The organism is Nocardiopsis sp. N85 (assembly GCF_028882275.1).
In the GTDB taxonomy this organism is placed as follows: Bacteria; Actinomycetota; Actinomycetes; order Streptosporangiales; family Streptosporangiaceae; genus Nocardiopsis; species Nocardiopsis lambiniae.
On sequence record NZ_JARBUT010000002.1, the window covers coordinates 115343 to 228870 of the forward strand.

Consider the following 113528-nt stretch of genomic DNA (forward strand, 5'->3'; position numbering starts at 1 on the left):
GCTCCGGCGAGGTGCGCCTGGAGGTGCGCGGCGGCGGCAACTCCCAACTGGACGACGTCTCGTTCGAGGTGCGCGGCGGCGAGATCGTGGGGCTGGCCGGTCTTCAGGGAAGCGGTCGCACGGAGATCGCCCACGCCCTCTTCGGGATCGACCGCTTCACCCGGGGCGAGGTCGTCGTGGACGGCCGCCGGGTGGACCCGCGCTCCCCCCGGGCCGCGATCCGGGCGGGTCTGGTCCTGGTGAGCGAGGACCGCAAGACGCAGGGGCTGGCCCTGAACCAGTCGATCGCCGCCAACGCCCGCCTGGTCCTGGACGCCGTGTGGCCGTTCGGGTCCGGTCCCCGGGCCGCCCGGTTGCCCGGGGTGCTCTCCTCCCTGGAACTGGTCTCGCACGGCGGGAGCGCCCAGGAGGTCCGCTACCTGTCCGGCGGCAACCAGCAGAAGGTCGTACTGGCCAAGTGGCTGGCCGCCGAACCCGGCGTGATGGTCCTGGACGAGCCGACCCGCGGCATCGACGTGGGCGCCAAACAGGCCGTCTACCGGCTGATGCGCGAACTCGCGGCGTCGGGGGTGGCGATCGTGCTCATCTCCTCGGAGCTGCCCGAGCTCATCGGCATGTCCGACCGCCTCGTCGTCCTGGCCGACGGCCGGGTGGCGGGCGGACTCCCCGGCGGCTCGGGTGAGGAGGAGGTCATGGCCCTGGCCACCGGGTCCCCGCCGGAGACCGCCGACCCGGGGGTGGAGGACCCCCGGATCACCGCCGTGGTCGAGGAGGTCGCACAGGCCGAACACGATCCCCCCGGCCCTCCGGGCTCCCCCGGGCCCGACCCCGGCACAGCCGCCGAGACCACCCCGGGCGACGGGGACGGCCCCGCCCGACACGAGGAGGCCGCACCGTGAACCGTCCCCCCGCCTCCCTCATCGACACCGTCCGAGGCCTGTGGGCGCGCACCGGCACCACCGGCGCGGTCTACCTGGCCCTGCTCCTCCTGCTGGTGCTGAGCAGCGTCTACGTGGCGTCCCAGGGCCGGAACCTGTTCACCACGGCCAACACCGTCGACCTGTTCACCCGCAGCAGCCTGCTCGGGTTCCTCGCCATCGGCCAGACCCTGGTCATCCTGTGCCGGTCCCTGGACCTGTCCGTCGGGTACGTCGCCGCCCTGTCCACCGTGGTCGCGGCCACGACCATGGCGGGCGACCCCTCCCGGATCCCGCTGGGGATCGCCGCCACCCTCGGGCTCGCGGCGCTGATCGGCCTGGCCAACGGCACCATCGTCACCTGGCTGCGGGTCAATCCGTTCATCGCCACCCTCGGCACGGGGCTCATCATCAAGGGCTTCCTGGACACCAACTTCCAAGGCCCGGCCGGGGACGTGCCCGCCGCCTTCCAGGCGTTCGGCCACACCCGCGTCGGGGTGCTGCCGATCTCCACCCTGGTCATGGTGGGCCTGGCGGTCGCGGCGATCGTGTTCCTGCACCGCAGCCGCACCGGCTATCACATGTACGCCGTGGGCGGCGACGCGGAGGTGGCCCGACTGTCCGGGGTCCGCGACCGGGTCCCCGTCATCACCGCGCACGTCCTGTGCTCGATGACCGCCGGGGTGGCCGGGCTGCTGCTGGCCGCCCGGTTCGGCACCGGCAGCGCCCTGGTCTACGGCAACGGCTACGAACTGGAGGCCATCGCCGCGGTGGTGCTGGGCGGCACCTACCTGCTGGGCGGGCGCGGCGGTGTGGCCGGGACCCTCGCCGGGGTGTTCATCCTCGCCACCCTCGACACGGTGTTCAACGTGCTGGCGGTGGATCCGTTCGTCAAGGACGTGCTGCGCGGCGTCATCGTCATCACCGCCGTGGCCATCTACGCCCGCGGTCGGCCGTCACGGTCGGCGGGGCGGGTGCGCTTCCCCTCCGGCGGACCACCGCCACCCGTGCCCGATCCCTCCCCCGACCCGACCGATCCCCCCTCCGAACCGGGCGACGCCGTCCCCGCACCGATCACCCGGGGAGGTGGACGATGACCGCGCCGACACCCTCCGCGCGTCGCCCGTACCCGGCGGCCCTGGCCGCGTTCGGCCGGGGCGGCACCGCCACGGTGCTCCTGCTACTGGTGCTCGTCTTCGTGGTCATCGCCACCCAGAACCCGTCGTTCTTCCAGGGTCCGCCGCTCATGGCCTTCGCCAAGAAGGCGGCACCGCTGGTCGTCCTGGCCGTCGGCCAGTACCTGGTCATCGTCTCCGGGGAGTTCGACCTGTCGGTCGGTTCGCTGGTCGGCGCCCAGGTGGTCATCGCGGCCCGACTCATCGACGGCGAGGAGGGCGTGACCCTGCCGGTCATCGGCCTCATGCTCGCCTTCGGACTGCTGGTGGGCCTGGTCAACGGACTGGTCACGACCCTGCTCAAGGTGCCCTCGATCATCACCACCCTGGGCATGATGCTCGTCCTGTTCGGCGCGGTCCGCTACTGGACCGGCGGCGCCCCCACCGGCTCCCTGTCGGAGTCGTTCCGCGTTCCGGGCCGGGGCGGGATCGAGGACGTGCCGTTCCTGGGCCAACTGCCGTGGGCGGTGCTCATCGCGCTGGCGCTGACCGTCGTCGCCGTGTTCCTCATGCGCTCCCCGTTCGGACGTTCCCTCATGGCGACCGGGGACAACGACGTCGCCGCCGCCTTCTCCGGAGTGCGGGTCCAGCGGACGCGCACCCTGGCCTTCGTCGGCTCCGCCCTCATGGCCACGGTCGCGGCGATCCTCATCGGCGGGTACGCCGGGGTCACCGCGCAGGTCGGCCAGGGTCTGGAGTTCACCGCCATCACCGCCGTGGTGCTGGGCGGTGTCGTCCTGGGCGGCGGCCGCGGGACGGTCGTGGCCGCCGCACTGGGCGCCCTCACCGTCGAGGCGCTGTTCACCCTGTTCAACCAGCTCTACCTGCCCTCCACCATCCAGCCGTCGGTGCAGGGGCTCATCATCATCGCCGCGGTGGCCTATGCCGCCCGCCGAGGCGAACTCCGACTTCCGGGACGCCTCCGACGGCGACCGGACCACGAACCCGAGCCACCGCTCGGCACTCCCAGGAGGTAATCATGCGCATCCCCCGCATGCTGCTCGCCGGCACCGCCGGTCTGACACTGATGCTCTCGGCGTGTACCACGGACGCGCCGGACGACGCCGCCGGAGGTGAGGGCGGTGGAACCGGGCTGACCCCCGACGCGGAGTGGTTCGACCCGGCCGAGTACGAGGCCCAGCTCGCCCAGCGCGAGATCGAGCCGGAGGGACCGGCCGACGAGCCCTGGTCACAGGCGATCGAACCGGAGTGGACGGACACCGCGGAGTTCGTCCACGACTCCCCGGAGGACGCCACCGTGTGCTTCTCCAACGCCTCGGTGTCCAACCCGTGGCGCGTCACCGGCTTCATCACCATGGAACAGCAGGTGGAGGCGCTCCAGGAGGAGGGACGCATCGGCGACTTCCGGGTCTCCGACGCCGCCGACGACGACAACCAGCAGATCTCCGACATCCAGGCGTTCGTCGACTCCGGCGACTGCGACGCCATCATCATCTCGCCGTCCACCACCGCCACCCTGACCCCGGCGGTGGAGACCGCGTGCGAGAGCGGCGTCCCGGTCATCGTGTTCGACCGCGGCGTCAACTCCGATTGCATGGTGACCTTCATCCACCCGATCGGCGGTTACGCCTACGGCGCCGACGCCGCCGAGTTCCTGGTGGAGAACCTGGAGCCCGGCTCGACCGTGCTGGCGTTGCGCATCCTGCCGGGTGTGGACGTGCTGGAGCACCGGTGGGCGGCGGCCCAGGAGATCTTCGGCGGCAGCGACCTGGAGGTGCTCGGCTACGAGTTCACCGAGGGCGACGGCGCCAAGATCAAGGACCTGGTCTCCCAGCACCTCCAGCGCGGCGAGGTGAACGGCATCTGGATGGACGCCGGCGACGGCGCCGTGGCCGCCCTGGAGGCCTTCGAGGACGCCGGTCGGCCCTACCCGGTGATCTCCGGTGAGGACGAGCTGAGCTTCATGCGCACGTGGGACGAGGAGGGGCTGACCGCGATCGCGCCGGTGTACTCCAACTTCCAGTGGCGGACCCCGGTGCTGGCCGCCTCGATGATCCTGGCCGGCGAGGAGGTCCCCGCCGAGTGGGTCCTGCCGCAGGAGCCGATCCGCCAGGACGAGCTCCAGGACTACCTGGACCGCAACGCCGACATGCCGTCGCTGCACTACGCCAAGTTCGGCGGCGAGGACCTGCCCGGCTTCCCCGAGGCCTGGACCGACCGGTAGGAGGAGGGGCGCATGCGCGCGTTGGGGGTCAACACCTGGGTGTGGACGTCACCGCTGACGGGGGCGGATCTGGAGCGGATCGCCCCCCGGGTGGCCGGGTGGGGGTTCGACGTGATCGAACTCCCGGTGGAGGACGTCGACGACTGGGACCCCGGCCGCGCCCGGGACCTGCTGGACGGACTGGGCCTGGCGCCCAGCGTCGTCCTGGTCATGGGCCCGGGTCGGGAGCTGGTGGCGACCGACCCGGGCACCCGTGGGGCGACGCGGGACTACCTGCGTCGGGTCGTGGACATGGCGGCGGCGGTCGGGTCGCCCGTCGCCGCCGGTCCCGCCTACGCCTCGGTGGGCCGGACCTGGCGGATGACACCGGCGGAGCGGTCCGCCCTGGCCTCGGAGCTGACCGAGGCGCTGGCCCCGGTCGTCGAGCACGCGGCGGGGGCGGGGGTGCGGTTGGCCGTGGAACCGCTGAACCGTTATGAGACGAGCGTGCTCAACACCGTCGACCAAGGACTGGAGCTGCTCGCCGACCTGCCCGTCGAGCACTGCGGTCTGGCTCTGGACGTCTACCACATGAACATCGAGGAGCGGGACGTCCCGGCGGCGATCCTGCGGGCCGGTGACCGGGTCGCCCACGTGCAGGTGTGCGCCAACGACCGGGGCGCCCCCGGCGCCGATCACCTGGACTGGACCGGGATCGTCGACGCGCTGGACACGATCGGTCACCCAGGCCCCCTGGTCATCGAATCGTTCACCGCAGAGAATGCCACCATCGCCACGGCGGCCTCCATCTGGCGGCCGCTCGCGGCGACCCAGGACGCGATCGCCGTCGACGGACTGGCGTTCCTGCGGTCTCTCCCGAGTGGAAGGTGAGGAGTGGTGGGGGGAGGCGGGACGCGGTCCGTACCCGGCCGTGTGCGCACAGCGGCCGGTCCGGCGGCGTGTCCCGGACGGCACACCCCCACCCCGCTCGGTGCCGCGCTCGCCGGAAAGCGCCGCTGGGAGCAGGGTGACTCCCACCCGCTAGGAGACGTCACCATGCCCGCCGACCACCGGACCCCCCTGGACGAGGAGCACCACGCCCCTCCCTCGGAGGATCTCCCCGAACCCACGCACACCACCGCCCTGACCTGGTGGCTCACCATCGGCTCCATGGTCCTCGTGGGCGCACTGATCGCAGCGCTCGTCCTGTCCGCCGGGGAGGGCGGGCCGTCCGGTGACCCGGACGCCGTGGGCGCGCTGGCCGAGACCGCGATGACGGCACGCGAGGACCTGACCCCGGTCATCGCGGAGATGGAGGAGTGGCTTCCGACCGACGGCTCGCACCCGTCCCTGGAACCGGTGGACGCCGCGACCGTGCACGGGTGGCGGACCACCGCGCACGACGTCGTCACCTCCCTGGCCACCGAGGACGACGTCGATCCCGTCCGTACCGGTCTGATCTCGTCGGCGTCGCTGCTGGTGGTGGTCGCCGACACCTACTCCAAGGCGGCGCTGGTGGAGGACGAGGACCTGCGCATGGACCTGCTGCACACGGCGATGGACGTGCGGAACGAGGCCGTCGTGGGCTGGTCCGTCGCGGCCGCGCACCTGGACGAGGCCGCGGTCGGCGCGGGGATCGGCCCCGTCCACGCCCACCTGCCGGCGGCCCCCGGCCTGGGTGCGTTGGAGCCCGACGGCACCGCCGGAGACCGGACCGAGCACGAGTACCACCACTGACGACGACCGACCACCACGACCATCGATGTCACCGGTCCCGCCGCCACCGCGGCGGGACCGCCCGCCCCCGCCCCAAGCGGACTCCGGGGTCCACCGACGAAAGGCCCGACCATGACACGACCAGTCACCCTCTTCACCGGACAGTGGGCCGATCTGCCCTTCGAGGAGATCTGCTCCCTGGCCTCCGCGTGGGGTTACGACGGGCTGGAACTCGCCTGCTGGGGCGATCACCTCGACGTCACCCGGGCCGCCGTCGACGACGACTACGTGCGCGACCGCCTCGACACGCTCGAACGGCACGGGCTGGGGCTCTGGGCGATCTCCAACCACCTGCTGGGGCAGGCCGTCTGCGACGACCCCATCGACCGAAGGCACCGGGACATCCTGCCCTCCCGGGTCTGGGGCGACGGCGACCCCGAGGGGGTGCGACGGCGGGCCGCCGAGGAGATGAGGACGACCGCGCGGGCGGCCGCCCGGCTCGGCGTGTCCACGGTGGTGGGCTTCACCGGTTCGGCGATCTGGAAGTACGTGGCGATGTTCCCGCCGGTCGGCGCGGACGTCATCGAGGCCGGATACCGGGACTTCGCCGACCGCTGGAACCCGATCCTGGACGTGTTCGACGAGGTGGGGGTGAGGTTCGCGCACGAGGTCCACCCCTCGGAGATCGCCTACGACCACTGGTCCACCGAGGCGGCGCTGGAGGCGGTGGGGCACCGGGAGGCGTTCGGCCTGAACTGGGACCCCAGCCACATGGTGTGGCAGGACATCGATCCGGCGGGGTTCCTGTGGGACTTCCGGGACCGCATCTACCACGTGGACTGCAAGGACACCCGCAAGCGCACCGGCAACGGCCGCAACGGTCGGCTGGGGTCCCACCTGCCCTGGGGCGACCCGCGGCGCGGCTGGGACTTCGTGTCGACCGGGCACGGCGACGTGCCGTGGGAGGACTGCTTCCGGGTCCTCAACGCGATCGGCTACACGGGGCCGATCTCGGTGGAGTGGGAGGACGCCGGGATGGACCGGCTGGTCGGGGCGGCCGAGGCGGTGGAGTTCGTCCGGGCGCACGCGTACGACCCGCCGGAGGCGTCCTTCGACTCGGCGTTCGGTTCGGACTGACGTCCGTCCGGGGCCCCGTCGGTCACGGGCCCCGGTTCTCGTCACATCATCGGGGCGATGATCACCCGATAGCGGTGGCCGTCTGCGACGACGTCGCGCCGGAAGTCGTTGACCCGGTTGACCGAGTCCTGGACGGCTCTGCCGGTGAACGCCGCCGGGTCGACGGCGGGCAGACGGTCGAGGACGGCGCGGACCGCCTCGTCGACGGACAGCACGGTGCCCCGGTGCTCCGGGACGATGCGCGGTCCGTCGTCGGCGAGACGGCTGATGGCGATCCGGAACATGGCCGGTTCTCCTTGGCGAGGGGGCTGCTGGGAGGAGAGCGGGGTACCCGCAATTGTCCACCATCCCCTCGCTCCCTGGGAACCGGTTTCCGGCCGGGACGGGGGCGCCGCGGTGCTCGTCGCGACCCGTGCTCGCGCCCCCGTCCCGGCGTCACACCTCCAAGGTCTCCTCGATGCTCTTGAGCCGGTGCCGGGCCAGGGCGAGGTTGCCCCGGCCGCGGTCCAGTGCCAGGTAGAGGAAGAGGCCCTGCCCCTTGCGGCTGGTGAGCGGCCGGATGACGTGGTACTGCCCGGACAGGGTGATGAGGATGTCCTCGATGGCGTCGTTGAGGCCGAGCTGGTCCATCGTGCGCATCTTGGCGCGGACCACCTCGGTGTTCCCGGCCGCCGCGACCGTGAGGTCGAGCGTGTTGGTGGAGGCGAGGGTGCCCAGTGCCATCCCGCTGCTGTAGTCGACGACGGCGGCGCCGACCGCCCCCTCGATCTCCATCATCTCCTTGAGACCGGATTCGATGTTCGGCATGTCGTTCTCTCTCCTTTGGGTGGTTCGGCGCGTCCGGCCCCGATCGGCGATCCAGCGGCGCAGCCCCTGGACCTTGCGGCGCGGGGAGGCTCCACCGGTCACGTGATCACCGCCCGAGCGGTACCGGGATGGTCCGTGGACAGGGTGCGCAGGGCGGTGAGGACGCGTTCCAGCACGCTCCGGTCCACGGGGGTCGCGGCCCGGGGCCGGGGGACGCCCCGGCCCCGGGCCGGTGGCCGATCGCGGTGGGGCACGGGCACCTGCGCGGTGCGGGCGAGGAGGCGCAGGCGTCGTAGGGCGAAGCCGAGGTTGCCCTCGTGCCGCGCCACGCGTGCCCGAAGGCACAGGTCGTCCGACCCGGCGAGGACGGCGAGCAGGACATGGTGGTCGGCGTCGGAGACGACGACGTCCTCCATCTCCTGCGCGGCGCACAAGGGTCCCGTGTGCACGGCGCGGAGGATCGCGATGGCGTCCTCCGCGCGGTCGTCGTCACCGGTCCGGGCGAGGGTGTGCCCGCTCCGCCAATCGACGAGGTGGACGCTGCGCACCCCGGGCGTCTGGAGCATGTCCCTCATCTGTCGGTCGATGGCGCGCACGTCGGTCCTTTGCGAAGACGGGGCCGGGCGACCCGCGACACATCGATCACGGGTGACGCCCTTGTACGGACAGCACGAGAATAAGGCGACTCACCCGGGTTCGCAGGGTTTTCAGAAATTAATGACGTAATGCCTGGTGAAAGAGTTAGGTCGACAATGTCGCAACGAAAACGATTGAGGATGAATGTGCATGGAAAAACCTTGGAAAACAGTGATCGCCCAGAATGGTCTGGGCGATCACTTTTATGATCTTGTGGGTTTTTAGGGACCTACCTCCCTGGTTTTCCGGACCCGGGTCAGAGCCAGTCGACCCCGTACCCGTTCAGGTCGTAACGGGCCGGAACGATGTCCAGACGGCCGGACTCGACGAAGGGGCGCAGTTCGTCGTCGGTGCGCAGCAGGTCCGCGACGTGGACGGCGTTGGCCCGTACGCAGGCGTCGAGGAAGTCGTCGCCCTCGTCGGGTGTGGCTTCGACGACCTCCAGGATCTGCTCGACCAGGTAACCGACGTGCCCGTGCGGGAGTTCACCGGTGCGGTGGGCGTCCACGGCGGCGCTCACCGCGCCGCACGAGGAGTGCCCCAGGACGACGATGAGGGGGACCTCCAGGTGCTCGACGGCGTAGGTGACGCTGCCGAGCACCGAGGAGTCGAGGACCTCGCCGGCGGAGCGGACGGTGAACAGGTCGCCCAGACCCCGGTCGAAGACCAGCTCCGGAGGGACTCGGGAGTCGGCGCAACCGAGGACGAGGGCGAAGGGGTTCTGACCCTGCGCGACCTCGATCCGGCGGTTCCGGCCCTCGTTGGGGTGACGGGAGGCGAACCGGCGCCAGCGCCGGTTGCCCTCCTTGAGCAGTCGCAGGGCCTGGCGCGCGCCCCCGTCGAAGGGGGCGTCGGGTTCGGCCCAGGCAGACGCGGGGGCCGCGGTGGCCAGGGCGGCCCCCGCGCTCCCGAGCAGGGAGGCGCGCAGGGCGTGACGACGTGAGATGGCCATGGGGAGTCTCTTCTTCTTCGCTTGAGGGCAGAAAGTGCCCCTTGTCCAAAGAAAGCGAAGAAAAGCTACTACTCGCCAAAAAAGGACACCAGTCACTTAACGGATCCTTAGCGTTACGGATCCGCTCCCACTCGGCGAAGGTGCCGGGATCGAAGGTGGCCGAAGCCCGTCTTCAGGCCCCTCACCTCTACCGATGCGCCGCGATCCCCCGTAGACTCCCTGCCGACCGACCGTTCGGTCACCGGATCCCCGTGTGGCGTCCACGACACGTCACCCGTCGATCCGGTGTTCACCCCCCGACCGGGGGACCACACGAGGTAGATTCGACAACCGTGCCCCGAACCAGCCCTGGCGAGTCCGCGCCCCCGCGATCCGGAAGGCGCCGCTCCGGACGCCCCGGACACGACGCCGATTCCGTCCTGCACGTGGCGGCCCGCGTCTTCAACGAGCGCGGCTACGACGGGACCAGCATGGAGGACCTGGCACGCGCGCTCGGCGTGACCAAGTCCGCCATCTATCACCACGTCTCCAGCAAGACCGAGCTGCTGCGCCGATCCCTGGACCTGGCGCTGGACGCCCTGTTCGCGGTCACCCGCGAGGAGGAGTCGACCACCGGTCCGGCCGTGGACCGCCTCGACCACGTCCTGCGGGGCAGCGTGCGGGTACTGGTCGAACTGCTCCCGCACGTCACCCTGCTGCTGCGGGTGCGCGGCAACACCGAGGTGGAGAAGCACGCGCTGGAGAGGCGCCGCGAGTTCGACCACCTGATCGCCGACCTGGTCCGCGAGGGCATCGTGGACGGCGACATCCGTGACGACGTCGACCCCGCGGTGGCCGCCCGGCTGCTGTTCGGCATGGTCAATTCGATCGTGGAGTGGTACAAGCCCGACCGGGGACTGGCGGCCGAGGAGATCGCCGACGCCCTCGCCACCATCGCCTTCCAGGGTCTTCGCCGCACACACCGCTCCCCGTGATCGCGACACCGCGGAGTGATGCGTGACACGCAGGTCACGGTCACCTTCCGTGACACGTCCGATGGGATCGGCCGCCCCCGCCACCACCGGCACACCGACATTGTTTTATGTGATATGGGGCGGTTTTCATTTCCGGGTCCGCTTTCTATGATCGCCTCACCAGGAAGAATCGCCACTGTCGCACCGGGACGGCCCAGCATGATCGACCACTTCACCAACGGACTGTGGACTCCGGTGATCGCCTACGCGGTATCGGTCATCGGTTCTTTCATCGGCCTGATGCTGTCCGTCCGGGCGCGTAGGACCACGGGCCGTTTCATCCGCTGGCAGTGGCTGACCCTGAGCGCGATCTGCCTGGGCGGCACCGCCGTGTGGTCCATGCACTTCATCGCCATGATGGGCTTCCAGGTCTCCGGCACCGCCCTCCGCTACGACACCGGACTGACGCTCACCAGCGGCGTGATAGCCGTGCTGGTCATGGGTGTGGCGCTGTACCTGACCAGTCGTCGCGCCACCACGGCCTGGCTGCTGGCCGGCGGCGCCATCGCCGGTTCCGGCATCGTCGCCATGCACTACCTGGGCATGGCCTCGATGAACCTGAACGGCGAACTCCACCACGACCCGCTGTACGTGGTCGCGGCGTCGGTGATCGCCCTGGCCGCGGCGACCGTGGCCCTGTGGTTCGCCCGACGCGTCGACGGCCTGCCCGCCATCACCCTCGCCTCCCTGCTCATGGGCCTGGCCGTCTCCTGCATGCACTACACCGGCATGTTCGGGATGAGCGCCACCGTGGAGGACCACGGGCACGTGATGGCCGTCCCCGACGGGGCCACCTCCTCGGAGTTGCTGCTGCCGCTCGTGGTGGGCCTGTTCGTCTTCCTGCTCGTGTGCAGCCTCTTCCTGATGCTGGGCGTGGAGGACACCCCTCGACGGACCTCCGCCCCGGCCGAACGGATTTCAGAGGACGAGGGGAAAAAGGGAAACGAGAACGGAGAGTACTCTCCTCGTCACGGTTTCGATTCCTTTCGTCCGACGGGCCGCTGATCCCCATACGGACATCGGACTCAATAGGCGAAAAACCTCCTCCCTTTCGCAAAAATTCACCGCGTCAGGCCGAACGGATTTCGGAGACCCCCTGGCCAACGGGGCGATTCCTGCCTAACATCCATAACCCGTGCCGAATGTGACACAGGTCATGGAAAGTAGAGTCCCGTGCTCGACGATGTCTTCGGCCAGGACTGGCTGACCCCCGCCATCGCCCTCACCGTCTCCGCGATCGGATCCTTCCTCGGGCTCTCGTTCGCCTACCGGGCCCGCAGGACCACCGGCCTGGCCCGATGGCAGTGGACGGGCCTCGCCGCCCTCTCCCTCGGCGGCATGGCCGTGTGGTCCATGCACTTCATCGCCATGATGGGTTTCCGCCTGTCGGGGACGGCGATCCGCTACGATCCGACGCTCACCATCGCCAGCGGTGTCATCGCCATCGTGGTCATGGGCGGTGCGCTCGTCCTGACCCTCCACAAGCGGACCGGCCCCTGGCTGCTGCTCAGCGGCCTCCTGCTGGGGAGCGGCGTCCTCGCCATGCACTACATCGGCGTCGCCTCGATGAACGTCCACGGTGAGCTGCACCAGGACCCGCGCCACGTGATCGCCTCGTGCGTCATCGCGCTCATCGCGGCCACCGTCGCCCTGTGGTTCGCCTCCCGCCTCAGGGGGGTCCTCCCCATCATCGGCGCCTCCCTGCTGATGGGCGTCGCCGTCACCTCGATGCACTACACCGGGATGGCCGGCGTGCACGTCGAGCCGCCCGACTTCGCCCGCTACGGCGCGCCCGAGGGATCCACGGTGCCCGACCTGCTGTTGCCGATGATCGTCGTGCTCTTCGTGTTCCTGCTGGTCTGTAGCCTCTTCCTCCTCCTGGGGGTCGAGGAGGAGCGCGTCGACTACGCCCGCCGGCCCGGGCACGCGACCCCCGACCCGGCCGAGACCGTCGTGCGCCCCGAGGAGGCCGGGTACGCGCCCCGCCACGCCTCGGGCCCCCCGGTGGGCTCCACCCCGGCGGGCGTCCGGCCCTCGTCCGACGACGTCTGGAGCCGTCGCCGCTGACCCGCCGGAGGGCCGGTGGGAAAACAGGTGGCCTTCGCGGACCCGCCGAGGGTACTTTCGGTGGGTCCGCGTGCGCGTGCCGTGGAACGAGACGGAGAGGAGGACGACCGATGCCCGTGTTCGTCCATGCCCGAAAGCCCCATCTCCCGATCTACCGCGAGCCCTGAGCGCACCTTCTCCACAGGTGCCCGGCTCGCCTCCCCAGAGGAAAGAGCCACACCGTGAACACCCGTGTCACCGACACGCCCTCGCGTCCGCTGACCGCACTGGGCTGGAACCCGCGCGTCGCGGCCGCCTTCGACTCCGTCTCCCACGCGTCCGAACACCTCCTGGTGCCCGGACGCGTCTCGGCCGCCCGCCGTGGCGGCTCGGTGGTGAACCTCCCCGAGGAGGTCCCCGCCGACCACTCCCCCGCCGTCCTCAAGGCGGCCCGACGGGATCCCACCCTGGCACCGTGCACCGGCGACTGGGTGGCCGTGCGCCGCTCGGGCGACGCCTGGCTGGTGGAGGCCGTGCTGGAACGCTCCGGCACACTCGTCCGCCAGGGCATCGCCAAGGACTCCCACGACCAGGTGCTGGCCGCCGGCGTCGATCACGTGCTGATCTGCGAGGCCGCCGACCAGGGGCCGAACGTGGGTCGCCTCGAACGGTTCCTGAGCCTGGTCCGGACCGGCGGCGCCACGCCCGTCGTCGCCGTCACCAAGGCCGAACTCGCCGGGGACCGACTGCCCGAGGTCGTCGAACTCGTGCGTTCCGTCTCCCCCGGCGTCGAACTGCACGTGGTCAGCGCGCACACCGGTGAGGGGCTGCCGGAACTCGCGGAGCGGCTGCGCCCGGGTTCCACCTGGGTGCTGCTCGGCACCTCGGGGGCGGGCAAGTCCAGCCTCGTCAACGCGATCGCCGGTGGCGACCTCATGGACACCGGGGAGGTGCGCGGCGACAAGCGGGGACGGCACACCACCACCCACCGGCAGCTGCTCCTCCTGCCGGGCGGGGCGATCGTCCTGGACATCCCGGGCGTGCGCCGCATCGACGTCCCCGGCGATACCGAGGGCGTGGACCGCACCTTCTCCGACGTCACCGACCTGGCCGAACGGTGCCGTTTCCGGGACTGCGCCCACGAGAGCGAGCCCGGATGCGCGGTCCGGGCCGCCGTCGACGAGGGCGAACTGGACCTGCGCCGACTGGAGCGCTGGAACAGGCTGCGCCGCGAGGCGGAACGGAACCGGTCCCGGGGGGACGTGCGGCTGCGCGCCGAACGGATCCGCCACTGGAAGAGCGCCGACCGCCGGGCCCGGGAGAACGCCCGCTTCAAACGCGGCGGGTACTGACGGCGTCGGGCGGCGTCCCCGAGGGGACGGCGCCCGACCGTCCGGGTCTTCGGGTCCTCAGAACCCGAAGGCCCGCTTGGCGTTGCCGGCGATGATCCCGGCGAGCACGTCCTCGTCCAGCCCCTTGACCCGGGCCAGCGTCCGCAGCGTGTGCGGGATGAGGTAGGGGGCGTTGGGCCGCCCCCGGTAGGGCTTGGGCGTCAGGAACGGCGCGTCCGTCTCCACCAGCATCAGCTCCGGCGGGGCCGCCTTCGCGGCCTCGCGGAGCGGATCGGCGCTGGCGAACGTCACGTTCCCCGCGAAACTCATGAAGTACCCGAGATCCGCGCAGCGGCGGGCCATGTCGGCGTCGCCGGAGAAGCAGTGGAACACCACCGTCTCCGGAGCGCCCTCCTCCGCCAGCACGCGGAACACGTCCTCGTGCGCCTCCCGGTCGTGGATCATCAGGGCCTTGCCGTGCCCCTTGGCGATGGCGATGTGCCCCCGGAAGGAGTCCTCCTGGGCCCGCGTGCCCTCGGGGCCGGTGCGGAACGTGTCCAGGCCGGTCTCGCCGACCGCCACCACCTGCGGCAGGGCCGCCAGCGCGTCGATCTCGGCCAGTTGCCGTTCCAGGGCCTCGGGGCCGCCCGCGGACCGGGTCTTGCCCGCCCAGTCGGTGTCGTCCACCTCCACCCCGGCCGCGCCGTCGCCGTGCACGACGCGCGGGGCCTCGTTGGGGTGCAGGGCGACCGCCGCCCACACCTTCCCGGGGTGCGCGGCGGCGACCTCGACCGCCCACCGCGACGACGGCAGGTCCACGCCCACCTGGAGCAGCGGGGTCACCCCGACGGCCTCGGCCGCCGCGATGATCTCCGGGACCTCCGGGGTCTGCATGTCCATGTGGGTGTGCGCGTCGGCCACCGGGACCCGCAACGGCTCCGGAGGCGGAGGCGGCGTCTGCGCGTTGCGCGCCTCGACGGCCTTCCCCGACCGCTTGCCCATGGAGGACCGCCTTCCTTCTCGACTCATCGTGCAGATTCTAGGTGCGTGGGCCGGCACTTCCTCCCGGGCCCTCCGACAGGCGGAATCAAGGTGGGGACCGCACGCATCTCCTTCGACCTACATCGGGGTCGCACTTGTACATCGAGCGGATCAGCGTCTCAGGCATCCGGGGGTTCCATGGGGCCCGCGCGGTGAACGACCTGGCGTTCCCCCTTCCTCGCGACGGCCAGGCCGGGTGGACCGTTCTGGCCGGACGGAACGGGTCCGGTAAGACGACTCTGCTACGAGCCATCGCCCTGGGTCTGGTCGGCCAGAACTACGCTCTCCGACTGATGCCCGACTTCGGCCACTGGATGTCCCATGACACGAACCTCGGCGAGATCACGGTGACCATCCGCCCCGACAGCCGGTGGGATCGGTTCACCCAGGGCCGCCCCAGACGGACGAGCTTCGCGGGGACCCTCCAGTGGAGAAGGCCCGATCCGAGCCACCACTCGCGGGAAACCGTGACCGGTCCCACCAACGCCTCTCGGGGGGCGGGAAGCAGGTCTCCCGAACGCGGCCCTTGGTCAGAGGACTCATCCGGCTTCCCGGGGTCAATGAAGAGGAGGCCCCGCGAGCGGTCTCCGAGGACCTTTATCAACGCATCGTGTACGGCAGCGGTGACGACGTCCTCCTCACGGACCTCTTCGGCATCGACACCCCCTACTCCGAGGAAGCGGAGCGCGAACGCCGACGGTTGGGGGCACTGGAGTGGTCTGTGCTTCGGGGAACGGCCTCCGATGCGGAACAGCGCGAGTACATGGAGCTCAACAGACTGCTCAACAGCTCTCTCAGCGCTCGTGTGGACGAGGTCGCCGCCCGATTGGACTCCGAGAGGTGATCAGGCTCGGTCGTACCGGACTACCCGCTGACCTGGCCGAGAAGCTCACGCAGAAGACCGACGAGCTCACCCGAATCGCAGCGGACGGAGAAACCGCCCGAAGCGAGTGGAAGAGTGCGGGCACCTGTAGGAAAGGCGTACGCGAACAGCTCGACCTCATGGCCGCCGGCATCAACCGTTGCATGTACCGCGGTGACAGCATGGGAACCGACATCGATCACTTCGAGCCGCTGTTCCTCGCTCCCCTTCGGGCCTTCTCTTGGCCCAACCATCTCCTGGCCTGTTCTCACTGCAACAGCCATGAGGAACGAGAGACGTTCCCCCGTGACAGTGGCGGAGATCCCCTCCTGATCGATCCCACTTCGGACGAACCGACCGAGCACCTGCGGCTGGCACCGTCCACCGGCGAATACCAGGGCATGACCCCGCAGGGGAGGGAGACGATAGAAGTCTTCGGTCTCAACAGGACGTCACTGACACTCGGTCGGCGCGCAGCCTTCGTCAACACGAAGAACATCCTGCGCTCCTATCTCCGACAGTGCGAGGAAGGGCTGGTGGACCAAGCGTCGGAGACCGCCACCGCGTTCGGATACCATCCCTTCGCGGACGTGCGGGAGACCATGCTGTGGATCAGAGGGCACATCGAACCCGAACCGGCGCGCATCGTCCTCGGAGGCCGGGACATCGTCCGAGCACTCGATCTCCTCTCGCCCCCTTGAGCGTTCCGCACGAGACGAAGGCCCTGGAAGTCCTCAGCGGTCCTCCAGGGCCCTGTGTCATCCGGCCGGTCGTCTACTCCGCGCCGCCCTCCAGGCGGGCCAGCTCCTCGTCGACGATGGACGGGTCGAGCTTGGCGAACAGCGGCTCGGGCCGGTTCAGCGGGGTGCCCGGCACGATCGGGATCGACTCCCAGCGGGCCGCGTCGCCGGCGTAGTCACCCGTGATGACCGGGTAGTCCACCTTCTCCGCCGAGCCGCCGATGTGGTCGTGGCCGGTGTCCAGCCGGGGCATGCCCGTCCAGGAACCCTCGCCGCCCAGCATCGCGTACACCTTGTTGGCCGACTCCGGCAGGAACGGCGTGAGCAGGGTGTTGGCGTCGTGGACCAGCTGGAGCGCCACGTGCAGCACGGTGGCCATCCGCTCCGGGTCGGTCTTCTTCAGCGCCCACGGGGCCTGCTCGGAGATGTACTTGTTGGCCTCGGCGACGGTGCGCATCGCCTCCTGGAGACCCGCCTTGAACTGCGACCGCTCCAGACGCGCGCCGACCGTGTCGAACGCCGTCCTGGAGGCGTCGAGCACCCGGCGGTCCTCGTCGGTGAGCTCACCGGCCTCGGGGATCGCGCCGAGGTTCTTGGCCGCCATGGAGATGGAGCGGTTGACCAGGTTGCCCCAGGCCGCCACCAGCTCGTCGTTGTTGCGGCGCACGAACTCGGCCCAGGTGAAGTCGGTGTCCTGGGTCTCGGGTCCGGCGGCCATGATGTAGTAGCGCAGCGCGTCGGCGGAGTAGCGCTCCAGGAAGTCGCGGACGTAGATGACCACACGCCGCGAGGAGGAGAACTTGCGCCCCTCCATGGTGAGGAACTCGCTGGAGACCACCTCGGTCGGCACGTCGAGCACACCGAGCGGACCGGGCTCGCCGGCGCGGTCGCCCTTGCCGCTCACGCCGAGCAGGATGGCCGGCCAGATCACCGAGTGGAAGACGATGTTGTCCTTGCCCATGAAGTAGAACGAGTCCGGCGCGTCCCCCTGCTGCCACCAGCGCCGCCACGCCTCGGGGTCGCCGGTGCGCTCCGCCCACTCGATGGACGCCGACAGGTAGCCGATGACGGCGTCGAACCACACGTACAGCCGCTTGCCGGGGTTGTCGCTCCACCCGTCCAGCGGGATGGGCACGCCCCAGTCCAGGTCGCGGGTGACCGCGCGCGGCTGGAGGTCGTCCAGCAGGTTCAGGGAGAACTTCAGGACGTTGGGGCGCCAGTCGCCCTCCTTGCCCTTGAGCCACTCGCCGAGCACGCCGGCGAACGCCGGCAGGTCGAGCATGAAGTGCTCGCTGTCCACGAACTCCGGGGTCTCGCCGTTGATCTTGGAGCGCGGGGAGATGAGGTCGATCGGGTCCAGCTGGTTGCCGCAGTTGTCGCACTGGTCACCGCGCGCGCCGTCGTAGGCGCAGATCGGGCAGATGCCCTCGATGTAGCGGTCCGGCAGGGTGCGCCCCGTGGACGGGGAGATCGCGCCCTTGGTGGTGCGGGCGAAGACGTACCCGTTCTCGTACAGCGTGGTGAACAGCCTCCGCACCACGTCGTAGTGATTGCCGGTGGTGGTGCGGGTGAACAGGTCGTAGGACAGACCGAGGGCGACCAGGTCCTCGGCGATGATCCGGTTGTAGTGGTCGGCCAGTTCGCGGGCGGTGACACCCTCCTGGTCGGCGAGCACCTGGATCGGGGTGCCGTGTTCGTCCGTGCCGCTGACCATCAGCACGTGGTTCCCCGACATTCGCTGGAAGCGGGAGAAGACGTCGGAGGGGACTCCGAAGCCGGACACGTGACCGATGTGGCGCGGTCCGTTGGTGTAAGGCCAAGCGACCGCGGTCAGGATGTGACGATTCGACGACATGGCCTAAGCCTAAAGCCGCGAAGGCCCTGACACGCACTCCCTCGGCGGTGGTGTGGACGAACGCTCCGGGACGGGAGATTCCCCGGGGACCACGGGTGCCCGTATGCTCTGCTGGACGAACACGCGCATTGTGACGCACGCGACTCGACGCCCCTCGGCGCTCCCGGACCTTAGGCGGTGGTCATCACGGTTCCCCGTGCACTGACCCGTATCGTCCGCGCCCACGCCCGGACCGTGGCCGCCGGGATGGCCCTGCTCGTCGTGTTCTCCGTCCCCGTGATCACCGCCGGCGAACCGGCCCTGCCGGTGCTGCCCTCGTACGGGGTGGCCAGCACCCCCCACGACGGCCCCGCCGAACCGGCCCGGGGCGAGGGGGAGTACGCGAGCGCCGACGGCCATCGGGTCACCGTCGGTCCGCAACCGACCACCTGCGAGCCCCGGTCGGGGGTGCGGGACATGCCCGACGCCCTGCCCGGTCGCGTCCTGCGCCTGGTCGTGTGGGACCAGCCCTGGTGGCCGGCCGACCCACCGTGCGTCGAACCGGCGCCCGTGCAGACGGCGCCGGAGGCGTTGCCGCCGACCCGGGCCCCGCCTCTCACCGCGACCCCGTTCTGATCCCATCTCCCGGACGCCGTCCCCCCGGCCGACCGTGCCCATCGCGCGTCCGGATCCACCGTCTTCGTCCTTTTTCGCAGTGAGAGGTACCGACCCCTTGTCCACTCAAACGGGAGCCGGGGCGCGCTGGACGCGCGCCCTCATATCCCTGCTCGTCATCCTCGTCGCGTTCGGCGCGGCGTGGTTCATCCCGCCCCGCCTGGGCCTCGACCTGAGCGGCGGCACCCAGATCGTCCTGGAGACCCAGGACGGCCCCGACGGCACCCCGGCCAGCTCCGAGAACACCGACCAGGTCGTCGAGGTGCTCCGCCAGCGCATCGACCGCCTGGGCGTGGCCGAGGCGACCATGTCCCGATCCGGTGAGAACCGGATCATCGTCGAGCTGCCCGGCGTGCAGGACCCGGCCGAGGCCGCCCAGATCGTCGGCCAGACCGCCCAGCTGTCGTTCCACCCCGTCCTGGGCGTGGGACAGGCCGGCGGCCAGGGCGTCCAGGCCCCCGGCGACTCCGCCAACGCCCCGCGGGGCGAGGCGGACGAGGCCCGGGCCCCCTCCGACAACGAGGAGGGCGCGGACGCCCAGGAGGGCACCGAGGAGGGCTCCGGCGAAGGCGACCTGACCGACCAGGAGCTCCAGGACCTCATCAGCGGCATGGGCGGCGGCCAGGGCCAGGCCCCCGCCGGCCCCAGCGCGGAGAACCCCGAGGACGTCGCCGTGACGCTCCCGGACGCCGACGGCAACCACCTCCAGCTCGGCGAGACCGTCATCAAGGGCGACCGGGTGTCCAGCGCCGAGGCCGGCCTCGACAACGTCAACCGCGCCCAGTGGGTCGTCAACGTCAGTTTCCGGGGCGAGGGTCGCGATCAGTGGCGCGAGCTCACCGGTGAGGCGGCCTGCTACCCGCAGGGCGACCCGCGCCGCCGGGTGGCGATCGTGCTCGACGACCAGATCATCTCCGCCCCGGAGGTGAACCCGGAGATCGGTTGCGAGACCGGTATGCCGGGTGGCTCGACCACCATCACCAGCCCCACCTTCACCCGGGAGACCTCCAACGAGCTGGCCGTCCTCATCGAGGGCGGCTCGCTGCCGCTGCCGGTCACCGAGGTCCAGCGCCAGACGGTCGGCCCGACCCTGGGCGCCGAGGCCATCCAGGCCAGCGCCATCGCGGCGATCCTGGGCATCGCCTTCACCGCGCTGTACATCACGCTGGTCTACCGCGTGGTCGGTTTCCTGGCCTCGATCGCGCTGGCGTTCTACACCCTGATCGCCTATGGCGCGCTGGTCGCGCTGGGGGCGACACTGACCCTGCCCGGTCTGGCGGGTTTCGTGCTCGCGATCGGCATGGCCATCGACGCCAACGTGCTGATCTTCGAGCGCGCCCGTGAGGAGTACCAGCGGCAGCGGTCGGTCTACGAGGCCAACCGCTCGGCCGGTATGAAGGAGGGCCAGGACGGCGATGAGGACACCGGCAAGTCCGGTGGCGCCCTGGCCCGACGTCGCCGTCGCGCCATCCCGCCGAGCCTGGAGAAGGGCTTCGTGGAGGGCACCGGCAAGGCGTGGAGCGCGGTGATCGACACCAACGTCACCACGCTGCTCGCCGCCGGCCTGCTGTTCTTCCTGGCCTCCGGCACCGTCCAGGGCTTCGGTGTCACCCTGAGCATCGGTACGCTCGTGTCGATGTTCTCGGCGCTGATCATCGCCCGCGTGCTGGTGGAGTGGGCGGTGCGCCGCGCGTTCATGCGCAAGCACCCGGCCATCAGCGGCCTGGACCGGATCGGCCCGGTCCGTACCTGGCTGGTGAAGAAGAACCCCGACCTCATGAAGCACCGCTCCAAGGCGCTCATCGTCGCGGGTGCGCTGGTGGTGGCCGCATTGGTCGGCCCGGTCGTGCAGAACGTCAACCTGGGCGTGGAGTTCACCGGCGGCCGGGTCCTGGAGTACGCGATCACCGGGGACGACCCGGTGAGCGTGGACGAGGCCCGCGCGATCGTCTCGGACCTGGGCTTCGCGGGTTCGGACACGGCCGTGGTGCAGGAGGCCGGCGACGGCGACATCTCCGTGCGCACCGGTCAGCTCAACGACGCCGACGCGGCCTCGATCACCGACGCGCTGTCGGAGGCGACCGGCGGTGCCGAGGTGGTGAGCGACGAGCTCATCGGCCCGAGCATGGGCGACGAGCTGCGCAACCGGGCGCTCATCGCGCTGGGCGCGGCGCTGGCCCTCCAGATGATCTACCTGGCCTGGCGCTTCCGCTGGTCGTTCGGCGTCTCCACGATGCTGTCGCTGGCGTTCAACATCCTGCTGGTGATCGGCCTGTTCATCTGGCTGGGCAAGCCGATCGACGGGGTGTTCCTCGCCGCGATCCTGAGCGTCATCGGCTTCACGGTCAACGATACGGTCGTGGTGTTCGACCGTATCCGCGACGAGTGGGCGCGTGACGAGAAGTCGTCGTTCACGGAGATCGCCAACCGCGCGATCATCAACACCCTGCCCCGTACCGTCAACACGACCGTCGGCGCGTGGATCATCCTGGGCTTCCTGACCTTCTTCGGCGGGTCCTCGCTCCAGGACTTCTCCATCGCGATGCTGATCGGTCTGACGACGGGTGTGGTGTCGACGGTGTTCGTCGCCGTCCCGCTGGCCATCTGGTTGCAGAAGTGGGACAGGACGCCGCCGCCGCACGTCATCAAGGAGCGCAAGGCCAAGCAGCGCGTCGCCGCCAAGGCGGCCCGCGAGGCCGACGACGGCGCCGTCGTCTAGCCGTCCGGGCACGGCCCGAAGCACCGGCGGAGGGCCGAGAAGGCGCTGAGAGGGCCCCGGGGACGCATGCGTCCCCGGGGCCCTCTGCGCGCACGGGCCGGCCATCGCGGAGCGCGTATCGGCGGACTCCGGGCGCTCCGTGTACGCGGTCCGGTCAGCCCGCCTGGACCGGGACGGGCGCCCCCTCGGAGGCCTGCACCAGGACGAAGCCCTGCCCCTCCAGCGCCAGCTGGAACGCCTCGCCGCTGCCGCGACCGATGAGGGCGCCGATCTTCATGGTGCGGCGCACCCCGGTGCGCAGCGAGGCCGACCAGGCGACGGCGGAGTCGGTGTCGACGAAGGTCGGCTGGTCGATGTCGAGCAGTACAGGGGTGCCGTGGCAGGCGATGGCGATGCGCCCCCGGCCGGTGAACGTGGTGTTGAACAGGCCGCCCGCGGTGATGCCGGCGCCCTGGACCCGCTGGATGTCCCAGGAGAGCCCGGACTCGAAGGCCAGCACGTTGTCGCCGTTGACGGTGATGGCGTCGTCGCCCTCCAGGTCGATGAGGTGGACGTCCCAGGCGTCGCGGGCCAGGAACACGTCACCCTGACCGCTCACCTTCATCAGGGGCATGCCCTCACCGGTGAACGCCTTCTTGAAGAACCGGCCCACACTGCCCGCGCCCTGGTAGTCGAAGTCGACGTTGCCCTGGTAGGCGACCATCGCCCCCTGGCGCGCGTGGAACTCTCCGTTCAGGCCGACCCGGAGCATCTTGTGGTTCTGAAGGTGCATCCCCGGCTGACCGATCTCCCGTGCCTGCTGGAAGAGTGCGCTGCGCATGGTCATGTCTCCTCATGGGTGAAAGGCGTTCCGTCGGGTTTGACGCGCCACCGGCGGAAAGGTTCCGGGTCACTCCCCAGCGTCGGCGGCGATCCCGTGCACGAGGTCGTAGACGCGGCGCTTGGGCACGCCCACCTCCTTGGCCACCCGGGCGATCGCGTCCTTGCGTCGCTCGCCGTCCTCCTCCAGCGCGGCCACCGCCGCGATGAGCTGCTCGTCGGTGGCCGCCCCGCCCGCGGGCCGGGCCCCCTCGACGACCACGGAGACCTCTCCCCTGACTCCGTCGGCCGCCCAGACCGCCAGCTCGGCGAGTCCGCCGCGCCGCACCTCCTCATAGGTCTTGGTGAGCTCGCGGCACACGGCCGCCCGCCGGTCGGCCCCGAAGGCCTCCGCCATCGCCGCCAGGGTGGCGGCGACCCGGTGCGGGCTCTCGAAGAACACCATGGTGCGGCGTTCGCCCGCCAGCTCGGTCAGATATCCCGACAGGCCCTTGCGCGGGGGGAAGCCCTCGAAGCAGAATCGGTCGGTGGGCAGTCCGGAGACCACCAACGCCGTGGTCACCGCCGACGGTCCCGGCACGGCCGTGACCGGGATGCCCTCCGCCGCACAGGCCGCCGTCAGCCGGTAACCGGGGTCGGACACCCCGGGCATGCCGGCGTCGGTGACCACCAGGACGTCCCTCCCCTCGCGCAGGTCGGTGAGGAGTTCCTCCGTGCGGCGGCTCTCGTTGGCGTCGTAATAGGAAACGATCCGGGCCCCCTCGGCCCCACCGGGACGCACCCCCGCCCGGGTCGCGAACTGACGTAGCCTGCGGGTGTCCTCGGCCGCGATGACCCGACTCTCCGTCAGGACGCGCAGCAGCCTGGGCGGCGCGTCCTCGATGTTCCCGATGGGGAGCCCGGCCAGGGTCAGCGTCCCCACCCGCTCCGCCGTACGGTCGCCCTCAACCACTGTGATCCCCGTCCTGTCACGCTACGGTGGCTCTACCACACCACCCGAAACCTGTTTGCCGGCGCGTCCGCACACGGACGACCATCTCCGACCCCAACCTACGAGCCGAGATGACCAGCACCGCACTTTCCTCCGAGGTCGATTCGACCCCACCCGCCCCCCCGCGTCGGTCCCCCCTGCGCGCACGGTTCCTGCCCGCCGACCCCACCCCCGCGTGGATCGCCTGGCTGGGCGCGGTTCTCGTCGCGGCCTTCGCCGGTGCCCTCCGGTTCGTCGGCCTCGGTCAGCCCGAGCGGATCTACTTCGACGAGACCTATTACGCCAAGGACGCCTACGGCCTCTGGAGGTTCGGCTACGAGCACGAGACGATCGAGGAACCCGTCAAGGCCGACGTCCTGCTCCAGAACGGCGAGACGGACATCTTCGCCGGCGGCGGCGACTTCATCGTGCACCCGCCGGTGGGCAAGTGGATGATCGCGCTGGGCGACCGGCTGTGGGCGCTGTTCCCGTTCGGTGAGTCCATGACCCCGGAGGCGTGGCGCTTCGCGTCCGTCCTGGCCGGTATCGCCTCGGTCCTCATCCTGGTCAGGGTGGCCACCCGGATGACCCGCTCGGTCCTGCTGGGCTGCACGGCCGGTGTGATCCTGGCGCTGGACGGCCTGCACTTCACGCTGAGCCGCGTCGCGATGCTCGACATCTTCCTCACCCTGTGGATCCTCGCCGGCTTCGCCTGCCTGGTGGTCGACCGGGACAAGACGAGGGAACGCCTGGCGCGGCTGGCCGAGTCCGGGATGAACGTGACGACGGTCGGCTGGTTGGGGATGCGCTGGTGGCGGTTGGCGGCCGGGCTGTGCTTCGGCCTGGCGGTGGGCACCAAGTGGTCGGCCCTGTTCTTCATCGCGGCCTTCGGCCTGCTCACCGTGGCGTGGGACTACGGGGCGCGCAGCAGCGCCGGTCAGCGGAGCCCGGCCCTGCGATGGCTGGGCTTCGACGCGATCCCGGCGTTCGTGCAGACCGTGGTGGTGGCCGGGGTCGTCTACGTGGTGTCGTGGTCGGGCTGGCTGTTCACCCGGGGCGGGTACGGGCGGGACGAGGCCGACGGCCTGGCGCCGGACCTCCTGCCGGGCTTCCTGGCCTCCCCGGTGGAGGCCCTGGTGAGCCTGTGGAAGTACCACCAGGCCATGATGGGCTTCCACGAGAACCTGAGCAGCGACCACACCTACATCTCCCAGCCGTGGGAGTGGATCATCATGCGGATGCCGGTGATGTTCCACTACAACGGTGAGGCCGTGGGCTGCCCGAGCGGGGACTGCGTGACCTCGATCGTCTCCATCGGGACGCCGATCGTGTGGTGGCTGTCCATCATCGCCCTGACGGTGCTCGTGGGCTGGTGGGTGACCTTCCGCGACTGGCGGGCGGGCGCGGTGCTGCTGGGCGTGGCCGCCGGGTGGCTGCCGTGGTTCGCGTTCCCCGACCGCCCCATGTTCCTCTTCTACGCGCTGCCGATGCTGCCCTTCCTGATCCTGGCGATCGTGCTGATGCTGGGACTGGTGATGGGCGCGGGCGAGGAGAGCCCGCGCTTCTCTCCCTATCTGCGGGCGGTCGGCGGTGTGGTCTTCGGTGTCGTGATGCTGTTGATCATCGCCCACTTCGCCTACCTGTACCCGGTGCTGGCCGCCTATCCGCTGGACGCCGAACTGTGGGACGACCGTCTGTGGTTCCGCGTGTGGATCTACGGTCGCGACGCGGTGGCGTGACCTGCTTTGACGAAGAACGGTCCGTTTCTCCATTAGTGGCAGCGCGGAAGGAAATCAATGCTTTCGCGTAGCCGAAACAGGACAAGCGGAGAGGGGGGATTCCCGCGCCGAAAGCCTCGGCAGGGGACCCCCCTCCCTGGTACTGTCTGCAACTGGTTGCTGTTGTAGTTTCCATGGATGCCCGAGGCGCCTCGCGGAACTTCACGTGGGCGCTTTTACGGGGGATGATCTCGTCGGTTCGGCGCCCGGCGACCCGGGGCCAGCAGGGTGCGGCCCCGTTGTAGTCCCCAAGGGAGAGCACATGGCTCAGGGCACCGTGAAGTGGTTCAACTCTGAAAAGGGTTTCGGGTTCATCGCCGTCGAGGGCGGTCAGCCCGACGTGTTCGTGCACTATTCGGCGATCTCGGGCAGCGGCTTCCGGAACCTGGAAGAGGACCAGCGGGTCGAGTTCGACATCATCCAGGGCCCCAAGGGCCCGCAGGCCGCGGACGTCCGCGCGATCTGACGATCGTGGCGGGCCCCCGGGCCCGGCGGGACGGGCTCGACCGTTCCCACCACACGCGTTCCCGACCCTCCGTCCCTCCCTCGGGGCGGGGGGTCGGCCGTGTCCCGACCCGTTCACTCCCGTGTCACCCCGCCGATCCGGGCACGGTTACCCAACCGCACCGATACCGGTTAACCTGCTTGAAGCCGGTCGGTACACGAAGAACGAGGATCGCGCATGTTCAACATCAGCGGAGGAGAGTTCGTCGTCCTCCTCCTGCTCGCGCTGCTGATCTTCGGGCCGGACCAGCTCCCCAAGGCCGCCCAGCAGGTGGGCCGGGTGCTCCGCCAGCTGCGGACCATGGCCAACTCCGCGTCCAAGGACATCAAGGAGGGCCTGGGACCGGAGTACAAGGACTTCGACGTCCAGGACCTCAACCCCAAGCGGTTCGTGCAGAAGCACTTCTGGGAGGGCGACGAGGAGCCCGAGGCCAAGCCGGTGGCCCGGCTCAACGGCAAACGGCCCCCCTTCGACGACGAGGCCACCTGACCGGATCCCGTCCCGTCAACCGGCGAGCATGAGGACGAAGAGTCCCAGGGCCGCCAGGATGATCGAGCCGACGATGATGGCGGGCGAGCCGACGGCGATGATGAGGACCTCGGTGATCAACGCCCCGCCGATGGCGGCGGCCGCCCAGGGCCAGCGCGGTTCCGGCGACCAGTCGTTGCGGCGTTCGCGGGCGACGGTGACGCCGAACGCGACCGCGATGAGCGCCCAGAACACCAGGTGGGCGACGGCCCGCGCGGAGGGGTCGACGTAGTCCGCCATTCCGCCGACGATCATCACGTACACGAGGGTCCCGGTGATCAACCGCCAGTACCCCCGACCGCGTTCGACGGGAATGGCGCGCAGTCGGGCGGGGCTGGTGCGTCGAAAGCGTTCGGCGGCGGCGGGTGGGGGCTCCTCGCTCGCGGGTTCGGGGGGCGGCGGGTCGAAACGGGGCCGGGGCGGCAGGGGCGGGGGCTCGTAGCCTCCGGCCGGCTCCGATTCCTCGGGGTACCGATGGCCATCAGGGTACTGGGGGGAGTCGGACATGGTCCGCCCCTTCACGATCGGCGCTGTCCGGCCCGAGGCCGGGGGGTCTCGCCCTTTCCCTACCCGAGGGCCCGTGGCGTCAAATCCTCACAGGTCCCGCCTGGAAACACGCGAGGGCCCGGCCGCCCCGACGACCGTGATCAGGGGTCGTCGGGCGACCGGGCCCTCCGGGACCACGTGTCAGAGCCAAACCCATCCGCTCTCGCGGGCGCAAAGCGTCTGCTTGATCATGGCATGTACCTTTCGTGTGGTTTCAGCCCATCCCTGGACCACTGTGGACCACCCGACCACCCTCGGCAAGACCCTCACTCGAAGTTCATCTTTTTATGACGAACCAGAACACAAAGGACAGAAGGGCAGCGATCCGACTACACGACCCCCGCGGAACCGCAGATCAGCGGCACGCATTCGCGATCGCAGAGCACACCCTCCCCGACGACCTGCAAAAACAAGGCCGCTCAATGGCAAAATCGGATACTCCCCCATAACCGAGGGTGAGCACGGGGAGATTGCGGGATCCGGCGACCGGAGGAGCCACGGAACCCCATACCAACCGGAATGAAGATCCCTTCGCCCTGCATATCGAGGACGCCCGGATAAACCCTTCCGAACCCGCCTCTCGACCTCCACCAACGGGACCACGGAGGAACAGTGGCCGTCCATCACTCTCCGTAATTACCTTGCGACAGATCACCTCGCCCCCCAGGTGACTCCTCCGACCCCCGACCCCTGTTATGGACGTACGAAACCTCGATATATTGCCGGTCTCTTTTCTGGAAAAGTCGACGACCGCCCTTCCCGAGGGCGCGATCCACCCCACAGGACGCCCGTTTCCTGATGAGTCGACCCGGATGCCGAGGGGTGAGTTCATCCGTTACCCGCGCGGCCCCTGGAAACCCCACCCGAAGGCAGGAAGGACCCGTCCGAGTCCCCGACCGTCCCGCACGCGAAGGGTCCGGACGGAACGTGGAGTCCCCTCCCGGCGTCACGCGCGAGGAGGCGCCCGTCGTGAGCCCGCACCCCCGAGCACGTCCCCTTCACCCGTTCCCCCGGGGGCATCCCCCTCAACGGTGCCGCACCATCCGCGTCATGGTCGTGGACGACCACGCCTTCTTCCGGCGCGGGCCGGTGTCCGTCCTGGACGAGGAGGCGGACATCGACGTGGTCGGCGAGGCGGGGGACGGCGAAGAGGCCGGCCGGCTCACCGTCCGGTCCCGTCCCGACGTGGTCCTCATGGACGTGTGGATGCCGCACGCCCGCGGCATCGAGGCCTGTCCGCGCATCCGCGAGGCGGTGCCGAACACCAGGCTCGTCATGCTGACCATGAGCGACGAGGAGTCCGACCTGCTCGACGCGCCCAAGGTCGGCGCGAGCGGCCACCCGCTCAAGGAGATCGCGGTCACCGACCCGCCCCGGGCGTTGCGCGGCATCGCCGACGGACGTTCCTTCATCAACCCCACCATGGCGACCCGACTCATCGGGGAGTTCGCCGAGTCGGCCGAACAGGACGGCCCCCGCCGGAGCCGCCGGTGATCTCCCGGCTCACACCGAGGGAGACCGAGGTGCTCAGGCTGGTCACCCGGCCCCCCTCAACGACCGGGGGATCGGCGAACGGCCGTTCATCACCGAGAACACGGTGAAGGCCCGCGTGCGCAACATCCTGGGGAAACTCCAGGTCCACTCCCGCACCGAGGCGGCCATCTACGCCGTCCGCGCCCGGTACGTGTCCTGACCGGTCCGGAATCGGCCGATCCCGCCCGGGATCGAAGCCGGCGCAGTATTCTGGTGGCGCACCGGCCCCCGCCCGAGGGGATAGCCGCTTCGCCGGTGACACTCGGGGCTCCGGTCCGGAATCGACACCCCGCGCGAGGGGATAGTCCGACCACCCGAGGCCGACGGGGGCCCGTGCCGCGCACGGGCCCCCGTCGCACGCCCCCGCTCAGCCGCCGAACCGGCCCGGGACGTCCAAGCCCGGAGGGCTCCACAGAGGTCGTGATGGCGCCGCACGCTCACGCCCCGGGCGGCCCCGACCGCCCCGGATACGACGAAGCCCCCGCGGCACGGCGGTGTCCCGCCTTCGGGACCCGGACACCCTCCCGGGAAACGACGAAGGTCCTCTCCCCGGAAAGGGAGAGGACCTTCTTTTCTTCGGTGGAGCTATGGGGATTTGAACCCCAGACCCCCTCGATGCGAACGAGGTGCGCTACCGGACTGCGCCATAGCCCCTTGAAGACGAGATAAGCCTAGCAGGGATCCGGGGATGCTCCGAACCGGTTCGGGGGCACCCCCGGGCCCGGGTCAGTCGCCGGCCGCGCGCAGGCGGGCGTCGGCGTACTGGTCGTAGACCTGGTTGCGGCGATCGCGCAGGGCGATGATCTCGGCCTCGCGTTCGGCCTCCCGCTCCTCGCGCTCCTCACGCTCGACCGCCCTCCGTTCCCGCAGGGCGACCTGGCGCCGGACCTCGATGACGGCGGCCCGGTGTTCGGCGTCGGCCTTGGCGGCCTCGCGGAGCAGGGCCAGGTGACCGCCCAGCAGGAGCACCGGCGGGAGGATCACCCACCAGGGCCCCAGCCCGAACGCGACGGCGATCACCGTGCCCAGGGTGAGGAGGACGAGCGTGGTGGTGCGGCGTCGCCGGCGGGCCATCACCCGGGAGCGGCGCTCCCGGATGATCGGGACGGGCGGCGCCGGTTCCCCCATCAGAAGGACCTCGCCTTCGATCCCCTCATCGTCGTCCTCCGGAACCTCGGCATCCCCCATGGTCTCCATGTCCTCGTCCTCGCGCCGCGGTTCCTCGTGGACGACGTCCACGGGGTCCTTCCGCAGCAGCATCGGCACGAGGACGATGAGCCATACGACCACGATGGCCAAATACAGAGGAGAGCTGCTCATCACCCCTCCTCACGATGACGGCCACTGAACGTTGCTCGACACGTCGTCGACACCGCCCCGCGCGGCTCGTCCGGAGAGGGGAACGTCCGTCCCGGGGACGGGGTTCCTGACCTCGGACGTTCCCGGGAGTGGTCCCGGGCATATCCGCGCGCTGCCCGCATCGTCAATGCGTCTATGTTCCGCACGGTACGACCCCGTGTCCATAAATGCGCCACATTCTGACCGGAGTGTCGCAAGATTGTGGACTCTCAGTTTCGGCCATCCGGGGCGACTGGGCTTCGGCGCAGGTCAAAGGATGACTGCACAGAGCAATGCCAATTCAACGCAAAGTAATTGATCAATGTCGCTAAAGAGAGGTTTAAGTTCCGGTCACACCCGAGATCGTGCCACGTTCAGTTCGAACCGGGGTGCGGACTCGCCGGGTGGTGGGGATCTCCGCCGCCGTTCGGGCCTTGTGGCCCCAAAGCGGAACCGGGGCCGGAATCGGACTCCGGTGGAGACCCCGGGGCTCTCCCCATGCGCCACCGGTGCAGCAGCCCGTTCGGCACCTCCTCGGCCGTGAGCGCGTAACAGATGTGATCGCGCCAGTCGCCGTCGATGTGCAGTTGGCGTCTGCGCACACCCTCGTCCCGGAAGCCCAGCTTGTCCACGACCCGCCTGCTGGCCTTGTTCTCGGGACGGACGTTGGCCTCGATCCGATGCAGCCCGGCACGGAAGAAGGAGTGGTCCACGGCCAGCGCCACGGCCGTCGGGGTGATACCGCGCCCCGCGTGGGCACCGTCGATCCAGTAGCCGATCTGCGCCGACCGGGCCGATCCCCAGACGATGCCGCCCACGGAGAGCTGACCGACGAAGCGCCCCTCGTAGAGCACCGCCCACGGCATGGACAGCCCCTGGCGGGCCTCCCTGCGGACGGCCTGGATCATGGCGATGTAGGGGGACAGGCCGGTGGTGCGCAGGGGCATCTCCGGATAGGTCGGTTCCCAGGGGCGTAGCCACTCCGCGTTGCGGGCACGGGTGTCGCGCAGGGCGGTGGCGTCGCGGAGACGGAGCGGCCGGAGTGCGACCGGCCCCTCCTCCAAGGTGACGGGCCACCCTTGTCTGCGATTCACGACCGTCCCTTCGCCGACGCCGCCGGCGTTCGGGCGCCGACAGGGGTCTCCAGTATTCCACTCCTCGGGCACGGCGCGTCGGGGGTCACCCGGCGCACCAGAAACGGACGGGGTCTAATGCGGATAGTCCGGCACCGGAAATAAGGGTGCGGGTCAAGGAATTCTCTGCGGACGGAATGCCCGAGATGTGATTTGTGTCATTGCCCGACTCATTCGGAACGAGGGTGATCCGCACCACGCAACTGGTCGAGGGCGTGTCCCAGCACCGGTGCCAGAACGTCCATCCCGTCGCTCGCGCCTCCCCGTGACCCGGGGAGGTTGACCACGAGCAGACGCCGGTCACCGCGCACGATCACACCCGCGAGGCCACGGGAGAGGATGGAGGTCGGCACCCCCTTCTCCCGTCCCGCGGCCCGGATCGCCTCGGCGATCCCCGGGACCTCGTAGGTGATCAGGGACCGGGTCGCCTCGGGGGTGAGGTCCTGGGGGGTCACGCCGGTGCCGCCGGTGGTGAGTACCGCCTCGGCGTGTTCGGCCAGGGCCCGTTCGATGGCCTCCGCGACCGGTGGGCCGTCCGGCACCACCCACGGCCCGAGCGGTTCGCAGCCGAGGGCGCGCAGCCGTTCGACGATGACCGGACCGGACCTGTCGGGGTAGACACCGGCCGACGCCCGGTTGGACGCCGTCACGACGGCCACACGCGGCGCACGGGTCTCACTCACCGCTCCGCCTCCAGTGGCCCTTCTTACCGCCGGTCTTCTCCTCCACCCGGACCCGGGTGACCTCGGCCTCGGGGTCGACGGCCTTGACCATGTCCACCAGGCCCAGGGCGGCGGTCATGACGCTGGTGAGCGCCTCCATCTCCACCCCGGTCCGATCGGCGGTGCGCACGGTGGCCCGGATGTCGACGCCCTCGTCCACGACGGTGAGTTCCACGTCCACGCCGTGCACGGCGATGGGGTGACAGAGCGGGACCAGGTCGGGGGTGCGTTTGGCCCCCTGGATGCCCGCGATCCGCGCCACCGCGAGGGCGTCGCCCTTGGGCACCCCTCCCCCGCGCAGCGCGGCGACGGCCTCGCCGCTCAGCAGCACCTTGCCGGTGGCCGTGGCGGTGCGGGCGCTGACGTCCTTGGCGGAGACGTCGACCATGCGCGCCGCGCCCGACGCGTCCAGGTGGGTGAGCCCGCCGGGGTGCCCGTCCGGTCGTGGGGTGTCGCTCATCGTCGTCCTCCGTGTTCGCAACCGTGGGGACGCGGTCGCGCCGCGCCCTCCACGAAGGTACGGCACGTCGACCCCGTCCGGCCCCGACCCACCGCGGTCGCCCCGGCGCCGGGAACTCCGGAGACCCTCCCCGGTCAGGCGGGGCGGGGCAGGACCAGAACCTCGACGGTGGCTCCGGCAGGGAGTTCCGTGACGTCCTCGGGCACGACGATCAGGGCGTTCGTGGTGGTGAGCGCGGACAACTGGTGCGACTGCTGTCGGGTCAGCGGGGTCACCGTCGCCTCACGGTCGGGGCCGGTCGTCTCCAGGACGCCCCGCAGGAAGGAGCGGCGGCCCCCGGGCGAGGTGGCGGGTGCGGCCAACCGGGCCCGAACGCCCTCCAGGGAGGTGGGCGGCAGCCCGCGCAGGCGGCGCAGCGCCGGCAGCACCAGCACCTGGAAGGAGACGAAGGCGCTCACCGGGTTCCCCGGCAGGGTGACGATGGGGGTGCGGTCCGGTCCGATGACGCCGAACCCCTGGGGCTTGCCCGGCTGCATGGCCACCTGGGTGAACTCGACGGTCCCCTGGCCGGTCAGGACCTCCTTGACGACGTCGTGGGCACCCATGCTCACCCCACCGGTGGTGATGATCAGGTCGGCGCGGACCAGGAGGCCCTCCAGGACGTCGAGGACCGCGGCCGGGTCGTCGCCCACGAACCCGTGCCGGTGCACGTCGCAGCCGGCGTCGCGGGCGGCGGCGGCCACCATGAAGCTGTTGGACTCCCAGATCTGGCCGGGCCCCAGGGGACGTCCCGGTTCGACGAGTTCCTCGCCGGTGGAGAGCACCACCACGCGGGGTCGGGGGAAGACGGAGACGGTGCGCCGCCCCACGGCGGCCAGGACGCCCATCTCTCCGGAACCGATGCGCGCGCCCGACCGGAGGACCACGGTGCCGGCCTCGACGTCGCCGCCCGCACGGCGGATGGAGTCCCCCACCCGGACCGGGCGGCCGAAGGCGGCCCGCACGACGTCGCCGTCGGTCCACTCCACCGGGACGACCGCGTCCGCGCCCATGGGCAGGGGCGCGCCGGTCATGATGCGCGCGCACAGGCCGGGACGGATCGCGACGGGCGAGGCGTCTCCGGCGGCGATGTCGGCGACCACCGGCAGGACCACGGGGGTGTCGGGGGAGGCCGTCTCCAGGTCGGCGGCGACCACCGCGTAACCGTCCATGGAGGAGTTGTCGAAATTGGGCAGGGACACCGGCGAGGAGACGGTCTCGGCCAGGACGGTGCCGTGCGCCCGGAGCAGATCGACCTCGACCGGCCGCGGGTCGGCGACCACGGCCAGGATGTCGGCGATGTGCTGTTCGACGCTCTTCACGGGGGCTCCTCGGGTTCGTGGTCGGAACGCGCGCGCCGCCGAACGATCCCGGCGGCGCCCACGCCCCATTGTCACCACCTTCGGGATCCGGGCACGGCACCCGTCCCCGGACCGTGCGTCACGTCCCCTGACGGTCCACGAACTCGCGCAGCCACGGCAACAGCTCGTCGGCGAGGTCGGGGCGGCGGCAGGCGAAGTCGACGACGGTACGGATGTAGTCGGCCTTGTTGCCGGTGTCGTAGCGGTGGCCCCGGAACAGGACGCCGTGGACCGTGCCGCCGTCCTCGGGCTTGCGGCGGGCCAGTTCGAGCAGGGCGTCGGTGAGCTGGATCTCGCCGCCCCGGCCGGGCGGGGTCTCGTGCAGGATCGGGAAGATCGCCGGGTCGCAGATGTAGCGGCCGATGACGGCCCACCGGCTGGGGGCCTGCTCGGGCGCGGGCTTCTCCACCAGGTCGGTGACGATGACGACGTCGTCCTCGTCGGTGGGTTCGATGCCCGCGCAGCCGTAGAGGGAGACCTGTTCGGGCTCGACCTCCATGAGCGCCACGACGCTGCCGCCGTGTCGGTGCCGGACCTCGATCATGCGACGCAGCAGGTCTGCGGATTCGATGAGGTCGTCGCCGAGCAGGACGGCGAACGGGTTGTCGCCCACGTGGGCCTCCGCGCACAGGACCGCGTGCCCCAGGCCGCGCGGTTCGCCCTGACGGACGTAGTGCACCTGGGCCAGACCGCTGGGCTCGCGGACCGAGCGCAGCCGCTCGGTGTCGCCCTTGGCCTCCAGGGCCTCCTCCAACTCGTAGGCGCGGTCGAAGTGGTCCTCGATGGAGCGTTTGTTGCGCCCGGTGATCATGAGAACGTCGCGCAGCTCGGCGGCGACGGCCTCCTCCACGACGTACTGGATCGCGGGCTTGTCCACGATCGGGAGCATCTCTTTGGGAGTGGCCTTGGTCGCCGGGAGGAAGCGGGTGCCGAGGCCGGCCGCCGGGATGACCGCCTTGGTGACGGGGGCGGGGGCGTTGTCGGTCCGTGTCTGGTCGCTGGCGTTCATGTCGGCACTCTAGGCCAGTCGCCGGTCACCCGGTGCGCCACGACCCGACCGGCGCCCCGAGAAGTCTCGACGGTTTCCGGACGAAGCCTCCCGAATGCCACCCGGTGTTCACCGGAAGGGATCGGTGGAGGTCCGCTGCCAGACTGGGGGCATGGACGAGACGGCACGGTCGGAGAAGCGAAGGATGCGGCGGCGGCTCCTGGACGCACGCCGGGCGATGGACCCCGGGGAGCGCGAGCGCGCCGGCTCGGTGGTGCGCGACGCTCTCACGGACCTGCCCTGGCTGGCCATGAGCGGGACCGTGGCCTGCTACCACTCGGTGGGCACCGAGCCGGGCACCCACCGGTTGATCACGGCGCTGTGGAAGCGGGGCACGTACGTGCTGCTGCCGATCTTCCTGCCCGACGGGAACCTGGACTGGGCGGCCTACGACGGCCCGGAGAGCCTGGCCCCGGCGGGGCACGGACTGCTGGAGCCGACCGGGCACCGGTACGGGGTCGGGGCTCCGGCCACGGTGGACGCCATGGTGTGCCCGGCGCTTGCGGTGGACCGGTCCGGCGGCCGACTGGGGCGGGGCGCCGGATGCTACGACCGGGCGCTGGCGTTGCGGGGGCCGCACTGTCCGGCGATCGCCGTGGTGTACGACGACGAGTTCGTGGACGAGGTGCCCGGAGAAGCGCACGACCTGCGGGTGGACGCCGTGATCACGCCGGGCGGCGGACTGCGCGTCTTCGACTCCGGGGTGTGGCCGGACCGGAATCGAGGGGATTAACCGGACGGTCGGGGGCGTTGTCACCGACGATCGTGTTCCGGTCGCCACCGACGCCCCCGACGTGTGCGTTCCCTGTGACGAGTGCGTTCCCCCTGAGGTGCTGTCACGGCCCCGGCCGCCGAGCGCGTACTATTTAGCAGTCAACGGGCGAGAGTGCCAGCAAGGAGGACCCGAACAGTGCCTACGTATCAGTACGCGTGCACCGAGTGCGGCGCCCAGATGGAGGTCGTGCAGAGCTTCAGTGACGACGCCCTGACCGTCTGCCCCGAGTGCGAGGGGCGCCTGCGCAAGGTCTACTCCGCGGTCGGCATCGTCTTCAAGGGCTCCGGTTTCTACCGCACCGACAGCGGCAAGACCTCCAACAGCTCCTCCCTGACCGGCTCCGGCGCAGGCGCCGCCTCGGCGGGCTCCTCCGGTGAGGGCAAGTCCTCCACCACCGAGACCAAGAGCACCGAGTCGACCTCCGCCCCCAAGAGCGAGAGCAAGGCGACCACCGCCACGACGACCGCGGCGACCGCCGGCTGACGGCCTCCGCCATCGATCGGGCTCCGCGCCGCCGAGTACTCGGCGGCGCGCGGCGCGTCCGGACCCGGACGACGGAACGGGTCCCCGCCGCAACGGCGCGCCCGACATCCCCGGCACGGTGCCGGCGGCACGGGCCTTCCTCGGGGCGGTGTCCGCCGAGACGACCGGCCTCCTCGGAAAAGGGCCTGTGGACAACCGACCCACCCCTCCTCCGGCGACCTAGCGTTGAGGCATGACCAACGCCCCCCGTCTCCCCTACCGTCACCGCCGGGCGCTCACCCGGTTCGTCGACCGTCACCGGCGGACCCTCGCCGCCCTGTTGACCGCCATCGCGCTGATCGGCGCCGTACTCGCGGTACGCCCGCCGCCCCCGACCACCGTCGAGGTGCTGGTCGCCGCCCGCGACCTGGACGCCTCCGGCCCGCTCTCCGAGGGCGATCTCACCCCCGCGGCCCTGCCCGATTCCACCGTGCCCCGAGGCGCCCTGCCTCCGTCCACCGAGGTGGTCGGCCGTTCCCTCAACGCCCCGGTACGCCGCGGGGAGGTCATCACCGACGCCCGGCTGGCCGATCCACCGACGCGGCCCTACGGCGACGACCTGGTCGCCGTCCCGGTCCGGGTCGCCGATCCCGGCGCGGTGGCCCTGCTCTCCCCCGGAGACCGGGTGGACGTGCTGGCGGCCCGGGGCCACGACGAGTTCGCCCCGGCCCGGGCGGGACCGGCGACGGAGGTGGTCGGCGCCCGACCGGTGCTGGCGGTTCCGGTCGAGACCCGTCACGGAGGCGAGGCGGGTGCGCTCATCCTCATCGCGGCGACCCCCGAGGAGGCCCGGGAACTGGCCGGACACGCCACGGGGTCCCGACTGTCCATCACCATCCGCGGTTGACCACTGACCTTTTGTCGTGAAAGCTGGCCGGGCGCTCTCCCCCCATGCCCCCGCGCCCGCTCCGAGCGGGCACGATACCCCCGGCGAGGGCGCTCCGCACAGCACGCACGAGACACGTAGGGCTTTGCCATGGAAGGCTTCAAGAAGTTCCTGCTCCAGGGGAACCTGGTGCAACTCGCGGTGGCGGTCGTGATCGGTACGGTCTTCGCCAACCTCGTCACCGCGTTCACGGAAGGATTCATCACCCCGCTCATCGGGATCTTCGGCGGGGTCCCGACCTTCGGCGATCTCTACTTCGAGGTCAACGGCAGCCGGTTCCTGTACGGCGCGTTCATCGACGCGCTGATCTCGTTCCTGATCACCGCGTCGATCGTGTACTTCTTCGTGGTGCTGCCGCTGGCCAAGCTGATGCAGAAGTTCATCAAGGCCGAGGAGGCCACCACCCGCGAATGCCCGTACTGCTTCAGCGACATCAGCAAGAAGGCCGTCCGGTGCTCCGGTTGCACCGGTGAGGTCGTCCCGGAGACCGTCTCCTGACCCACGCCGGGGGCGGCCCGACGGGCCGCCCCCGGGACGCTCAGCGCGTGTACTCCCAGTGCCAGGGCTCGAACGGACTGGACTTGGCCCAGGCCGGGTGGATCCACCCGTGATCGGCGCCGTTGGTCTCCATCCAGTTCCACCGTTCGGAGCGGAAGTTCTGGATACCGCAGCCGAGATCGATGGCCTGGCCCAGACCGTGGTTACTGGTGCCGGGGACGGCCGCGAAGCCGGGCGGCTGCTCGGCGTAGACGCGGTGCTGGTTGGGCAGGTCCCGATAGGCACTGGTGATGCACATGTTCTCGCCGAAGCGGTCCACGTACTTCATGTTGAGTTCGAGGAAGTCGACGGCGGCGTCGGCGCGCAGGAACTTGTCGTCGTAAAGCGCGCACAGGGCCTCCGACGGCAGCAGACCGTTGGGGTGCCCCTGGGCGAGTGAGGCCTTGCTCGGATCGCAGTTGGCGGCGGCCATGTACGCGTCGGGGTCGATGCCGAGCTCCTCCAGCTCGTCGGTGAGCGCCTGGCTGCTCTCCTCCGATTGCTCGCGCAGCCGGTCCACCTCGGCGGCCAGGGAGGCCTGTTCCAGCTGGGTGGTGGTCTGGAGTTCCTGGGCCTGCCCGGCCAGCTCGATCTGCTCGTCGCGCAGGTCGGTGGCGTCCTGGATGAGCGTCTGGTTGTTCTCCGACAGCTTGGCCGCGTAGGACTGGGTCTGGAGGTCCTCGTCGAGGTCACCGGCGGCCAGGGCGCCCAGGGCGCCGGCGCTCGGCTGCTGGTAGAGGGTGCTGGCGAGCCGGGCCAGCGGCTCGCGCATCTCGCCGAGTTCCAGCTCGGTCTGCTGGAGTTCGTGGATGGTCTCCACGAGTTCCTCCTGGGCCTCCTCCAGCGCCTCCTGGCGCTCGACGTACTCGTCGTTGGCCTCCTCCAGCTCCTGGGCGGACTGCTCCGCCCGTTCGCGAAGGTCCTCCAGACTGGCCTCGGCGGGCGCGATGGCCAGCGGCGGCGGCGGAACGACGAGCAGCGTGGTCACGAGCAGCAACGCCACGGTCCGCGCGAACCGGGCACGGTGACGGCCGGCGAGCGCGACCAGCATCCCGCCCTCCGGTACGCGGGTTCCCCGCAGCACCGAATCAGAGGTGAACGGCACGAATGCTCCTCCGGCTGCTACTAATCCTCGAACGCCTACCCGTGGCCGCAAGGCAACGTACTACACGTCCACTTGCGGTCACGTGAGAACGGCCGACCGAGCGGTGCGATATCCAGGGGAAGAGGTTCCCCGGTTCCACGCGCTCTTTCCGGTCTCCGATGTCATGGCTGGTCATCACGGTGTCGCGGGTCGAAGACCCCGACCGCACCGTGTGGCTTCGGGACACTGAAGGGCGAAACCCCCCAGTCCTCGTGAAGAACATCACAACGCCACCAGGACAACCAATCGTAGGTCAGAGTACTCCGCCATGCACGCAGAGTCCCCCACTCGCGGAGCCCGGACACCCATCGACACCCGGAGAACGCCTATCCTGGGTTAGGCTTGGCCCGGTGGCGGGGCAACGCATACCTCCACCAGACCCATGGCTCCATAGCTCAGGGGATAGAGCACCGCTCTCCTAAAGCGGGTGTCGCAGGTTCGAATCCTGCTGGGGCCGCCGTGCGCGAACGGGCGCCGTTCCTTCGGGAGCGGCGCCCGTTCGCGTTCCCGGACACCCGATCTCTGGGCATGACCCGTTGCCAAAATATGACGACCGGTCTACTTTGAACGTGTGGGCATCAAGGGCGAGGAGACACGCGGGCGACTGGTGACGGCCACGCGGGCGCTGATCGAGGCGCAGGGGTACTTCGGCACCGGACTGAACCGGGTGCTGGCGGAGAGCGGGGCGCCGAGGGGCTCCCTCTACTTCCACTTCCCCGAGGGCAAGGACCAACTGGTCGCCGGCGCGTTGGCCGAGGGCGGCCGGGAGGTGGACGATCTGATCGCCTCGGCGGAGGCCGAGGGCCTCGACGCGGTCGGGATCGTCCGACGCCTGCTCGACGTCCTCGCCACGCGCCTGGAGGCCTCGGCCTACGACAAGGGATGCCCCGTGGCGACGGTGGCCCTTGAGGTCTCCGGCTCACCGGAGCGCGGGGGCAACGAACGGCTGCGTGAGATCTGCGCGGGCGTCTACGCGGGCTGGGAGCGCGCGCTGGCGGATCGACTGGTCGTCGAAGGGCGCTCGCGCCCGGAGGCGGACACGGCGGCGGAGGCGGCGCTCGCCCAGGTCGAGGGCGCCCTGCTGTTGGCGCGGACCCGGCACGACCGGGCACCGCTCGACCGGGCGGCACGTGCCGTCGAAACGCTGCTCGCGGCCTGATCGCGACCCGGCCACGGGTGGGGCCCCCTGCTCCACGAACAAAGAATATGTAGATCGGTCTATTGGCAAGGGGTGGCGATGATCGAGAACGAGGCACCGGAGAGCCTGGTCGTGGGTGCGACGGGGTTCGTCGGCCGCTGGGTGGTCCGGGAACTGCTCATCAGGGGCGGACCGGTGGCGGCGACGGTACGCGGCGGCCGTGACGAGTGGCTGCGGCGGTGGCTGCGCGACCACGGCGCGGACGACACCGGGCTGACCACGGTGTCCGCCGACATCGGCCGGCCCGGTCTGGGACTCTCCGTCGCGGACGGGGAGTCGCTCGCACGGGTGCGGGACGTGTTCAACGCGGCGGCGCTGTACCGATTCGGGATGCCCGTGGACGAGGCCCGCGCGGTGAACGTGACGGGGGCGGTGAACGTGCTCGATCGGGCGGCCTCCCTCCCCCGGCTGCGCAGGTTGGTGCACGTGTCCGGGTACCGGGTGGGGCGGGAGCCGTTTCCCGGGTTCCCCTTGCCGACGGCGGCCTCGCGAGACCTGTACCGGCGCCTCGGCGCCTACGAGGCCTCGAAGGTGGAAGGGGACACGGCCGTGCGGCTGCTCGCGGGCGACCGGGGGGTGCCGGTGACGATGGTGTGCCCGGCGACCGTGATCGGACATTCGGCGACCGGTGAGGCGGGACAGTACATCGGACCGTCCATGCTGGTGGAGCGGTTGTGGCGCGGACGACTGGCGGCGCTCCCGGGAAGCCCGCGCACCTTTCTGCCGGTGGTGACCGTGGACCACCTGGCGGCGTTCATCGCGGCCGTCCCCGAGTACGACGAGGGCCCCCTCCGGTCGCACACGGTCCTCGACGGGGCGACGCCCCCGCTGCCGGAGATGATGTCGCTGATCGCCGACCACCTGGGGGTGCGGCGCCCGCGCGTGACGGTCCCCGTCACCCTCGTTCGCCGACTGCCGCGAGCGCTCACGGGCGTGGACCCGGAAGGGCTGTCGTTCCTCTCGGAGGACCGCTACGACACCGCCTCCGCCGACCGGCTGGCGCGGGCCGCGGGTCTGGCGCACCCGCCGGTGGAGGAGGCCCTGCGCCGCTGGGCGTCCCGGCTCGTGGAAGAGGACTTCGGCCACGGGGCCGACGCGCCCGGCTCGCCCCCGCGCTGACGACCGCACCGGCGCGATCGGCCTCGGCGGGGGACCACGGCCGATCCGCGGCGGGTCCGGACCCGCCGATCCCCACCGTGCCCCGTTCACCCGTTGGCACCGACTTCCCGTGGGTACGCCGTGTCGCCATGACAACGGAGCGTCGCCGTTCGATGATGGCTGCGGCAGCACCAGCACCATTCGGGGGGCCACGGGAATGAACCTTGCGGACGGACCGCGCCGCGACGACCACGCCGACGAGCCGTCGGACGACTCCCGATCGCGCTCCCGGCAGCGGGGCGGTTCCCCGTCCGCCATCGCCGCCGCACTCCACCGCCCGCCGCACCCCGGCCCTCAGCACTGGGGCGGCCCGCGCCCCCGCAAGGTCGAGCCCGACCCGTTCTTTTCGAGCGGCCTGGTGCCACCGCCGGGAGAGCGGTTCCGACGCCGTTGATCCCGGCCCTCCCCGGACGCGGTCCCGGTCCGGCGGGGGAGCCCCGTCCCCGAGCCCCGGAACCCGGTGAGGGGATCACGGCGGTCCTTCCGCCCGGGTCGGCACCGGTGTCCTCCGGGCGGCGGGCGGAGCCCCCCGTGCGAGGGCGGCGCGCCGAGACCGCGCTCGGACACCGCGAGTCCACCCTCTCGGACCGTTCCGGGTCCGGACGCGCCGGAACCCGAGGGCCCGAACCCGCCGTTCCTCAGAGGAGGGGCCGCCACGGGGCCAGGATGATCTCGCTGAACTTCGCGGCGAAGGGCCGTCCCCGCCACTCCTCCTCGGTGAGTTCCCGCGCGTTGGTGAGGTCGTTGGCGAAGACCTCCTCCAGATGCCGGGCCACGCCCTCGTCGAAGATCTCCGTGTTGATCTCGTAGTTGCCGGTCAGGCTCAGCCGGTCGACGTTGGCGGTGCCGATGGTGGTCCAGCGGCCGTCCACGGTGGCCGTCTTGGCGTGCACCATGGCGTCCTGGTACAGCCACAGGCGCACCCCGCCGCGCAGCAGCACCGAGTACTGCCCCCGGGCCAGCCAATCGACCAGCACGTGGTTGGAGTTCTCCGGGATGAGGATGTTGACGTCCACGCCGCGCACGGCCGCGTCCACCAGGGCCCGTTGCAGCTCCCGGTCCGGGATGAAGTAGGCCTGGGTGATGAGGATGTGGTCCTTGGCCCGGTCGATGGCCTCCAGGAACATCGCCCGGATGGGGTAGATGAGCTGTTCGGGCACGTTGCGGTGGACCCGGAACCGGGCGTCCCACTCCGGGTCGCCCAACATGCCCAGCTCGGGCAGGCGCGCGCTCCGGTTCGAGTTCCAGAAGTCGACGAAGGCGTTCTCCAGCTCCCACACCGCGGGCCCGTCGACCCGCAGGTGGGTGTCGCGCCATTCGGTGGCGTACAGGGAGCCGACGTTGTAACCGCCGACGAACCCGACCTCCCCGTCCACGGTGAGGATCTTGCGGTGGTCCCGCCCGGACTTGCGGACGTTGAGCAGCAGCACACCCGGCCGGAAAGCGGGGTAGCGCAGCACCTTGACCTCGGGCGGGAAACGGAAGAACGACCGGGGCACGACGAGGTTCGCGAACCCGTCGTAGATGACGTACACCTCGACGCCGCGTGATGCCGCCTCGATGAGCGCCCGCTTGAACTCGTTGCCCGCCTGATCGTCCTTGACGATGTAGGACTCGAAGAGGACGCGGCGCCGGGCCCCCCGGATCGCCGCGAGCATGTCCTCGTAGAGGTCCCCGCCGTACGTGTACACCGTGGCGGTGGTGTCCCCGACGGGGAGCGCCTCCGGCTCCGTCCGTGGGAAGAACGCCCGGTGGGGGCGCACCTTCCGCCGCCAGTGGTTGATGCCCATGAGCGTCGCCGCCACCGCGATCTGGGTGGCCAGGAGACCGAGCAGCCCCCACTTGGCCACGGACTTGATGGTGGAGCGTTGCACGATCGCCTCCCGAGCAGGGCGGACCCCCGGTCGGGCGTCCGGTCCCCATGGCCGCCGTTTCCGGCACAAGGTGGACACCAACCGTAACGTGTCGGGCCCCACGGGATCTCCTACGACCCGTTCGTGTCGGGTCGCACGCGCCGCAAGCGCCCCCGTGGGGCTCGGAGGCCGGACCCGGGTCTCAGCCCCGCAGCCGGCACACCAGCAGCTCGGTGGTCGGGCTCTCGCGGCGCCGGCGCACGAGGCGCCGCTCCAAGGGGTAGAGCGCGGCCCCGGCCAGCCAGCCGGTGGGGCCGGTGAGGGTGGCGGCGCGCAGGGCCCCGCCCCACGTCCTGCGCCACGGCACGGACGCGTCCACCTGGGCGTTCATCAACATCAGCATGGGCACGCGCAGCCTGAGGTCGAACCCGGCCTTGTCGAGGGTGCCGGCGATCCACTCCAGGGTGCGGTTGACCTGGTGCTCACCGCGCTGCTCGGGACGTTGGAGGCAGTTCTCGGAGATGACGAGGGTCCCGCCGGGGCGCAGGACCCGGGCGAACTCGCCGATCGCCGAGGTGTAGCGTTCGTCGTCGGTGATGTGGAACAGGACGTCCATGCACGACAGGGCGTCGAAGGCGTCGTCGTCGAAGGCGTCGAGGTCGGCGGCGTCCTGGCGGGAGAACCGGTGGCCGGGGAAGCGTGCGCGCAGCCGCTCCACCGCCGCGTCGGTCATGTCGCAGCCGGTGATGTCGGCGGCGCCCAGCCTCTCCCAGAGCCGGACGTAGAAGCCGGTGCCGCTGCCCACGTCCAGGACACTCGGGTCGATGAGTCCCAGGTGCCCCACCCGGCGCAGGAACACCTCCTCGCGGACCTTGTACATCCAGGTGTTGAAGGGGCGCCCGAGGGCGCGGTAACCGACGCCGCTCTCGGTCCAGTCCTTCTCCAGGCGGCGTTCCCAGAAGTCGCGCAGTTCACTGTGTGTGGCCATGACACCACTCTCACATCGGGGCGACGGGGATGCCCGCCACGACACCGCGTGTCCCCGACGCGTTCAGGGACGATGGGCGACGACCAGCTCCAGGAGCCCGAGGGCGGTCCGGTCGTGACGGTCCACCGCGAACCCGACCTCCTCGGCCACCGCGCGGGGCAACCGGCGGGGTCGCTCCTTGCGGGCCTCTCGCAGCCGCATCGGCCATCGGGTGTACTCGATGTGGTCGACGAGCAGGAGCCGTCCGCCGGGACGCAGCACCCGGTGCATCTCGGTCAGGGCCCGCCGCTGGTCGGGGATGGCGCACAGGGCCAGCGCGCACAGGACGGTGTCGAAGTCACCGTCGCCGAACGGCAGGTCCTGGGCGTCGCCCTCCACCAGGGTGACCGGGCGGCCGAGCGCGGTGGCCCGTCGCCGGGCAGCCGCCAGCATGGCGGGACTCAGGTCAAGGCCGGTGAGCTCGACGCCGTCGGGGTGGTACGGCAGGTCGTGGCCGGTGCCGACGGCCACCTCCAGGGTCCGACCCTCGGCCGCGCCGCACAGCCGTGCCCGGACGCGGCCCATGAACAGCCGTTGCAGGCGCTCGCCCCGGTCGTACCCGGCGGCCATGCGGTTCCAGTCGTCGCGGACGTGTTCGGTGCGCTCGTCCATGGTGATTCCCTCTCTCTCGGGTGTTCCCGTCCCACGCCCCTTGACACGGGCCCCCAGTGTGGAACCTCATGTCGACATGAGGTCAAGCGCTGAGGAGTCGTCCATCGGGGATCTCGCGGCCGGTTTCGGCCTGGCCCCGCACGTACTGCGGCACTGGGAGGCGATGGGGGTGCTGGAGCCCGTCCGCCGGGTGGGCGGGCAGCGCCGGTACACGTCCGAGCACCGGTTGCGGGTGGCGCTGATCCTGAGCGCACAGGAGGCGGGGATGAGCCTGGAGCGCATCCGGGAGTGGGTCGGCGCTCCGCGCGCGGAGCGGCGCGGCGAGGTGCTGGCCGAGCACCTGGCCGAGCTGGACGGGCGGCTGGAGCGGCTGCGGGTCGCCCGGGAGTTGGTGGCGCACGCGGTGGAGTGCTCCTCCGGGGACGCGCTGGAGTGCCCGGAGCTGCGCCGGATACTGGAGAAGAGCGTGGAGTCGGGCTGCCACGCGCGTGCGCCGCGGGGCCCGGTGGCGCGGGACTGACCCGCCCTCGCGGCGTTCGTCACCCGGTTCTGCTATTCCTGGTTCCTCCCTTCGCGACCCCCCGAGGAACCCATGACGTTCAATTCCCACCTGACCGAGTTCGCGGGGCTTCCCGTGTTCGAGTACCGACCGACGCGGCGGGCGGACGACCCCCTGGCGACGCTCGCGGCCCTGCGGGATCCCGGCGCCTTCGCCTGGCTGCTCCGCGACTCCCGGGGCACCGAGACCGAGGAGGCGTCGGGAGGGGTCGAGGGGTACTTCGGCCGGTTCGCCGCCGAGACCGCCGCGGGGACGGTGACGGCCCTGGTCGTCGGCTACCTCCCGGAGACGATCAGCACCGGGCACTCCCAGCCGGTGCGCGACGCCCTGGTGGCGTGCGCGCCCCGGCTCACCGGACTGCGCTCCCTGTTCTTCGCCGACCTCACCTACGAGGACTGCGAGGTGTCCTGGATGAACCACGGCGACCTGGGGCCGCTCCTGGCCGCGTTCCCGGGCCTGGAGCGGTTCGCGGTGCGCGGCACCGGCGGCCTGGGGCTGTCGGTGGACGGACACCCGGCGCTGCGCTCCCTGACCCTCCAGGGCGGCGGGCTCCCCGCGGACCTGGCCCGCCAGGTGCTCGCGGGCGACTACCCCGCCCTGGAACACCTGGAACTGTGGCTGGGCGTGGAGAACTACGGCGGCGACACCTCACCCGACCACCTCGCCCCGCTGCTGAACGGCGAGGTCCACACCGGGGTACGGTCACTGGGCCTGCGCAACGCCCAGTACACGGACCGCTGGGTGCGGGCGCTCGCCGACGCCCCGGTCCTCGGCCGTCTGGAGGACCTCGACCTGTCGATGGGCACCCTCACCGACCAAGGCGCACAGGTCCTCCTCGACACCCCGGGATTCCGCGAACTCCGCCGCCTGGACCTGCATCACCACTACATGTCCGAGGACATGGAGAAGCGTGTCCTGGAGGCCTTCACCGCGGCCGGCGTCGCGATCGACGTCTCCCAGCGCGAGGAGCCCGACGACGATGACGAGGAGTGGGAGGACGACGAGGACGGCTGGACCTACCGGTACTACCCCTCCGTCACCGAGTGAGACCGTTCCGCGCCTCCGATCCCCACCCCCACCACGCACCCGGAAGGTGTCCACCGTGACCTTCAACGCCCACATGACCGAGTTCGCCGGGCTGCCCGTGTACGAGTACCGCTCCCCGGAGGGCATGGCCGCCCAGCGCGAGTGGGCCGGGAAACACCCGAACGGCCGCCGTGAGACGACGGACCCGCTGGCGATGCTCGCCGCCCTGCGCACCCCGGGCTCGTTCGCCTGGCGACTGCGCGACTCCGACGGATGGGAGCCCGGTGAGGGTGAGTTCGTGCGCCGGTACTACGAGCGGTTCTGCTCCGAGGTGCCGCCGGAATCGGTGTCGACCCTGGTCATCGGGAACTTCGAGGAGACCATGGAGGTCATGGAACCCGAACCGATCCGGGACGCCCTGGTGACGTGCGCCCCCCGGTGGACCGGGCTGCGATCGCTGTTCTACGCCGACCTCACCTATGACGAGTGCGAGGCCTCCTGGCTCGAACACGGCGACCTGTCCGCGCTCGTGACCTCCTTCCCCTCCCTGGAACGCCTCGGCATCCGGGGTACGGGTTCCCTGTCCCTGCCGGTGGACGGACACCCGGCGCTGCGCTCCCTGACCCTCCAGGGCGGCGGGCTCCCCGCGGACCTGGCCCGCCAGGTGCTCGCGGGCGACTACCCCGCCCTGGAACACCTGGAACTGTGGCTGGGCGTGGAGAACTACGGCGGCGACACCTCGCCCGAGGCACTGGCGCCGTTGCTGAACGGCGAGGTCCACACCGGGGTACGGTCACTGGGCCTGCGCAACGCCGAGCACACCGACCTGTGGGTGCGGGCGCTCGCCGACGCCCCGATCCTGGAACGGCTGGAGGACCTCGACCTGTCGATGGGCACCCTCACCGACGAGGGCGCGCGGGTGCTGCTCGACGCCCCGGGGTTCCGGAAGCTGCGCCGTCTGGACCTGCACCGCCACTTCCTGTCCGAGGAGGTGGAGGTACGCGTCCGTGACGCCTTCGCCTCCGTCGGGGTCGAGGTGGACCTGTCCGAACGCCTCAACGCGGAACGTGACGGCTCCTACCCGTCGGTCACCGAGTGACCCGGGCCCGCCGAGGAACCGGTGGAAGACCTCCGGAACGACACCGACGAGTTCGCCGGTCCGTCATCCCCGGGTGCTAGACATGGCTCACCCGATGCCCCGTGCCAGGAGCGATACCCATGATCAACGATCACCTCAGCGAGTTCGCCGGACTTCCGGTGTTCGAGTACACGTCCACGAAGGAGATGTCCTCGAAGAAACCCCGGTACGGCCGCGACGGGTCCGTCGATCCGCTGGCGCAGCTCGCGGCCCTGCGCGCCCCGGACGCCTACGCCTGGCGGCTGGGCGTCGACAGCTACGAGCCGGAGGAGGAGTTCGCCGAGTACTTCGGTGACTTCGTGAAGGCGGCGAACACCACGGCGGTCAAGGCCATGGTGATCGGCCCGGCCGGCTCCTCCGACTCGGAGGAACCCGGGACCCCCGCCCGCGACGCGCTCCTGGAGCACGCCGCCGCGTTCCCCGCCCTGAAGGCGTTGTTCATCGGGGACATCACCGCCGAGGAGTCGGAGATCTCCTGGATCCATCAGCCCGACCTGTCCCCGCTCTTCGCGGCCTTCCCGAACCTGGCCGAGTTCACGGTGCGCGGCACCGGCGACCCCTACATGCACGAGATCAGCCAGTTGGGTCTCAACATCGGTCGGCACGACGCGCTGCGCTCCCTCACCGTGCAGAGCGGAGGCCTGCCCGCCCCGGTCGCCCGGGGGATCGACTCCGCCGAGTCGCCCGGCCTGGAGAACCTGGAACTGTGGCTGGGAATCGAGGACTACCGGGGCGACACCACCCCCGAGGACCTGGCCCGGACGCTGTCGGGTGAGGCGTTCCCGAACCTGAACCACCTGGGGTTGCGCAACGCCGAGGAGAGCGACGTGTGGGTGCGCGCTCTGGCCGACGCACCCGTGGTGGGGCGGTTGCGCTCCCTCGACCTGTCGATGGGCACGCTCACGGACGAGGGAGCGCGAATGCTGCTCGACGCCCCGGTCTTCCGTGAACTGGGCCGACTGGACCTGGAGCACCACTACATGTCCGAGGAGATGGAGGGGCGGGTCCGGGACGCCTTCACCGAGGCGGGCGTCGACGTCCGTGTCGGCGACCGGCAGGTCCCGAACGGCGACCGGCTCTACCCCGCGGTGACGGAGTGACCCGCGCACCCCATCCGGCGTACCTCTCCGGGTTCGGCCGGCTGCGACCCCTCGGCCCGCGCCACCGGTGAGCGGGGGTGGGCGATCACCCGACGCCTCGGCGCGTTCGCCCACCTGGAACTGCGGACCCGCGTCACCGCCTGTCCGAGGAAGGGAGCGCGCGGGCCGCCGAAGACGTGCCGGGGCGGAGGTCGACCTGTCCGGTCCCCGAGAACCCGATGTCGACGAGGACGAACCCGAGTACCCCCGACCGCTCGGCCCCTACGGAATGGATCATGCCCAATACCCGCCACATCACCGAGTTCGCCGGGCTTCCCGTCGCGGAGTTCACCTCCTGGGAGAGCATCCGCGACGACTTCGACACCGCCATGCGCTGGGCGCGCAACCGCGGTGAGCCCCACGCCGAACTCCCCCCTTCCCACGAACCCCTCTTCCGGGCCCTGGCCGACCCGGGTTCCTTCGCCTGGCGGTTGCGCACGGTCCCGCCGCCCTACCACTTCACCACGCGGGGGAAGGGACGTCCCTTCGAGACCCTGAGCGAGTACCTGGACCGGTTCGTGGAACTGGTCCCCCCGCAGAGGGTGCGCGCCCTCGTCGTCGGCCACACCCCCGACGAGAAAGGGGAGATGGACGCGGCGCTGGTCGCCGGGGAGCTGCGCGAGCGAGCCCCGCACTGGCCGGAGCTGAGGTCCCTGTTCTTCGGGGAGATCCTCCAGGCGGAGAACGAGATCTCCTGGATCGACCTGTCCGACCTGGCACCCCTCGTGTCGGCGTTCCCGAAGCTGCGCCGACTGGTGGTGCGCGGCGGCTCCGGGACCCTGGGCCTGCGCCTGCCCGAACACCGGTGGTTGCGGGAACTGACCGTGGAGAGCGGCGGCCTGCGCCCCGAGGTGGTGCGCGACGTGTGCGCCTCCGGCCTGCCCGGCCTGCGACGCCTGGAGCTGTGGCTCGGCGCCGACGAGTACGGAGGCGGTGCCGCACCTGAGGACCTGACGCCCCTGCTGACCGGGGAGGCGTTCCCCGAACTGGAGTACCTGGGCCTGCTCAACACCGAGGGCGTCGACTCCTGGATCGCCCCGTTGGCGCGTTCGGCGGTGCTGAAACGGGTGCGGTCGCTGGGCCTCGGGCTGGGCGACCTCACCGACGAGGGCGGCCGCGCGATCGTCGAGCACGCCGACGCGTTCGCCCACCTGGAGCTGCTGGACCTGCACCACCACTTCCTGTCCGAGGAGGTGCGGACGGAGATCGGCGCGGCCCTGCCCGGTGTGCGCGTGAACCTGTCCGCCCCGCAGACCCCCGAGAAGTGGGACGGCGAACTCCACTACTACACGGCGGTCTCCGAGTGATCCGCGAACGCCCCCTGGTGGTGGTCGGCGTCCCCGGCGGCCGGCGGCTGGAGCTGTTCCGGGCCGCCGCCGCGGCCTCCGGGTGGACCGAGCCGGTCGTGCTGCCCTGGCGCGACCTGGCCTCCGGCCCCGTGGAGGTGCCCGACGACGCCCTGGTCCGGGTGGACTCCCCCGGCGGCGATGTCGCCACCGAGCGGTCGCTGCGCGGCTGGGACCGCGACCCCGACCCCTACCGGGCCGAGGGCACCGGCGACCACCACGCCGGGTTCCGGTCCGCGCTGGACCGGCTCGCCGAGGCGGTCGCCGCCGCCCCCGGCGCGCACCTGCTCCAGGACGTGGACGACCTGGTGGTCATGTGCGACAAGCGCCGCTGCCACGCCCGGTTGGAGGCCGCCGGAGTGCCGGTGCCGCCCGCGCTGGCCGGTCCCGTCGGGGACTACCGGGCGCTGCGGGAGGCCATGGAGGAGCGCCGCTGGCGCCGGGTGTTCGTCAAACCCGCCCACGGCTCGTCCGCGTCCGGGGTGATCGCCCTGGCCACCGCCCCGGGGGGCCGCGTCAGCGCCGTCACCTCCGCCCACCTGACCCGGGACGGCGAGGGCCGCCCCGCCCTGTTCAACAGCCTGCGGCTGTGCACCTACACCCGGGAGGAGGACGTCGCCGCCGTGGTGGACGCCCTCGCCCCCGACGGGCTGCACGTGGAGCGGTGGGTGCCCAAGGCCGGGTTCGCCGGGAAGACCATCGACCTGCGGGTGGTCGTGACCGCGGGGAAGGCGCGCCACGTGGTGGTGCGCTCCTCCGACTCCCCCATGACCAACCTGCACCTGGGCAACGCCCGCGGCGACCTGGAGGCGCTGAGGGCGAAGGTCGGCCCGGACCGCTGGGACGAGGCGATGGCCGTCGCCGAGGCCGCCGCCGGGTGCTTCGCCACCCTGCACGCCGGGGTGGACCTGATGGCCACCCCCGGCTGGCGGTCGTTCGCGATCTGCGAGGTCAACGCGTTCGGCGACCTCATCCCCGGGGTGCTGCACGAGGGCCGCGACACCTACGCCGAACAACTGCACGCCCTGGACACCGGCCGCCACCCCGTCCCGGCGGCCCCGGCCGCCCGGGCATCCTGAAGGACACCATGGACACCACCCTTCCCGACATGAACGCCGTCGTGGGCGGCCACGACATCCTGCTGCTCACCCTGGACACCCTGCGGTACGACGTCGCCGTCGAACTGGCCGAGGCCGGGCGCGTCCCCCACCTGGCGCGGCTGCTGCCCGGCGGCCGGTGGGAGGAGCGGCACGCGCCCGGCAGTTTCACCTACGCCTCCCACCTGGCGATGCTCGCCGGCTTCCTGCCCACACCCGCCGCGCCCGGACCGCACCCGCGCCTGTTCGCGGCCGCGTTCCCCGGCAGCGTGTCCACCGCCCCGCGCACGTGGACGTTCGACACCCCCGACCTGGCCTCCGGCCTGGCCGCCGAGGGTTACCACACGGCGTGCGTCGGCGGCACCGGGTTCTTCAACCGAAGGTCGGCGGTGGGATCGGTGATCCCCGACATGTTCGCCGAGAGCCACTGGGAGGAGTCCTTCGGCGTCGCCGACCCGCGCTCCTTCGAGAACCAGGTGGCGCGGGCCGTGGAGATCACCCGGGCCCGACCCGTGGAGCGACCGCTGTTCCTGCTGCTCAACGTGGCCGCCCTGCATCAGCCCAACTGGTTCCACCTGCCCGGGGCGAGCGCGGAGGCCGGGGACACCCGGGAGAGCCACGCCGCCGCCCTGGAGTACGTGGACCGGCGACTGCCGCCGTTGTTGGAGGCGATGGCCGCGCACCGCCCCTGCTTCGCGATCGTGTGCTCCGACCACGGCACCGCCTACGGCGAGGACGGCCACGTCGGGCACCGGATCGGGCACGAGGTCGTGTGGACGGTGCCCTACGCGCACTTCTTCCTGCCCCACGGGTACACCGTGCCCGCCGTGCCCGCCGACACCGAGGAGACGATCGCGTGACCCTGTCCCTGGTCCCGGCCACCGAGCCCGTGGCCCCCGACTCCCCCTACCGGTCCTACGTCTACGCCTATCCGCACAAGAGCTCCTACCGGCCGTTCGGGCGGCGACCGCTCCTCGCCGACCTGTGGCGGGACGAGGACGTGCGGGCGCTGTCGCTGTACCTGCACATCCCGTTCTGCGAGATGCGGTGCGGGTTCTGCAACCTGTTCACCCGGTCCACGCCCCCCGCCGAACAGGTGGCCGCCTACCTGGACGCGTTCGAGCGGCAGGCGCGGACCGTCGCGGGGGTGCTGCCGGAGGGCACCCGGTTCGCGCGGGCCGCCCTGGGCGGAGGCACCCCCACCTACCTGGAGGCCGACGAGCTGGCCCGGGTCTACGACGTGCTGGAGTCGGCGTTCGGGCTGGACCTGACGGCCGTCCCGATGTCGGTGGAGACCTCGCCGGCCACCGCCACCGACGACCGCCTGGCGGTGTTGGAGGCGCGCGGGGTCACCCGGGTCAGCATGGGCGTGCAGAGCTTCATCGACTCCGAGGCGCACGCCGCAGGCCGACCGCAGAGACGCGCCGAGGTCGACCGGGCCCTGGCGGCGATCCGCGCGCACACCACCGCCGACCTCAACGTGGACCTCATCTACGGGATCGACCGCCAGGACGAACGGACCTGGGCGTACTCGCTGGACACCGCCCTGGAGCACGAACCCGAGGAGATCTATCTCTATCCGCTGTACGTGCGACCGCTCACCGGGTTGGGCCGACGGGGCGGCTCGTGGGACGACCACCGGCTGGGCCTGTACCGACAGGGCCGCGATCACCTGCGCGAACACGGATACGAACAGGTGTCGATGCGGATGTTCCGACGGACCGACGCCCCCTCGGTGGAGGGCCCCGAGTACTGCTGCCAGACCGACGGCATGGTCGGCCTGGGATGCGGGGCCCGGTCGTACACCGTCTCCACGCACTACTCCTTCGACTACGCGGTGGGGGTGGGGAGGGTGCGGTCGATCATCGACGACTACACCGGCCGGGACCCCGCCGACTTCGCGCACGCCGAGGTGGGGTTCGTACTGGACGAGGACGAGCGGCGGCGACGCCACCTGCTCCAGTCGCTGCCGCGGGCCGAGGGGATGGACACGGCCGGGTACACGGCCCGGTTCGGCGGGAGTCCCCGGGACGACTTCCCCGGGCTCTTCGCCGCGCTGGACCGGCGCGGCTGGGTCGCGGGGGACTCCACCGAGCGGATCGTGCTGACCGAGGAGGGGCTGGCGCACTCCGACGCGATCGGGCCCCTGTTCTTCTCGGAACGGGTGAACGCCCTCATGGCCGAGTACGAGGCCCGATGACGGCCGACGTCGCGCGGCCGCTGCCGCCGCACCTGACACTGCTGTACCGGGGGCCGCTGGCCAGTTGCGACTACGACTGCCCCTACTGCCCGTTCGCCAAGCGGCGCGACGGCCCGGAGACGCTGCGGGCGGACCGGGCCGCCCTGGAGCGGTTCGAGGACTGGGTGGCCGCGCGGGCCGGGGAGGACCCCGGGACCCGGATCTCGGTGCTGTTCACCCCGTGGGGCGAGGGCCTGGTGCGGTCCTGGTACCGGCGGGCGCTGGTCCGGTTGAGCGCGCTGGAGCACGTGGAACGGGTGGCGATCCAGACCAACCTGAGCGGCCGGGTGGAGTGGCTGGCCGACTGCGACCGTTCCTCGGTGGCGCTGTGGACCACCTATCACCCCGGTCAGGTCGCCCACGAACGCTTCCTGGCCAAGGCGACGCGCCTGGTGGAGCTGGGGGTGCGGTTCAGCGTGGGGGTGGTGGGAGAGCCCGAGCACCTGGCGGCGGCCCGGCGGATGCGCGCCGACCTGCCCGAAGAGGTGTACCTGTGGGTCAACGCCGCCGAGGGACGGACCTACACCGACGCCGAGGCGGCCGACTGGCGGGCGCTCGACCCGCACTTCCACTACAGCCGTCACCCGCACGTCAGCGGAGGACTGCCCTGTCGGACCGGTGACAGTGTGCTGTCCGTCGACGGCGACGGGGACGTGCGCCGCTGCCACTTCGTCTCCGAGTCGCTGGGCAACCTGTACGACGGCTCGTTCCGGGCCCGGCTCGGCCCGCGCGGATGCCCGCTGACCACGTGCGACTGCCATATCGGGTACGTGCACCTGGAGTCGCTCGACCTGTACGAGGTGTTCCGGGGCGGGATCGTGGAACGTGTTCCGGCGGTGCGCCCACGGATGCCTCCGTTGATCACCTGAGGTGGTGGCCGCCTTCCGGAGCGTCGGCGGCGACCGACATAATTCGACACATGGTCTTTCCCCGGGTCATCGCGACGGATCTCGACGGCACCCTCCTCGGCCTCGACGGTCGCGTCTCCGAACGCAACCGCCGGGCCCTGTCCGCAGCCGTGGCCGCCGGCGTGAAGCTGGTCCTGTCCACCGCGCGCCCCCCGCGCACCACCCGGCACATCGCCGCGCAGTTCACCTGTTCGGCGGTGTTGTGCGGCAACGGCGCGGTGGCCTCACTGCCCGGTGCCGAACCGATGCTGCGGGCGCTGGAGGTGGCCACCGCGGGGGACGTGGTGGCCAGGCTGCGCGGTGTCATGCCCACCGTGGGCTTCGGGGTGGAGACGGGGACGGACTTCTACCACGACGCCGAGTACCGGCTCGCGCCCTGGATGTCGCGCGACTGGGTGCGCGAGGTGGTCGACTCCACCGACTCCCTGTTGGCACGGGCCAAGCCCATCACCAAACTGCTGGTGCAGGCCCAGGAGACACCGGTGCACCTGCTGCACGAGACCGCCGTGGAGGCCGTGGGGGCGCTGGCCGAGGTGACGTACTCGGGCGGGTCGGGACTGTTGGAGCTGAGCGCCTCGGGGGTCGACAAGGGCAGCACCCTGGCGATGGTGTGCGAGCGGTGGGGGGTGTCCGCCGAGGAGGTCGTGGCCTTCGGCGACATGCCCAACGACCTGCCCGCGCTGACATGGGCCGGGGCCGGGTACGCGATGGCCAGTGGGCACCCCGGGCTGCTGGATCCGGCGTTGGGGCTGCGGGTGGCCCCGCCCGCGCACGAGCACGGGGTGGCCAGGGTCGTGGAGGAACTGCTGTCCTGATCCGGGCGGGGACGAAAATCCCTGGTCCGATCGGAAGCGACCGTCCTAAGGCGTGTTCGGTGGATGCTTTCGAGGGGTTCGGCGCTTGTGCGCCGAGTGCTGGGAGCGGTCTTGAGGCGATCTCTCGCGAGACGCCCGGCGGGGTCGGCCCGGGGTCGGCCGGCCGAGCACAGGCGGAGCGGCGAGAGGCGGCCTCGTGGTCGCGCCCCGGAACGATCCGCCGAACACGGCCTAGGGTGCGGACGCGCCGAAGGTCCGGGGACTCCGGGCCCGGACACGCGCCCGAGAGACCCTGGGAGCCCACCGTGCCGCACCCGACACAGGTCGCCTCCGCCCTCGCCGACCCCGAACGGTTGGAGCTGTACGCCCGCGTGATCGTCGCCGGGGCCGCCGGTGTGCCCGCCGAGGAGGTGATGGCGGCGGGGCCGATCGCCGCCCGCCATCCGGCCCGGTCGGCCTCCTCGGGCCTGGTCCGCGAGGAGGAGGGCCGGATGACATGGGTGCCGGACGTGTTCGCCACCGCACTGCGCGACCAGCGGCCCGACCGGCCCGGGGATCCCGTGGACGAACTGTTCCGGGACGGCCGGCTGGCGGCGATGCCGACCCGCCGCGCACTGCGCCTGGGCGTGCTCGACCGGATCGCCCGCACCCTGTTCGCCCCCGGTACGGAGTACGACGAGAAGCAGGTCGACACCGCCCTGCGGAGCTGCTTCGACGACCACTCGGCACTGCGCCGGTACCTGGTCGACGAGGGGTGTCCGGAGCGGAGCGCCGATGGCGGCGTCTGCCGGTCGACCGCCCGGTAGCGTGGACGGGCACCGGACGTCGACGCGGTGCGGACGAGGGCGGTGGTGACGGTGGGACGGGTCACGGTACGGGACAGGATCCTGCGGATCAGGGACGGGGTCGCCACCGAACGGGTCGACACCCTGGTCGCCGAGGAGCCGATGGAGATACGGCTCAACGGAGATCCCCTGACCGTCACCATGCGCACCCCCGGCCACGACTTCGACCTCGCCACCGGCTTCCTCGTCGGCGAGGGCGTGGCGGTGGCCGCCGACGACGTGCGGGCGATCCGCTACTGCGCGGGCGCCACCGAGGACGGGTCCAACACGTTCAACGTGGTGGACGTGGGACTGGCACCGGGGGTGCCGCTGCCGGAGACGTCGCTCGAACGCAACTTCTACACGACGTCCTCGTGCGGCCTGTGCGGGAAGGCCGGCCTGGACGCGGTGCGCCTGCGGGCACGGTGGCCGGTGGCCGACGACCCGGTCCGGGTGGACGTCGCGACGTTGGCGGAACTGCCGGTACGGCTGCGCGAGGAGCAGAGGATCTTCGGGCGCACCGGCGGGTTGCACGCGGCGGGGCTGTTCGACGCCGGGGGCCGGCTCCTGGTGGTCCGCGAGGACGTGGGGCGTCACAACGCGGTCGACAAGACCGTGGGATGGGCCCTGCGGGAGGGCGCGCTGCCGCTGCGGGGAGCGGTGCTCGCGCTGTCGGGGCGGGCGTCGTTCGAGCTGGTCCAGAAGGCGTGGATGGCGGGCGTCCCGGTGGTCGCCGCGGTGTCGGCGCCGTCGTCGCTGGCCGTGGAGCTGGCCCGGGAGGCGGGCATCACCCTGGTGGGGTTCCTGCGCGGCACCTCCATGAACGTGTACGCCGGGGCCCACCGGGTGGTCCTCCCCGACACCCCCTGACCGCTCCCGGCGCCGGTCGACGGGACGCATCCCTGACTTTCGTCAGATGCCCAGGGCCGCACGTACGACCTAGCGTCAGAACATGGCCCTTCTCTCGTCCCGTGTCCCGCTCGGACACGTCGCACTGGCCGGCGTCGTCGTCCTCGCCGTCCTGGCCGTGCGATGGCCGGCCCTCGTTCCGGTCCTGCCGGTGCCCGCGCTGCTCACCGGACGCCTGTCACCGGACCCCCGACCGGCCACGGTGGTGTACGCGGTCGGCGCGTTCATCGGGGCCGGGTGGCTCCTGGTGGGCGGGGGGCCGGTGGGGCTCTGGGGCACCGGAGGGATCCTGCTGTTGTTCGCGGTGCTGATGCCCTGGCTGGTGGGCTCGTACCTGCGTGTCAACGCCGTACTGGAGCGTTCCGGCTGGGAGCGGGCGCGCACCCTGGAACGGGAAGCGAGGCTCATGGCCGAACGGACCCGGATGCGGGAGCGCTCGCGGATCGCCCAGGACCTGCACGACGAGGTGGGGCACGAGTTGAGCCTGTTGGCGCTGCGGGCCGGGGCTTTGGAGATGGCGGCCGACCTGCCGGAGGAGCGCCGTGCCGCGGCGAGCGCGCTGCGCGAGGCCGCGGCGCGGGCGGCGGATCGCCTGTTGGAGGCGGTCGGAGTGCTACGCGCCGACAGCGGGGTTTCGGCCCCGTTGGGCCCGGCAGGGGACGGAGTGCCGGCCCTGGTGTCCCGGGCCCGGTCGGCAGGCTTGGACGTGACGTTGGCGGGGACGACCGGACCGCTGCCGACGCTGGTGGACCGGGCGGTCCACCGGGTGACCCAGGAGGCGTTGACCAACGCGACCAGGTACGCCTCCGGGGCCACGGTTCGGGTGCTCGTGGAGGAGGACGGCGATGAGGTGCGGGTGACGGTGACCGACTCCGGTGGGACACGGACGGACACGGCGGGGCCCGCCCCGGCGGGAAGAGCCGTCCAGGGTGGAGGGCTTGCCCGAGGTGGAGGACCCGCTCGGGACGGGAGCCCCACCCGGGACGGCTCCGCCTCGGGCGGAGGCACGGGGCTGACCGGCCTGGACGAGAGGGTGCGGCTGCTCGGCGGCCGGTTAGAGGCGGGCCCGCAGGGGGCGGGCTGGTCCGTCCACGCCCGGATCCCCCTGCACGGCACCCCTCGACCGACCGCAGAAGCGTTCTCCTCGCCGACCGTGGACGGGGGCCGGCCGGCCCCCGTCGAGGGTGCCCGGCGGCGAGATGCGGCGCCGGAGGCGGGGTCGGATGGGATGGGCCCCGTGGCCGCGGAAGAGGCCGCGCACCGGTGGGCCCGGCGGCGGACCGGGGCGGCCATCACCGTGCTCATCGGGGTTCCGATCGCGGTGGTCCTGATGGGTTACGCGATCACGGTGTCGCTCGCCGCGCACCAGGCCGCCACGGCAGGGCTGGATCCATGGGTGTTCGAGGAGCTGCGCCCTGGAAGGGATCGGTCGGAGGTCGAGGCGCTCCTGCCCGAACGCGACCTCTACCAGGGCCCCCTCCACGACACCGGGTCGCCACCACCGGACCCGGCCGGGTTGGAGTGTCGCCATTACCGGGTCGGAACGGATGTGTTCGGCGAGGGGTACGGGCGTTATCGGTTGTGCTTCGATACCGAGACCCTGGTGTCGGCCGAGGTGTGGTGAGGAGTGGCGGGTGATCCGGGTTCTGCTGGTGGACGACGAGGCGATGGTGCGCGCCGGGGTACGGGCGCTGCTCGCCCATGCCCCTGACATCAAGGTGATCGCGGAGGCCGAGGACGGCCGCCGAGGGGTGGAGCTGGCACGGTCCCACCGCCCCGACGTGGTGCTCCTCGACATCCGCATGCCCGGCATGAACGGCCTGGACGCGTTGGCGGAGTTGCGGCGTGCCGCCCCCGAAACCGGGGTGGTGGTGCTGACCACCTTCGGAGAGGAGGAGTACGTGGTCCGGGCGGTCGCCGGCGGGGTGGACGGGTTCCTGCTCAAGACGGGTGACCCGTACGAGCTCCTCTTGGGGGTGCGGGCCGTCGCAGAGGGCGGGGTCTTCCTGTCCCCCAAGGTGGCGCGGCGGGTCCTCGCCCTGGTGGACCGGGACCGATCGATGGAGCGCTTGCGCGCCCGGACACGGGTGGCGGCGCTGACCGAAAGGGAACGGCAGGTGCTGGCGCTCCTGGGGGAGGGTTCCTCCAACGGGGACATCGCCCGGCGGCTGTTCCTGGTGGAAGGGACCGTCAAAGGACACGTGAGCGCGATCCTCGCCCGGCTCGGGGTGCGCAACCGGGTGGAGGCCGCGGTCTTGGCACACGAGGCCGGGCTGACCCCGGTCCACGGGGCCCCGACCGAGCCTCCCGACCGGGTGACGGGACCCGCCGACCGATAGAACCCGAGCTTCGGAAGATCTGTACCGGACCACCGCCGGCCGGGGACCTGCCAGGGTGCCCGAACGGACGCGTTGGCGGCTCACAGACCGACCGGGCCCCGGGGCGATGGCACCCGGAGCGGCGGAGCCTCGGCCGGTGAGCCCTGGAGTGGTGAGCCCCGGGTCGCCGGGATCTGAGCCGGTGGGTCCCGGAACGGTCGGCCCCCGCCCGGTGGACCCGGGGCCGGTGGGACGATCATGCGGCGAGCCCTGCGGCCGGGGCGGTCCGTGCCGCCCGACGGGCCGGCAGCACTGCGGAGATGATCCCGATGACCAGGGCGGCCACCGGTATCGACGCCAACCCCGCCCAGGGCACCGCCACCACCAGGGGCGCGGTGTCCCCGACCACGGCGGCGATTCCGGCCAGACCGTAGGGGACCCCGATGAGCACACCGAGCAGGGCTCCAAGGAGGGCGATGACCATCGCCTCCACTGCGAGGGTGCCGCGCAGTCCCGCCCTGGTCAGCCCGAGCGCCCGCAGCAGGGCCGACTCCCGTGTCCGCTCCACCACGGACAATCCCAAGGTGTCGGCCACCCCCAGGGTGGCGATGAGCACGGTCACCAGCAGCATCGCCAAGGCCAGGTTCACCATCATGTCGAGAATCCCGGTGATGTCGCGGCGTTCGCTCGACGCGCCGCCCACCTCCAGGGAGGGATCGGCCGCGGCCACCCGGTCCAGGTGTTCGGAGAGGGCGTCGCGGTCTGCGTCGTCCCGGGCCACACCCCACACCATGCCCCGGTCGACGTCCACCCCCGAGGTGTCCAGGACCCGGGCGTCGACGACCGGGGCGGCGGTCCCCGAGACGGTGGCCAGCGCACCGGTGACCACGGTGAAGGTCCGCTCGGTTCCGCCCAGAGCGAGGGCGACCCGCTGCCCCGATGCCACCCCGAGTCCGGCGAGCTGGTCGTTGGAGACGACCATGACGGGCGTGCCGTCGTCCCCGGTGAGCGCCGGCGCGCCGCTCGCGGCCGTCAGCTCCGGGGTGACCCCGACCAGGGTGACCTCGCCCAGGCCGGTGATCTCCGTACGGGACGTGCGCACCTTCTCCACCATGGTGAGGGCCTCGATGTCGGCGATGACCCGTTCCGTGTCCGGGGAGATCGACCCGGTGTCCACCCGGACGCTCACGTCCACCGGGTAGCGGTTCCTGAGGTCCGCGTCGATGGTGGCCCGACCGGTGGTGGCGGCGGTGAGCAGTGCGGAGATCAGCCCGAGGCCCAACACCAGGGTGAGGGCGGAGGTGGCCGCCCGACCGGGGTCGCGTACCAGGTTCGCCCCGGCCAGTCCCGCGACCCCGCCGCACCGGTCCAGGATCGGTGCGACCAGCACCATGAGGCGGGCCAGGACCGGACGCAGCACCGAGAGCAGGCCGACTGCTCCGAGGAACCCTGCGCCGATGGCGATCGGCAGAACGCCGACGAGCGCGCCGACGGACATCACCGTCCCCCCGACCAGGGCCGCCGCCGCGCCCACCAGGTGCACCGGCCGGGTAGGGATACCGGGTGGTGGGTCGGCCGCGCGCAGCGCCTCGATCGGCGGTACGGCGGCGGCCCGACGCGCCGGCGCCCAGGCCGCGCACACGGTGGTGAGGACACCCGCGCACACGACCCCGACCAGGGCGAGCGGGAAGACGCGCAGTCCCACCCCGGTGAGGCCTGTCAGAGAGGCGCCGACGTACCCGAGGCCCACCCCGGCGGCGCTCCCGAGCAGGGAGCCGAGCAGACCCACGACGGCGGCCTCGGTGACGATGAGCCCGCGAACCTGTCCTCGCCGGGCGCCCACCAGGCGCAGCAGGGCGATGTCGCGGCGGAGCCGGGCGAGCTGGACGGTGTGGGCACCGGCGATGACCATACCCGCCGCGAGCAGAGCGATGAGGCCGAAGACGAGCAGGACCAGGTCCAACTGTCGAGAACCGCCCGCGAACCGATCGGCGGCGAGTTCGGCCTGCTCCACAGCCGTCATGGCGGACAGCCCGGGGGGCAGGGTCGCGTTGAGGTCGGCGACCGTCGCCTCGGGAGAGGCCCCCTGGCGCACCCGGGCCAGCACGGTGGACGGGATGTCACCGGCGAAGAACCCCTCCGTGGCGTAGAGGCGGTACCGCACGCCGGTGAGCGGCCGGAACCCGAGGTCGGTGACGCCCACGACGGTGACCTCGGCCTCACCGGGTCCGCCGAACGCCCCGGTGGAGGCCGCCGTGCCGTCGTCGGCCGTGTCGGTCGCCTTCTCACCCGTCCCCGCGGCGGTGGGCCCCCCGACGCTCGGAGCGGTGTCCCTGAGCCGGATCCGGTCGCCGAGGGCGAGCCCGGCCTGTTCCAGGGTCTCGGTGTCGACGACGACCTCGGTGGGCGACGCGGGCCAGCGCCCCTCCTCCAGGTCGAACCAGCGCAGCGACGGTTCGGCGGCCAGGGAGTAGACGTTGGCGATGGCCCTGCGTTCCTCGGTGACCAGTTGCCGCGTGCGGGCGTGGAAGGCGGTGGCCGCGACGACATCGGGATGCGCGGTGACCTCCGCCGCCCAGTCGGGCTCGGGGTCGGCGCTCTCCGGATCGTGGTCCACCACCACGTCGGCCGTGTTGAGCGGGGCCGCGGCCACGGCGCGGAGCCCGGCCGCCGAGGTGGCGGTGAAGACGGCGGTGGCGGCGAGGAAGGCCGTACCGATCACGATCGCCATCAGGACGGCGAACCGCCGTCCCGGGTGCGCGCGCAACCGGGCCAGGGCGTGGGTGATCACCGGGCCCCCTCCATCGCGCTGAGGATCTCGTGGGGAGCGGGCCGTGGGAGGACTCCGTGCAGGGCTCCGTCCGCCAGCAGCAGCACCCGATCGGCACGGGCGGCGGCGAGCGGGTCGTGGGTGACCATGACGATGGTCCGGCCCAGTTCGTCGCAGGCCGTACGCAGGTGATCGAGCAGTTCGCGGCCGGCGGCCACGTCGAGTGCCCCGGTGGGTTCGTCGGCCAGGACGACCGCCGGTTCGGTGATGAGGGCCCGGGCGATGGCGACCCTTTGCCGTTGGCCACCGGACAGTGCGCTCGGGCGATGCCGAAGGCGCTCCCCGAGCCCCAGCGTCGTGACGAGCGTCTTGAGCGCTCCTGGGGCCGGAGTGCGTCCGGCCAACCTCAGGGGTAACAGGATGTTCTGCTCGGCGGTGAGGGCGGGCAACAGATTGAAGCTCTGGAAGACGAACCCGATCCGATCCCGGCGCAGACGGGTGAGCCCTCGATCGTCCAAGCCGGTCAGGTCGCGCCCCTCGATGAACACCCGACCGGAGGTGGGACGTTCCAGCCCCGCCAGCAGGTGCAGGAGGGTGGACTTGCCCGAGCCCGAGGGGCCCATGACAGCGGTGAACCCGCCGGCCGGGAAGGCGAGGTCGACCCCGGCCACGGCGGTGACCGCGGTCGGGCCCTCTCCGTACCGCTTGACCAGTCCTTCGGTGCGCAGGGCGGGTGCGCTCCGCACCACCGGTGTCCTCATTTCCGCCTCCAACGGTCGATTCCTTCAAACCGTAGAAAGCGGCCCCCGTCCGACGACAGCGCCGGTCGACGGGGCGCACCCCTGACCTTCGTCAGGGGTGCGGGCGCGAGGCGGGGTCAGTGCAGGAGTTTGAGGCCGACCACCCCGGCCACGATGAGCAGCAGGCACAGCGCCTTGGGCACGCTGAACCCCTCACCCAGGAAGAACATGCCCACCAGGGCGGTGCCGACGGCGCCGATCGCCACCCACACCGCGTAGCCCGTGCCCACCGGGATGGTGCGCAGGGCGTAGGCCAGTCCCGCCATGCTGGCGACCAGTGTGACGCCGAACGCGACGGTCGGCCACGGTCGGGTGAAACCCTTCGACGCGCTGAGCGCGGTCGCCCACGCGGTCTCCAGCAGACCGGAGATCACCAGTACGAGCCAGGCCATCGACACACCTCCACGACGAGAACGGATGTTCCACGCCGTCTTGTCCTGACCGGGTACGGCGCACCTCGTCCGGGGTCCTTCGGGACCTGGCCCGCGCGAGGGCGCGGGCGGTGATGGTGTGCACGGTACAACGTCCCGTCCGGGCGGGACCTTCCGCCCCCGTCGGAGGGCTCCCTCACCCCCGGGGACCGTTGGCCGACCGTTCGTCCCCTCAATCGACCGTTCATCGCGCGGTGGGCGACCGCTCGCCGCGCGACCTCCGCGTTCGGCGCGCGCGGACGCGCACCCCCTCCTGCTCGATAGTGCGCCTGCTTACAGTGCCGAGTAATACAGGTCACATCCGAGAAATCGAGCCTTGACACCGCACCGTCCCACCATCCCCCGGAGGTAGTACCCATGACGATCGAGCGGTCCTCGAAGGACGCCTCACCGCCGCCCAACGGCGACGGTGCGGCCCTGAGCGCGGAGGCGGCCATCGCCATGCACTCCGACCCGCGCTTCCTTCAGCTCAAGCAGAGGCTGTACCGGTTCATCTTCCCGATGAGCATCGCCTTCCTCGCCTGGTACCTCCTGTACGTCCTCATGTCGGCCTTCGGCCGGGACGTCATGGGCACGGTGCTCTTCGGCAATGTGAACGTGGCCCTCGTCTTCGGGGTGCTCCAGTTCGCGTCGACCTTCGGCATCGCGATCTGCTACACCCTTTACGCCCGCCGCCACCTGGACCCCGCCGCCGCCGAGGTGCGCGAGGCCCTCCGAGAGAAGGAGGAGGGCTCCGCATGATGCACTTCGCCCAAGAGGCCGCCGCCGGTGACGGCTCCCGCGTCGTCACGATCATCCTGTTCTCCCTCATGGTGGCCGCCACCCTCGGGATCACCGTGTGGGCGAGCCGCCAGACCAAGTCGGCGACCGACTTCCACTCCGGTGGACGCAGCTTCTCCCCGCTCCAGAACGGCCTGGCGATCGGCAGCGACTACATGTCCGCCGCCTCGTTCCTCGGCATCGCCGGCATGATCGCCCTGTTCGGCTACGACGGCTTCCTGTACTCCATCGGTTTCCTCGTCGCCTGGCTGGTCGCGCTTCTGCTCGTCGCCGAACTGCTGCGCAACTCCGGCCGCTACACCATGGGCGACGTGCTCTCCTACCGGATGCAGCAGCGCCCGGTGCGCACCGCGGCGTCGATCTCCACGCTCGTGGTGTCGATCTTCTACCTCCTGGCGCAGATGGTCGGCGCGGGCGCGCTCATCGCCCTGCTCCTGGGCATCCAGGAGGGCCAGACCTTCCTGGGCATGGACGCCGGCACCGCGAAGATCGCCGGCATCGTCGTCGTCGGCCTGCTGATGACCGTCTACGTCGCCTTCGGCGGCATGAAGGGCACCACCTGGGTGCAGATCGTCAAGGCCGTCATCCTCATGTCGGGTGCCGCCCTGTTGACGGTGCTGACCCTGGCCCTGTACGGCTTCAACCTGGGCGCCCTCATGGGTGACGCAGCCCAGGCCAGCGGCCAGGACGGTTTCCTGGAGCCGGGCCTGCGCTACGGCGTCGAGGTCGCGGGCGACCCGCTCCAGACCATGTGGAACAAGCTCGACCTCATCAGCCTGGGCCTGGCCCTGGTGCTGGGTACGGCGGGCCTGCCGCACATCCTCATCCGCTTCTACACGGTCCCGGACTCTCAGAGCGCCCGTAAGTCGGTGAACTGGGGCATCGGTCTCATCGGCACCTTCTACCTGATGACGCTGGTGCTGGGCTTCGGCGCCGCCGCCCTGGTCGGACACGAGGCCATCCGCGCACAGGACCCGGCGGGCAACACGGCCGCCCCGCAGCTGGCGCAGACCGTGGGCCAGAGCATCGGCGGCGACATGGCGGGCGCGGTCCTGCTGGCGGTCATCGCCTCGGCCGCCTTCGCCGCCATCCTGTCCACCGTCGCCGGTCTGGTCATCGCGTCCTCGTCGTCCCTGGCGCACGACTTCTACAACGCGGTGATCCGTCGCGGCAAGGCGACCGGCACCGAGGAGGTCAGGGTCGCCAAGATCGCCGCCCTCGGCGTCGGTACGGTGGCGATCGTCCTGGCGGTGTTCGCCCAGGGACTCAACGTGGCCTTCCTGGTCGCGCTGGCCTTCGCGATCGCCGCCTCGGCGAACCTGCCGACCCTGCTGCTGAGCCTGTTCTGGAAGCGCTTCAACACCCGAGGCGCCCTGGCCGGCATCTACGGCGGTCTGATCAGCGCCGTCGGCCTGGTGTTCTTCTCGCCGGTGGTCTCCGGGTCCGAGACCGCGCTCATCCAGGGCGTGGACTTCTCCTGGTTCCCGCTGCCCAACCCGGCTCTGGTGTCGGTGCCGATCAGTCTCCTGTGCGCCGTCATCGGAACCCTGTCCTCCAAGGAACAGGACTTCGAGAAGTTCGCCCTGCTCCAGGTCCGCGCCCTGTCCGGCGCGGGCGCGGAGAAGGCCACCGACCACTGACAGGAGATCCACACGGGATCCGGGGTGGCCATCGGTGGCCGCCACTCCCTCCGGGGGTCCACCCTTCCCCCGGCACCAGGTCACCGCCCCCGATCCCCTCCCCACCGGGCCCGCCATTCCCACGGGATGGCGGGCCCGGCCCGCTTCCGGACCCGTGCCCACACGGAGATTCCGACGGATACCGAAAGGTGACCCGGGCAACGTGAGCGTCGACACACTTTGCTGGGATATCGTCGTCATGTGTCGTACCGGTGGCCGTCGTGGTTGTCCCCCTCCCGGCGTCGCCGCCCCGCGGCGTCGGAGCAGCGGGCGAGCGTCGAACTGATGCGCCAGGTCCACGCTCTGGGCGTCGACCTCCGGGACGGTCTGCACGGCAGGAGCGTGCACGCCGCCGCCAAACGGCTGCGGCGGCTGCTCTCCGCCGACGGCGTCGTCCTGGCCGACCTGGACGGGCCGGTCGCGGGGCACGGCGGACGGCCGGATCCCGAAGAGGTGGAATCCCTTCTCGCGCAGGTCTTCGAGTACGGCGGCAACGCCCGGACCCGGCTGGGGGACGGCACCACCGTGTGCGCCGTCCCGTTGACGGTCGCCGACGAACTGGCCGGGGCGCTGGTGGCCTGCGGAGATCCGGTGGAGTCGGACGTGGAGGCGGCCGCCGCCCTGGTCTCGGACTCCTTGGACCACGCGGCGCTGCGCAGGGCCCGGGACCGGATCGCCGCCGCCGACCTGCGCACGCTGCGCGCCCAGATCTCCCCGCACTTCGTGCACAACGCGCTCGCCGTCATCGCGGCCCTGGTGCGCACCGACCCCGATCGGGCCCGGCACCTGCTGTCGGACTTCGCCGACTACCTGCGGTACGGCTTCTCCGAGAAGGGCGACTACGCCACGGTCGCCGACGAGCTGGAGGCGGTGCAGACCTACCTCGAACTCCAGCGGGCGCGGTTCCACGACCGTCTGGACATCACCGTGCGGATGGCCCCGGAGGTGCTGCCGGTCGCGATCCCGTTCCTGGTGGTGCAGCCCATCGTGGAGAACGCGATCCGGCACGGCCTGGAACGCAAGGAGGGCCGCGGGCACATCAGCGTCTCCGGGTTCGGCGAGGGCCCGTTGTGCGTCATCGAGATCGAGGACGACGGGGTGGGCATGCACCCCGAGCTGGCCCGGTCCCTGCTGGCGGGCACCGGACCCGAATCGCGCAGCATCGGACTGGCCAACGTCGACCAGCGGCTGCGGGCCGTCTACGGACCCGAGTACGGTCTGGTGATCGAGACCGCGCTGGGGGAAGGGACGAAGGTGACCGTGCGCGTACCGAGGTTCACCCGGGGGGTGGTGGCGCAGTGAAGCCCGCGCTCCGGGTCCTGGTCGTGGAGGACGAGGCGTCCACGCGGCAGGAGATGGCGTCGCTGTTGGGGGACATGCCCGAGGTGGCGAAGGTACTGGTGGCCGACAACGGGGCCGCCGCCGTACGTCTGCTCGGGGTGGAGAGCATCGACGCGGCCTTCCTGGACATCCTCATGCCAGGGCTGGACGGCATGGACGTGGCCCGGGTGTTGAGCGTCATGTCCGAACCGCCGTCGATCGTGTTCGTGACGGCGTCGGAGGCGCACGCCGTGGAGGCGTTCGGCATCGGCGCCGTGGACTACCTGCTCAAGCCGATCCGCCCGGAACGGCTGGCCGAGGCGGTGGGGAGGATCGCGCAACTGCGCCGCCCCGAGGAGGCCGCCCCGCCGGCGGAGGATCTGCACGTGGTGCAGATCGACACGGGGCGCAGGACCGTGTTCGTCAAACGCGACGACGTGCAGTTCGTCGAGGCCCAGGGCGATTACGTGCGGCTGCACACCGCCGATGGGGGCCATCTCATCCGGTTGTCGCTGTCGTACCTGGAGGAGGTGTGGGCGTCGGCCGGGTTCGTCCGGGTGCACCGGGGGTTCCTCATCGCCATCCCGTGGGTGCGCGATCTGCGGGTGACCTCCTCCGCCGGTCTGGTGGCGGGCACCCCGGCCGGGGACGTACCGGTGAGCCGCAGGCACGGACGTCACCTGCGCTCCCGATTGCTGGAGGCGGCACGACGGGACCAGCTGGGGCGCGCGGCCAACGCCCAGGCGCCCCGGGCCGGGGACGGCGACCCCGAGCACCCGCCCCGGCAGACGCCATGAGCCCGCGACGGGAGAAGCTGACCAGCCCGCAGACCCGGATCGCGTTGGCGCGGGGCAACCGCCCGGCCCAGCATCTGCTGCCGATCCCGGAACCGGTGGACACCGAGGCGGCGCGACGGCTGTTCCGGATCCAGCGACGGGCTGCGGTGCGCACGGTGTCACTGCTGTCGCTGTTGCTGTTCGGGATGAGCGGGTCGTTCGCGCTCTGGCCGGTGCTGACCCAGGTGCGTTTGGGCGGGGTCCCGCTGTCGTGGCTGCTTCTGGTGGTGGCGGTGTACCCGTTGCTGTTCCTGTTGGCCCTGTGGCACGTGCGGACGGCCGAACGCGCCGAGGAGTGCGCCGAGGTCGGACGAGGGAAGGACGACACGACCCCGTGATCTCCGTCCTGGCCATCGGACTCGTCGTGGTCACCAGTCTCGTCGTGGGCATCTACGGTGTCCGCGCGGCCCGCTCCACCTCGGACTTCCTGGTCGCCTCACGACGGGTGTCGCCGAACTGGAACGCCATGGCGATCGCCGGCGAGTACCTGTCGGCCGCCTCCGTGCTGGGCCTGGCGGGGCTGTTGCTCAAGAACGGCCTGGGCACCATGTGGTACGCGGTGGGGTTCTGCGCCGGCTACGTGGCGGTGGTGGCGCTGGTGGCCGGGCCGATGCGCCGGTCGGGGGCGTTCACGGTGCCGGACTTCGCCGAGTACCGGCTGGGAGCGCCACGGCTGCGCAAACTGTGCGGTTTCGTGGTGCTGGTGATCATGCTCTTGTACCTGGTGCCCCAGTTCAAGGGCGCGGGCGTCGTGCTGGCCCTGGTCAGCGGCACCCCGTACTGGGTGGGCGTGCTCTTGGCCGGGATCGTGGTGAGCGGGTCGATCGCCGCGGGCGGGATGCGTTCGGCGACCTACGTGCAGGCGTTCCACTACGTCATCAAGCTGCTGTTCATCGCGGTGCCGGCGATCTACCTGGTCGCGTACGCGGGTCCGGAGGTGCGCGCCCAGGCGCTGCATCCGGAGTGGGGGACGCACTTCCCGGAGACGACGCCGGTGGAGTTCACCGTCGACACCCGCTTCGGTCTGGACGAACCGGTGACGGTGACCGCTCCGGACGGCACGACGATCGACCTGGCCGCCGGCGACCACACCGCGTCCGAGGGCACCCGCTACGTGTTCCCGGAGGGGGCGGCGGTGCCCCATCCGCAGGGGCTGCCGGACCTGGGCGGTGAGCGGTGGAGCACGCCCCTGTTGGACTCCGGCGGGTATCCGCTGTTCGAGACGTGGTCGACGCTGCTCGCGATCACGCTCGGTTGTATGGGGTTGCCACACGTCATCATGCGCTTCCACACCAGTCCGACGGCGCGCACCGCCCGCCGGGTGGCGGTGGGCGTGATCGCGCTGCTCGGCCTGTTCTACCTGTTCCCGGTGGTGTACGGGCTGCTCGGTCGAGTGCTGACCCCGCAGTTGGTGCTGTTGCAGGGCACCGACACGGTGGCGGTGGTCCTGCCCGCGCAGGCGGTGCCGGGTTCGGCGGGCACGATCCTGACGGCGTTGGTGGCGGCGGGCGCGTTCGGCGCGTTCCTGTCCACGTCGTCGGGGTTGCTGCTGGCCCTGGCGGGCGGGTTGTCGCACGACCTGTTCCAGGGGAGCGTGCCGCGGTTGCGGCTGGCGGTGGCGGTGGGCGCCTGTGTGGCGGTGCTGCTGGCGCTGCCGGCCGAGGCGATCGACATCAACGTGCTGGTGGTGTGGGCGTTCACGGTGGCGGCGTCGACGTTCTGCCCGCTGCTGGTCCTGGGGATCTGGTGGCGGCGGTTGACCCTGCCCGGTGCCGCGTCCGGCCTGATCGTCGGCGGTGTGACGGCGACCGGGGCGGTGGGGTGGTCGATCCTGCTGCCGACCCCGCCGGGGTGGGCGACGGTGCTGCTGGCGCAGCCGGCGGCGTGGACGATCCCGTTGGCGTTCGCGACGATGATGGCGGTCTCCCGGCTGACCCGGCCGCCGGACTGGGCCGAGCACGCGGTCCTGCGCCTGCACTCCCCGTGAAGGCCGTGCCCCCCGAAGACCATGGTTCCGGCCCGACGAGCGCGGCGAACACGTACGATCTCCAAGTGTAATGTCATGAGCACGAGGAGTGATATGCCTTCCCCCCGCCGCACCCTGACCGCCCTCACGGTGGCACTGCTGCTGATCGGCGGCGCCACGGCGGCCGGGGCCGCCACCCGACCGGCCGACACGCCCCCTGGGCCCGAGGGTCCGGTGACGGTCTCCACGTCGGACGGCGTGCGGGTGGACGCTCCGGGGGTCCGGGTGGTGAGCGGCCCCGAGAGCGTCGAGGTGGAGGTCGGCCGGAGCCCGGTCTCCCACGTACTGGTCTGCGCCGACGGGACCCGTGTGGTGGTCCATTCGGGCCAGGCGCCCCCGTGCCCTTCCCCGAGGCCGCCGCGACCCGCCCCCACCGTGCCGGCCCCGGAGCCGCCGCCCCCCGCCGATCCCCCGCCCTACGAGCCGCCGCCCCCCTCCGAGGAGCGGCCGCCGTCCGAGGAGCGGCCTCCCTCCGAGGAGCAGCCGCGCGTTCCCGGCCCCCGCCCCGGGACCCCCGGCACCGAGCCCGGCCCCGAGCCCGGGACCGACCCCGCGCCGACCCCCGGGACGACAGCCGTCATCGCCGCCCCCTCCGTCACACCCGGCGCCCCGGATCCCGAACGGCCGGCGTCCGAGGCTCCGGTGGCGGCACGGCACGAGGAGCCGGTGCAGGTCGCTCCCGTAGGTTCGCTGCTGGACGCGTCCGAAGGAGGTACGGGGACCGGGACGGCCTCCTTCACCCCCATGCGCACGATGGCGGTGATCCTGGTCGTGGTGATCGTGGCCGTCGCCGGTGCCGCCCGGGCCGCCGGACGCGCGAGCCGTCGGTAGTCGGTCACGGGGCCGTCAGTGCCCGGTCGATGTGGTCGAACCCGCTCAGGGCGTCCTCGATCCCGCCCGCGTCGTGGGAGAGGATGCCGCTGAACGGGTGCCCCATGTAGAACAGCAGCAGGACCGTGACGAACACGAACACCAGGTTGGCGCCGGCCCAGAAGTAGGCGACCCGGGAGCCGCGCCGGACCATGGCGAAGGGCAGGACCGCGACGGCGGTGGCGGACAGCGCGGCGATACCGGTGAGCAGGGGCGGCATGCCCTCGGTGGCGGCGTCGGCCCGTTCGAGCCGGGCCTCCCCCAGCGAGTTCAGCTCCTGGCGGGCGGTGAGCCGGTCCAGCCCGTCACCGGTGTCGGAGACCGAGAGCGACCGCACCGAGGCCGCCAGGTCGGCGTAGGCCGCGTCGCCCTCCCGGCTGAGCCCGTCGGCGGCCCGCATGGCCGGCCAGTCGTCCTGGACGACGGACCCCAGGTAGGCGCGCAGCCGTTCGCGCACCTCCGCGGCCTCGTGCTCGGGCAGTGCGACGGTGCTCCAGTACAGGGACTGCGCGGAGCCGACCTCGGTCATGATGCCGTCCTCGGCCCCCTTGAAGCCCTCCCAGGCGATCACCACCCCCATCGCCGCCGAGCCGAGGTAGAGGGCGAGCACGCACGGGGCCACGACGACCCCCACGGCGCCACCGGACCCCTCATCGTCGACACGGAAGCGGCCGACGGCCAGGGCGGCCCCCGCCACCATGGTGGCCAGTACGGCGAGGACGAGGATCAGGGTGAGCATAAGGGTTCCCGAGGGCAGATTTCATCACTGTCGGTAACATCATTAGCACGTGGCGAAGTGATCTCTCAGCCGTTCACGAAAACACCCGCACCTGTACGTCGGGCGCCGCGTCCGGGGGTCGGTGACCGAGGTGGGCCCGGCCACCGACCCCGCGTCGGGGTCAGTCCGCCACGAAGACCGCGACGGTGCGCGGCGGCACGTTCAGGACACCCGTGTCCGGGTCGAACGCGGATTCGCGCACGACCTCGTCGTCGGACCCGGCCTGCACCGGATGCAGGGCCACGTCACCGCCGATGAGCGCGTCGACCCGCGGTTCCGCCGGGTCGGGGGACGCGTTGAACACCACCGTCACCGAGGTCCACTCCTCGTCGAGGCCGGTGGTGTCGATGTGCATCGTGATGACCCCGGGGATCTCGCCCGCGTCACCGGCGGGGAAGGAGAGTCGTTCCTGGATCTCCTCGGCGGTGCCCAGGGAGAACGCCGGGGTGGACTCGCGGATCCGCAGCAGTTCGCCGAAGCGGTCCCTGCTCGCGTCGATCGCCGCGCAGTCGGCCACCAGGGCGGGATCGGCCAGCAGGGGGCGCGCGTAGGACCACTTGTCCTCGTTGTCCCACGCCGGTGGCAGGCCGACACCGAAGTTGTTGCCCTCGGAGCAGTCCCGGGAGAACCGGTTGAACCAGTCGCCGGAGTCGTAGGAGTTGCGGTCCAGGGACTTGGAACGCAGCCGCTCACTGCCGGCGTGCACGAGTACCGGCCCCTGTCCGAGCAGGGCCGTGCCCAGGGACAGGGCCTGCATCCGCACCCGGTCGTCCATGGGCGTCGTGGGCGGGAGCTTGTAGGCGAGCGCGTCGTACAGGGTCTCGTTGTCGTGCGCGTCGACGTAGGTGATCGCCTCCTGCGGGGAAAGGCTGTACCCGCCGGGGGCGCCGTTGTAATCGACGTCCCAGCCGGTGACCTCCCTGCCGGAGGAGTCCGTGAACCGGTAGTCGCGCAGGTTGCCGGTCAGGCCGACCTTGATGAGGTCCTGGTAGCGGCGCAGCCGGTCCGCCTGTTCCTGCTCCGTGCCGTTGGCGGGCGAGGCGTTGGGGTCGGTGTACAGGCCGCTGCCGAAGCCCTGCACGCCGGGATCGCCGTCGAAGGGGCCGCCGCCGCGCACGGCGTCGCGAAGCCGGTCGTTGAAGGTGCCGATGCCGGTCCCGGCCATGTTGATCTGCGTGGCCTGCTCGAACCGGGCGTCGTCGGCGACCTCGCCGAAGTTCCAGCCCTCGCCGTAGAGAAGGATCGCCTTCCCGTCGACGCCGTCCTCTTCGAGGGTGAGCGCGTCCAGGGCGGCGCGCACGTCCAGCATGTTCTGCTTGGGGTGGTGGCCCATGAGGTCGAATCGGAAGCCGTCGACCTTGTACTCACGGGCCCAGGTGGTCACCGAGTCCACCACGAGCCGTCCCGTCATCAGGTGCTCGGGAGCCGTGTTCGGGCAGCAGGTGGAGGTGGCGACGGCCCCGTCGGCGTCCAGTCGGTGGTGGTAGCCGGGGACGACGCGGTCGAGCACCGACTGCTCGCCCTGGCCGGCCTGGTGGGTGTGGTTGTAGACGACGTCCATCACCACGCGCAGGCCGGCGTCGTTGAGGCCTCCGACCATCGTGCGGAACTCGATGACGCGCGCGGACCCGTCGGGGTCGGTGCCGTAGGAGCCCTCCGGGACCGTGTAGTGGTACGGGTCGTAGCCCCAGTTGAAGGCGTCCTGTGCGCGGATCCCGTCGATACAGGCCTGCTGTCCCTCGGAGTCGGGGGCGAAGGAGCCGAGGTCGCACGGGGGTTCGGCCCGATCGGCGGGGTCCTCCGGGACGGAGCCGATGTCGAAGACGGGCAGCAGGTGGACGTAGTCCATGCCGTCCTCGGCCAGGGCGGCGAGATCGCGCATCCCGGCGGATTCGGTCTCGCCGAACGCCGCGAAGGTGCCACGCAGGTCGGCGGGCACGGTGGCGTCGAAGACGGAGTGATCGCGGACGTGCAGCTCGTAGACCGACGCGTCCCGGAAGGGGACCGCCTCGGGTTTGTCCCGCTCGTGCCAGCCCCGGGGGGCCAGGTCGGGATCGGCGAGGTCGACCATGTGGGAGAGCGCCGAGTCGGTGGACAGCGAGACGGAGTAGGGGTCGGTGACCCGGTTGTCCACGAAGGCGCCGCGGCCGTCGTCGGCGTAGGGGGAGAACACCCGCACGTCGAAGGTGTAGAAGCGGCCCGTCCAGGCGGACCCGCCCTTGACCGACCACACGCCGGTCCGGTCGTCCCGTCGCATGGGAACGGCGCGTCGGTTCCCGCCGGTGGAGTCGGTGAAGAGCTCCAGGGTCACCGAGCGCGCGGTCGGGGCCCACAGCGAGACGGTGGGGCGCCCCCGGGCGTCCCAGAAGACGCCGAGGTCGGCGTCGACGGCCTCGGCGTACACGTCGTCGAGCACACCGGGGATCTGCACCCCCGTCGCGGCGGTGACGTCGCCGTCGGCGTCCCACTCGACGACGACGAGTCGCCCGGTGAGCGCTTCGCGCAGGTGCTCGCGCGGGATGTCCCCGGTCTCCAGGACGGCGAGGTCGGCCAGGTGGGGCCGGGACCGACGTTGCTCCTCGGTGAGTCCGTCGGGGTCGGGGGTCAGCTCCAGGAGGTCGTGGTCGCCGGTGATCCGGCCGTCGGAGACGTCGAAGCCGTCGTCGTCGGAGGCCACCAGGGTGTAGGTGCTCTCGGGGCCGAGCTCGGCCGGCCAGAGCACGGTGGTCGCGTCGATCCAGTGGGCGCGCTGCCGGGTGAGGTCCACCCCCTCCGACACCGGCGGTTCGGCGGGCGCCGTGAAGGCGACGGCGCCGCCGGGGGCGAGCAGGGCCAGGGCGAGTGCGGCGGCGATCGGGCCGACCGCACGAAGGACCCGGGGTCCGGGCCCCGGGCGGGAGTGTACGTGCGGAGGTCTCATGGGGGTGTGGGTCCTCTCGGAGGGTGGGGGCGTCCACCCGCACGGTAATGAGACCCGGATCACCCGCGCAAGGTTTTCCAATGTATTTCTGAAAACTTGCGCATGCATGTCGGGGCGCCTTCGCCGGGGGCTCCGGGGCCGCGGGTGGCGCCCCGCCGCCCCGGAGCGCTCAGGGGGCGGGGACGATCGCGCCGGACGGGCAGGCCTCCGCCGCCCTCCGGACCTCCGGGGAGTCCGGAACGCCACCACCCACCGGCACCACCAAGCCGTCATCCGGGTCCTGCGCGAACACCGCGGGCGCCTTGATCACGCACGTCCCGGCGCCGATGCAGACCGTGCGGTCGATCTCGAACCCCACGGGCCTCACACCTCGTCCCAGGTGACGGGAAGGCTGTACACGCCGTGGATGTCGGAGTCCTCCCGCACGGCCACCTCGTCCGCCGGCACGGCCGGGCGCAGTGTCGGAAACCGCTCGAAGAGCGCCGGCAGGGCGACCCGCAGCTCCACTCTGGCCAACTGCTGTCCCAGGCACTGGTGGGCGCCGTGGCCGAGGGCGAGGTGGCCGGTCGCGTCGCGCCGCAGGTCCAGGACGTCGGGGTCGGTGAACTTCGCCGGGTCGCGGTCGGCGGCGAGGGCGGAGATGGTGACGCTGTCCCCCGCGCGGATCAGGTGGCCCCCGAGTTCGACGTCCTCCAGCGCGGTGCGCACGCCGGTGTGAGCGATGGTCAGGTAGCGCAGCAGTTCCTCGACCGCACGGTCGACGGCCTCCGGGCCCTCGCTCAGGGCGGCGATCTGCTCCGGAGCCGTGAACAGGGCGAAGGCACCCAGCGCGATCATGTTCGCGGTGGTGTCCAGACCCGCACCCAGCAGCAGGACCGCGATGTTGGTGAGCTCCTCGTCGGTGAGGTCCTCACCGACGAGCTCGCCGAGCAGGTCGTCGGTCGGGGAGGCCCGCTTGGCAAGGACCAGCCCGTGCAGGAAGCCGCCCAGCTCGGCCATGGCCGCGCCGACCTCCTCCAGGGAGGCGTTCTGGTCGTTGGTCGAGGACACCAGCCGCTGGAAGTGCCCGTGGTCGCCGGAGGGCACGCCGAGCAGCTCGCAGATCATCAGGGCGGGCACGGGCTGGGCGAAGGCGACCACCAGGTCCACTCCGGGGCCCTCCCCCTCCATCGCGTCGAGCCGTTCGGCGGTGATCTGCTCGACGCGCTCGGTGAGGGCGCGCATGCGCCGGACCGTGAACCTCCCGGCGAGCAGGCGCCGGTAGCGGGTGTGCTCGGGCGCGTCGTGCGAGACGAACATGCCGGGAGGGGCCGGCGGGAGCGGACCGGCGGGAACACCGTTTCGGGGTGTCGGGAGGCGCATGAGCTCCTGCCTCGAACTGAACCGGCGGTCGGCGGCCACCGCGCGGGCCAGTGCGTGGCCGGTGACCAGCCACCCCACGTGCCCGTCGGGGTAGGACATCCGGCTCAGCGGGTGCCGGTCGCGCAGTGCGCCCAGTTCCGCGGGCGGGTCGAAGGGGCACCCCCTCGGGCGTGCCGTGGACAGCGGAGCCGGAGCGGGAAGGGATTCGGGCATGTCGGGCCTCTCGTATCGGGGGCGGTGGTGTCAGGCCGACCGCCCCACCGCACCGCCGTTCGTTCAATACGACCCAAACGCTAAGTTGCATTCAAATATCGATCAATAGCGAATACACTTGCGAAGCCTTTATTTGCAGGCTATGATGGGTAAAGATTGCAATGAGTGTGTGGATTAACGCAACGAGGTTCACGTCAATGATTGCAATGGCCTGTCATTGAACGCACCACCGGCCGAACGGAGCACCGTGCCCGGAGGAAGACTCACCCGGCAGGACCGCAGGGAGATCGCCGACGGGTTGTCCGCGGGTCTCGGGTACGCCGGGATCGCCCGGCGGCTGGGCCGGCCGACCTCGACGGTCAGCCGCGAGGTGGCGCGCAACGGCGGCCCGGACGGCTACCGACCCGACCGCGCCCAGCGGGAGAGCGACAGGCGGGCCCGGCGCGGCGGCGGAGCCCCGGCCCGGCCCGGGACCGTCCGGGAGCGGCCCGGGCGCGATGCCGAGGAGGTCCGCGCGTTCGAGGAGTCGCTCGCCGGGGCGCTGGCCCGCTCGGGGATGACGGCGACGCCGTCCCGGGTGCTCGCCTGCCTGTTCTCCGTCGATGACTCCGGGCTGACCGCCGCCGACCTGGTCCGACGGCTGGGGGTCAGCCCCGCATCGGTCTCGCTGGCCGTCGGGTACCTGGAGGGGCAGGGCCTGCTCCAGCGCGCCCGGCAGGGGCGGCGCGACCTCTACACCGTCGACGGGAACGTCTGGTACCGCTCGGTGGAGGCGTCGATCAGGGCGAACGCCGAGATCGCGGAGACCGCTCGCCGGGGCGCGCGGGCCCTGGGGCCGGACACCCCGGCGGGGAGACGCCTGGTGCACACCGGGGAGCTCCTGGAGCGGGTCGGTGAAGCCCTGCTCCGGACCGTGGAGGAGTGGCCGCCCGCGTGCGGGGGCCACGGGCCGGCCGGGGACCCGGCCTGAAGCACGCCGGAGGGCGCGGACACCGTGCGGTGTCCGCGCCCTCGTCGCGGCCGACCCTCGAAGCGCGGAAGAGGGGTCGGCGGGAGGCCGCTACCGGCCGAGTCGGTCCAGCAGAGCGTGGTACTCGTCCCAGAGTTCACCGGGCAGGTGGTCGCCGAAGGTCTTGAAGAACTCGGGGACCAGGTCGGCCTCCCGCTTCCAGACGTCGGTGTCCACGGAGAGCAGGAACCGCAGGTCCTCGGCGGACAGGTCCAGGCCCTCGGTGTCGATGCCGTCCTCGGTCGGCAGCAGGCCGATCGGGGTCTCGACGGCCTCGGCGGTGCCCTCCAGGCGCTCGACGATCCACTTGATGACGCGGCTGTTCTCGCCGAAACCGGGCCACACGAAACGGCCGTCGGCGTCCTTGCGGAACCAGTTCACGTAGAAGATCCGGGGCAGCTTCGCCTGGTCGGCGCCGGCGCCCACCTTGATCCAGTGCGCGAAGTAGTCCCCCATGTTGTAGCCGCAGAAGGGCAGCATCGCGAACGGGTCGCGGCGCAGCTCGCCCACGGTGCCCTCGGCGGCGGCGGTCTTCTCGGAGGAGACGTTGGCGCCCAGGTAGACGCCGTGCCGCCAACCGAGGGACTCGGTGACCAGCGGGACCGCGGTGGCGCGACGGCCGCCGAAGAGGATGGCGGAGATCGGTACGCCCTCCGGGTCCTCCCACTCGTCGGCGATGGTCGGCGCCTGGCCGGCCGGGGTGGTGAAGCGGGAGTTGGGGTGGGCCGCCGGCTCCGGGGAGGCCGGGGTCCAGGGACGGCCCTTCCAGTCGGTGAGGCTCGCCGGGGGCTCCTCGGTGAGGCCCTCCCACCACACGTCGCCGTCCTCGGTGAGGGCGACGTTGGTGAAGATGCTGTTGCCCCAGAGGGTGTCGACGGCGTTGGCGTTGGTCTTCTCGCCGGTGCCGGGGGCGACGCCGAAGAAACCGGCCTCGGGGTTGATGGCGCGCAGGCGGCCCTCGGCGTCGAAGCGCATCCAGGCGATGTCGTCGCCGACGGTCTCGACCTTCCAGCCGGGGATGGTCGGCTGGAGCATGGCGAGGTTGGTCTTGCCGCAGGCGCTCGGGAAGGCGGCCGCGATGTAGTGGGTCGCGCCCTCGGGCGAGGTGACCTTGAGGATCAGCATGTGCTCGGCGAGCCAGCCCTCGTCGCGGGCCATCACCGAGGCGATGCGCAGCGCGTAGCACTTCTTGCCGAGGAGGGCGTTGCCCCCGTAGCCGGAGCCGTAGGACCAGATCTCACGCGTCTCGGGGAAGTGCGAGATGTACTTGGTGGCGTTGCAGGGCCAGGCGACGTCCTCCTGGCCCGGCTCCAGCGGGGCGCCGACGGAGTGGACGGCCTTGACGAAGTCGCCGCGCTCCTCGATGAGGCGCAGGGCGGCGTCCCCCATGCGGGCCATGATGCGCATGGAGACGACGACGTAGGGGGAGTCGGTGATCTCGACACCGAGCTGCGAGATCCGGCCGCCGAGCGGACCCATGCAGAAGGGCACGACGTACATGGTGCGACCGCGCATGGAGCCCCGGAAGACCTCGCCGAAGGTGGCGCGCATCTCGTCGGGGGCGACCCAGTTGTTGGTGGGGCCGGCGTCCTCTTCGCGCTCGGAGCAGATGAAGGTGCGGTCCTCGACGCGGGCCACGTCCGTGGGGTCGGAGGTGCAGTAGAAGCTGTTGGGGCGCTTCTCGGGGTTGAGGCGTTCGAAGGTGCCCTGCTCCACGAGGAGGTCGGTGAGGCGGGTCCACTCCTCATCGGAACCGTCGCACCAGACGACGTTGTCGGGCTGGGTGAGCTCCGCGACCTCGCGAACCCAGGACACAAGTTCTTCGTGCTCGGTCGGGGCCACGCCCACATCAATACCGACAGTCACAGCGGCTCCTTTGTGAATCGAGATCCCTCGCATCATGAACGACGTCCCCCCACGGTGACCAATTGGTATAGGCCAATGGTCTAATCATGTGGGGCATGAGAGGCCGGTTCCGCTGCGCCACAAGGCTTTCCGAGGGCTCATTCCTGCGCCTGAGGAGGCTCTCGTGGCGGGTGTGCCACCGCAGGCGGCGACCGTTTCCCCTCGCGCGCGGGAAAGTCCCGACCACAGAAGGACACACCGTGTGGTTCGTCACACCGGGTACCGGGGCGGCCGGGGCGCCGAGTGGACCTGTGTCCGGGGTCCCGGGCTCCGGCCTGCGAAGACTCCGGGACCCCGGCACGCGGGAGCGTCAGCAGTCACGTCCGTTGTTGACGCACTCGACCAGTTCCGCCATCAGGTCGAGCGGCATGACGTTGATGTGGTCGGAATGGTCCGTGATCGGGTGGCGGCCCTGCTCGGGGAACCCGTCGAGGGCGAAGTTCGGCCCTTCGGGCACCTCGTAGACGAGGGTGTGGCGCAGGCGGGGCACGGCGGTGAAACCCTCCGCGCAGACGCCGTCCTCCTCGGGGAACACGATGTGCGAGCGGTTGTCGTCGCTCTGGAAGTCGACTCCGTTCCAGCAGCTGGGGAACTCCAGGACGCGCACCACGTCGCTCCCTTCCGGGCAGAGCGGGTAGCGGTCCGGGAAGGCGCGGTCCTCGAAGCCGGTGCAGGTCCACCGGGCACCGGCGCCCGCGCCGTCGGCGGTGAAGGCCCGGGCGTTGCCCGTGAGGATCTGGAGGAACTCCGGCATGGCGGCCACCGGACCCCGGGGGTTGCCCAGGAACTCGATGGTGACCGAGGAGGGGGTGATGATCCGTCCGATGTTGCCGTCGAGGCCGCCGCCCGGCAGGTCGGCGTCCCCGCCCTCGGCGGTGAGGTCGCGCAGGACCGGCCAGTAGTGCATGGAACGGTCGTCGCGTTCGCAGGAGGTGTCGCCCTCGGCGAGGATCGCGTTGTTGGCGTCGACGTCCTCGGTGAACCGCTGGACGTCCTGGTTGCCCACGTAGTCGTGGGTGTGCTGGGCACCGTGCTCCACGCCGGGGGCGACGATGACGTTCTCCGAGTTGTGCACTCCGTTCTCGTTGACGCCGCAGTCGAGGGTGAGGGAGCCGGTGGAGGCGTTCCCGTCGGGTTCGGGGGCGTCGGGGGCGGGCGGCGCCTCCTCGATGGGAACGAAGAGCGCCGGGTCGGGGCCGGTGACGGGACCGTCGCCGTGGTCTCCGTGGCCGCCGGTGTCGTCGTCTCCGCCGGCGTCGCCACCGCCCCCGGGGCGCCCCCCGTCCTTCCACCGGTGGTCGCCCACCAGGGTCCCCTCCTCGGGAGGGTCGATGGCGGTCGCGGTGAGGGCGAGACCGCCCAGCACCAGGGCCAGTGCCGCCCCGGCCGTCAGCGCGCGCGAGGGGCGGTACCCCCGTGGTCGTGGTCGTTCGTCCATGGGTTCGGAACTCCTCTGTGCTTCGCTTGTGCTTCCTTGAAGCGGGTTTCTCGGCGGGGCCGCCGACGCGGACCCCGCCCGGGGTGGACGGCACCCTCGCGGCACCGCCCGGTTCGTGGGCGCGCACGGCGCGGGTTCAGGGCTCCGGGCGCCGTTCGGGCGGCCTGGGTTCGGGCAGTGCCCCGTAATCGACCAGGCCGGTGCTCTCCAGGAGCGTGATGTGCCGCAGGACCATGAGGATCGCGTGCTGGCAGAAGGAACGGACCAGCTCGTTGCGGGTGCCGGCGCGCACCTCCGCCAGCACGGTGAGCACGTTGCCGTGCGCGGCCCGCAGGCGATCGGCGAACACCCGGTCCCACTCGGCGCCGGACAGTCCGGTGAGCTCGTCCATCCAGTGCTGTTGGTCCTCGCCGGGCGTGCTGGGCAACCGGACGTCGAGCCGTGCGGCGACGTCGCGGACCTGTTCGTCCATGAGGGCGTGGTCGTCGGCGATCGTCGCCCCCACCTCGCGGACCCGGGAGCTCTGGGCCCGGTCGGCGGCCTGTTGGCCCACCGGGATCTCCCACAGGCCGGCCTGACGCACCTTGATCAGCGCGTCGACGTCGGCGGGGCCGAGCGGACCGTACTCGGTGGCGCTCCAGTCGCTCCAGAACACCCCGGAGACGCTGCTGGTCCCGTTGGGGAGCACCATGAACACGGTCAACGTGGTGACCAGCAGGAATCCGACCACGCCCACGAGTTCGACGGTGTGGGGCGCTTTCCGGCGCACCCGTCGCGTCAACGGGGCGCGGCCCCGGGCGGCCGCCACCGCCCTCAGCCCTCGGGGCGGCGGATGTAGGAGGACCCGCCGTATCCGTCGTCGCCGGCCGCGGCCTCGGCGGGGGTGCCCTCGGAGGTGACGGCGAACCAGGTGTCACCGACCCCCTGGCCGTTGACGTCGCCCGGGGCGGCGTCCCCGGTGTAGGTGTACAAGGGCCGGTCCCCGTAGGTGACCTGGGGGTCGCCGTCGTCGCGGGCGACCGAGCCGACGAGGTCGGCGGACAGGTCCTCGGCGATCTCGGCCGGGGCGTCGGCGTCGTCGGAGGTGCGCAACGGCACCCAATTCTGCGCGCATTCCCCCGTACACGCCGATGATTCGGCGGAGTCCTGGGTGAACAGATAGAGCGTGTTCCCGTCCCCGTCGGTGATCAGGGTGCCGAGCACATCGTTCTCCGCGGTGCCGAGTTCCGGAATGTTTTCGGTGTCCGTTTCGTGTCCACCATGGCTTTCTTCGACCTCGCCGGAGTCGTAAGGGCCACGACCGGACTCGGATTCCTGTTCTGCGGGAGCGTCGTCGGCGTCCCCTCCGCAACCGGTGGCCACGATCAAAGCCGCAGCTCCGAGCCCTATGAGATAGGCCTTGTAGCGAGTCATGGGCATCCCATCCAATGGTCGGTCACCTCAACTTTTTGCGAGAGTTACCTCTCGGTGATGGGCAAGTATGACCCGATCCGGATGAGTTCGCAGGAAAACGAGATCAGATCACACTCAGATCACATGCCTGATCAGCAATTTTCCGGGAGGAAAAAAAACTTCTGGCACGGAGATCCTTTCCTGAGAAGGTAAAGAAAACGGGGAAGGGTCTCCACGAAGCGCCGTTCCGGTGCTAACTTCGTCCGCTGACGGGCCCCGCGACCCCTGTGTCGCCCTCCCCCGGGGCCGCCTCTCCCCTCGTGCCCGAAGGGGCGTCATGTTCGATCTCCTCCAGCGGCTTCGGGGCCACCCGGCCCCGCCCCGTGTCCGACGGCCGCTCGCCGCCCGCACCGATCGCCGGACCCGCCTCGGTCCGTGGCCGTCCCTGCTGATCGGGATCGTGGCGGCCAACACCCTGTTGGCGCTGACCGCCCCCGGTCACGCCGTGCTCCTGCGCCATGTCCAGGACCTGCTGTGGTCGTCGTCGGGGGTGCTGGCCCTGGTCGGCCTCACCGCGTCGACGGTGCTGGGTCTGGCCGCCGCCGACCGGCTCGTGGCCGCCCCCCGGACCCGGGCCCTCCTCCAGGCGGCGCACCGCTCCGTCGCCCTGATCTCGGTGGGGTTCCTGATCGCGCACGTGGTGCTCCAGATCGCCTTCACCGGGTTGCTCCCGACGCACGCCCTACTGCCGTGGGGCGTCGATCCGGCCGTGGCCTGCGGGATCATCGCCACCGACCTCCTCCTGATCATCACCGTCACCGGGATGCTGCGCGGCAGGTTCGTCGGCGGCGCCCGCCCGTGGGCGTGGCGGCTCGTCCACGTGAGCGCCTACCTGTGCTGGCCGCTCGCCCTGGTGCACGGCCTCACCGCCGGCCGCACCGTCCCCGGGTGGGTGCTGATCTGTTACCTGCTGTGCCTGCTCGCGGTGTGCGCCGCGCTGGTCGTGCGTCTGGTCGTGACGGGGCGCCCGCACCGGACCGGGGAGGGGCGGCGCGCCGCCTCCGAACTGCTCGTCCCGCCGGCCCTGCCCGACGAAGGCGCCGTCGGTGACGAGTTGGCCTTCTGGTCGTCGCTGCGCCCCGGGGGTCGACCGTGAACCGGACGCGCACCCTGACCCTCGGCGAACCCCGGCTCACCCGGGGACTGGACCACCATCGCCGAGTGGCCCACGGGACCCATGTGGACCTGCACGGACCGCTGCCGGATCTGGCCGTCGACGAGCTCATCACCCTGGCGGGGCTGGGCGGACTGCGCGGGCGCGGGGGCGCGGGCTTCCCGTTCGCGCGCAAGCTGCGGGCGGTGCAGACGGCGGTGGCGCGCCGACAGTGCGGGCCCCGGGTCGTGGTCAACGCCGCCGAGGGCGAACCGGGGAGCGCCAAGGACCGGATGCTGCTCACCCGGGTCCCCCACCTGGTCCTGGACGGGGCCGAACTGGCGGCGCGGGCCCTGGGCTCGCCCCAGGTGGTCATCGGGATCGCCGACCGCGGGACCCGGCGCTCGGACGTCGACCCGGTCGGGGAGTCGCTGCGGGAGGCGGTGGCCGAACGCCGGTCCGCCACGGCGTTCCGGGTGGTGCGGATGCCGCACCGGTTCGTCTCCGGGCAGGCGGGCGCCCTCGTGGAGGGGATCAACGGCCGAACGCCGCTGCCACCGGGCAGTCCGCGCCGGACGAGCGAGAACGGGGTGGGCGGACTGCCGACCCTGCTCTCCAACGCCGAGACCTACGCCCACCTGGCCCTGCTCGCCGCGGGCGGGGCCGACGCCTACGCCGCCGTGGGCACCCCCGACCAGCCCGGAACGGTGCTGCTCACCGTCGGCGGGGACACCGTCGTGGAGGCCCCGGCCGGCACACCGCTCGTCCACGTGCTGGGGGTGTGCGGGTCACCGCCCGCGCAGGCCGTACTGGTCGGCGGATACCACGGGGCGTGGCTGGCCCCGCCCGCCGTGGCCCGGGCCCGGCTGTCCAGGGCGGGGTTGGCCGAGGTCGGCGGCACGCTGGGGGCGGGCATCGTGCTGCCGCTGGCCGAGAACGTCTGCCCGCTGGGCGAGACGGCCAGGACACTGCGGTACCTGGCCCGGGAGAGCGCAGGGCAGTGCGGGCCGTGCGTGCGCGGGCTGCCCGCGCTGGCGGACGCGTTCCTCGCCCTCATCGGCGGGGAGGGCGACCCGGGTGCGGTGGAGGCGGCGGCGGGCATCGGCGAGGGCAAGGGGGCCTGCGCCCACCCGGACGGCGCCGCCGTGTTCGCCCGCAGCGCGCTGCGGGCGTTCGCCTCCGACGTGTCCGCGCACGCGTGGGGCGGGGGGTGCGGCCGACCGGTGCGCGGTGCGCTGCCGCTGCCCGACGGGCCCGCGGACCGGTACGCCCGGTTGTCCGTGGACTGGTCGCGTTGCGACGGCCACGGCCTGTGCGCGGAGCTGCTGCCGGAACTGGTCCGGTTGGACGCCAACGGGTTCCCGGAGGACCCGGACCTGCCCGTCCCGGCCTCGTGGGAGGCGGACGCGGACCGGGCCGTGCGCATGTGCCCGGCCCTGGCCCTGCGCATGAGCGTTCCCGAGGCTTGAGGCGCGGGCGCCCCCGGGGGACCCGCACCCGGCGGAGGAGAGGTCTTCGGGGGAGGTATCGCCGGCCTCCGGGGGCGGAGGCGGACGGAGGTCCGGAAGAGTGCGGCTAGCGCAGTATGGCGACGGGCCCCCGGGCGCCGTGGAGCACCGAGTGACTGACCGATCCGAGCAGGAGGCCGCGGAACCCGCCCCGGCCGCGGGAGCCCACCACGATGAGGTCGGCCGGGGTGGCCTCCTCCAGCAGGGCCACCACCGGGTGGGCGCGGACCACCCGGCTGTGGACCGTGACCTCCGGGTGGCGCAGGCGGGGGTCGGAGAGTTCCTCGGCCAAGGACTGGCGGGCGGCCTCGGCGGCGGTGTTGTCGTCGAACAGTTCGGGTGGGATCGGCCCGGTGGCGGCGGCGAAGGCCACCAGGGGCTGCCAGGCGCTCACCGCGACGAGCTCGGTATCGGCGAAGGCCGCCTGGGCGAACGCGAACTCGACGGCTCGGCGGCTGGGCTCGGAGCCGTCGATACCGACGATGACCCGGCCCCGGACACCGTGCGCGGCGGCGTGCTCGTGCGGCAGCACCACCACGGGCACGGGGGAGCGGGCCGCCAGTTCGATGCCGACCGAGCCGACGAAGGCGGCGACGATCCCGCGCAGTCCGCGCGAGCCCACCACCACGGCGGCCGCCCCCTCCCCCGCGGCCTCGACCAGGAGGGCCTCGACGGGGCGGGCGTACGACAGGCGGGTCTCCACCCGCAGTTCGGGGAAGAGCCGGGAGATCCAGTCGGCGGCGTAGGCGAGCAGGCGCTCGGCGTCGCCGGTGTCGGTCTCGTCCGGAGGGGCCACGGGGTCGACCCGGGTGTGCGCTCCGAACACGCCGACCGAGGTCAGGGCCCCCGCGGCGGCCACGATCCGCACTCCCAACCCGCGCAGCGCCGCCTGCTGTGCCGCCCATTCCAGCGCGTGGCGGCTGGAATCGGTACCGTCGACCCCCACGATCAGCCAACGTGTCGTGGTCGGATCGTCCATCGCGTGCGCTCCTTCATCGGTTGAACCGTCGTCCGCCTCCGTCACTGCATGATGCCGCGCGCAGGCGCATCCGCGCATAACGGTGCCGCCGCGAGTTGGCCGCCACGGGGTCACCCGGCGGGTGAAGGAGCGCCGGTCGGGGCATAAGGCCCCGGAACGGACCGGTGTGACCGGATGCGCTCACAGCCTCTCCGTCCGAGAGTCGATGATGGGGATCGCAGGTGAGAACGGAGGGTGCGATGTCTTACTCGGGACATTGGCACTGGGACTACAGGGACGGTCGTGTCGCCGCGGTGGCCGCCGCCATCGTGTACAGCATGTGGACCCTGGAGATCGTGCTGCCGGGCGGGGGCGGCGGCGTGCAGGGCGCCCTGGCCGATCCGGACTCGGCGTTCGGCCGCTTCCTCGACAGCGCCCATCGCACGGGCTCGATCCTGGTGGTGCTCGCGGCCGGCCTGGGTCTGACCCTGGGAGCGCGGGAGACGAACCGCCGACCGGCGGTGTCGTGGTGGGCGATGGCGGTGTTCGGCACCGCCTCGTTCGTCGCCTCGCTGCTCCCGGGACGGTGCGTGGTCTCCACCGACGTCGCCTGCGCGTCGGAGTCCCTGGCCGAGGGCGTGGGCGGGGCCACCGCGGCCCAGTCGGTCATCGCCACCGTGACGATCCTGGCCGCGCTGGTAGGCGTCGTCTCCCTGGCGGTGAACCGCCGCCGGGCGGGCGACTCCGCGTGGGTGTGGGTGGCGGTGCTCGCCGTCCTCCAGGCGCTGGCGGCCGTCGCCGTGCTCGCCCTGGCCGTCCGGGTCTCCGGCGGCGACGGGAACCCGGGCGTCGCGCTCGGCTTCCTGGAGCGGGCGCACCTGGTCACGGTCGCCCTGTGGCTGCTGACCGCCGGTGTCCTGCCCGGCCCCTGGAAACGTGCCGGCACCGCTCACCGCACCTCCGTCAGCCGCTGACCTCCTCGTCGGTGAGGTCGGCGGGGAGCGGGCGGGCGTGGACCACGTGGAGGGTGCTGACGGCGCGGGTGAGGACGACGTAGAGGCGGTTGAGGCCGCGCTCCTCGGCCTCGGCGATGGCGGCGGGCTCGGCGACCACGACCGCGTCGAACTCCAGGCCCTTGGCCAGACCCGCCGGGACGGCGACCAGGCGGGCGGCGTCCAGGCCGGTCCCGTCGTCCAGCAGCGGCACCCGCAGGCCTTCGGCCTCCAGTTCCCCCAACAGCGCGGGCAGGTGGGCGTCGGCGGCGATGAGACCCACCGAGCCCTCGCCCGCCAGGGCGGTCCGGCAGGCCGCGGCCACCGCCGGGGCCAGACCGTCGGCGGCCGGGATCACCCGTAGAGAGCCCGGGGCGCGGCGGACCGCGACGGGCGCGCCCAGGCCGGCGGCGATGCGCGGGAGGAGCCGGGCGGCGAAGTCGATGATCTGGGCGGGCACCCGGTAACCCCGGTCCAGGACGCTCAGGTGTCCGGTGGGTTTGCCCAGGTGTTCCAGGAGGGTGGACCAGGTGCGGGCGGCCGAGGGGCTGGTGCCCTGCGCGATGTCGCCCAGTACGGTGAGCGATCCCGATTCGCAGCGGCGGCCGACGGACCGGCACTGCATGGGGCTGAGGTCCTGCGCCTCGTCGACGACGATGTGCCCCAGCCCCGCCGGGCGGTCGATGAGCGCGGCGGCCTCGTCGATGAGGGCGAGGTCCTCCTCCGACCAGCGGGCCGACCTGGGTCCGCGCGGCCTCCCCGGCAGGAGGACGGCGGCACGCTCTTCGGCGGTGAGCAGCCCGTCGGCGGCGCGGGCCAGCCGTTCGGGGTCGGTGAGCAGGCCGAGCACCAGTGAGAGCGGGTCCCTCTTGGGCCACAGTGCGGTGACCATGGAGCGCACCGCGGGGTCGCGGCGGACCTGTTCGTGGGTGCGGTCGTCGCAGACCTCCCCCTCGGACTCCATGAGGGAGAGCACGGCGTGGGCGATGCGGTGGGACAGCAGGTCGCGCCCGGAGCCGTAGGCGACGCCGCGGCCGGCGAGTTCGTCCAGGAGGGGGCGCAGGTCCTCCGGGTAGAGCCGCCACCGGCGCGAACCGCGACGGACCATGAGGGTCTCGGTGGGTTCGCGCAGGTGCGACCAGAGGTCGCGGCGGAGCACCTCGGCCATGCGGACGTCGCCCTTGACCCGGGCGGCGAAGGGTTCCTCGACCCGGCGCACCCATCCGGCGGCGGGCCGCGAGCGTTCCGGCAGACCGGCGGCGAGCAGGTCGACGATGGTCGTCTGGGTGACGTCGACCTCGCCCAGCGCGGGCAGCACGTCGCGGATGTAGGACAGGAACGACCGGTTCGGCCCGATGATCGCCACTCCGGCGCGGGACAGGCGCTCGCGTTCGGTGTAGAGCAGGAACGCGATGCGGTGCAGGCCCACCGCGGTCTTGCCGGTGCCCGGCGCCCCCTGCACGCACAGGGTGGTGCCCAGGGGGGCGCGGACCAGGTCGTCCTGTTCGGGCTGGATGGTGGCGACGATGTCGCGCATGGGCCCGGTGCGGGGACGTTCGATCTCGGCGGCCAGCAGGTCGCCCGTCCGGTCGTCGGCTTCGGGCGCACCCACGAGGTGCTCGTCCTCGAAGGCGGTGAGCACCACCTCGGGGTCGGCACGGGGCCCGTTGTCGATGGTGGTGAACCCGTAGCGGCGACGGATCCGCACGCTCATCGGGTCGGTGGGCGAGGCCCGGTAGTAGGCGACGCACAGCGGCGCCCGCCAGTCCAGGACCAGGGGCCGGCCTGCCGGGTCGTGGACGTGTCGGCGGCCGATGTGCACGCGGTCGGGATCCGACCCCGCGTCCTCGTCGACGAAGACGGTACCGGGGTCGAAGTCGAGACGGCCGAAGAACAGCGGCGCACCGGGGACGTCGGCCAGGGCGGCCAACCGGCGCTGCCGGCCGCGGGTGAGGGCGGCGTTGGCGACCTTGTCGGTGAAGACGTCACCGAGCATCAGATCGGTGTCCTCGACCTCTTCGCGCATCAGGCGCAGGGCTTCGCGGGCGGCGTCGAGCGCGGAGCGTTCGGCGGCCAGCTCGGGGTCGAGGGGCGTGGTGGTGGGATCGGTCGTGGTCATGACGGACCTCGGGAGGGCTCGGCGGGACGGGCAGGGCACGGCCTCGCGCGTGCGCGGGTCCCGCCCCGGTCGCCCTGGGGCCCGGTTCGTTCCGATCCTCGTGAAGCGCACGGCGTCCCCTGGGGGTGGCCGTGGAAGGGACCCAGCTTAGGGCATGACCGACGGACGCGTTCACGCTCGTCGCCGCGCTCGGCGGACGCCCGCGGCGCGGCCGGTCCTTCGCGCGACGCCCGGCGCGTCGAACGTCTCAGGTCTTGCGCAGTCGGACCCGGCTGACCCGGTGGTCGTCGCCCTTGTAGAGGACGAGGGTGGCCCGCCCCCGGCTGGGTCGGATGTTCTCGACGAGGTTGATCTCGTTGATGGTGCGCCAGGTGTTGGCCGCGAACTCCAGGGCCTCCTCCTCGCGCAGGGTGGTGGCCATGTGGTGGAAGTAGGAGCGCGGGTCGGAGAAGGCGGTGCGCCGCAGTTCCCGGAACCGGTCCAGGTACCAGTTGCGGATGTTGTCGACCTTGGCGTCGACGTAGATCGAGAAGTCGAAGAAGTCGGAGACGGCCAGTCGGCCGGCGGTGGCGGGCTGAAGGACGTTGATGCCCTCGACGATGAGGATGTCGGGGCGGTGCACGGTCTGTCGCTCGCCGGGGACGACGTCGTAGGACAGGTGTGAGTAGACGGGGATGTCGATGCGGTCCGCGCCGGCCTTCATCTCGGAGACGAAGCGGACCAGGGAGCGCCGGTCGTAGCTCTCGGGGAAGCCCTTGCGGCGCATGAGGCCGCGTGTCTCCAGCACCGCGTTGGGGTGGAGGAAGTTGTCCGTGCTGACCAGTTCGACGTCGGGGTGGTTGGGCCACTGGGCGAGCAGGGAGCGCAGGAGCCGCGCGGTGGTGGACTTGCCGACCGCGACGCTGCCGGCGACGCCGATGATGAACGGCGAGGGGCGGTCGCTCTCCCCCAGGAAGCCGCGCACGGCGGCGTGCCGCTGCTGGGTGGCGGCGACGTAGAGGTTGAGCAGCCGGGACAGCGGCAGGTAGATGTCCCGCACGTCCTCCAGGGACGTGGGGTCGGTGGTACCTCGGAGCCGGGCGAGTTCGGCCTCGGTCAAGGACAGCGGTGTGGAGGCCCGCAAGGCCGCCCAGGCCCCCCGGTCCAGTTCCACGTACGGCGTCGAGAAGCCGTTCTTCGTCGCGTGAGACACGAATGACCACCCTAGACGAGCCCCTACCCCGCTCCGAGCGGCCGGCCCCGGGTAAGCCCGAACCGAGAACGGAACGTGGTCGAAAGCACACGTTCACGCAGGGGTCGGACAATATTTTTTTGGCCGGGTGCGGACGGGTGGAATCGGTTCCACTCGGACCCCCGACACGCCCCCCACCTGCGCGGTCTACCCGTGGTACACCAAATGGTCTATACCGTTACCTGCGAAAACAAGCATTGGTATCAAGCAGTGGTTGGTCGATTCGGCGTCCTTTTTCGCCTACGCTGGCGGCCATGTGCGGAATCGTTGGCTACGTCGGGCCTCAACCGGCGCTCCAGGTCGTCGTGGACGGACTCGCGAGGTTGGAGTACCGCGGATATGACTCCGCGGGTGTCGCGGTGCTGGGTGAGGGCGCCCTGCACACGCAGAAGCGGGCGGGCAAGCTCGCGAACCTGCGTCGAGCGCTGGAGGAGCATCCGATCTCCGGCGAGGGGGCCGGGATCGGGCACACCCGCTGGGCCACCCACGGCGCCCCCAATGACGTCAACGCCCACCCCCACGTGGACAACGACGGTCGGGTGGCGATCGTTCACAACGGCATCATCGAGAACTTCGCCGCCCTGCGGTTGGAACTCGAAGAAGAGGGCCGCAAGTTCCTCTCCGAGACCGACACCGAGGTGGCGGCCCACCTGTTGAACGTCGAGCTGGTCAAGCGCGGCGACAAGGACCTGGCCGCCGCCATGCGCTCGGTGTGCAGGCGGCTGGAGGGCGCCTTCACGCTGGTGGCCGTCTCCGTGGACGACCCGGACCTCGTGGTGGCCGCCCGTCGCAACTCTCCGCTGGTCGTCGGCCGCGGCGAGGGGGAGAACTTCCTGGCCAGCGATGTGGCCGCGTTCATCGCGCACACTCGCGAGGCGGTCGAACTGGGTCAGGACCAGGTCGTGGAGCTGCGCCCGGACTCGGTCCGGGTGACCGACTACGACGGCCACGAGGTCGAGGTCAACGAGTACCACGTCGACTGGGACGCCTCCGCCGCCGAGAAGGACGGCTTCGACTACTTCATGCTCAAGGAGATCGTCGAGCAGCCGCGCGCCATCGCCGACACCCTGCTGGGCCGGCTGTCGGTGGAGGGCGATCTGACCCTCGACGAGATGCGCCTGTCCCCGGCGGAGCTGCGCTCGGTCGAGAAGATCGTCATCATCGCCTGCGGCACCTCCTATCACGCGGGTCTGATCGCCAAGTACGCCATCGAGCACTGGTGCCGTATCCCGTGCGAGGTCGAGGTGGCCAGCGAGTTCCGCTACCGGGACCCGATCCTGGACCGGCAGACCCTGGTCATCGCCATCTCCCAGTCGGGCGAGAGCATGGACACCCTCATGGCGGTCCGCTACGCCCGCGAGCAGCGCGCCAAGGTGCTGGCGATCTGCAACGTCAACGGGTCCACCATCCCGCGCGAGTCCGACGGCGTGCTGTACACCCACGCCGGTCCGGAGGTCGGGGTGGCCGCCACCAAGACCTTCATCACCCAGTTGATCGCCTGCTACCTCATCGGCCTGTACCTGGCCCAGGTGCGGGGGTTGAAGTTCGGCGACGAGATCGACGCCGTCATCGCCCAGCTCGCCACCATGCCCGAGCAGGTGGAGAAGGTGCTGAACACGATCGAGCCGGTGCGCGAGCTGGCCCGGTCGCTGGCCGACGCCGACACCGTCCTGTTCCTGGGCCGCCACGTCGGCTACCCGGTGGCGATGGAGGGCGCGCTCAAGCTCAAGGAACTGGCCTACATGCACGCCGAGGCGTTCGCGGCCGGCGAGCTCAAGCACGGGCCGATCGCGTTGATCGAGGAGGGTCTTCCGGTCGTCGTGGTGGTCCCCTCGCCGCAGGGGCGCAGCGTGCTGCACGACAAGATCGTGTCGAACATCCAGGAGGTGCGCGCCCGCGGCGCCCGCACCATCGTCATCGCCGAGGAGGGCGACGAGTCGGTGCGCCCGTACTCGGACGTCATCATCGAGATCCCCGCGGTGCCGACCCTGCTCCAGCCGATCGTGGCGACGGTGCCGATGCAGGTGTTCGCCTGTGAGCTGGCCCTGGCCAAGGGCAACGACGTGGACCAGCCGCGCAACCTGGCCAAGAGCGTGACCGTGGAGTAGTCGTCTCCCAGGGGAACGGGGCGCGTCCGACGGGGTCGGGCGCGCCCCGCCGCGTTCGCCGGGTCGGGACGGCCGGTCAGTGGGCGGCGGCGCGGGTACCGGCGTGGGCGGCGACGGCGGAGGCCAGGTCGGCGTGGGTGGGCAGCAGGGAGTGCAGGTCCAGCACGTCGAGGATGCGCGAGAGCTGGCGCGGCGGGCGGGCCAGGGCCAGGTGGTGGCGTTCCCGGGTGGTGACGCGCATCGCGTTGATGAGGGCGTTGACCCCGGAGGCGTCGATGAAGGCCACCTCGGACAGGTCGACGACCACGCAGCCCCGCACCGCGACGGCCGCGATGGCCTCGTACGCCTTCTCGGCGGTGGCGAGGTCGAGCTCACCGCCCAGTGCGACGACGGTGGCGCCGTCGCAGATGAACCTGTCCCGTCCCGTGTCCGGCACGTCCACGCCTCGTTCCCCGCGTCGGAAAACTTCCCCAGTCGGACGCGATCGGTCGAATACCGACATGCCTTGACAGCCTACTCGCCCGAACGGCCCCACAGGAGCCGTCGGGGACGCTGGGGACGGCGGTGGTGTTCGAGGGCGGCGGAGCGCGGGCGGGGGGCCGGGGGGAGGCGGGTCAGTCGCGCCCGCCGCACACGGCCCACACGATCTTCCCGCCACCGCTCAGGGCGTTCCAGCCCCACTCGCGGCTGAACGCGGCGACCAGGCTCAGTCCGCGGCCGGATTCGGCGAAGTGGTGGGCGTCCACCTTGCGCGGGAGGCGGTCACTGGAGTCGGCGACCAGGCAGGCCACCTCGCGGGGGTCGTCGGTCCGGCCGAGCCGGACCACCACGGGGGTCGCCTCGGGACCGCGGCCGGGGGAGAGCGCGTGCCGGCAGGCGTTGCCGACCAGCTCGGAGAGGATGAGCCGCACGTCGTCACCGACCTCCGTCACACCCCACTCCGCGAGGACCCGGTCGGCGAAGCGGCGGGCCTCGCTCACGGAGTCGGGGACCGATCCGAAGGAGCGGGTCACGGCGTCGGAGGCACGCTCGGTACGGCCGATGGGCACACCGCCCAGCGGATCCGTCCACCGCCCGCCCGGGACACGGGGGACCTCCGCCAGGGAGGGACGGCTCCAGGATGTCCCGGAGCCCTGCTCCGACGACACCAGCTCTGCGTTCATCACGGTCCTCACGAGTGGTGATGCGGGTTCGCTCGGCCTTGCCTGCGGGGCATAGTGTGTCTTACATATGTAAGACACTTATGCACGTGCAGATCAACGCCCGGCAAGCCTATAGGACGAACAAGCCTTATCGGTAGATCCTCATCCAAGAATTCACACACGGGCATCCTGGTTAACAGGTGGCACAGAAGGCACCGAAGCGCGCACCCCCGAACCCCTGTTCCCGGGAGAAGCCCCTCGGTATACTGAGCGGTCGCTTGCACCAAAGCCGTTACAGGGAGGCGATGTGGTCGCCGATCACGCAGAGAACTTCCAGGTCACGCGGGATTTCCTGGCCAATTCCAGTGGTGGCCCGACCGTGCTGCGCATTCTTCTCGGAACGCAGCTCCGCAAGTTGCGCCAGGAGAAGGGCATTTCGCGGCACGACGCCGGATACGCCATCCGTGCCTCCCACGCCAAGATCAGTCGCATGGAACTGGGGCAGGTCAGCTTCAAGCACCGCGACGTCGAGGACCTGCTCAAGCTGTACGGGGTCGACGACGCCGGCGAGCGCGAGGCCCTGCTCGGCCTCATCACCAGCGCCAACGCGCAGGGCTGGTGGCACCAGTACAGCGATGTGCTGCCCCACTGGTTCGGTGTCTACGTGGGACTGGAGGAGGCCGCCTCGGTCATCAGGACCTTCGAGGTCCAGTTCGTCCCCGGCCTGCTCCAGAGCGAGGGGTACGCCCGCTCCGTCATCCGCCTGTCCCGATCGGCGATCTCCGAAGAGGACATCGACAGTCGCGTGCAGATGCGCATGCACAGACAACGCAGATTCACCGAGGGCGGAGGCCCGCGCCTGTGGGCGGTCGTCGACGAGGCCGTGCTGCACCGGCCCTACGGCGACGCCGCCGTGATGCGCGGCCAGATCGAGCATCTCATCGAGATGTCCCGTCGGCCCAACATCACCGTCCAGATCGCCACGTTCACCATGGGCGGGCACCCGGCGGCCGGGGGGCCGTTCAGCATTCTGCGCTTCCCCACACCACAGCTGCCCGACGTGGTCTACCTCGAACAGCTGAGCAGCTCCCTGTACTTCGACAAGTACGAGGACACCAGTCTGTACGCCCAGACGATGGACCACCTGGCCACCCAGGCGCCGCCGCCCTCCGCCACCGAGGGGATCCTGCGCTCCGCCCTCGAACGCTACGACGACTGACGCCCGTCACCCGCACCCCACCATCCCCCGGCCCCTCACCCAACGCCCGGTACCGCTCCGCGTCCGGGCGTTCGCCGTGTGCGCACACGGTCCGAGGATCGATGACCGGCTTCGGCCACGACTGGGAAACGATCGGACGGTGAGGAACCTCGCTCCCCGGGGCCCGCGTTAGCCGTGACATGCGCCTCCCTTCCCATCGCCCTTGCATACGTGATTACCGACGTAATCACGTATGCACGTGCATAAGCTACGCTTTGGGCGCGCACCGAGGACGGATAACCGCAAAAGGGGAGATCTCTCCCCCAACCTCCGCCCCCGTTGGCCCGGTGACCCGACACGACCGACCCGACGTGTCGGCGGCACCGTACGTGGACACCCCCGCTCACACGTCCCCCGAAGTTCCAGGAGGTCGAGATGCACACCATCTACAACGGCGTTCCCGCCGACCGTCTGCCCAAGGTCGAGTGGACCAAGAGCAGTTGGAGCAACCCCGATGGGAACTGCGTCGAGGTGGCGACCCTCCCCGACGGAGACTTCGCGGTGCGCAATTCGCGCGACCCCCGCGGGCCGGTGCTGGTCTACACGCACGCCGAGCTGGAGGCCTTCGTCCGCGGTGCCAAGACCGGTGACTTCGACGCCCTCCTGAGCTGACGCCACGGGCGCCCGGGCCCGCCCCACGGCGGGCGACGGGCGAGAGGGGCGAGGACCCCGAGACACGGACCATCCCGGAAAGCCGTCCGCGCCGATGGCCACCGCGCCGGACCCCGGCAGCGCGGTGACCGCCTTCCGTCCACGGTGCGGACGCGCGAGGAGCCCGGCGCCCCTTCAAGGGGTGCCGGGCTCCTCGTTTCACCGTTCACGGACCAGAGACGGCGGGGAGCACGGATCGATGCCCTGAGCGGGCGTGGGACGCTTCCTCCGCCGAACCGGATCCGCCGCTACAGGCGGGTGGGGTCGAGGTCCACTCCGCCGCCCAGGCCCACCGGGGCCTTCTCCCACGGGAAGTGGGTGGCGCCCAGCGCCGGCTTGAGGTCGAACAGCCAGGCGGCCTTCTCGTCGTACTCGGCGAAGAAGGGCCTGCCCACCAGCTCGGGGTCGCGCGCCTGGATGAAGTGGAGCGCGAACACCTTCTCGCCGGCGACCTCGGTGACGCCGTCCACGCACACCTTGCCCGGAGTCGCCGACATCGACGGACCGCGGACGGTGCGGGCCAGGCCGGAGACGTTCTTGTAGGCGCCGCGGAAGATCTCGTAGGCCTCCGCCAACGGCACCGCGAAGTAGTCCTGGGGACCGGTGTCGCGTTCGACGAACATGTAGTAGGGCACCATGCCGTGGCGCACGTGGGTGCGCCACATGCTCTCCCAGGTCGCCGGGTCGTCGTTGATCGTACGGATCAACGGCGCCTGCGTGCGGATGATCGCCCCGGTGGAGCGGATGCGCCGCACGGCGTCCTGCACGATCTGCGGCCGCATCTCGTTCGGGTGGGAGAAGTGCGCCATGAACGCCAGGTTCTTGCCCGAGGCCACGACCTTCTCGAACAGCCGGAGCGTGTCATCGGCGTCGGGGTCGGTGACGAAGCGCTGCGGCCAGTAGGCCAGTGCCTTCGTACCGATGCGGATGGCCTCCAGGTGCTCGATCTCCAGCAACGGCTCGATGTACTTGGAGATCACCCCCTCGCTCATGATCATCGGGTCGCCGCCGGTGAAGAGCACGCTGGTGATCTCGGGGTGCGAGCGCACGTACTCGACCAACTGGTCGATCTCGCTGGAGGCGAACTTCAGGTCGGCGTCGCCGACGAACTGGGCCCAGCGGAAACAGTACGTGCAGTACGCGTGACAGGTCTGCCCCTGCTTGGGGAAGAAGAGCACGGTCTCCTTGTACTTGTGCTGGATCCCGGGGATCGGTTCCTCGTCGACCTTGGGGACGTTGAGGTCCATCTGCCCGGCAGGGTGCGGGTTGAGCCGGGCGCGGACGGCGTTGGCCGCCTCGTTGAGCTCCTTGCGGGAGGCTCCGGACCGGATGAGGTCGGCGATCCGGGACACGTCGCTCTGGGGCAACATGTCGGCCTGCGGGAAGACCAGCCGGTAGATGGGGTCGTCGGGTGCGGCGTCCCAGTCGATCAGTTCGTCGAGGACGTAACCGTTGACCCGGAAGGGCAGGACGGTGGCCACCGCCTGCACGGCGAGCCGCTCATCGGCGGTGAGACCGGCTCGCGCTGTGAGCTCGTCGATGTGTTTCGTCGTGTAGGCACGAAACCGACGTCCGGTGGACGGGGACAGTGCCGCCTCTGGCGTAACGCTCACGCCTCTCCTCTCATGCATGTGGGTCAGGACCGCCCTGGGGGATCGTGGTCAGGGCAGGGCTGATCCGGGGGTTCCGTTGTGCGGGCACCCCGGGAACCTCCGGAAACGAAAATTGCTCTTCGGTTGTCACACGTGCCCGGTGCGTCACACACGACCAGGCCAGCGAGCGGATATACCCCTACTTGGGTCTTTGTACCCGAATAGAGCAAAATGCAGCCCTGAGCTGCACATATAGCAAGCATCCTCGCATGAATGGACGAACAACCCGAATCACGGGACCCGCCCGATGACCCGGTACGGTGTTGCCAGACCACCCGCGCACCCGTCGGCGTGTGCCCGCAGCAGCGCGGGGACCTGCGCAGACGGTGCGTGCCCACCGACCACCCCACCGTGAAGGACGCCACGTGACCGGCACCTCCGACGCGGACGCGTCCGTCGCCCCGCGGCGCACCTCGCCACCGATCATCGCCGTCGACGCCATGGGCGGCGACAACGCGCCCGAGGACATCGTCGAAGGCGCCGTCATGGCCGTGCGCGAACTGGGTCTGCGTGTCGTGCTCGTCGGCCGGCGCACCCAGATCGCCGGCCTTCTCACCAGGTACGACGCCCTGCGCGACATCCCCGTCGTCCACGCGGAGGACAGCCTGGCCATGCACGAGGGAGCGCTGGCCAGCTGGCGCCGTCCCCGTTCCAGCGCCGCCGTCGCCTGTCGGCTGATCCGGCGCGGAGACGCCGACGCCCTGGTCTCCGCCGGCTCCACCGGCGGCATCGTGGCCACCTCCACCGTTCGGCTGCGCACCCAGCACGGGGTGCTGCGCCCGGCCCTGGCGGTCACCCTGCCCACCGGTGAGACGCCGACGATCATGGTGGACTCCGGTGCCAACGCCGACGCCAAACCGGAGATGCTGGTGCAGTTCGCGCATCTGGGATGCGCCTACGCCCAGACCGCCTTCAAGGTGCAACGCCCGCGTGTGGGCCTGCTCACCATCGGCTCCGAGCCGGGCAAGGGCAACAAGCTGGTCCGCAGGACCGCCGAGCTCCTGGCGGCGGCGGCCGAGGACTCCACGGTCATGGACTACCGAGGCAACATCGAGGGCCACGACCTGCTCGCCCGCAAGGTGGACGTGATCGTCACCGACGGGCACACCGGGAACGTCGCGCTGAAGACGGTCGAGGGGACCGCCTCGTTCGCCATGGACGCCGTCCGCACCGCCCTGACCTCCTCCATGGCGGCCAAGGCCGGGGCGCTGCTCCAGCGCAAGGCGCTGCGCGCGCTGCGGGAGAGCCTGGACAGCGAGACCTACGGCGGCGCCGCGCTGCTGGGCCTCAACGGCACCGTCGTCATCGCCCACGGCGACAGCCGGGCCCGCGGCATCGCCCACGCCTGCCGCCTCGCCCACGACCTGGCCGCCGGGGACATCGGCGAGCACGTCCGCCGCCGCCTGCACACCCGCCCGACCGGATGGCTGCACCGGCTCGCCCAGTCGGAGGGGCCCGCGGAGAACCGCTGAGCGCACTCCTCCGTGCTCGGTACGCTTGGGGCATGGCCGACCCGCAGGAAGTACTCTCGCGACGGGTCCAGTCCGCCCTCGGGGCCGCTTTCGGTCCCGAGTACGCCGACACCGACCCCGTCATCCGCCCGTCCCAGTTCGCCGACTACCAGGCGAACGCGGCGCTCGCGCTCGCCAAGCGACTGGGCCGAAAGCCGCGTGAGGTGTCCGCGGCGATCATGGAACACCTCGACGTCTCCGACGTCTGCTCGGCCGTCGAGGTGAGCGGTCCGGGCTTCGTCAACCTGACCCTGCGCGACGACTGGATCTCCGAACGGACCCGCGCGCTGCTGGACGACGAGCGGCTGGGCGTGCCGGCCCAGGACCGGCTCGTCATCCCGATCGACTACTCCGCGCCCAACGTGGCCAAGGAGATGCACGTCGGCCACCTGCGCACGACCGTGGTCGGCGACTCCCTGGCCCGCACCCTGGAGTTCCTCGGACACGACGTCATCCGGCAGAACCACATCGGTGACTGGGGCACCCCCTTCGGCATGCTCATCGAGCACCTGCTGGAGGTCGGTGAGGACTCCCCCGAGGCGGGGCTGCTGACCACCGACCCCAACGCCTTCTACCAGGCGGCGCGCACGAAGTTCGACGCCTCCGGCCCGGAGGAGGACGGCTTCGCGGCCCGCGCCCGGCGCCGGGTGGTCGCCCTCCAGGGCGGCGACGAGGAGACGCTGCGCCTGTGGCGCGGACTGGTGGAACTGTCCAAGGTCTACTTCAACAAGGTGTACGCCAAGCTGGGCGTCACCCTCACCGACGACGACCTCGCCGGGGAGAGCACCTACAACGCCATGCTCGCCGAGGTGTGCGACGACCTGGAGGCCAAGGGCATCGCCGAGATCAGCGAGGGCGCCCTGTGCGCCTTCCTGGAGGGGTTCACCGGCCGCGAGGACAAGCCGGTGCCGCTGATCGTCCGCAAGAGCGACGGCGGTTACGGGTACGCCACCACCGACCTGGCGACCATCCGTCACCGCGTGGACGACCTCAAGGCCGACCGCGTCCTGTACGTGGTGGGCGCCCCGCAGGCGATGCACTTCAAGATGGTGTGGGCGGCCGCGCGCAAGGCGGGCTGGCTGCCCGACTCCGTCGAGGTCACGCACGTGCAGATCGGCAACGTGCTGGGCTCCGACGGCAAGATCCTGCGCACCCGCAGCGGCGCCCCGGTGCGTCTCATGGCGCTGCTGGACGAGGCGATCGAGCGGGCGGCCGCGGTGGTCCGGGAGAACCGCCCCGACCTGCCCGCCGAGGAGCAGGCTGCCATCGCCCGCCAGGTGGGCATCGGCGCGGTCAAGTACGCGGACCTGTCGGTGGCGCACGACACCGAGTACACCTTCGACTTCGACCGCATGCTGGCGCTGACCGGCAACACCGGCCCCTACCTCCAGTACGCGCAGGCCCGGATCCGGTCGATCTTCCGCAAGGGCGGACTGTCCCCGGAGCGGGCGCGGGCGGACATCGCCATCGGCCACGAGGCCGAGCGGGCGCTGGCGCTGAAGCTGCTGGAGTTCGGCGCCGTGGTGGCGCAGGTGGGCGACCTGCTCCAGCCGCACCGCCTGTCCACGTACCTGTTCGAGCTGGCCCAGTCGCTGACGGCGTTCTACGAGCACTGCCCGGTGCTGTCGGCGGCGACCGAGGCCGAGCGCGAGTCGCGGCTGACGCTGATCGCGCTGGCGCTGCGGGTACTGGTCCAGGGTCTGGACCTGCTGGGTGTGGAGGCCCCCGAGCACATGTAGGCGCGTCGCACGCGACGAGGGGCCGGAACGCGGATGCGCGTTCCGGCCCCTCGTCGTGCGTCGGGTGGGGTGATCGTGCGTCGGCCGGGAGGGTCGCGGTCGGTGCGCCCATGGTCCCGGACCGGTCATCGTCCGAGAGAACTCTCACAGCGGACGAATTCCCTTGCACACCAGGATTCCTCCGCTTTTCGGGAGGAAACGAGTCGGATCTCTCGCCCCTCACCGCACCAGAACCCCGGGTAGGGCCGGAACGGCGGACCTAGGGTGTTCGACGAAACACCCCATTCGGACAAAAGGGAGAAATCGCCATGGAATCCACACCGGTCGGCCCCGCTCCGGGCCTATGGCACCTGGATCCCCTCCACTCCAGCCTCATCTTCGTCGCCCACTACCTGCGTTTCGGCCGGGTGCAGGGCACGTTCGGCCGGGCCAGGGGGCGGGTGCTGGTCGCCGAGGATCCCACCGCGTCCAAGGTCGAGGTGGTCATGGACGCCGCGAGTGTGAACACCGGTGTCGGCGCGCGCGACGCCCACCTGCGTTCGGCCGATTTCCTGGACGTGGAGAACCACCCCGAGCTGCGCTTCACCTCCAGCGGGGTGGAACCCGGCGGACGCGGACACCACGCCTTCCGGCTGCACGGCGACCTGACCGTGCGCGGCACGACCGCACCCGTCGCCCTGGACGCCCAGTGGGTGGGCGAGGCCCCCGACCACGCCTTCCCCGCCGACGTGTACGGCCAGTTCTTCTCCGCCTCCACCCGTATCCGTCTGTCCGACCACAAGGTCGGCGACGGCGGTGAGGTGCCCTGGGGCGGGCGGCTGGTCGGGGACGAGGTCGACATCGTGCTGGAGGTCCGTCTCCAGGACCGGGACCCCGCCCCCTTCCTCAAGCAGATCGGCCATGACTCCTGAGCAGGTCCTCGACCTCCGCCCGGGAGGCCATGGACGAACTCGCGCCGGGCCGCTGGACCGACAGCGCGGCCGCCGCCGCGGCGAAGCGCATCGCCTCGCGCGGATCGGCGCCCTCCGCCCGGGCCACCGCGAAGGAGCCGCAGAACGTGTCGCCCGCGGCGGTGGTGTCCACCGCCTCGACCTTCAACGCCGGGGTGTGCACGGGCTCGGCGTCCCGCGTCCCGTAGAGGGAACCCTCCCCGCCCAGGGTGATGAGCACCTCGGGCACCCGTTCCAAGAGCGCCGTCATCGCCTCGCGCGGGTCGGGCCGACCGGTGATCGCGGCCGCCTCGTGCTCGTTGGGGATGAGCACGTCCACCGACTCCAGTAGCTCGTCGGGCAGCTCCCGCGCCGGGGCGGGGGTCAGATGGACCGGCACGCCCAGTGCACGACCGGCGCGCGCGGCGGCCACGACCGCCTCCATCGGCAGCTCCAGCTGGAGCAGGAGCGCGTCCGCGCCGCCGATCAGCTCCCGGTCCCCGGCCACGGTCCCGACGACCTCTCCGTTGGCACCGGGGACGACGATGATCGAGTTGCCGGCCCGCCCGTCCACGACGATGTGGGCGATCCCGGAGGGGCCGGTGACGGTGCGCAGGCCGGTGGTGTCGATGCCGGCGGCCACCAGGTTCTCGCGAAGCTCCACGCCGAAGGCGTCATCGCCCACCGCGCCGAGGAACACCGTGTCGGCGCCCGCCCGGGCGGCGGCGACCGCCTGGTTGGCGCCCTTGCCACCGGGCACCTGCCGGAAGGCGGTGCCGGTGACGGTCTCGCCGGTGGCCGGCGCGACGTCCACGTAGGCGACCAGGTCCATGTTGACGCTGCCGAAGACGGCGACGCGGGGTGCGCTCACGCCTCCCCCTCCTTCTTGTCGCGGGGCAGCCCTTCCTCACCGTCGAATCCGACGATGACGGGGGCGTGGTCGGAGGCGCCCTTGCCCTTGCGCTCCTCACGGTCGACGCTCGCGCCGCTCACCCGGGCGCGCAGGGCCGGCGAGGCCAGCACGAAGTCGATGCGCATGCCCCTGCGCTTGGGGAAGGCCAGCCCCTTGTAGTCCCAGTAGGTGTACACACCGGGGCCGGGGGCGTGGTCGCGGACGACCTCGTCGAACCCCGCCTTGACGAGGGCGCGGAAGGCCTCCCGCTCCGGCTCGGTGACGTGGGTGAGGCCGTCGAACGCGGCCATGTCCCACACGTCGTCGTTCTGCGGGGCGATGTTGAAGTCGCCGACGTAGGCGATCTGCGCGTCGGGGTCGGCGGCCAGGGCGGCCGTGCCGGCCTCGCGCAGCGCCTCCAGCCAGCGCAGCTTGTAGGCGTAGTGGGGGTGGTCGATCTCCCGGCCGTTGGGCACGTACAGGCTCCATACCTGGACGCCGCCGCAGGTGGCGCCGATGGCCCGGGCCTCGGCCTCCTCGGGGTCGCCGTAACCGGGCTGTCCGGGGAAGCCGATCCGCACGTCCTCCAGGCCGACCCGCGAGGCGATCGCGACGCCGTTCCACTGGGAGAGCCCGTGGTGGGCGACCTCGTAGCCGCGTTCGGTGAAGACGGAGGCGGGGAACTGATCGTCCCTGGCCTTGGTCTCCTGGATGGCGAGGACGTCGACGTCGCTCCGGTCGAGCCAGGCGCCGATCCGTTCGACCCTGGCCCGGGCACTGTTCACATTCCAAGTCGCGATACGCACAGCGCAAGCCTAGGGCTTCGAGGCGACACCGACCGTACAGGCGCGGGCCTCGACGGAGAAGAGGGGAGGGGAGGGCGTCGGCCGACGAAAGTGGGCCCCGGTGCGGCCGTCCTCCGCACCGGGGCCCGACGGGACTCCCAGCACATGCCCGGTCGTTTCCGTCGCGCCCCGTAGGACGGCCGAGGGGGCCCCGAGGTTCGCATCTCGCCAAAGGTTTTCCACAGCGCGCCACCGGGGCGGGCCAGGAGAATCGGCGGGTGGTGGGTCGGTCGGCCCGCACAGGGGTAGAGCTGTGATGCAGACCACATCAAGCTCCCCTTGGACGAGGTGAACGACCATGGCGACGGTCGACCCCGATGCCCGCGCCCACGACCCGGCCGATGACACCCCCGAGATCGACGAACGCCGCGCCAGAGCCGTGGCCGAGCAGGCCCGCGAGGCCACCTCCGACCTGCCCGGTTTCGCCAAGGAGCTCTACCTGGGCCGGCTCCGCCTGGACCTGATCCACCCGATGCCCGGACCCGACCGGGCCGAACGCGAGCGCGGTGAGGCGTTCCTCGCCCGACTGCGCGACTTCTGCGAGGGCATCGACGCCCAGCGCGTCGAACGCGAGGATCGCATCCCCGACGAGGTCATCGCCGGGCTGCGCGAGCTGGGCGCCCTCGGCATGAAGATCCCCGTCGAGTACGGCGGCCTGGGACTGAGCCAGATCCACTACAACCACGCCCTGACCCTCGTCGGCTCGGTCTCCCCCGCGATCGGCGCCCTGCTGTCCGCGCACCAGTCGATCGGCGTTCCCCAGCCCGTGTCGATGTTCGGGACCGAGGAGCAGAAACGGGAGTTCCTGCCGCGCTGCGCCCGGGAGGCCATCAGCGCGTTCCTGCTCACCGAACCCGACGTGGGCAGCGACCCCGCCCGGTTGCGGACCACCGCCACACCCACCGAGGACGGGGAGGCCTACCTGCTCGACGGCGTGAAGCTGTGGACCACCAACGGTGTCGTCGCCGACCTGCTCGTGGTCATGGCCCGGGTACCGGAGGGCCCCGGACACCGGGGCGGCATCACCGCGTTCGTGGTCGAGGGGGACGCCCCGGGCATCACCGTGGAGCGGCGCAACCGGTTCATGGGCCTGCGCGGGCTGGAGAACGGCCTCACCCGGCTGCACGGGGTCCGGGTGCCGACCGCCCACCGGATCGGCGAGGAGGGGCAGGGACTGCGCATCGCCCTGTCCACGCTCAACACCGGGAGGCTGTCGCTGCCCGCCCTGTGCGTGGGCGCCGGCAAGTGGGCCACGAAGATCGCCCGTGAGTGGTCGCGCGAGCGGGTCCAGTGGGGGCGGCCGGTCGGCCGGCACGAGGAGGTCGCCAAGAAGATCGCCTACATCGCCGCCACCACCTACGCCATGGAGGCCATGCTCGACCTGGCGAGTCGGATGGCCGACGAGAAGCGCAGGGACATCCGCATCGAGGCGGCCATCGCCAAGCTGTGGGCGTCCGAGCACGCCTATCGGATCGCCGACGAACTCGTGCAGATCCGCGGCGGGCGCGGGTTCGAGACCGCCGAATCGCTGGCGGCGCGCGGCGAACGCGGGATCCCCGCCGAACAGTTGCTCCGCGACATGCGGATCAACAGGATCTTCGAGGGATCGACCGAGATCATGCACCTGCTCATCGCCCGTGAGGCGGTGGACGCCCACCTGACGGTGGCCGGGGACATCATCGATCCGGACGCGGACCGGGCGGCCAAGGCGCGGGCGTTCACCAAGGCGACCGGTTTCTACGCCTCCTGGCTGCCGACGCTGGCGGTGGGCCGGGGGCAGTTGCCGTCGGCGTACGTCGAGTTCGGTCCGCTGTCCGGACACCTGCGGTACGTGGAGCGCACCGCCCGCAAGCTGGCCCGGTCCACGTTCTACGGGATGTCGCGCTGGCAGGGCCGGTTGGAGGTGAAACAGGGGTTCCTGGGCCGGGTGGTGGACATCGGCGCGGAGCTGTTCGCGATGAGCGCGGTGATCGTGCGCGCCCGCCACGACGTGGACACCCGCCCCGAGCGGGGGGCCGGGCCGTTCGAGATGGCCGACGTCTTCTGCCGCCAGTCGCGGCTGCGGGTGGAGACCCTGTTCGAGGGCCTGTGGTCCAACACCGACGACGTGGACGGCAAGCTGGCCCGCCGGGTGCTGGACGACGCCTATCCGTGGCTGGAGGAGGGGGTGCTCGATCCCTCTCTGCCGGGGCCGCTGATCGCCCCGGCCGATCCGGGCCCCTCCACGGAGGAGAACCTGCACCGGCGGATGGGCTGAGCCGCGCAATGTCGGCGGCGGGGGCTAACGTGACGGCATGCCCGAACCGCACCCCCGCCGCGACGCGGAACTGTCCCTCGCCCAGGCCCGTCGGATCGCGATCGCCGCCCAGGGGCTGGCGGACCCCCGCCCCTCCGGGACGCCGAACCTGGCCCATGTGGGCCGGGTGATCCGGAGGGTCGGGATCCTCCAGATCGACAGCGTGAACGTGCTGGCCCGCAGCCAGTACCTGCCGGTGTTCGCGCGGATGGGCGCCTACGACCCGGGGCTGCTGGACCGCGCGACCACCACCGCCGCCGGGTCGAGTCCGGCGCGCCTGGTCGAGTGCTGGGCGCACGAGGCGAGCCTGGTGCCCCCGGCCACCCGGCAGCTCATGCGATACCGCATGGAGCGCAACCGGACGACCGAGAAGGTCGGCTGGATGAACGGCGTCCGCGAGGAACAACCGCAGTTGCTCAAGGCGGCGTACGAGGAGGTCGCCCGGATCGGCCCGGCCACCGCCCGCGAGGTGGAGGCCGCCCTGGCCCACGACGTGCCGCGCGCCAAGGACCACTGGGGGTGGAACTGGTCGGAGGTGAAGAGGTGCCTGGAGTACCTGTTCTGGATCGGTGACCTCACCTCCAACGGGCGCAACTCCCGGTTCGAGCGTCGCTACGACCTGCCCGAGAGGGCGCTGCCGGCCGAGGCGCACGCCACTCCCCCGCCGACCGAGGAGGACGCCCACCGGGAGCTGGTGGCCATCGCCGCGCGGGCGCACGGGATCGCCACGGAGCCGTGCCTGCGCGACTACTTCCGGCTCAAGGGGGTCGAGTCCCGCAGGGCCGTCGCGGACCTGGTGGAGGCCGGCGAGCTCGTGCCCGTCCGGGTCCGGGGCTGGGAACGCACCGCCTACCTGCACAAGGACGCCCGCGTACCGCGTTCGGTGAACGCGCGGGCGCTGCTGAGCCCGTTCGACTCACTGGTGTGGACCCGGGACCGGGCCGAGGAGCTGTTCGACTTCCGCTACCGCATCGAGATCTACACCCCGGCGGCCAAGCGGGTGCACGGCTACTACGTGCTGCCGTTCCTGCTCGGCGAGGAGCTGGTGGCCCGGGTCGACCTCAAGGCCGACCGCGCCTCGGGCACCCTGCTCGCCCAGCGGATCACCCTGGAGGACGGCGCCCCGGAGGACGCCCTGCCGCGGTTGGTGGAGCACCTCACCGAGATGGCCGCCTGGCTCGGCCTTCACAACGGCCCCGGCGGGCCCGCCCTGGCCCGCTAGTTCGGCGAGATGAGTTCGACGGTCGGGAAGTGGGTGCGGAATCTGCGCGCGTCCCGGGTCGGCAGTCGGAGGCCGGAGACCGCGGCGTGCGCCCCGATGAAGAAGTCGGGCAGCGGTGTACCGCTTCCGGCGGCCGGGCGAGCCCGCTCGAAGACGATCCGGTCCGGACGCCGTCGGGGCGCTCCGGAGGCGTCCAGGAGACCCGCGCGGGCGAGCGCGGTCCCGCGTTGTTCCGCTTCGTCGTTCGCTTCGTGCGCCACCGGGACCATGGTTCCGGAGCGGGTGGGCGTCCGGGGGCGAACGCGGAGATCGTGCGTTCGCCGGACGCGGGCGGGCCGCGCGGCCTCGGAGGAGGCGGCGCGGCCCGGGGTGCGAGGCGCGGGGTCAGACGCGTTCGATGATGGTGACGTTGGCCTGGCCGCCGCCCTCGCACATGGTCTGGAGACCGTAGCGGCCACCGGTGCGGTGCAGCTCGTTGACCAGCTTGGTCAGGAGGACGGTGCCGGTGGCGCCCAGCGGGTGGCCCAGGGCGATCGCGCCGCCGTTGGGGTTGACCTTGGCCGGGTCGGCGCCCAGCTCCTCGATCCACGACAGCGGGACCGGGGCGAAGGCCTCGTTGATCTCGGTGACGTCGATGTCGTCGATGCCCAGACCGGCCTTCTCCAGCGCGATCCTCGTGGCCGGGATCGGGGCGGTGAGCATGTGGACCGGATCGTCGCCGACCAGGGAGAGCTGGACGACGCGGGCCAGCGGGGTGAGCCCGTGCCGGTCGACGGCGCTCTCGGAGGCGATGAGCACGGCGCCGGCGCCCACGGAGATCTGGCTGGCCACGGCCGCGGTGAGCTCCCAGCCGTCGCGCAGCGCCTTGAGGCCCGCCATCTTCTCCAGGGTGGTGTCGGCGCGCACGCCCTCGTCCCGGGAGACCCCGGCGAGCGGGGCGATCTGGGAGTCGAAGTACCCCTCGGCGATGGCCGCGGCGGCGCGCCGGTGGCTCTCCAGGGCGTACTCCTCCAACTGCTCGCGCTTGAAGCCCCACTTCTCGCACATGAGCTGGGCGCCGCGGAACTGGGAGATCTCCTGGAGGCCGTAGCGCTCGACCCAGCCGTCGCCGTACAGGTCCAGGCCGTTGTCGATGGCGTACTGGACGTTGGAGCCCATGGGGACCATGCCCATGTTCTCCACGCCCGAGGCCACGACCAGGTCCTGGGTGCCGGACATGACGCCCTGGGCGGCGAAGTGCACGGCCTGCTGGGACGAGCCGCACTGACGGTCGATGGTGACACCGGGGACGCTCTCGGGGAGCCCGGCGGACAGCCAGGCGGTGCGGGCGAGGTCCAGGGCCTGGGGGCCGACCTGGCTGACACAGCCCATGATGACGTCCTCGACCGCGGACGGGTCGACGGCCGTGCGCTCGACGAGTTCCTTGAGCACGTGCGCGCCGAGGTCGGCCGGGTGCACGGCGGCGAGCGCGCCCTTCTTCGTACCGACGGGGGTGCGGACGGCACCGACGATGTATGCCTCGGCCACGGGGTCCTCCAAGGGCCTGGGTGACGTTTCCTATGAACCGAACTGTATTCGGTTTCATGGATCCGGCAAGCCCCCGGGGGCGGGTTCGGTGCGTGTGCGCAGGTCAGCCGGGCCGGTCCGCCTTCAGGACCCGGTCGGCGTCACCCTCGTCGCCGAGGGTCTCGGTGGTCATGCGCTCCAGCGCGGCCACCACCTCCGGATGCTCCTCGGGGCCGTGGTCGCCGAGCAGGGAGCGCAGCGCGATCCTCTGCGCGTCGAAGATCCGCAGGGCGGCCTCGGTGCCCTCGCGGTTCAGCTCCCAGGGGTCGCCGTCGTCGACGAGGTAGCCCGCCTCCAGCAGTTCTCGGTGCGCCGCCTCCCAGCGGTCGTCGGGCAGCCGGGACATCTCCACGAGTTCGGAACGGCGCAGCGGACCGGTCACCGACAGGTGGCTGAGCACCCAGCAGGCGCGGGGCGAGATCTCCAACCCGGCGGCGTCCCGGAGCCGGTCGTACATCTCCCGGGCCCCCTCGTGACCGCAGACCCGGTAGATCTCCCGCTCGACGTGCTCGATGGCGGTGCGGCTCCCCGAGGCCACCGGCGGGATGGACTCCCCCAGGTCGGCGGACCGCGGTCCGACCGTGGTGCGCAGCGGCACCTCCGGCAGGAACAGCGCGAGCACGAACCCGATCAGGGCCACCGGCACCGCCCACAGGAACACCACGTCGATGGCGTCGGCGTAGGCGTCGAGGAACGAGGCCTGCGCCTGTGGGGGCAGCCGGTCCAGGACGCGCGGGTCGCTCTCCAGCGCAGCCGGGTCCACACCCGGGGGCAGGGTGATGGTCCCGGCTCGGGCGGCGAGGTTCGCGGCCAGGTGCCCGGAGAAGATCGCGCCGAACACGGCCGTGCCGAAGGACCCGCCGATGGAGCGGAAGAACGTCGCCGCCGAGGTGGCCGCGCCCAGGTCGGCGTAGTCGGCGCCGTTCTGCACGACCACCACCACGACCTGCATGACCAGCCCCAGGCCGACGCCCAGGACGAAGAACGAGCCCCACATCACCCAGTCGGACGTGTCCGAGGTCAGTCGCGACAGCAGGAACAGGCCCAGCGCGGTGACCGCCATCCCGGCGATGGGATAGGGCCTGTACCGGCCGTTGCGGGTGACCAGTCGACCGGAGGTGATGGAGGTGAGGAACAGGCCGATGACCATGGGCAGCAGGTACAGCCCGGAGGCCGTGGGCGACAGACCGTGGACGATCTGGAGGAACAACGGCAGGAACGCCATCGAGCCCATCATCGCGAATCCCACGCACAGCCCGATGGCCATGGCGACCACGACCACGGGGTTGCGGAACAGGCTCAGCGGCATCACCGGCTCGGCGGCCCGGCGGGCCGACAGCCACCAGCCGACCCCGAGGACGACACCGGCCAGCGCCAGCACGATGACCTGTGGCGACGCCCAGTCGTAGACGGAACCGCCCCAGGCCGCGACCAGGGTGAGGCAGACGGCGGTGGCGGCCAACAGGACGATCCCCGCGTAGTCGATGGTCCGCCGACCGGTGGGCCGGGTCGCCGGCAGCACCGCGACGACCGCCGCGAACGCCAGCACGCCCAAGGGCAGGTTGACGTAGAACACCCACCGCCAGGACAGGTGGTCCACGAACAGACCGCCCAGCAGCGGCCCGGCCACGCTGGAGACGCCGAACACCGCCCCGAACAGGCCCTGGTAGCGGCCGCGTTCGCGCGGGGAGACGACGTCCCCGATGATCGCCATGGCCAGCACCATGAGTCCACCGCCGCCGATGCCCTGAAGCCCGCGGAAGAGGATCAGCTGGAGCATGTCCTGGGACAGGCCGCACAGGGCCGAACCGACGACGAACACGGCGATGCAGGCCAGGAAGAGTCCCTTGCGGCCGAACTGGTCGCCGAGCTTGCCCCACAGCGGGGTGCTGGCGGTGACGGCGAGCAGGTAGGCGGTGATCACCCAGGACAGGTGGTTGAGTCCGCCCAGGTCGGAGACGATCGTCGGCAGGGCCGTGGACACGATCGTCTGGTCGAGCGCGGACAGCAGCACGGTGAGCATGAGCGCGGCCATGATCACCGTGATCCGGCCGCCCTTGCGCTCGCGCCGCTCCCTGTGGGCCTGGAGCATCGGCTCCGCCTTCCGTCATCCGGACCGTGCGGTCACCTTAGAAGCGGACGGGCGTCGCGAACGGTGCGGAACACCCGGACCGGCGGGAACTTTGCCGCCGCTTGGCTCCGCCCCTTCAAAACCGAATATGGTTCGGTTACTGTGGCGGACAACCGTGATCCACGACACCCCGGAGCAGCGCATGAAGCGGGAACTCTTCGACGCCGACCACGACCTCTTCCGCGAAACGGTGGCCGAGTTCCTGAAGCGCGAGGTCGTGCCCTTCCATCCCCTGTGGGAGAAGGACGGCATCGTCCCCCGCGAGGTCTGGGTCAAGGCGGGCGGGGTGGGTCTGCTCGGCCACGGGGTCCCCGAGGAGTACGGGGGCACCGGCGTCGACGACTACCGCTACAACGTCATCGTCAACGAGGAGGTCTGCAAGGCCCACGCCAGCGGCCTGGGCGTCACCCTCCAGAACGACGTCATCGCCCCCTACCTCGTCGACCTCACCGACGACGAGCAGAAGCGACGGTGGCTTCCCGGCTTCGCCGCCGGTGAGCTCATCACCGCGATCGCCATGACCGAGCCCGGCACCGGAAGCGACCTCCAGGGGATCCGCACCTCCGCCGTTCGCGACGGGGACGAGTGGGTGATCAACGGGTCCAAGACCTTCATCACCAACGGCATCAACGCCGACCTCGTCATCGTGGTCTGCCGGACCGACCCCGACGCCGGCGCGCAGGGATTCTCGCTCATCGTCGTCGAACGCGGCGCCCCGGGGTTCGAGCGGGGCCGCAACCTCGACAAGATCGGCATGAAGGCGCAGGACACCGCCGAACTGTCCTTCGACGACGTGCGCGTTCCGGCGGCGAACCTCATCGGCCGAGAGGGTCAGGGGTTCATCCACCTGCTCCAGAACCTGCCGCAGGAACGGCTGTCCATCGCCACCTGCGCGGTGGCCTCGGCCGAGTACATGCTCCAGCACACCATCGATTACTGCCGTGAGCGCACCGCCTTCGGCCGCCCGATCGGGCGCTTCCAGAACACCCGTTTCGTCCTGGCCGAGTTGGCGACCGAGGTCGACATCGCCCGCACCTACGTGGACCGCGCCATCACGCTGCTCAACCGGGGCGAACTCACCGTCGAGGACGCCGCCAAGGCCAAGTGGTGGACCACGGAACTGTGCAACAAGGTGATGGACCGTTGCCTCCAGCTTCACGGCGGGTACGGGTACATGATGGAATACCCGGTGGCACGGGCTTGGCAGGACACCCGCGTGCAGACGATCTACGGTGGCACCACCGAGATCATGAAGGAGATCGTGGGTCGCGGCCTGGGCCTGTAGCCGGACAACCCCCGTCCAGAAGGGTCGAGTCGGTCATGAGCGGTGCGTGGGACGGCCTCATCGTCATGGGCCTGTTGGTCGTGCTGCTCGTCATCGGCGTGCGCAAGCTGCGACCCAGGGTCCACATCCCCTGGACGACGGGCGGGATCATCGTCTTCTTCGTCTTCCTGTGCCTGCTGCTGTGGGCCTGGTCCTGGCGGTGAGGGCCGGAACCGGGCCGCTCATCCCTCCTCCCGGGAACGCTCCGCCGGAGCGGCGGTCCCGGCGGTCCGGCGCAGCAGGGCGCCTCCCGCCTGGGGCAGGATCAGGACGCTGAGCATCCCGGCGGCGACGATGGCCGCCGCGTGGGCGCCGTCCATGGAGCCGCCGCGGGTGCCGATCGTCGTCAGGACCGTGAGCAGGGGCAGGGCCGTGGCCGAGAACAGCACCAGCGCCGGACGCTGGGCCTCGGGGACGTCCCCGCGCGAGAAGAGGTACTCGGGCCCGCCCCGCACCAGCAGGAACGCGACCAGCAGCACCGGCGGGAGCAGCAGCAGGACCGGCTCCGCCAGGAGCGAGGCCAGGTCGAAGCGCACCCCCGTGACGACGAAGAACACCGGGATGAGGAAACCGAAGCCGATGGCGTCCATCTTGGACTCCACGCGCTCCGCCTCCCCCTCGTGGTTCGCGGAGATCATCAGCTTCACGACGATCCCCGCCGCGAAGGACCCGAGCAGGGCGTCCAGATGCATGGCCGACGCCAGCCAGACCAGCGCCACGATCACCACCATGCACAGGCGGACCGCCACCTGGGCGCTGGATCCCAGGGTCGCCCGGATCAACAGCGCCCACCGTTCCGAGCGCGGCCGGGTGGCGGCCCACGCGGCAGCCCCGGCCAGAGCGAAGAACAGGGCCAGGAGGAGCGTGCCCTCCCAGGGTCGGTAGCCGCTGAGCAACAGGGCGATCAGCACGATCGGCCCGAACTCTCCGACCGACCCCGACGCCAGGAACCGGGTGCCGAACGCGCCGCCCAGCGCCCCGGAGTCGCGCAGGATCGGCAGGACGGTGCCCAGGGCGGTCGTGGTCAGCGCCAGGCCCACGATCAGCGCGGTCCGGGACGCGCCGAACAGCGCCCAGCCGATGCCGAGCCCCAGGGCGACCGAACAGGCCCAGGCCAGGAGGGCCCGGTTGAGCGGTCTGCCCTTGATCCGCCGGAAGTCGATCTCGTACCCGGCCATGAACATCAGCAGGGCCAGGCCGAGGTCGGCCAGCAGGGTGATCGTCGCGTTCTCCCGCACGATGCCGAGCACGGAGGGCCCGAGCAGGATCCCGAACCCGATCTCCAGCACCACGGACGGCACGATCACCCACCGTGCCAGCCGATGGCCGATCAGCGGGGCCAGCAGGGCCGCCACGAGGAGTGCGAGGAGCATGCCCATCGTGCCCGATTCCGTGCCGTCCATGTCCCCCCGTTCACCGGAATCCCCGCTCCGGACGTGGGCACACTACGTCCGGGGCGGCCCGCGGGGGCGAGGACACGCCCGGAGCGGGCCGGACGGGCCTCGGGGCGGATGGCGCGGGGTATCGGGGGCCCTCCGGTGAGCCGGTGCGGACGTCATCCGCGTCGGCGCCGAAGGGCCCCCGCCGTGTTCCGGCCGGGGCCGGTGTCACCGGCCCCGGTGGTCGGCGGACCCAGGACGTGTTCGGCGGATGCCCTCGTTCGGTTCGGCGCTCGCGCCGAGTGACACGAGCGGCCCGGAGACCGCGAGGCGGAATGATCCGTCGAACACGGCTTAGGCCCAGGGGTCGAAGTCGATGCCGGCGGGTTTGGCCTTGTTCAGGGCTCCGGGGAACGAGCCGTCCCTGAGGTCGAGCTGGGCGCTGCCGAAGTTCGCCGAGGTGAGGATGTCGCGGATGCCCGGGGGGTAGTGATCCCAGCCGACCAGGTCCGGGTACTGCCAGACGCCGTAGTGGTTCTCCGGCGGGTCGTCGTGTCCGGCGGCGAACCGGAAGGCGTGGGTGGAGAGCCCGTCCTTGTGGTAGACGATCTTGGCGTGGGTGCCCTCCCAGAGCACCTGTGAGGCGGGCCTGGTGTCGTAGCCCCCGTGGGCCGACGCGGACACGTGGCGGGCCTGTCCCCCGTGGACCCACACCACGACGTGCTCCAGGTCGTGCCGGTGGCCGCAGCAGCCCGGCAGCACCTGGTCCTTCTCGAAGTAGAGCGCGTACATGTACGCGCACCATCCGCTCGGGTCGCACTTGGACCGCGAGTAGGAGTTCGTGTTGTCCAGGTCCGACCGGTCACGGCAGTTGCCGTTGAGGGCCCCTGTCGTATTGAGCCCTCCGGCGACCTTGCCGTCGGGGCCGATGGCGGGGGTCGGGTAACAGCCGTCGGTGTCGTAGTCGAAGGCCGGCTGCCACTTCCCCTCCTCGGCGGTGTGGGCGGCGGGCAGGGCCCCCGGGGGCGCGGCGAGGGCGATGCCAGGGGTGATGAGGACCAGCGCGGCGGCCAGGGCCAGGGCCCGGCGCGCGAGACGGGAGGGGCCGCGGCGGGCCCCGGTGCCACCGCCGGAGGGAGCGGGGGCCTCGGTACGGTGCGACAAGGGGGGGTTCTCCTCTCGGTGTCCGGCACGGGGGGTCGTGCCGACGGCCGGGGACACCGCACGGGGGCATGCTGTCACTCTGGGTGACGAATGGGGATGCGGGGGTCCCGGCCGTTTCGATGACACCAGGGCGGACCGGGCCCGCGCAACGGGGGCAACCGGAAGTTCCCCGCGCGTTCGACGAACGCACGGGGAGGGGTCACAGTCGTCCGGCGTCGATGATGCGTTGGAGGAACCGTCGCGTCCGGGGTTGTTCCGGTTCGCCCAGTACCCGTTCGGGCGGCCCCTGCTCCAGGACGCGCCCGCCCTCCAGGAAGCAGACGGTGTCGGCGACCTGGCGGGCGAACCCCATCTCGTGGGTGGCCAGCAGCATGGTCATGCCGTCCTCGCGGAGCCCCCGCACCAGGTCGAGCACCTCCCCCACCAGTTCGGGGTCCAGGGCACTGGTGATCTCGTCCAGGAGGAGCAGCCGCGGCCCGTTGACCAACGCCCGCACGATCGCCACCCGCTGCTGTTGGCCACCGGAGAGCCGGTCGGGGTATTCGGCGGCCTTGTCGGCCAGCCCCACCCGCTCCAGCAGTTCCCGGGCCTTGTCCTCCGCCTCGCGACGGGGCCGCCGATGCACCCGGCGCGGTGCCAGGGTGACGTTGTCCA

The 113528-nt window shown here is 71.3% G+C and carries 105 protein-coding genes, 2 tRNA genes, 2 pseudogenes and 1 riboswitch (2 of these 110 running past the window's edge); of the genes and pseudogenes, 64 read left to right on the top strand and 45 right to left on the bottom strand.

Annotation, left to right across the window (positions count from 1 at the left end; translation table 11 throughout):
* The 7 genes from PWG71_RS04485 to PWG71_RS04515 all read left to right on the top strand — a co-directional run.
* On the top strand, positions 1-899 hold the 3' portion of the coding sequence (locus PWG71_RS04485; protein ID WP_274808223.1) for a sugar ABC transporter ATP-binding protein. It extends 787 nt beyond the left edge of the window; the window shows 899 of its 1686 coding nt (coding positions 788-1686); the start codon falls outside the window, past its left edge; its stop codon occupies positions 897-899.
* Entirely contained in the window at positions 896-2014 is a 1119-nt protein-coding gene (locus tag PWG71_RS04490) for an ABC transporter permease (protein ID WP_274808224.1), read from the top strand. Before PWG71_RS04485 ends, PWG71_RS04490 begins: the two co-directional genes overlap by 4 nt.
* Entirely contained in the window at positions 2011-3069 is a 1059-nt protein-coding gene (locus tag PWG71_RS04495; RefSeq protein WP_274808225.1) for an ABC transporter permease, read from the top strand. The genes PWG71_RS04490 and PWG71_RS04495 overlap by 4 nt, the downstream gene beginning before the upstream one ends.
* Positions 3070-3071: 2 nt before the next feature.
* Positions 3072-4277, top strand: a complete 1206-nt coding sequence (locus PWG71_RS04500) for a substrate-binding domain-containing protein (protein ID WP_274808226.1) — start codon at positions 3072-3074, stop codon at positions 4275-4277.
* A gap of 12 nt (positions 4278-4289) precedes the next feature.
* Positions 4290-5147, top strand: coding sequence for a sugar phosphate isomerase/epimerase family protein (locus PWG71_RS04505; RefSeq protein ID WP_274808227.1), 858 nt, complete (start codon positions 4290-4292; stop codon positions 5145-5147).
* A gap of 165 nt (positions 5148-5312) precedes the next feature.
* Positions 5313-5993: a hypothetical protein gene (locus PWG71_RS04510; protein WP_274808228.1), complete on the top strand. Its 681-nt coding sequence runs from the start codon at positions 5313-5315 to the stop codon at positions 5991-5993.
* A 111-nt stretch (positions 5994-6104) separates the two neighbouring features.
* Positions 6105-7109: a sugar phosphate isomerase/epimerase family protein gene (locus tag PWG71_RS04515; RefSeq protein ID WP_274808229.1), complete on the top strand. Its 1005-nt coding sequence runs from the start codon at positions 6105-6107 to the stop codon at positions 7107-7109.
* A 41-nt stretch (positions 7110-7150) separates the two neighbouring features.
* Here PWG71_RS04515 and PWG71_RS04520 read toward each other — a convergent pair whose 3' ends face one another.
* From PWG71_RS04520 to PWG71_RS04535, 4 genes are all read right to left on the bottom strand, one after another.
* A complete protein-coding gene (locus PWG71_RS04520; protein WP_274808230.1) occupies positions 7151-7393 on the bottom strand; it encodes a hypothetical protein in 243 nt (80 codons plus the stop codon).
* 151 nt (positions 7394-7544) lie between these two features.
* Positions 7545-7916 (bottom strand): hypothetical protein, encoded by a 372-nt coding sequence (locus PWG71_RS04525; RefSeq protein WP_274808231.1) that lies wholly within the window; start codon positions 7914-7916, stop codon positions 7545-7547.
* A 98-nt stretch (positions 7917-8014) separates the two neighbouring features.
* Positions 8015-8491 carry a hypothetical protein gene (locus PWG71_RS04530; RefSeq protein ID WP_446724980.1) on the bottom strand — a complete coding sequence of 159 codons (477 nt, stop codon included), beginning with the start codon at positions 8489-8491 and terminating at the stop codon, positions 8015-8017.
* A gap of 317 nt (positions 8492-8808) precedes the next feature.
* Positions 8809-9504, bottom strand: a complete 696-nt coding sequence (locus tag PWG71_RS04535; RefSeq protein ID WP_274808233.1) for a carbonic anhydrase — start codon at positions 9502-9504, stop codon at positions 8809-8811.
* Between the two features lie 425 nt (positions 9505-9929).
* On the opposite strand from PWG71_RS04535, the gene PWG71_RS04540 reads away from it, so the two are divergent.
* The 4 genes from PWG71_RS04540 to rsgA all read left to right on the top strand — a co-directional run bounded on the left by PWG71_RS04540 (position 9930) and on the right by rsgA (position 13915).
* Entirely contained in the window at positions 9930-10478 is a 549-nt protein-coding gene (locus PWG71_RS04540) for a TetR/AcrR family transcriptional regulator (RefSeq protein WP_274808476.1), read from the top strand.
* 198 nt (positions 10479-10676) lie between these two features.
* Positions 10677-11522 carry an MHYT domain-containing protein gene (locus PWG71_RS04545; RefSeq protein ID WP_274808234.1) on the top strand — a complete coding sequence of 282 codons (846 nt, stop codon included), beginning with the start codon at positions 10677-10679 and terminating at the stop codon, positions 11520-11522.
* Between the two features lie 168 nt (positions 11523-11690).
* Positions 11691-12584 carry an MHYT domain-containing protein gene (locus PWG71_RS04550; RefSeq protein ID WP_274808235.1) on the top strand — a complete coding sequence of 298 codons (894 nt, stop codon included), beginning with the start codon at positions 11691-11693 and terminating at the stop codon, positions 12582-12584.
* Positions 12585-12805: 221 nt separating this feature from the next.
* Complete coding sequence (gene rsgA / locus PWG71_RS04555; RefSeq protein ID WP_274808236.1) at positions 12806-13915, top strand: ribosome small subunit-dependent GTPase A; 1110 nt, start codon at positions 12806-12808, stop codon at positions 13913-13915.
* A gap of 57 nt (positions 13916-13972) precedes the next feature.
* Here rsgA and PWG71_RS04560 read toward each other — a convergent pair whose 3' ends face one another.
* A complete protein-coding gene (locus PWG71_RS04560; protein WP_274808477.1) occupies positions 13973-14896 on the bottom strand; it encodes a TatD family hydrolase in 924 nt (307 codons plus the stop codon).
* Positions 14897-15087: 191 nt separating this feature from the next.
* Here PWG71_RS04560 and PWG71_RS28745 point away from each other — a divergent pair.
* The 3 genes and pseudogenes from PWG71_RS28745 to PWG71_RS04570 form a co-directional block, all read left to right on the top strand.
* Positions 15088-15213: pseudogene (locus PWG71_RS28745) on the top strand (AAA family ATPase); the annotation flags it as partial.
* 332 nt (positions 15214-15545) lie between these two features.
* A complete protein-coding gene (locus tag PWG71_RS04565) occupies positions 15546-15779 on the top strand; it encodes an ATP-binding protein (protein ID WP_274808237.1) in 234 nt (77 codons plus the stop codon).
* Positions 15776-16498 (top strand): HNH endonuclease, encoded by a 723-nt coding sequence (locus PWG71_RS04570; protein WP_274808238.1) that lies wholly within the window; start codon positions 15776-15778, stop codon positions 16496-16498. The genes PWG71_RS04565 and PWG71_RS04570 overlap by 4 nt, the downstream gene beginning before the upstream one ends.
* Positions 16499-16571: 73 nt before the next feature.
* Here PWG71_RS04570 and metG read toward each other — a convergent pair whose 3' ends face one another.
* Positions 16572-18392: a methionine--tRNA ligase gene (metG, locus tag PWG71_RS04575; RefSeq protein ID WP_274808239.1), complete on the bottom strand. Its 1821-nt coding sequence runs from the start codon at positions 18390-18392 to the stop codon at positions 16572-16574.
* A gap of 177 nt (positions 18393-18569) precedes the next feature.
* Here metG and PWG71_RS04580 point away from each other — a divergent pair, with 177 nt between their 5' ends.
* On the top strand, positions 18570-19007 hold the full coding sequence (locus PWG71_RS04580; RefSeq protein ID WP_274808240.1) for a hypothetical protein: 438 nt from the start codon (positions 18570-18572) through the stop codon (positions 19005-19007).
* A 97-nt stretch (positions 19008-19104) separates the two neighbouring features.
* Positions 19105-21765 (top strand): protein translocase subunit SecD, encoded by a 2661-nt coding sequence (secD, locus tag PWG71_RS04585; protein WP_274808241.1) that lies wholly within the window; start codon positions 19105-19107, stop codon positions 21763-21765.
* 154 nt (positions 21766-21919) lie between these two features.
* On the opposite strand, the gene PWG71_RS04590 is transcribed toward secD, so the two are convergent.
* Together PWG71_RS04590 and rsmI are read right to left on the bottom strand one after the other, a co-directional pair.
* Positions 21920-22585 (bottom strand): AIM24 family protein, encoded by a 666-nt coding sequence (locus PWG71_RS04590; protein ID WP_274808242.1) that lies wholly within the window; start codon positions 22583-22585, stop codon positions 21920-21922.
* Positions 22586-22654: 69 nt separating this feature from the next.
* Positions 22655-23536: a 16S rRNA (cytidine(1402)-2'-O)-methyltransferase gene (gene rsmI, locus PWG71_RS04595; protein ID WP_274808243.1), complete on the bottom strand. Its 882-nt coding sequence runs from the start codon at positions 23534-23536 to the stop codon at positions 22655-22657.
* A gap of 110 nt (positions 23537-23646) precedes the next feature.
* Here rsmI and PWG71_RS04600 point away from each other — a divergent pair, with 110 nt between their 5' ends.
* The 3 genes from PWG71_RS04600 to PWG71_RS04610 all read left to right on the top strand — a co-directional run bounded on the left by PWG71_RS04600 (position 23647) and on the right by PWG71_RS04610 (position 26326).
* Positions 23647-25293: a dolichyl-phosphate-mannose--protein mannosyltransferase gene (locus tag PWG71_RS04600; RefSeq protein WP_274808244.1), complete on the top strand. Its 1647-nt coding sequence runs from the start codon at positions 23647-23649 to the stop codon at positions 25291-25293.
* Between the two features lie 301 nt (positions 25294-25594).
* Positions 25595-25798, top strand: a complete 204-nt coding sequence (locus tag PWG71_RS04605) for a cold-shock protein (protein WP_274808245.1) — start codon at positions 25595-25597, stop codon at positions 25796-25798.
* Between the two features lie 216 nt (positions 25799-26014).
* Complete coding sequence (locus PWG71_RS04610) at positions 26015-26326, top strand: sec-independent translocase (protein ID WP_274808246.1); 312 nt, start codon at positions 26015-26017, stop codon at positions 26324-26326.
* Positions 26327-26341: 15 nt separating this feature from the next.
* Here PWG71_RS04610 and PWG71_RS04615 read toward each other — a convergent pair whose 3' ends face one another.
* Entirely contained in the window at positions 26342-26872 is a 531-nt protein-coding gene (locus tag PWG71_RS04615; RefSeq protein WP_274808247.1) for a hypothetical protein, read from the bottom strand.
* Positions 26873-27880: 1008 nt separating this feature from the next.
* Here PWG71_RS04615 and PWG71_RS04620 point away from each other — a divergent pair.
* Positions 27881-28604: pseudogene (locus PWG71_RS04620) on the top strand (response regulator).
* A 420-nt stretch (positions 28605-29024) separates the two neighbouring features.
* Here PWG71_RS04620 and PWG71_RS04625 read toward each other — a convergent pair.
* From PWG71_RS04625 to galU, 7 genes are all read right to left on the bottom strand, one after another.
* A tRNA-Ala gene (locus tag PWG71_RS04625) sits at positions 29025-29098 on the bottom strand.
* A gap of 72 nt (positions 29099-29170) precedes the next feature.
* Complete coding sequence (sepX, locus tag PWG71_RS04630) at positions 29171-29764, bottom strand: divisome protein SepX/GlpR (RefSeq protein WP_274808248.1); 594 nt, start codon at positions 29762-29764, stop codon at positions 29171-29173.
* 392 nt (positions 29765-30156) lie between these two features.
* Positions 30157-30876, bottom strand: a complete 720-nt coding sequence (locus tag PWG71_RS04635) for a GNAT family N-acetyltransferase (RefSeq protein ID WP_274808249.1) — start codon at positions 30874-30876, stop codon at positions 30157-30159.
* A gap of 209 nt (positions 30877-31085) precedes the next feature.
* The gene (locus tag PWG71_RS04640; protein WP_274808250.1) at positions 31086-31598 is read right to left on the bottom strand and encodes a MogA/MoaB family molybdenum cofactor biosynthesis protein; all 513 of its coding nucleotides are present in this window, start codon (positions 31596-31598) and stop codon (positions 31086-31088) included.
* Positions 31591-32097, bottom strand: coding sequence for a cyclic pyranopterin monophosphate synthase MoaC (moaC, locus tag PWG71_RS04645; protein WP_274808251.1), 507 nt, complete (start codon positions 32095-32097; stop codon positions 31591-31593). Before moaC ends, PWG71_RS04640 begins: the two co-directional genes overlap by 8 nt.
* A 134-nt stretch (positions 32098-32231) precedes the next feature.
* Positions 32232-33458 carry a molybdotransferase-like divisome protein Glp gene (gene glp / locus PWG71_RS04650; RefSeq protein WP_274808252.1) on the bottom strand — a complete coding sequence of 409 codons (1227 nt, stop codon included), beginning with the start codon at positions 33456-33458 and terminating at the stop codon, positions 32232-32234.
* 118 nt (positions 33459-33576) lie between these two features.
* Positions 33577-34506: a UTP--glucose-1-phosphate uridylyltransferase GalU gene (gene galU / locus PWG71_RS04655; protein WP_274808253.1), complete on the bottom strand. Its 930-nt coding sequence runs from the start codon at positions 34504-34506 to the stop codon at positions 33577-33579.
* A gap of 151 nt (positions 34507-34657) precedes the next feature.
* On the opposite strand from galU, the gene PWG71_RS04660 reads away from it, so the two are divergent.
* The 4 genes from PWG71_RS04660 to PWG71_RS04675 all read left to right on the top strand — a co-directional run bounded on the left by PWG71_RS04660 (position 34658) and on the right by PWG71_RS04675 (position 37226).
* Entirely contained in the window at positions 34658-35278 is a 621-nt protein-coding gene (locus PWG71_RS04660; RefSeq protein ID WP_274808254.1) for a 5-formyltetrahydrofolate cyclo-ligase, read from the top strand.
* A gap of 177 nt (positions 35279-35455) precedes the next feature.
* Positions 35456-35803: an FmdB family zinc ribbon protein gene (locus PWG71_RS04665; protein WP_274808255.1), complete on the top strand. Its 348-nt coding sequence runs from the start codon at positions 35456-35458 to the stop codon at positions 35801-35803.
* Positions 35804-36035: 232 nt separating this feature from the next.
* The gene (locus tag PWG71_RS04670; protein WP_274808256.1) at positions 36036-36689 is read left to right on the top strand and encodes an SAF domain-containing protein; all 654 of its coding nucleotides are present in this window, start codon (positions 36036-36038) and stop codon (positions 36687-36689) included.
* A gap of 129 nt (positions 36690-36818) precedes the next feature.
* A complete protein-coding gene (locus PWG71_RS04675; protein WP_274808257.1) occupies positions 36819-37226 on the top strand; it encodes an MscL family protein in 408 nt (135 codons plus the stop codon).
* Positions 37227-37266: 40 nt separating this feature from the next.
* Here PWG71_RS04675 and PWG71_RS04680 read toward each other — a convergent pair whose 3' ends face one another.
* Positions 37267-38370: a M15 family metallopeptidase gene (locus PWG71_RS04680; RefSeq protein WP_274808258.1), complete on the bottom strand. Its 1104-nt coding sequence runs from the start codon at positions 38368-38370 to the stop codon at positions 37267-37269.
* A 423-nt stretch (positions 38371-38793) separates the two neighbouring features.
* Between PWG71_RS04680 and PWG71_RS04685 the strand changes: the two genes are divergently transcribed.
* From PWG71_RS04685 to PWG71_RS04700, 4 genes are all read left to right on the top strand, one after another.
* A tRNA-Arg gene (locus PWG71_RS04685) sits at positions 38794-38866 on the top strand.
* A gap of 114 nt (positions 38867-38980) precedes the next feature.
* Entirely contained in the window at positions 38981-39568 is a 588-nt protein-coding gene (locus PWG71_RS04690) for a TetR/AcrR family transcriptional regulator (RefSeq protein WP_274808259.1), read from the top strand.
* 78 nt (positions 39569-39646) lie between these two features.
* Positions 39647-40726, top strand: a complete 1080-nt coding sequence (locus PWG71_RS04695; RefSeq protein ID WP_274808260.1) for an SDR family oxidoreductase — start codon at positions 39647-39649, stop codon at positions 40724-40726.
* A gap of 196 nt (positions 40727-40922) precedes the next feature.
* Positions 40923-41159 (top strand): calcium-binding protein, encoded by a 237-nt coding sequence (locus PWG71_RS04700; protein ID WP_274808261.1) that lies wholly within the window; start codon positions 40923-40925, stop codon positions 41157-41159.
* Between the two features lie 244 nt (positions 41160-41403).
* Here PWG71_RS04700 and PWG71_RS04705 read toward each other — a convergent pair whose 3' ends face one another.
* From PWG71_RS04705 to PWG71_RS04715, 3 genes are all read right to left on the bottom strand, one after another.
* On the bottom strand, positions 41404-42639 hold the full coding sequence (locus tag PWG71_RS04705) for a phospholipase D-like domain-containing protein (protein ID WP_274808262.1): 1236 nt from the start codon (positions 42637-42639) through the stop codon (positions 41404-41406).
* Positions 42640-42820: 181 nt separating this feature from the next.
* The gene (locus PWG71_RS04710; protein ID WP_274808263.1) at positions 42821-43606 is read right to left on the bottom strand and encodes a class I SAM-dependent methyltransferase; all 786 of its coding nucleotides are present in this window, start codon (positions 43604-43606) and stop codon (positions 42821-42823) included.
* A gap of 63 nt (positions 43607-43669) precedes the next feature.
* A complete protein-coding gene (locus tag PWG71_RS04715) occupies positions 43670-44257 on the bottom strand; it encodes a class I SAM-dependent methyltransferase (protein ID WP_274808264.1) in 588 nt (195 codons plus the stop codon).
* Positions 44258-44333: 76 nt separating this feature from the next.
* Here PWG71_RS04715 and PWG71_RS04720 point away from each other — a divergent pair, with 76 nt between their 5' ends.
* The 14 genes from PWG71_RS04720 (at position 44334) to PWG71_RS04785 (ending at position 58596) form a co-directional block, all read left to right on the top strand.
* Positions 44334-44777, top strand: a complete 444-nt coding sequence (locus PWG71_RS04720) for a MerR family transcriptional regulator (RefSeq protein WP_274808265.1) — start codon at positions 44334-44336, stop codon at positions 44775-44777.
* A 72-nt stretch (positions 44778-44849) separates the two neighbouring features.
* Positions 44850-45863 (top strand): STM4015 family protein, encoded by a 1014-nt coding sequence (locus tag PWG71_RS04725; RefSeq protein WP_274808266.1) that lies wholly within the window; start codon positions 44850-44852, stop codon positions 45861-45863.
* 55 nt (positions 45864-45918) lie between these two features.
* Positions 45919-46941: an STM4015 family protein gene (locus PWG71_RS04730; protein WP_274808267.1), complete on the top strand. Its 1023-nt coding sequence runs from the start codon at positions 45919-45921 to the stop codon at positions 46939-46941.
* A 119-nt stretch (positions 46942-47060) separates the two neighbouring features.
* Entirely contained in the window at positions 47061-48080 is a 1020-nt protein-coding gene (locus PWG71_RS04735) for an STM4015 family protein (protein ID WP_274808268.1), read from the top strand.
* 275 nt (positions 48081-48355) lie between these two features.
* On the top strand, positions 48356-49426 hold the full coding sequence (locus PWG71_RS04740; RefSeq protein ID WP_274808269.1) for an STM4015 family protein: 1071 nt from the start codon (positions 48356-48358) through the stop codon (positions 49424-49426).
* Complete coding sequence (locus PWG71_RS04745) at positions 49423-50544, top strand: STM4014 family protein (RefSeq protein WP_274808270.1); 1122 nt, start codon at positions 49423-49425, stop codon at positions 50542-50544. Before PWG71_RS04740 ends, PWG71_RS04745 begins: the two co-directional genes overlap by 4 nt.
* A gap of 8 nt (positions 50545-50552) precedes the next feature.
* Positions 50553-51422, top strand: coding sequence for an STM4013/SEN3800 family hydrolase (locus PWG71_RS04750; RefSeq protein WP_274808271.1), 870 nt, complete (start codon positions 50553-50555; stop codon positions 51420-51422).
* Entirely contained in the window at positions 51419-52762 is a 1344-nt protein-coding gene (locus PWG71_RS04755; RefSeq protein ID WP_274808272.1) for an STM4012 family radical SAM protein, read from the top strand. The genes PWG71_RS04750 and PWG71_RS04755 overlap by 4 nt, the downstream gene beginning before the upstream one ends.
* Positions 52759-53670, top strand: coding sequence for an STM4011 family radical SAM protein (locus tag PWG71_RS04760; RefSeq protein ID WP_274808273.1), 912 nt, complete (start codon positions 52759-52761; stop codon positions 53668-53670). The genes PWG71_RS04755 and PWG71_RS04760 overlap by 4 nt, the downstream gene beginning before the upstream one ends.
* 50 nt (positions 53671-53720) lie before the next feature.
* Positions 53721-54524, top strand: coding sequence for an HAD family hydrolase (locus tag PWG71_RS04765; RefSeq protein ID WP_274808274.1), 804 nt, complete (start codon positions 53721-53723; stop codon positions 54522-54524).
* A gap of 305 nt (positions 54525-54829) precedes the next feature.
* On the top strand, positions 54830-55330 hold the full coding sequence (locus PWG71_RS04770; protein WP_274808275.1) for a DUF2087 domain-containing protein: 501 nt from the start codon (positions 54830-54832) through the stop codon (positions 55328-55330).
* A 51-nt stretch (positions 55331-55381) separates the two neighbouring features.
* A complete protein-coding gene (fdhD, locus tag PWG71_RS04775; protein WP_274808478.1) occupies positions 55382-56218 on the top strand; it encodes a formate dehydrogenase accessory sulfurtransferase FdhD in 837 nt (278 codons plus the stop codon).
* Positions 56219-56300: 82 nt separating this feature from the next.
* A complete protein-coding gene (locus PWG71_RS04780) occupies positions 56301-57881 on the top strand; it encodes a sensor histidine kinase (protein ID WP_274808276.1) in 1581 nt (526 codons plus the stop codon).
* A 10-nt stretch (positions 57882-57891) separates the two neighbouring features.
* A complete protein-coding gene (locus tag PWG71_RS04785) occupies positions 57892-58596 on the top strand; it encodes a response regulator (RefSeq protein WP_274808277.1) in 705 nt (234 codons plus the stop codon).
* 235 nt (positions 58597-58831) lie between these two features.
* Here the strand turns inward: PWG71_RS04785 and PWG71_RS04790 are convergent, their stop codons facing one another.
* The 3 genes from PWG71_RS04790 to PWG71_RS04800 form a co-directional block, all read right to left on the bottom strand.
* Positions 58832-61366, bottom strand: a complete 2535-nt coding sequence (locus tag PWG71_RS04790) for an FtsX-like permease family protein (RefSeq protein ID WP_274808278.1) — start codon at positions 61364-61366, stop codon at positions 58832-58834.
* Entirely contained in the window at positions 61363-62106 is a 744-nt protein-coding gene (locus PWG71_RS04795; protein WP_446724977.1) for an ABC transporter ATP-binding protein, read from the bottom strand. Before PWG71_RS04795 ends, PWG71_RS04790 begins: the two co-directional genes overlap by 4 nt.
* 116 nt (positions 62107-62222) lie before the next feature.
* The gene (locus PWG71_RS04800) at positions 62223-62537 is read right to left on the bottom strand and encodes a DMT family transporter (protein ID WP_274808280.1); all 315 of its coding nucleotides are present in this window, start codon (positions 62535-62537) and stop codon (positions 62223-62225) included.
* Positions 62538-62566: 29 nt separating this feature from the next.
* Positions 62567-62629, bottom strand: a riboswitch (guanidine-III (ykkC-III) riboswitch).
* A 304-nt stretch (positions 62630-62933) separates the two neighbouring features.
* On the opposite strand from PWG71_RS04800, the gene PWG71_RS04805 reads away from it, so the two are divergent.
* The 7 genes from PWG71_RS04805 (at position 62934) to PWG71_RS04835 (ending at position 70048) form a co-directional block, all read left to right on the top strand.
* Entirely contained in the window at positions 62934-63317 is a 384-nt protein-coding gene (locus tag PWG71_RS04805; RefSeq protein WP_274808281.1) for a DUF485 domain-containing protein, read from the top strand.
* Positions 63317-64996, top strand: a complete 1680-nt coding sequence (locus PWG71_RS04810; protein WP_274808479.1) for a solute symporter family protein — start codon at positions 63317-63319, stop codon at positions 64994-64996. The genes PWG71_RS04805 and PWG71_RS04810 overlap by 1 nt, the downstream gene beginning before the upstream one ends.
* A gap of 324 nt (positions 64997-65320) precedes the next feature.
* The gene (locus PWG71_RS04815; RefSeq protein WP_274808282.1) at positions 65321-66337 is read left to right on the top strand and encodes a sensor histidine kinase; all 1017 of its coding nucleotides are present in this window, start codon (positions 65321-65323) and stop codon (positions 66335-66337) included.
* Positions 66334-67152: a LytR/AlgR family response regulator transcription factor gene (locus tag PWG71_RS04820; RefSeq protein WP_274808283.1), complete on the top strand. Its 819-nt coding sequence runs from the start codon at positions 66334-66336 to the stop codon at positions 67150-67152. The genes PWG71_RS04815 and PWG71_RS04820 overlap by 4 nt, the downstream gene beginning before the upstream one ends.
* Entirely contained in the window at positions 67149-67529 is a 381-nt protein-coding gene (locus PWG71_RS04825; RefSeq protein WP_274808284.1) for a hypothetical protein, read from the top strand. Before PWG71_RS04820 ends, PWG71_RS04825 begins: the two co-directional genes overlap by 4 nt.
* The gene (locus PWG71_RS04830) at positions 67526-69178 is read left to right on the top strand and encodes a sodium/solute symporter (protein WP_274808285.1); all 1653 of its coding nucleotides are present in this window, start codon (positions 67526-67528) and stop codon (positions 69176-69178) included. The genes PWG71_RS04825 and PWG71_RS04830 overlap by 4 nt, the downstream gene beginning before the upstream one ends.
* 93 nt (positions 69179-69271) lie before the next feature.
* Complete coding sequence (locus tag PWG71_RS04835) at positions 69272-70048, top strand: hypothetical protein (RefSeq protein ID WP_274808286.1); 777 nt, start codon at positions 69272-69274, stop codon at positions 70046-70048.
* Between the two features lie 4 nt (positions 70049-70052).
* Here PWG71_RS04835 and PWG71_RS04840 read toward each other — a convergent pair whose 3' ends face one another.
* The 4 genes from PWG71_RS04840 to PWG71_RS04855 all read right to left on the bottom strand — a co-directional run bounded on the left by PWG71_RS04840 (position 70053) and on the right by PWG71_RS04855 (position 75360).
* Positions 70053-70826, bottom strand: a complete 774-nt coding sequence (locus PWG71_RS04840) for a bestrophin-like domain (RefSeq protein ID WP_274808287.1) — start codon at positions 70824-70826, stop codon at positions 70053-70055.
* Positions 70827-70986: 160 nt separating this feature from the next.
* On the bottom strand, positions 70987-73785 hold the full coding sequence (pulA, locus tag PWG71_RS04845) for a pullulanase-type alpha-1,6-glucosidase (RefSeq protein WP_274808288.1): 2799 nt from the start codon (positions 73783-73785) through the stop codon (positions 70987-70989).
* Positions 73786-73954: 169 nt separating this feature from the next.
* On the bottom strand, positions 73955-74143 hold the full coding sequence (locus tag PWG71_RS04850) for a ferredoxin (protein ID WP_274808289.1): 189 nt from the start codon (positions 74141-74143) through the stop codon (positions 73955-73957).
* 5 nt (positions 74144-74148) lie between these two features.
* Complete coding sequence (locus tag PWG71_RS04855; RefSeq protein ID WP_274808290.1) at positions 74149-75360, bottom strand: cytochrome P450; 1212 nt, start codon at positions 75358-75360, stop codon at positions 74149-74151.
* Positions 75361-75607: 247 nt separating this feature from the next.
* Here PWG71_RS04855 and PWG71_RS04860 point away from each other — a divergent pair, with 247 nt between their 5' ends.
* Complete coding sequence (locus tag PWG71_RS04860; protein WP_274808291.1) at positions 75608-76330, top strand: GbsR/MarR family transcriptional regulator; 723 nt, start codon at positions 75608-75610, stop codon at positions 76328-76330.
* 90 nt (positions 76331-76420) lie between these two features.
* On the opposite strand, the gene PWG71_RS04865 is transcribed toward PWG71_RS04860, so the two are convergent.
* The 4 genes from PWG71_RS04865 to PWG71_RS04880 form a co-directional block, all read right to left on the bottom strand.
* A complete protein-coding gene (locus PWG71_RS04865) occupies positions 76421-78268 on the bottom strand; it encodes a phosphoenolpyruvate carboxykinase (GTP) (protein WP_274808481.1) in 1848 nt (615 codons plus the stop codon).
* 316 nt (positions 78269-78584) lie between these two features.
* Positions 78585-79712 carry a DUF1996 domain-containing protein gene (locus tag PWG71_RS04870; RefSeq protein WP_274808292.1) on the bottom strand — a complete coding sequence of 376 codons (1128 nt, stop codon included), beginning with the start codon at positions 79710-79712 and terminating at the stop codon, positions 78585-78587.
* A gap of 136 nt (positions 79713-79848) precedes the next feature.
* Positions 79849-80448 carry a DUF4142 domain-containing protein gene (locus PWG71_RS04875; protein ID WP_274808293.1) on the bottom strand — a complete coding sequence of 200 codons (600 nt, stop codon included), beginning with the start codon at positions 80446-80448 and terminating at the stop codon, positions 79849-79851.
* A 77-nt stretch (positions 80449-80525) separates the two neighbouring features.
* Positions 80526-81125: a COG4315 family predicted lipoprotein gene (locus tag PWG71_RS04880; protein WP_274808294.1), complete on the bottom strand. Its 600-nt coding sequence runs from the start codon at positions 81123-81125 to the stop codon at positions 80526-80528.
* A 316-nt stretch (positions 81126-81441) separates the two neighbouring features.
* Between PWG71_RS04880 and PWG71_RS04885 the strand changes: the two genes are divergently transcribed.
* Complete coding sequence (locus PWG71_RS04885; RefSeq protein WP_274808295.1) at positions 81442-82260, top strand: hypothetical protein; 819 nt, start codon at positions 81442-81444, stop codon at positions 82258-82260.
* Positions 82257-83726 carry an NADH-quinone oxidoreductase subunit NuoF family protein gene (locus PWG71_RS04890; RefSeq protein ID WP_274808296.1) on the top strand — a complete coding sequence of 490 codons (1470 nt, stop codon included), beginning with the start codon at positions 82257-82259 and terminating at the stop codon, positions 83724-83726. Before PWG71_RS04885 ends, PWG71_RS04890 begins: the two co-directional genes overlap by 4 nt.
* A 106-nt stretch (positions 83727-83832) precedes the next feature.
* Here the strand turns inward: PWG71_RS04890 and PWG71_RS04895 are convergent, their stop codons facing one another.
* Positions 83833-84744 (bottom strand): universal stress protein, encoded by a 912-nt coding sequence (locus PWG71_RS04895; protein ID WP_274808297.1) that lies wholly within the window; start codon positions 84742-84744, stop codon positions 83833-83835.
* Positions 84745-84983: 239 nt separating this feature from the next.
* On the opposite strand from PWG71_RS04895, the gene PWG71_RS04900 reads away from it, so the two are divergent.
* On the top strand, positions 84984-85697 hold the full coding sequence (locus PWG71_RS04900) for a DUF998 domain-containing protein (RefSeq protein WP_274808298.1): 714 nt from the start codon (positions 84984-84986) through the stop codon (positions 85695-85697).
* On the opposite strand, the gene PWG71_RS04905 is transcribed toward PWG71_RS04900, so the two are convergent.
* Together PWG71_RS04905 and coaA are read right to left on the bottom strand one after the other, a co-directional pair.
* Positions 85687-87834, bottom strand: a complete 2148-nt coding sequence (locus PWG71_RS04905) for a HelD family protein (RefSeq protein WP_274808299.1) — start codon at positions 87832-87834, stop codon at positions 85687-85689. The genes PWG71_RS04900 and PWG71_RS04905 overlap by 11 nt on opposite strands.
* A 247-nt stretch (positions 87835-88081) precedes the next feature.
* Positions 88082-88987 (bottom strand): type I pantothenate kinase, encoded by a 906-nt coding sequence (gene coaA, locus PWG71_RS04910; protein ID WP_274808482.1) that lies wholly within the window; start codon positions 88985-88987, stop codon positions 88082-88084.
* A gap of 332 nt (positions 88988-89319) precedes the next feature.
* Here coaA and glmS point away from each other — a divergent pair, with 332 nt between their 5' ends.
* A complete protein-coding gene (glmS, locus tag PWG71_RS04915; RefSeq protein ID WP_274808300.1) occupies positions 89320-91173 on the top strand; it encodes a glutamine--fructose-6-phosphate transaminase (isomerizing) in 1854 nt (617 codons plus the stop codon).
* A gap of 76 nt (positions 91174-91249) precedes the next feature.
* Here glmS and PWG71_RS04920 read toward each other — a convergent pair whose 3' ends face one another.
* Together PWG71_RS04920 and PWG71_RS04925 are read right to left on the bottom strand one after the other, a co-directional pair.
* Positions 91250-91615: an STAS domain-containing protein gene (locus PWG71_RS04920; RefSeq protein ID WP_274808301.1), complete on the bottom strand. Its 366-nt coding sequence runs from the start codon at positions 91613-91615 to the stop codon at positions 91250-91252.
* A gap of 172 nt (positions 91616-91787) precedes the next feature.
* Positions 91788-92336 (bottom strand): ATP-binding protein, encoded by a 549-nt coding sequence (locus PWG71_RS04925; protein WP_274808302.1) that lies wholly within the window; start codon positions 92334-92336, stop codon positions 91788-91790.
* A gap of 286 nt (positions 92337-92622) precedes the next feature.
* On the opposite strand from PWG71_RS04925, the gene PWG71_RS04930 reads away from it, so the two are divergent.
* Together PWG71_RS04930 and PWG71_RS04935 are read left to right on the top strand one after the other, a co-directional pair.
* Entirely contained in the window at positions 92623-93534 is a 912-nt protein-coding gene (locus tag PWG71_RS04930) for a helix-turn-helix domain-containing protein (protein ID WP_274808303.1), read from the top strand.
* A 414-nt stretch (positions 93535-93948) separates the two neighbouring features.
* Entirely contained in the window at positions 93949-94185 is a 237-nt protein-coding gene (locus PWG71_RS04935; protein ID WP_274808304.1) for a DUF397 domain-containing protein, read from the top strand.
* Positions 94186-94472: 287 nt separating this feature from the next.
* Here PWG71_RS04935 and PWG71_RS04940 read toward each other — a convergent pair whose 3' ends face one another.
* On the bottom strand, positions 94473-95837 hold the full coding sequence (locus tag PWG71_RS04940) for a KamA family radical SAM protein (RefSeq protein WP_274808305.1): 1365 nt from the start codon (positions 95835-95837) through the stop codon (positions 94473-94475).
* Between the two features lie 252 nt (positions 95838-96089).
* On the opposite strand from PWG71_RS04940, the gene PWG71_RS04945 reads away from it, so the two are divergent.
* The 4 genes from PWG71_RS04945 to PWG71_RS04960 all read left to right on the top strand — a co-directional run bounded on the left by PWG71_RS04945 (position 96090) and on the right by PWG71_RS04960 (position 100037).
* Positions 96090-96245: a hypothetical protein gene (locus tag PWG71_RS04945; RefSeq protein WP_274808306.1), complete on the top strand. Its 156-nt coding sequence runs from the start codon at positions 96090-96092 to the stop codon at positions 96243-96245.
* On the top strand, positions 96242-97348 hold the full coding sequence (gene plsX, locus PWG71_RS04950; RefSeq protein WP_274808307.1) for a phosphate acyltransferase PlsX: 1107 nt from the start codon (positions 96242-96244) through the stop codon (positions 97346-97348). Before PWG71_RS04945 ends, plsX begins: the two co-directional genes overlap by 4 nt.
* 32 nt (positions 97349-97380) lie before the next feature.
* A complete protein-coding gene (argS, locus tag PWG71_RS04955) occupies positions 97381-99126 on the top strand; it encodes an arginine--tRNA ligase (protein ID WP_274808308.1) in 1746 nt (581 codons plus the stop codon).
* Positions 99127-99434: 308 nt separating this feature from the next.
* Positions 99435-100037: a YceI family protein gene (locus tag PWG71_RS04960; protein ID WP_274808309.1), complete on the top strand. Its 603-nt coding sequence runs from the start codon at positions 99435-99437 to the stop codon at positions 100035-100037.
* Here the strand turns inward: PWG71_RS04960 and rbsK are convergent.
* Entirely contained in the window at positions 100012-100926 is a 915-nt protein-coding gene (rbsK, locus tag PWG71_RS04965; RefSeq protein ID WP_274808310.1) for a ribokinase, read from the bottom strand. The two genes, PWG71_RS04960 and rbsK, sit on opposite strands and share 26 nt — an antisense overlap.
* Positions 100923-101753, bottom strand: coding sequence for an exodeoxyribonuclease III (locus tag PWG71_RS04970; RefSeq protein WP_274808311.1), 831 nt, complete (start codon positions 101751-101753; stop codon positions 100923-100925). Before PWG71_RS04970 ends, rbsK begins: the two co-directional genes overlap by 4 nt.
* Positions 101754-102090: 337 nt before the next feature.
* Here PWG71_RS04970 and PWG71_RS04975 point away from each other — a divergent pair, with 337 nt between their 5' ends.
* Both PWG71_RS04975 and PWG71_RS04980 read left to right on the top strand, forming a co-directional pair.
* The gene (locus PWG71_RS04975) at positions 102091-104049 is read left to right on the top strand and encodes an acyl-CoA dehydrogenase family protein (RefSeq protein WP_274808312.1); all 1959 of its coding nucleotides are present in this window, start codon (positions 102091-102093) and stop codon (positions 104047-104049) included.
* A 37-nt stretch (positions 104050-104086) separates the two neighbouring features.
* The gene (locus PWG71_RS04980) at positions 104087-105310 is read left to right on the top strand and encodes a winged helix-turn-helix domain-containing protein (RefSeq protein ID WP_274808313.1); all 1224 of its coding nucleotides are present in this window, start codon (positions 104087-104089) and stop codon (positions 105308-105310) included.
* On the opposite strand, the gene PWG71_RS04985 is transcribed toward PWG71_RS04980, so the two are convergent.
* The 3 genes from PWG71_RS04985 to PWG71_RS04995 all read right to left on the bottom strand — a co-directional run bounded on the left by PWG71_RS04985 (position 105307) and on the right by PWG71_RS04995 (position 108968).
* Positions 105307-105570 carry a type II toxin-antitoxin system VapC family toxin gene (locus PWG71_RS04985; RefSeq protein ID WP_274808314.1) on the bottom strand — a complete coding sequence of 88 codons (264 nt, stop codon included), beginning with the start codon at positions 105568-105570 and terminating at the stop codon, positions 105307-105309. The two genes, PWG71_RS04980 and PWG71_RS04985, sit on opposite strands and share 4 nt — an antisense overlap.
* Positions 105571-105694: 124 nt before the next feature.
* Positions 105695-106837, bottom strand: coding sequence for an acetyl-CoA C-acetyltransferase (locus PWG71_RS04990; RefSeq protein WP_274808315.1), 1143 nt, complete (start codon positions 106835-106837; stop codon positions 105695-105697).
* Positions 106838-106940: 103 nt separating this feature from the next.
* A complete protein-coding gene (locus PWG71_RS04995; RefSeq protein ID WP_274808316.1) occupies positions 106941-108968 on the bottom strand; it encodes an MDR family MFS transporter in 2028 nt (675 codons plus the stop codon).
* A 181-nt stretch (positions 108969-109149) separates the two neighbouring features.
* Here PWG71_RS04995 and PWG71_RS05000 point away from each other — a divergent pair, with 181 nt between their 5' ends.
* On the top strand, positions 109150-110292 hold the full coding sequence (locus PWG71_RS05000) for an acyl-CoA dehydrogenase family protein (RefSeq protein ID WP_274808483.1): 1143 nt from the start codon (positions 109150-109152) through the stop codon (positions 110290-110292).
* 35 nt (positions 110293-110327) lie between these two features.
* Complete coding sequence (locus PWG71_RS05005) at positions 110328-110495, top strand: hypothetical protein (protein ID WP_274808317.1); 168 nt, start codon at positions 110328-110330, stop codon at positions 110493-110495.
* Positions 110496-110513: 18 nt separating this feature from the next.
* Here the strand turns inward: PWG71_RS05005 and PWG71_RS05010 are convergent, their stop codons facing one another.
* The 3 genes from PWG71_RS05010 to PWG71_RS05020 all read right to left on the bottom strand — a co-directional run.
* Positions 110514-111734 (bottom strand): cation:proton antiporter, encoded by a 1221-nt coding sequence (locus PWG71_RS05010; protein ID WP_274808318.1) that lies wholly within the window; start codon positions 111732-111734, stop codon positions 110514-110516.
* 330 nt (positions 111735-112064) lie between these two features.
* A complete protein-coding gene (locus PWG71_RS05015; RefSeq protein ID WP_274808319.1) occupies positions 112065-112874 on the bottom strand; it encodes an NPP1 family protein in 810 nt (269 codons plus the stop codon).
* A 199-nt stretch (positions 112875-113073) separates the two neighbouring features.
* Positions 113074-113528, bottom strand: partial view of an amino acid ABC transporter ATP-binding protein gene (locus PWG71_RS05020; protein ID WP_274808320.1) — the 3' portion only. It continues 328 nt past the right edge of the window; 455 of the gene's 783 nt are visible here — the last part of the coding sequence; its start codon lies off the right edge, out of view; the stop codon is at positions 113074-113076.

What these genes read in the sequence shown, in the direction of transcription:
- PWG71_RS04495 (WP_274808225.1), top strand. Translation starts at nt 2,011, where the DNA reads ATGACCGCGCCGACACCCTCCGCGCGTCGCCCGTACCCGGCGGCCCTG.
- PWG71_RS04500 (WP_274808226.1), top strand. Translation starts at nt 3,072, where the DNA reads ATGCGCATCCCCCGCATGCTGCTCGCCGGCACCGCCGGTCTGACACTG.
- PWG71_RS04505 (WP_274808227.1), top strand. Translation starts at nt 4,290, where the DNA reads ATGCGCGCGTTGGGGGTCAACACCTGGGTGTGGACGTCACCGCTGACG.
- PWG71_RS04510 (WP_274808228.1), top strand. Translation starts at nt 5,313, where the DNA reads ATGCCCGCCGACCACCGGACCCCCCTGGACGAGGAGCACCACGCCCCT.
- PWG71_RS04515 (WP_274808229.1), top strand. Translation starts at nt 6,105, where the DNA reads ATGACACGACCAGTCACCCTCTTCACCGGACAGTGGGCCGATCTGCCC.
- PWG71_RS04520 (WP_274808230.1), bottom strand. Translation starts at nt 7,393, where the DNA reads ATGTTCCGGATCGCCATCAGCCGTCTCGCCGACGACGGACCGCGCATC.
- PWG71_RS04525 (WP_274808231.1), bottom strand. Translation starts at nt 7,916, where the DNA reads ATGCCGAACATCGAATCCGGTCTCAAGGAGATGATGGAGATCGAGGGG.
- PWG71_RS04530 (WP_446724980.1), bottom strand. Translation starts at nt 8,491, where the DNA reads ATGAGGGACATGCTCCAGACGCCCGGGGTGCGCAGCGTCCACCTCGTC.
- PWG71_RS04535 (WP_274808233.1), bottom strand. Translation starts at nt 9,504, where the DNA reads ATGGCCATCTCACGTCGTCACGCCCTGCGCGCCTCCCTGCTCGGGAGC.
- PWG71_RS04545 (WP_274808234.1), top strand. Translation starts at nt 10,677, where the DNA reads ATGATCGACCACTTCACCAACGGACTGTGGACTCCGGTGATCGCCTAC.
- PWG71_RS04560 (WP_274808477.1), bottom strand. Translation starts at nt 14,896, where the DNA reads ATGGGCAAGCGGTCGGGGAAGGCCGTCGAGGCGCGCAACGCGCAGACG.
- metG (WP_274808239.1), bottom strand. Translation starts at nt 18,392, where the DNA reads ATGTCGTCGAATCGTCACATCCTGACCGCGGTCGCTTGGCCTTACACC.
- PWG71_RS04590 (WP_274808242.1), bottom strand. Translation starts at nt 22,585, where the DNA reads ATGCGCAGCGCACTCTTCCAGCAGGCACGGGAGATCGGTCAGCCGGGG.
- PWG71_RS04600 (WP_274808244.1), top strand. Translation starts at nt 23,647, where the DNA reads ATGACCAGCACCGCACTTTCCTCCGAGGTCGATTCGACCCCACCCGCC.
- PWG71_RS04605 (WP_274808245.1), top strand. Translation starts at nt 25,595, where the DNA reads ATGGCTCAGGGCACCGTGAAGTGGTTCAACTCTGAAAAGGGTTTCGGG.
- PWG71_RS04610 (WP_274808246.1), top strand. Translation starts at nt 26,015, where the DNA reads ATGTTCAACATCAGCGGAGGAGAGTTCGTCGTCCTCCTCCTGCTCGCG.
- PWG71_RS04615 (WP_274808247.1), bottom strand. Translation starts at nt 26,872, where the DNA reads ATGTCCGACTCCCCCCAGTACCCTGATGGCCATCGGTACCCCGAGGAA.
- sepX (WP_274808248.1), bottom strand. Translation starts at nt 29,764, where the DNA reads ATGAGCAGCTCTCCTCTGTATTTGGCCATCGTGGTCGTATGGCTCATC.
- moaC (WP_274808251.1), bottom strand. Translation starts at nt 32,097, where the DNA reads ATGAGCGACACCCCACGACCGGACGGGCACCCCGGCGGGCTCACCCAC.
- galU (WP_274808253.1), bottom strand. Translation starts at nt 34,506, where the DNA reads ATGAACGCCAGCGACCAGACACGGACCGACAACGCCCCCGCCCCCGTC.
- PWG71_RS04660 (WP_274808254.1), top strand. Translation starts at nt 34,658, where the DNA reads ATGGACGAGACGGCACGGTCGGAGAAGCGAAGGATGCGGCGGCGGCTC.
- PWG71_RS04670 (WP_274808256.1), top strand. Translation starts at nt 36,036, where the DNA reads ATGACCAACGCCCCCCGTCTCCCCTACCGTCACCGCCGGGCGCTCACC.
- PWG71_RS04675 (WP_274808257.1), top strand. Translation starts at nt 36,819, where the DNA reads ATGGAAGGCTTCAAGAAGTTCCTGCTCCAGGGGAACCTGGTGCAACTC.
- PWG71_RS04695 (WP_274808260.1), top strand. Translation starts at nt 39,647, where the DNA reads ATGATCGAGAACGAGGCACCGGAGAGCCTGGTCGTGGGTGCGACGGGG.
- PWG71_RS04700 (WP_274808261.1), top strand. Translation starts at nt 40,923, where the DNA reads ATGAACCTTGCGGACGGACCGCGCCGCGACGACCACGCCGACGAGCCG.
- PWG71_RS04710 (WP_274808263.1), bottom strand. Translation starts at nt 43,606, where the DNA reads ATGGCCACACACAGTGAACTGCGCGACTTCTGGGAACGCCGCCTGGAG.
- PWG71_RS04715 (WP_274808264.1), bottom strand. Translation starts at nt 44,257, where the DNA reads ATGGACGAGCGCACCGAACACGTCCGCGACGACTGGAACCGCATGGCC.
- PWG71_RS04720 (WP_274808265.1), top strand. Translation starts at nt 44,334, where the DNA reads ATGAGGTCAAGCGCTGAGGAGTCGTCCATCGGGGATCTCGCGGCCGGT.
- PWG71_RS04725 (WP_274808266.1), top strand. Translation starts at nt 44,850, where the DNA reads ATGACGTTCAATTCCCACCTGACCGAGTTCGCGGGGCTTCCCGTGTTC.
- PWG71_RS04735 (WP_274808268.1), top strand. Translation starts at nt 47,061, where the DNA reads ATGATCAACGATCACCTCAGCGAGTTCGCCGGACTTCCGGTGTTCGAG.
- PWG71_RS04740 (WP_274808269.1), top strand. Translation starts at nt 48,356, where the DNA reads ATGCCCAATACCCGCCACATCACCGAGTTCGCCGGGCTTCCCGTCGCG.
- PWG71_RS04750 (WP_274808271.1), top strand. Translation starts at nt 50,553, where the DNA reads ATGGACACCACCCTTCCCGACATGAACGCCGTCGTGGGCGGCCACGAC.
- PWG71_RS04760 (WP_274808273.1), top strand. Translation starts at nt 52,759, where the DNA reads ATGACGGCCGACGTCGCGCGGCCGCTGCCGCCGCACCTGACACTGCTG.
- PWG71_RS04765 (WP_274808274.1), top strand. Translation starts at nt 53,721, where the DNA reads ATGGTCTTTCCCCGGGTCATCGCGACGGATCTCGACGGCACCCTCCTC.
- PWG71_RS04780 (WP_274808276.1), top strand. Translation starts at nt 56,301, where the DNA reads ATGGCCCTTCTCTCGTCCCGTGTCCCGCTCGGACACGTCGCACTGGCC.
- PWG71_RS04795 (WP_446724977.1), bottom strand. Translation starts at nt 62,106, where the DNA reads ATGAGGACACCGGTGGTGCGGAGCGCACCCGCCCTGCGCACCGAAGGA.
- PWG71_RS04800 (WP_274808280.1), bottom strand. Translation starts at nt 62,537, where the DNA reads ATGGCCTGGCTCGTACTGGTGATCTCCGGTCTGCTGGAGACCGCGTGG.
- PWG71_RS04805 (WP_274808281.1), top strand. Translation starts at nt 62,934, where the DNA reads ATGACGATCGAGCGGTCCTCGAAGGACGCCTCACCGCCGCCCAACGGC.
- PWG71_RS04810 (WP_274808479.1), top strand. Translation starts at nt 63,317, where the DNA reads ATGCACTTCGCCCAAGAGGCCGCCGCCGGTGACGGCTCCCGCGTCGTC.
- PWG71_RS04815 (WP_274808282.1), top strand. Translation starts at nt 65,321, where the DNA reads ATGCGCCAGGTCCACGCTCTGGGCGTCGACCTCCGGGACGGTCTGCAC.
- PWG71_RS04825 (WP_274808284.1), top strand. Translation starts at nt 67,149, where the DNA reads ATGAGCCCGCGACGGGAGAAGCTGACCAGCCCGCAGACCCGGATCGCG.
- PWG71_RS04835 (WP_274808286.1), top strand. Translation starts at nt 69,272, where the DNA reads ATGCCTTCCCCCCGCCGCACCCTGACCGCCCTCACGGTGGCACTGCTG.
- PWG71_RS04840 (WP_274808287.1), bottom strand. Translation starts at nt 70,826, where the DNA reads ATGCTCACCCTGATCCTCGTCCTCGCCGTACTGGCCACCATGGTGGCG.
- pulA (WP_274808288.1), bottom strand. Translation starts at nt 73,785, where the DNA reads ATGAGACCTCCGCACGTACACTCCCGCCCGGGGCCCGGACCCCGGGTC.
- PWG71_RS04855 (WP_274808290.1), bottom strand. Translation starts at nt 75,360, where the DNA reads ATGCCCGAATCCCTTCCCGCTCCGGCTCCGCTGTCCACGGCACGCCCG.
- PWG71_RS04865 (WP_274808481.1), bottom strand. Translation starts at nt 78,268, where the DNA reads ATGCGAGGGATCTCGATTCACAAAGGAGCCGCTGTGACTGTCGGTATT.
- PWG71_RS04870 (WP_274808292.1), bottom strand. Translation starts at nt 79,712, where the DNA reads ATGGACGAACGACCACGACCACGGGGGTACCGCCCCTCGCGCGCGCTG.
- PWG71_RS04880 (WP_274808294.1), bottom strand. Translation starts at nt 81,125, where the DNA reads ATGACTCGCTACAAGGCCTATCTCATAGGGCTCGGAGCTGCGGCTTTG.
- PWG71_RS04885 (WP_274808295.1), top strand. Translation starts at nt 81,442, where the DNA reads ATGTTCGATCTCCTCCAGCGGCTTCGGGGCCACCCGGCCCCGCCCCGT.
- PWG71_RS04895 (WP_274808297.1), bottom strand. Translation starts at nt 84,744, where the DNA reads ATGGACGATCCGACCACGACACGTTGGCTGATCGTGGGGGTCGACGGT.
- PWG71_RS04900 (WP_274808298.1), top strand. Translation starts at nt 84,984, where the DNA reads ATGTCTTACTCGGGACATTGGCACTGGGACTACAGGGACGGTCGTGTC.
- PWG71_RS04905 (WP_274808299.1), bottom strand. Translation starts at nt 87,834, where the DNA reads ATGACCACGACCGATCCCACCACCACGCCCCTCGACCCCGAGCTGGCC.
- glmS (WP_274808300.1), top strand. Translation starts at nt 89,320, where the DNA reads ATGTGCGGAATCGTTGGCTACGTCGGGCCTCAACCGGCGCTCCAGGTC.
- PWG71_RS04925 (WP_274808302.1), bottom strand. Translation starts at nt 92,336, where the DNA reads ATGAACGCAGAGCTGGTGTCGTCGGAGCAGGGCTCCGGGACATCCTGG.
- PWG71_RS04935 (WP_274808304.1), top strand. Translation starts at nt 93,949, where the DNA reads ATGCACACCATCTACAACGGCGTTCCCGCCGACCGTCTGCCCAAGGTC.
- PWG71_RS04945 (WP_274808306.1), top strand. Translation starts at nt 96,090, where the DNA reads ATGGACGAACAACCCGAATCACGGGACCCGCCCGATGACCCGGTACGG.
- argS (WP_274808308.1), top strand. Translation starts at nt 97,381, where the DNA reads ATGGCCGACCCGCAGGAAGTACTCTCGCGACGGGTCCAGTCCGCCCTC.
- PWG71_RS04960 (WP_274808309.1), top strand. Translation starts at nt 99,435, where the DNA reads ATGGAATCCACACCGGTCGGCCCCGCTCCGGGCCTATGGCACCTGGAT.
- PWG71_RS04975 (WP_274808312.1), top strand. Translation starts at nt 102,091, where the DNA reads ATGGCGACGGTCGACCCCGATGCCCGCGCCCACGACCCGGCCGATGAC.
- PWG71_RS04980 (WP_274808313.1), top strand. Translation starts at nt 104,087, where the DNA reads ATGCCCGAACCGCACCCCCGCCGCGACGCGGAACTGTCCCTCGCCCAG.
- PWG71_RS04995 (WP_274808316.1), bottom strand. Translation starts at nt 108,968, where the DNA reads ATGCTCCAGGCCCACAGGGAGCGGCGCGAGCGCAAGGGCGGCCGGATC.
- PWG71_RS05000 (WP_274808483.1), top strand. Translation starts at nt 109,150, where the DNA reads ATGAAGCGGGAACTCTTCGACGCCGACCACGACCTCTTCCGCGAAACG.
- PWG71_RS05005 (WP_274808317.1), top strand. Translation starts at nt 110,328, where the DNA reads ATGAGCGGTGCGTGGGACGGCCTCATCGTCATGGGCCTGTTGGTCGTG.
- PWG71_RS05010 (WP_274808318.1), bottom strand. Translation starts at nt 111,734, where the DNA reads ATGGACGGCACGGAATCGGGCACGATGGGCATGCTCCTCGCACTCCTC.